The following is a 115,343-nucleotide window of genomic DNA, read 5'->3' on the forward strand; positions in this document are numbered from 1 at the left end:
AAGCTGTTAAAGCCAGAATCATCAGCAACAAAATCAAATTGCGTGGATTAAATTTTAAATGAGCCATTTTTTCTTGGTTAATAAATATAGTACAAAGTTAACTTTAATTAGTGTATATTAAAAATTACACCTGTATTAAAGTTGAAACCTAAGCTATTGTAACCAATAATCTCATTGTATTTTTTATCCAGGATGTTTTTCGCATCGAAGAACAGTTTTATGCGTTTTTTAACAAAAGCATATTCTGCATAGGCATTCAACAATTGATAAGCAGGTAAATGATCAACGGTGTAAGTGGTAAAATTACCATCAGTACGTTTGCCAAAATAGCGGAAATTAGCGCTCACATATAAATTGCTAGTTGCCTGCGCGCCTGCCGTGATGCCAAAGGTATGCTTCGGTCTGCGGAAAAGATAATCTGCAATGGCATTATCCACAAAGTTGAACTCATTACCTTCTACATAAGCATAATAACCGTTGATATTAAACACACTGAATTTAACAGCCGGTTCAATTTCAAAGCCTTTGGTTTTCTGACTTACCTGGTTTACGTAGCCGTTAGGATAAGCATAAATGATTGCATCTGTTAAATCGCGTTTATAACCTGCTAAACGCAAGCTGAATTGATCATCTGCAAAACTGAAATTTACACCAGCTTCATAATTCTGTGATTTCTCAGGTTTTAAAGCCAGGTTGGCACCAAACTGGCCAAAAAGCATGTTTAAGGTAGGCACTTTAAATGCGGTGGAAACCGTTCCAAACAGTTTTATTTCCTTAATGATTTCAATGCTTGGGGTAATTGAATAAGTATAGTTTTCGCCATATTGTTCGTGTTTATTGTAACGTCCGCCAATTTCCAGGTTGAACACACTCAAATCGTGCAAGAATAATGAACTATAAGCGGCAAAAATATTGGTCTCAGGTTTATTCGTAGCAGATGACAATTTCATCACACGGTTATCGATACCCACCAATAAATCCAGTTTACTGCCCAGTTTCTGGTTGTAGAACAAATCTAATAACGATACACGGCCTTCACTAATGCTAGGATACTGGCTGTGCGCATCATTCCTGGTGCTTTCGAAGCTGTAGTTCAACGTTACTTTTCCGGTAGCAAATTCATATCTGGCATTAGTACCTGTAGCAAAGTTTTTCAGAATAGAATAATTGTTTGCATCAGTAAAGGCGCCACCGTCGAACTGGTAGTTACCATCATAATAACGTATAAATGGATTTACCGAAAAATGATTATCCAGTTTAATTCCGAAGTTTGCATTTAAAGCGTCGGTTTTAAAGCCGTCCTTATCAAATACTGATGTATTTCCTACCGGATTAGCAGCTTCAGAAATTCCATCCGTTTTGTGATGGGTATAGTTAATGTTATAAGAAAAGCCTTCCACACCACCATTTAAACCAATGGTTCCTTTATAGGTTTCGTAGCTACCCGCACTGGCCACACCATAAATGGTATTTCCTTTCGGGCCACCTTTTTTAGTGATGATATTGATTACACCTGCAACTGCGTCAGAGCCATAAATGGTAGACTGACCTCCCCTTAAAATTTCGATATGATCGATCTGATCAATAGAAAGCAATCTCAAATCGAATGCTCCCCCATTTCCAGAAGGATCGTTCTGCACAATACCATCAATCAAAACCACGGCGTAAGCGCTTCCTGCGCCCCTGAAAAACACCGACTTGTTTAGACCTGGATTACTGCTTGCCCCGGCCACAACAATTCCGGCCTGCTCGCTAATCAGTTCAGGCAATGATTTACCATTACTGCGTTCTAATACTTCGCGGCTAATGATGGTAACTACTTTACCGGTCTGTGATTGTTTCTGATCGTTTTTAGTTGCAGAAATTACAACATCTTTGAGCTGCAAACTATCCAGCGTTTGAGCATTGGCCACCTGGCCAATCATTAACTGTGCGAGCCCCAGCCCTGCTACAGTTAGCATACTTTTTTTGTTCATGTGATTGTGAGTTTTGCCCACAGCCAACAGATTAGAAAAGGAAATGAAAATATGAACCACGTTAATATCTCAATCCTAGCTTCAATCCCCGAAAGCTATGAAATTAAACGCTAAAGGCAGGTCTTCTGACTTACTCCCGCTTTTTCTGTCTTCCCGCTCAATAGTTAACTGGGCAGTGACTTATGATTGAAAAAACGTTACAGAGCTTACAGCTGCGGGACAGTTACAGATTTACACTGTATTCCCTTTTAATTCCGGGTGTAAAGCCGGAAACCAAAAGCGCTGCAAAAGTAAGAAAATTAAACAACATCTAAAATGCATGACTAAAAATGGTGATTTTAGCAAAAAAAGCTAAATTAGAAATCAAATTTCACGTATGAACAGAGTTTTAGTAATTGCATTTTCGCTCATCAGCTTATCTGTTATGGCGCAAAAAACGGATACCGTTTTCCTAAAAAAATTAATGGAAAGTAAACCTGAACTCTTTTCCGGCGTGCTCAATCATCCCCATAACAATCAGATACAAATCCTTTATACACAAGTTAACCGTAGTGCGAAGAACAAACCCACTTTTAAGACTTACAGTTACCATGTAGATCCACATCATTATTTTTATCCTGCCAGTACAGTAAAGCTTGCTGCAGTTATTTTTGCACTCGAAAAGATAAACCGCTTAAAAAATACCGGATTAAGTGCAAAAAGCACTATGATTACCGATAGTTCATATCAAGGACAAACTAAAGTTCTGAAAGATACCAGCGCAAAAAGCGGTATGCCTTCCATTGAACATTACATTAAAAAGATTCTGCTTACCAGTGATAATGATGCTTTTAACCGCCTATTTGAATTTATAGGCCGCGCAGAAATTAACGAAAAACTGAAGAAAAATGGATTGAATAACAGCCGGATTTTAAACCGTTTGGCTATTGGTGATGCGGGAGAATCAGCTAAACATACCAATCCTGTCAAATTTTACAATGGTAATCAATTAATATACGATCAACCGGCTCAGTACGATCCAAAAGAATATGAGCTGAAACTAACTAATGTGGTAATGGGTAAAGGTTATATGGACAGTGCCGACAGATTAGTGAATAAACCTTTCAGTTTAGCGGGAAAGAATGCCTTCGCCATCAACGATCAACATAAACTGATGCGAAAATTAATCTTTCCTGAAGCTTTTCCGATTAAAGAGCGATTTAACCTGACTGCCGGTGATTACAGGTTGATTTACACCTATATGAGTAAATATCCAACAGAAAGCGATTATCCTAAATATGATCAGAAAGAATTTTGGGCAACCTATGCCAAGATGCTTTATTATGGACGTGAGCGGATAAATCCTGAACCTAACATCAGAATTTTTAATAAATATGGCGATAGTTACGGTTTCATTATCGATAACGCTTATTTTGTTGATTTTAAAAATGGAATTGAATATTTCCTTACCGCAGTGGTGCAGAGCAATGAAGACGGAATATTTAACGACAATATATACGAATATGATACCGTTTGCTTCCCTTTTATGAAAAATCTGGGCAGAACCATTTACGAGCTGGAATTAAAGAGGGTTAAAAAACACCGGCTTAACCTCACCAAATTTAAAATGGATTACCATTAAAACCTTTTTAATCCTTTTGGGTTTATAGCCTATAAATTGTATAAAAAACTATACATTAATTAAAAAATAATATATTCGCATTTCAAAGAAGAATAACATCTCTAATGGCTAAATTATTAATAATTGACGATGAGCGTGCAATAAGGAGTACCTTACGCGAAATTCTGGAGTATGAAAATTATGATGTCGAAGATATAGATAATGGTATTGACGGCCTCGAAATGATCAAAAAGGGAAATTTCGATCTGGTACTTTGCGATATCAAGATGAATAAGATGGATGGTATGGAAGTGCTGGAACAAGCACAGATCATTAAACCAGATTTACCATTCATTATGATATCCGGCCATGGCACTGTTGAAACTGCTATTGAAGCCAGCAAAAAAGGAGCTTTCGATTTTATCTCGAAACCACCTGACTTAAATCGCTTATTAATTACTGTACGTAATGGTTTAGACCGTGGAACCTTAGTTACCGAAACCAAGGTTTTAAAACGTAAAGCCAGTAAAACCCGCGAAATTTTGGGCGAATCGGAAAGTATTTCCAAAATCAAAGAAACCATTGAGCGTGTTGCACCAACAGAAGCCCGTGTATTAATTACCGGTGCAAATGGTAGTGGTAAAGAGCTGGTAGCCCGCTGGTTACATGAAAAATCCAATCGTGCAGATAGTCCTTTAATCGAAGTAAACTGTGCAGCCATTCCATCAGAACTCATTGAAAGTGAATTATTTGGACATGAGAAAGGTTCTTTTACTTCTGCTGTCAAGCAACGCATCGGGAAATTTGAACTGGCTAACGGTGGAACTTTATTTTTAGATGAGATTGGAGATATGAGTCTCTCAGCCCAGGCGAAAGTTTTACGTGCTTTACAGGAGCATAAAATTACGCGTGTGGGTGGCGAAAAAGAAATTGACGTAAATGTTCGCGTTTTAGCAGCAACCAATAAAGATTTATTGAAGGAAATTGAAGACGGTAACTTCCGAATGGACTTGTATCACCGCTTAAATGTAATCAATATCCATGTCCCACATTTAACTGAACGCACAGATGATATTCCGGTTATTGCACAGAATTTTTTAGAGAATATCTGCAGCGATTATGGAATGCCTGTCAAAAAAATAAATGAGGCCGGTATGTTGGCTTTGCAAGCTTTACCATGGACGGGTAACGTACGTGAGCTGCACAACATGATTGAACGCTTGATTATATTAAGCGATAAGGTTATTACCGAAAACGATGTACGTGCTTTTGCAAATCCGGGAGGTGGTACTAACATAGGTGCCGCGACCAGTACACAGATTGCGGGTGCCGGCGGCGCTGGTCTGGCATCTTCTTTTGATTCGTTCAATAATTTCCAGGATTATAAAGATTATGCTGAACGCGAATTCATCAAGTTCAAGCTCGAAAAAAACAATTGGAATGTATCAAAAACAGCTGACGAAATTGATATCCAAAGAAGTCACTTATATAGCAAGATAGAGAAATTTGGCTTAAAAAGAGCTGAATAACCCCTAGCCCCCAAAAGGTAGAGTAGTTATACATTTTTTAAAATTTAAAGTTGAAATGAGAAGATTTATCTTATCGTTTCAACTTTTTTATTAAAGAAAGCGATTTAAGGACAGAAAATTTAAAGTCTTCTTATGGGAATTTAGGGCTTAGCCCATATAATCATTCTGTCTCATCAGCAAAGCCCTGTATTTGTTAAAAATTGCCGTTTTAGAAACAAAGCCTAAATATTGATTCTTTGTACTTAACACCGGCAAAATCCATACATTTTCCTGCTCCATTTTTTTTAATACCGATTTCAGATCATCATTTTCGATAATGATGTTTGGTGCGGTTTGGACCAGATGAGAGGCTTGAAGATTTTCCTTTTCCGGATGATTAACCATTTCATTAAATAGTTCCTCTATATAAATTATACCTTTAAAATCTCCGGTCCCATCAGTAACAGCGATTACATTTTTGTGCGATTGCATAATTTCATTCATCTTCGAAGAAATTAAATCGTTCATCTGCAACTGGGGATAACTTTTTTCGATCAGGTATTTCAGCTTCATCTGATTCAGAACCGTGGTATCCTTATCTTCATGTGACAGTAACTCGCCTTTATCAGCAAGCGCTTTGGTGTAAATTGAATGTTTTTGTGAGCTGCGGTTTATGGCGTAAGAAATGGCAGTGGTAATCATCAATGGGACCATCAAAATATATCCTCCTGTGATTTCTGCAATCAAAAATATACCAGTTAAAGGAGCATGCATAATGGAACCCAAAGCAGCAGCCATACCAGCCACAATAAAATTGGGCACGTTCAACTGTGCTATCCCTGAAAGGTTAATCACGTACGCAAAGATAAACCCGATTAAACCACCCATAATTAAACTGGGTGCAAATGTACCACCGTTACCGCCAGCCCCTAAGGTAACCAGTGTAGCGATCGATTTCATGAAAATGGTTACCACGGTAAACAATACGACCACAGCCGATACTGAGCTGTAATCAGCAAAAATACTATTGTTGATTACGGTATGATAATCACCTTTTAACAATCCTTTTATGGTAATATACCCTTCACCATATAACGTTGGAAATAGAAATACCAAAGCGCCCAATATTAAACCACCTGCAATTACTTTGGTATAAGGATGTTTTATTTTATAAAATAGCCCCTTTACAGCATAGTTTGCTTTTGTAAAATAAATAGAAAACAAACCAATAAAGCAGGCTAATACGACATAGTAGAGTAATGCATTTACCTCCCACCCTTCCGTAACCAAAAAGAAAAGTTGCTGTGTATAAAATAATCTGGCTACCACCGCTGCTGTCGCTGCCGATAATAAAAGCGGGATAAACGCGGGAATGGTAAATTCCGGTAATAAAATTTCGATAGCGAAAACAATACCTGCCACAGGACTATTAAATGCGCCCGCAATGCCCGCCGCTGCACCACAGGCCACCAGCATCGTAATTTCGCGATAAGATAACCCTAATAAACGGCCAAGATTTGAGCCTATTGCCGATCCGCTGGTTACGATGGGTGCTTCCAAACCAGTTGAACCGCCAAAACCAACGGTAACGGCGGCGGTAATAATCTGCGAATAAATGTTATGCGCCTCTACTTTACTCGATTTTTTGGAAATAGAATACAGCAAAGGGGTTAAGCCTGTTTCGAATTTAGATTTCCGTATAAAGTATTTGATGTATAAAACCGTTAAGAAAATACCAATCATCGGAAATATAAAGTACAGATAATATTTATATTTCCAGTGCCAATCTGATTGGAGAAACTCTTCGATATGGTGGGTTAAACTTTTTAGAACAGCGGCAGCCAATCCGGCTAAAATTCCAACAATTACGGCTAGGATAACCAAGAAATTACGGTTTGATATTTTAGATTTCCGGTACTGGTTAATCTTATCCAGGTAATTTACGAATCTGATGTACATTCTATTGTTTTTAGATAGCGGGCGGATGCCCAAAAGTAAGAAAAACAAAGACAGAAGTCAATTTAAAGACCTTTTTCACGCATCAAATTTATCCAATAATTTAATTAAGGTTGCAAAATCTTTTGGGTAAGGGGCATCGATCACAATATCTTTATCGTCCAATCCTTTAAAAACCAAATGTCTGGCATGTAATGCGAAACGTTTCATAATCGGCTGCTCTTCTTCGCCTTTTGTTAATTTATAACCTCTTTTAATCGAAGAAAGAAAAACAGGTTTCCCTTTATACATCTCATCACCTACAATGGCCGCTCTTTGTGTAGCCAGGTGAATACGGATTTGGTGCATACGCCCTGTAATGGGCTTACATTCTACCAAAGTATAGTGTTTGTAGTATTTTAGTGAATCGAAAATGGTTTCAGCTCTTTTACCTTCCACCCTATCAATGGTTACATTTTTATTGCCGTCGTTCAGGATCGGAAGATCAACCATCAACTGATCAAAAATAACGTGTCCATCTACCACTGCATGATAGGTTTTATTTACCTTTCTTCTTTCAAATTGCATGGAAGCATGGCGATAGCCTTCTGGATTTTTAGCAATAATTAATGCACCAGAAGTTTCTTTATCCAATCGGTGACAAACCTGTGCATCATCGCTATATTGTTTGGCTAAACGCAACACATTGGTCTCTCCCGAACCGCCGCGTTCATCAAGCGAGGCTAAAAACGGAGGTTTATTGATCACAATAAAATCGTTGTCTTCGAAAAGAATAAGGTCTTTAAAATTTGGAAACTTCAAACTATGCAGCAATTAATGAAGTGCAAAAGTACGATTTTATTTTTTCTAAGATGGTAGTCGCCCTCAATTTATTTCAGGGTCTAATTTAACAGGACGCAAAATGCAATGTTCATTTCCAACAAAAAAGCCGCTCTGACGCAAGGTCAGAACGGGTTGTATTTTTTAGCTTAAATTATTTAGGCTAACTCAAATTTATAGCCCACTCCCTTTACGGTTGAAACATAATTTTCGCCTAACTTTTCCCTCAACTTGCGGATATGCACATCAATGGTTCTATTGGTTACGACAACAGAATCCTCCCAGATATTTTTTAGGATCGATTCTCGGGTATACACTTTTCCCGGTTTTGATGCCAGTAAATATAAAAGTTCGAACTCTTTTTTAGCCAATACCACTTTGTTGCCAGCTTGAAAAACCAGATAAGCTTCTCGATCGATTACCAGATCGCCAATTTCCAATTTGTTTTCAGATACTTCTTCAGTGCCAGCATTCCGTCTTAAAATCGCGTTAATGCGGCTAACTAAAGCACGTGGCTTAATGGGTTTTGCAATATAATCATCAGCACCCACATTAAAACCCGCTATTTCAGAATATTCCTCACTTCTTGCGGTCAAGAAAACCATGAATGTATTTTTAAATTCCGGTATGGCACGCATTAAACGGCAAGCCTCAATTCCATCCATTTTAGGCATCATAATATCCAGAATAATCAAATCCGGATGTACCTTTTTTGCAACAGTAATTCCTTCCTGGCCATTGGTAGCTGTGAAAACCTGATAACCTTCTTTCTTTAGGTTGTACTCAATAAGCTCCAGAATATCTGGTTCATCATCAACAATTAATATTTTCTGACCTGCGTTGTTCATTAGTTAAATATTTGTTACGAAAGTAGTATCTGTGATGCAATATTTAGTTAAGTCTGGGTTAAGAAATTGTTAATTACTTAAATTAGTTTAACATGGAGTTGGTTTTAACGTAACGTTTTGGCTAAAAAAGCATCCAATTCATCGCCACGAAGGTTTTTGGCTACTATTTTTCCGGCAGGATCAACCAGGTATGAGGTTGGGATGGCCTGTACCTGATATTTTTTTACTGTTTCGCCATTAAAATCTTTTAATTCCGAAACATGTGTCCAGGTTAATCCGTCTGCCTTCACCGCACCTAACCAGGCAGCTTTATCGGTATCCAGTGAGATGCCAATAATATCAAAATTCTTATTTTTATATTTATTATACACCTTAACCACATTCGGGTTTTCCTGGCGGCAAGGCTGACACCATGATGCCCAAAAGTCGATCAATACGTACTTCCCTTTATAATCTGACAAACTTACGGCCTTATTATCTGCTGTGTTGATGGTAAATGCCGGAGCAACCTGTCCCACCTGAACGGCTTTTAAAAGCGCCATCTGTTTTACAAAAGCATCTACCGTAGCATTACCTTTGATTTCTTCTTTAACCTCATCGGCAAATTGGACCAATTCAGCTTCAAATTCCTGCGGGCTTAAAGTATTCATGGCATAAAAACTGGCCAGTGTACCTTTGTTATCTTTCGCAAATTTTATAATCTGTGCATTTAATTGATTAATGTACGATTCGTATTGAGGTTTCATCGATTCTAACACCGCTGCTCTATTTTGAGGTTGTGTTGCCACTTTTGCTTCAAAATCTGCCTGCAACTTTTCCACCTGTTTAGCAAAATTATTTCTGATGGCATTTAGTTCTGATAATTTTTCCACCTCATTCGCTCCTGAAATTTTATAGGCCATGTTTTTATCGGCCAAATCAGCTTCCAATTTAATTTCATCGCCATTTTTTGCAATCAACATAAACTCATGATTACCTACTGATACCCTGAAAAAATCAACCGACGGCGTTTTGCGAATGAATTTAAATTCACCTTTCTCCGATAAATTGGTTGAATCGATTGCAACCATATTACTATTCTGCATACCGTACAAAAACACTTTCTTTTCCGCCCCCGGATTTTGGAACTTACCGTCAATTGTAAAGCTATCCTTAGATTTGCATGCGGTGAAAGCAATTGCGATCAGCATGATCAGGCTCAGTTGTTTTATTCTCATTATTTCAGTTTTTCTAATATTAACTCATTTATTTTTTTAGCGTCTGCTTTTCCCTTGGCCAGTTTCATTACATCACCAACAAATAAACCTAAAACGCCCTTTTTTCCTTTCTTGTACGCTTCTACCTGTTGAGGATATTTATTTAACACTTCATCAATAAAACTACTTATTTCGTCTCCGTTTTCAGAAATCAGCAGATTTAATGATTGCGCCAGATCAATAACGTTAGCGTCATTTGTCGATTCAACAGCGGGTAGTAATTGCTGTATCGCTATTTGTTGTGTGATTTTCTTCTCATCAACGAGGTTAATCGCTTCTGCCAATTGTGAAGGTTTTACCTTGAAATCAGTTATTGTAATTCCTTTTTCATTTAAAACAGCTCTAATTGGGCCGATTAACCAGTTTATTAAACTTTTTTTGTTTTGAACAGCTGATTGAGCCTGGTTAAAGTAATTTAACAGATCTAAATCTTCAGCAAAAAGTGCTGCATCAGCTTTACTGATTCCGAAATCAGCAACCATCTGTTTAGAAATTTCATTTGGTAAAGGCGGCATCAAAGATTTAATTTCTGCCAACCAATCATCTGAAATGTAAATAGGTTGTAAATCAGGGTCAGAAAAATAACGGTAATCATTGGCTTCTTCTTTGGTACGCATTGGAGAAGTAGTCCCTTTATCGGCATCAAAATTCAAGGTGCTCTGGATAATTCTTCCTCCATTACTGATCACTTCTGCCTGACGGCCAAATTCAAAATCCATTGCCCTGCGCACATTGCGCATCGAGTTTAGGTTTTTGACTTCGCAGCGCGTTCCAAACCCGGTATCGCCTTGTGGACGTATAGAAATATTGGCATCACAGCGTAAACTACCTTCCTCCATATTCCCGTCACTTACATTTAAATGTCTTACCAGTTTTCTGATTTCACTTAGCAAAACTGAGGCTTCTTCTGAACTGCGGATATCCGGTTCAGTTACGATTTCAATTAGTGGCACACCTGCCCGGTTCAAATCAACCAAAGAATAGTTTTCATCCTGATCGTGAATACTTTTACCTGCATCCTCTTCTAAGTGGATACGGTTAATGCCGATCTTTTTGGTAGAACCATCAGCCAATTCAATTTCTAAAAAGCCATTTACACAGATGGGTTGATTATCCTGGGTAATCTGATATCCTTTAGGCAAATCGGCATAGAAATAGTTTTTCCGGTCGAAATGATTGATCTGGTTGATGGTACAATTTAGAGCTAAACCAATACGGATAGCTTTTGCCACTACTTCTTTATTTAACTTGGGCAAGGCCCCAGGCAATGCCAACGAAACCGTAGATATATTTTGGTTAGGCAAAGCCCCAAAAGATGCACTATCAGCAGAAAATATCTTGGTATTTGTATTTAACTGAACGTGGATCTCTAATCCAGAAACGAGTTCGAAAGCAGTTTGGCGGCTTATTTCTTGTAAAGGCATTTAAAGCTTCTTAATATTATAAGTTTATTAACCAAAGTTTATACAGTATATACAGTTTTATCTATGGTTAATATTGATGTGTCAAATATAGTTATTATTTAGTCTTTCGTTAAAAAAGGCTCGATGGAGAAATTTTTAAAAATTCCTGCCAGGGCAATCCGCCGCCACCAACCAAAAGCATTTTATTGGGTTGATACATTTTTCTGAAAGCATCCATGCCCGATGTACCACCAACCGAGCCCGTACTTTTAACTTCCAGGCCGATTGTTTTACCACGTTTCTCCAAAACAAAATCTACGTCATCATTTCTATGCCGCCAGTAAAAAACCTTATAACCTTCAACAAACGAAGAATTTAATAAATGCGCCCCGATTGATGATTCTACCATTCGCCCCCATTCTGCAGGTTGTTTTTTAACTTCCTCAAAAAGCTCATTTCGCTGTGCACTCACCAATGCATTGTTATGCACCTGAAATTTAGGACTTGATGAACGTTTGCGAATTACATCGGCCGCAAATTTTTCAATACCGCCCAATAAACCTGCTGTATCTAATAATTGCAGGTAGTGTGATAAGGTAGTGGTATTGCCTGCATCTGCGAGCTGCCCCAATATTTTAGTAAAAGATAATATCTCACCTGAATAAAGGCAACCCAATTCAAACAAACGTTTCATTAGCGCAGGTTTATCAACGCGCGTAAGCATTAGAATATCTTTAGAAATACTGGTTTCTATCAAAGCATTGGAAACATAATTTTTCCAGCGCATTTCATCTTTAATTAAACCTGCTGAGCCAGGATAACCTCCAAACCATACATATTCTTCGGCAGTAAAACCAAAAGCACTCTCCATTTCGGCAAAGCTCCAATGGCCTAAATAAGTTAATTCGAAGCGGCCGGCAAGCGACTCGGTAAGTCCCTGTTGAATGAGTAGCCTTGAGGATCCCAATAATATCACTTTCAGGTTTACATCATTCCGCATGTCTTCATCCCATAAGCGCTTTACAGTTTCACTCCAGTTATCAATTTTTTGAATTTCATCAATCACAAGAAGATACTCAGTTACCCCTGGTTCTTTTAACAATTCTCGGGTATTGAACCAGATCAGCTCCAACCAGGTCCTGTCCGAAGCAGCAACTGCATCTGCAGATTCAAATACATAAGGCGTATCAATTTCGTTAACCAATTGACTGATCAAAGTTGTTTTGCCAATTTGCCTGGGCCCTACAAGCACCTGAATAAACCTTTTTGGTTCATTCATTACCTTTATAAGGTTCTGTAAATGAGATCTTTGGAACATGTTAAACAATTTACTCAATAAATTGAGTAAAATTACTCAATATCCCTAGTAAATCAAAACCGTCAATATAACATTGCTAAATATATAGGTATAATAATCTTTTTAGTGATGATATAAATTAAAAATCAACGTACAATCAACTGAAAATTGGTGATTTAAAATAAATTATACAAGTTACTCAATATCATGAGTAAAATTACTCAACGCTCCATACAATTTGTTATCCTTTTTTAATTGTGGAATTTATTGAACATTTTGGGTATTCAAACGCATAGCATGTTAACCATAATTTATTAACATAGAAACACTTTAGTGCCTTTTTCATATATCTGTTACAATAGATGTTTTGGCACAGCGTTTGAAATATTTGAACTACACACAAATAAAATAGATTATTATGAAAAAGTTATTCATCATCTCCGCAATTTTAGGTATCGTGGCTTTGACAGCTAATCAATCTAACGCTCAAGTAAATATTAACGTTAATATTGGCCCTCAACCAACCTGGGTTCCTGTTGGTTACCAAAATGTTAGTTATTATTATCTTCCGGAAGTCCATTCTTATTATTATGTCCCTCAAAGGCAGTTTGTTTATTTAAATGGGAACCGGTGGATAAGGTCAAGGCATTTACCTGCCAGATATAGAGGCTATGATCTGCATCATAGCCGGAAAATTGTGATGCATGGAAACAATCCCTACCGTCATTACCACACGCACAGGGTAACTTATGTTAGCAGAAACAATTATTACCGTTCATCTTATGGTGGTGGAGTAGAAAGGATCAGACATCACGCACCAAAGCATCATTTTAAACCGCATCACATTGATCAAAGGCATCACGACAGGAGAATAAATTCAGCTTTATTCTCAAGAGGACATCGAGAAAAACATGGTCATGGCAGACATTAATAAAAAAAGAGGCTAAACGCCTCTTTTTTTTATTAAACTAATTCAGCTTCAAATTATTTCGAAGCTTAGCTTTATTATTGATGTGGTATAAAACCTTCTGCTTTCTCCAAAACAACCTTTAAACCTGCCGGATTTTTACCTCCTGCTGTGGCGTAAAACGGCTGTCCACCACCACCACCTTGAATTTCTTTACCTAGTTCGCGAACGATATTTGAAGCATTTAATCCTTTTTTCACCAGCTGATCAGACAGCATTACTGTTATTCCGGGTTTACCATCAATTTCTGTTGTGAAAACCAGGAATAGGTTATCAACCATATCTTTTAAAGAAAAAGCCAGGTTTTTAACGGCTTCTGCATTCTGCAGGTCGATGTGTTTGGCAATCAGATTGATACCATTGATTCCTCTTACATGATGTACAATATCATGTTTTAAAGTATTCACACGTTCTATTGTCGATTTTTCAATTTCCTTTTTGAGTTTTGCATTTTCTTCCAACAAAGCCTGAACAGCTGCAGATAGATCTTTGCTCCCATTTAACAACGCTTTTAAATGCCCCAATTCTTTTCTTTGGTCCAGAAAATATTGTTCAGCTTTATCGGCAGTGATGGCTTCAATACGACGAACGCCAGCTGCAACGGCACTTTCTGAAACAATTTTAAAAGAACCGATCTGTCCGGTAGCTTTTACGTGTGTACCCCCGCAAAGTTCTTTGGAGAAATGATCGTCGAAAGTGATCATACGGACAAAATCACCATATTTCTCGCCAAACAAAGCTGTTACGCCGCTTTCAATAGCATCCTGATAAGGAACGTTACGCTGCTCCTTTAATTTAATGTTCTGTCTGATTTTCTGGTTCACGATAACCTCGATCTGTGCCAGTTCTTCTTCAGTTACCTTGGCGAAGTGAGAAAAATCAAAACGGAGATAATCTGCATTCACCAACGAACCTTTCTGGTTAACATGTTTGCCCAAAACCTGTTTTAGAGCGGCATGCAGCAAATGCGTGGCTGAATGGTTATCTTCAGTTAAGATACGTTTATCCTCATCTACAACCGCCCAGAATTTGCCTTCCAGATTATCGGGCAATATATCCGTGAAATGAACGGTTAGCCCGTTTTCTTTTTTGGTATCGGTAATGTCTACCCAAAACTGACGGCTATGGTCTTCTAAACGCCCGGTATCCCCTACCTGACCACCACTTTCTGCATAAAAAGGTGTTTGGCGCAACACCATCTGATATTGCTCTTTACCCTTAGCCTTTATTTTGCGGTATTTTAAAATTTCGGTTTCAATTTCCAGCTCGTCATAACCTACAAACTCACTTTGATCATCTGCATTTACGATAATCCAGTCACCTGTATCAATCGCTGTTGCGGCGCGGCTATCATCTTTTTGTTTCTTCAAGGCCTGCTCATAACCAGCCAGATCAACATTCCACCCTTTTTCTCTAGCCATCAATTCCGTTAAATCAATCGGAAAACCAAATGTATCCGATAATTCGAATGCAAAAGTTCCCTCTACAACATCATTAGTAGCTTGGTATTTTTCGAAACGCTGAATTCCGGTAGATAAAGTTCTTAAAAAAGAAACTTCTTCTTCCAGCACTACTTTTTGTACGAAGTCCTGTTGCGAAATCAATTCATCGAACACGCCTTTAAACTGATCGGCCAGTAACGGTACCAACTGATTTAAAAATGGTTCCTTGAAGTTTAAGAAAGTATAAGCATAACGTACAGCCCGGCGTAAAATCCTGCGGATGACATAACCGGCTTTATTATTGGAAGGAAGTTGCCCGTCGGCGATTACAAAGGAAATGGCACGGATATGATCGGCCATCACACGCATAGCGATATCAGTTTTCTCTTCGGCACCATATTTAATGCCCGATTTTTCGGCAATAAACTGAATCATCGGTTGGAAAACATCGGTATCGTAGTTGGAGGTTTTTTCCTGTAAAACACGTACCAAACGCTCAAATCCCATTCCGGTATCAACATGTTTGGCTGGCAAGCTTTGCAGTGAACCATTTTTTAAACGGTTAAACTGCATAAATACATTATTCCAGATTTCGATTACCTGAGGATGATCTGCATTCACAAGCGTAGCACCATCAACCAAAGCCCTTTCTTCATCCGTACGGCAATCTACATGGATTTCGGAACATGGTCCGCATGGTCCTGTATCGCCCATCTCCCAAAAATTATCCTTTTTGTTTCCAGGTAAAATATTGCTTTCGTCCACATATTGTTTCCACAGATCGAAGGCTTCCTGGTCTTTCTCCAGCCCTTCTTTTTCATCGCCTTCGAAATAAGTAACATATAATTTATCCTTAGGGATTTTATAAATCTCCGTTAACAATTCCCAACTCCAGGCAATCGCCTCCTTTTTGAAATACCCGCCTGCCGGACGGTCAGGATCGCCAAAGCTCCAGTTGCCCAACATTTCGAACATGGTATGGTGATAGGTATCAATACCAACTTCTTCCAGATCGTTATGTTTACCCGAAACCCGTAAACAGCGCTGCGTATCTGCAACACGAGAATATTTTATAGCGGCTTCCCCTAAAAACAGATCTTTAAATTGGTTCATACCGGCGTTGGTAAACATTAAAGTAGGGTCGTTTTTAACCACAATTGGTGCCGAAGGAACAACATGATGTTGTTTCGATTCAAAAAAACTAAGGAATGCCTGTCTAATCTCTTTTGCTGTCATTTCAATATTATTGGAGGGAACAAAATTAAAATTTTATTGCGTTAATAAGGAAAAATCAAGCTACATTTGAATACTTTAATTAATTGACATAAAACACTCATAATCAACCCTAAAATATGCCTTACAAAGAAAGAGACATTAATAAAATGTATTATACCATGGGCGAGGTGACTGAAATGTTTAATGTCAACGCGTCGCAGATCCGCTTTTACGAGAAGGAATTCGACATCCTCCAGCCCAAAAAAAATAAAAAAGGCAACCGTCTCTTTACACCGGAAGACATTGAAAATCTAAAAATTATTTTTAATCTGGTTGATGAAAAAGGTTTTACCTTAAAAGGTGCTAAAGAATATCTGAGAAACAATAAAACGGGTGTAAAAGAGAATCAAAAAATTATTGATTCATTGGAAAAACTTAAAGGATTCTTAGTAAACCTTGCACAAGAACTCTAATTAACCAGTTCCCCCAGCCTGTATTTCTTTCCACATTGATCTGCGTAATTTAAAAGTACATTTTTGTAGTTTTTAAATATTTTACTATATTAGAATCACCAACAAAAAATCACCCTAATTTTTATTAACCAGCTTAAATACCTGCTTATGAAAATTTGGTGTATATTGTTGACGGCTCCTTTTCCCTATTATTTATTCTCCAAAAACCAATTGGTTCCCGGTATATCTATGTTATCCCGTAACCGGTTACTTCAAGCAAATTTCTTAACAAACATATTATTATTCAACCGTGGCGCGGTAATCCGGCGGTTTGTTGATCTGTATCATAAATTCCTGAATGGAGGTAGGCATGCATTAAAGACTTTAACCATTGCATTTGTGATGATTGGATTTATGGCAAACGCCCAAACCAATACACAGGAAACAAATATTCGTGATATTTTGGAAAGTATGGCAGAAAACCTGCCCGATGATTATGACATGACCGAGTTGATTGATGTATTGGAAAGATATCGTAAACACCCAATCAACCTCAATCGAACTTCAGTAGAAGAACTAAATACCTTGGTATTCCTATCTCCCCTACAGATTGCTAATTTCTTTAACCATGTGAAGAAAAATGGTCCACTTGCAGATGTGCTGGAATTACAGAGCATCCCTGGATTTGACATTAAAACGATTCAAAACCTGCTCCCATTTGTTACCTTAACCAATACCCCTGAATATCAGCAGCTCAATTTTAACAATATCATACATGCTGGTGAAAATGATCTGATGATGCGTTTAGCGCAAACCTTGCAAAAACAAAAAGGCTATACCGATTTACCTGGGAACAGGTACTTAGGTTCGCCAGAAAGATTTCAGATGCGATATCGGTATCATTATAGCTCAATTCTATCGGCAGCCATCACTTTAGATAAAGATGCCGGAGAAAAATTTATTGGTAAACCTTTCGATTTTTATTCAGGAAATATTGCGCTATTTAAACTGGGTAGGTTAAAAAAATTGGTAGTTGGCGATTATACACAACAATTTGGCCAGGGACTAACTTTATGGTCGGGTTTTGCTTTTGGCAAAGGACCTGATGTGACCAGTGTAGCTAAAAAAGATTTGGGTTTAAGACCTTACAACTCTACCAACGAATATTCCTTTTTCAGAGGCGCGGCTGCAACCCTTAACTTATTTAAAAAAGTAGATATAACGCCATTTGTCTCTTTCCGCAAACTGGATGCAAGTCAGAAATTAGACGCGGATGGAAATTTAGTTCAGTCTACGATCAATCAAACTGGCTTGCACAGAACGCCTACAGAGCTTAAAAATAAAGGTGCTTTGGCACAAACTGTGTTTGGTACTACCATTCAATACACTAATAACGATGTTGCCATTGGTGCAATTGCCACTCATACCCATTTTAAGAATCGTTTTATCACACAAACCGCAGCTTACGACCGGTATAGTTTCACAGGTAAATCATTAACTAATTTGGGTTTATTTTATAACTATACCTATAAAAATATGTACCTCTATGGAGAGGGTGCAAAAGGTTTAGGTGGCGGCTTTGCCTATATTAACGGGGTATTAGTGAGTCTGTCGTCAGCAGTTTCTGCAGCTTTAACCTATCGCAATTATGCCAGAGATTACCATAGTTTCTTTAATCAGGCAGTATCCGAATCGAGCGAGGCGGTAAATGAAAGGGGGTTGTATGCAGGATTAAATATTAACCCGAATAAACATTGGGCATTCTCTTTTTATGGTGATTTATTTCGGTTTCCCTGGTTAAAATACCGTGTAGATGAGCCTTCAAAAGGTTATGAAGTTTTAACGCAAGCCATTTATATGCCCAGCAAAAACTTTAAAATTTTACTCCGCTACAAGTCAGAAAAGAAGCAACAGAACACCGACCTGAATGTAACCAAAAAGTTTTTAGAAGACGTAAAAAGAGATGGATACCGTACGGAAACAACCTGGCAACTGAATAGGAACTGGCAATTTCAAAACCGCCTGGAGATTTCACAATATAAAAAAGGAAGTGCCAAAAGGGAGTTTGGATATCTCATTTATCAGGATATAGACTATTCGCCAATGTTTGCCAGGCTAAGTGGAAATGTACGATTTGCATATTTCAATACGCCGAGCTACAACAGTAGAATTTACGCATATGAAGATGACGTTTTGTATAGTTTTGCATTTGGAATGTATAATGGAAAAGGTTTCAGAACTTACCTCAACATGAGATACAATATCATTAAAAAGCTCAGTGTGTGGTTTCGATATGCGATGTTTATTTATCAGGATGTGAAAACGGTAGGCACCTATCTGGACGAAATTAAGGGTAATAAGAAATCGGAAGTCAAAATTCAGGTACGCTATCAATTTTAATCCATGTTTAAAACCGAATATATTTTTGTCAGGATCCTATTTCCTTTTATTCTGGGCATTTGTATTTTTTATTATATTCCGGCATTAGCATACATTAAATGCTTAACCATCGCTTTAGCTATTATTTTACTGAGCATTTTATTTTTAAATTTCAGCTATAAAAGATTAAACATATATCGGTATAAAGGTGCTGTTGGCTTTATCATTTACCTGCTTTTTTTCAATCTTGGTAGTTTATTTTGCCTGCTCAACAACGAAAGTTTAAATCAAAGTTACTTTGCAAAAACCAAATGTGATTACTTTAAAGTTTGGGTAAATAGTGAACCTCAGCAAAATCAAAACATCGTGCGCTTTAAAGCGGACGTAATTGCCGGATATCAAAAAGATAAGCACATGAGTTTATCGGGCCAGATGCTGCTTAATGTAAAGTTGGATAGTCTAAAACCTATCAGGATAAAGTATGGAGATGAAATGCTGATCTTGGTTAAATACAACGAAATAGAACCTCCATATAATCCTGCAGAATTTAACTTTAAGGCTTGGCTGGCTAATCAGAATATCTATCATCAGGCATTTATCGATCAGGATCATATTATTGGCACCAAAAACAATGTTGGTAATCGAATGGTAAAGATGGCCTTAAGCATCAGAGAAAGTCAGGTATCAAGATATCGAAATTTGATTAAAAGTGACGAGGCTTTTGCTGTGGCCTCTACCCTTATTTTGGGATACCGGGCAGATTTAAGTAAGGAAACCTTATCAGCCTACTCCAGAACGGGAACCATTCATGCTTTATCGGTATCCGGGGCGCATGTTGCGATTATCTATGTGGTTTTAGATTTTATGTTTTTCTTTTTAAATAAGAAACGGGCATTAAGAATGATAAAATTAATGCTCATCTGCACATTGATCTGGGGATATGCCTTGCTGACCGGACTATCGCCCTCTGTAGTCCGTTCGGCCATTATGATCAGTATTTTAATAACAGCTAAAGTTTTATCGAAGAAAACCAACAGTTATAATGTATTGGCATTTTCGGCATTTTGTCAACTCATTTACAACCCATTTTCAATCTGGGATGTTGGCTTTCAACTTTCCTATCTTGCCGTATTTGGATTAATTTATCTTCAGCCAAAAATATACAAGCTTCTTTACACTGAACGTGTTTGGTTGGATAAATTATGGCGTTTCACCTCCATGTCTTTAGCGGCACAAATTGTCACGTTTCCGTTAAGTATTTATTATTTTCATCAATTTCCCCTTTACTTTTTATTTGCTAATCTTTTCATTACCATCCCATTAATATTAATGATGTATTTAGGGATTGGCGTATTAATTCCGCCATTAGGGTTTCTGGCGCCGGTTTTTGAATGGATCATCAATTTTACGAATGCTGTACTAAATTGGATTGCAAATTTACCATATGCCAGCTTTTCATCAATATGGATTAATCTGCCCGAATTTATATTATTGAGCCTCTCGCTGGGTATGTTTATCTATGCATTTACAAAACTTAACAAACAACTTTTGTTTTTTTCTTTATTTTTATTTGTCTGTTATCAACTTTTAATTGTAAGCGACGACCTGAAGGTTTTCAATCAGCGGAAAATCATTTTCTTTTCCCTGAAGAAAAATTATGCAATTGCATTTATCAATGGAAAAGAAGCTGTTTTGGTTTCGGATTTAAATAGTGAAGATAAAAACTATAACTTTTCGGTTGAGCCTGCGCTAACAGAACTGCAAGTAGATAAGATACATTTTATGAGTTTAAAGAAAGACACTGTCTTAGGGCAATTCGTATCAATAAACAACCAAATTGTCTTTTTTCAATATAAGATGCTCTTGATTGATGGAGATTTGAATGATAAAGAGATCAATGGAAGCGCTAACTTTTCCAGCATCTGGATAAGCGGAAACACGAAATTTAATTTAGCCAAAATACACCCAGGTATAAAATATAAAACGGCGGTGATAGATGCTACTAACAAAGATTATAAAATCCGGATCTTAAAAAGAGAAATCGAGAATAATAATCTGGATGTACATATTTTAAAGAAAAATAAAGCATATTTGGTGCAATTAAGCCAATAACATGGAAAATCTGGTTTTATATCAGGTTGCTGAAAGAATAGCAACAATAACAATCAACAGGCCTGAAAAGAGAAATGCACTGAACCCTCAACTGGTTGCGGAATTAACCGCGGCATTTATAAAGGCATCAGAAGATGACCTGGTAAAAGTGGTCATATTAAATGCAAATGGTGACGCGTTTAGTGCGGGTGCAGATTTAGCCTATCTTCAGCAATTACAGCACAATACATTTGAAGAAAATGTAGCTGATTCCAATCATCTGAAAAAACTGTTTACAACTATTTATTACCTTCCAAAGGTAGTGATTGCCCAGGTAGAGGGGCATGCTATTGCCGGTGGCTGTGGTTTGGCAACCATATGTGATATTATTTTTGCTACTCCTGAAAGTAATTTTGGCTATACCGAAGTAAAAATTGGCTTTGTACCTGCCATAGTTTCCTGTTTTTTAAAACAGAAGGTAAGCGAATCCGTTGCCAAGGAAATTTTATTGACCGGAAAAACTTTCTCTGCCGAGCAGGCATTAAAATATAATTTGATAAATTTTGTAACAAATTCATTCGAAATCCATCAAAAAACAAGAGAATTTGCATTAAGTTTGTGTACGGAGAGTTCGGGCAATTCATTAATGATTACCAAACAGCTGATTACCCAAACTGTTAATCTGAATTTAGAAAAGAGTTTGGAAACTGCCGTACAGATTAATGCAAGGGTAAGAGAAAGTGAGGATTTTAAAAAAGGAATTTCTTCATTTCTAAAAAAAGAAAAAATTAATTGGTAAATAACTTAACAACAATAAAAACATGTTCAAATCAATCAAAACTAGCATCGTAGCTTTAATCTTAGTGAGTACAGCTATAATTGCCCATGCACAAAAGAAAGTTGCCGAAGGTACTTTGGTATTTGCAGTAACGGCGAATGGCACAACCACTGACGTTAAAACTAAATTTAATGGCAGCTTAACCAAAATAGAAGTTGAAAATGGCCCTGCCCTGGTGAATATCATTTCGAATACCGCAGATAAAACCGGATTATTATTGATTGATGTTCCGGTAGCTCAAAAACAGTTTGCAGTAAAGGTAAGCAAAGCAGAAACCGAAGCGCAGGAAGCCTTAATGCCGAAATATTCTGATTATAAAGCAACTGGCGAAAAACAGACCATAGCTGGATTTAATGCAGAAAAATATACCTACAAAGATGACAAAGGCGGATCGCACGAATTGTGGGCCACAAAAGATGTTGATATTGCTGCAGTTACAAATGGTGGTTTCTTTAAAGGCCTGGGCGCACTTCCTGTAAAATATTCGGCAGTTATTAATGGCGTAAATTCAGACCTGGTTTTAAAATCTCTTTCTGAAGCCAAAGTAGGCGTTATCAATACTGAAGTTCCTGCCGGTTACGAAGTAGTAACGATGGAAGATTTGAAAGCCATGCAAGGTGGTGGTGAATAATTAGCCAATTCAAGGTAATTTATAGCTTTTTAACCGCAGGCTTTTTATTTAAATTAGCCCGAAAGTTAAAAAGCTTTTTTTATGTCCAAAAATTATATATGATTAAAAGATTATTATTCAGATTATCAATTGCTTGTATAGCATTTTGTTCTCTAATTGATGCAAAAGCTCAAAATATCAATTGGGCAAAAGACGGTAATTCGTACTATCAGATTGCAAATGGAGAAATTATTTCAGTTGCCCTCCCTAAAAACGATAGAAAAACAATTATATCCAGGGCGCTGTTAACACCTGCCGGACAAGCCAATGCCATTGCTGTAAGGAGTTTTCAACTGTCTGATGATGGTACAAAAGCACTGATTTATACCAACAGTAAAAAAGTTTGGCGTTACGATACCCGTGGTGATTATTGGCTGGCTGATTTAACCGCTAACAAGATTACCCAGATCGGAAAAGATAAACCGGCCTCATCATTAATGTTTGCCAAATTATCGCCTGATGGCAGTAAAGTTGCTTATGTGAGCAAACACAATTTATACGTAGAAAATATTGATGGCACTGAAGCCAAGGCCTTAACTACGGATGGTACAGAACGAATGATTAACGGTACTTTCGATTGGGTTTATGAGGAAGAATTTGATTGCCGGGATGGATTTAGATGGAGCCCGGATGGTAAATCTATTGCTTATTGGCAATTGGATGCAACGAAGATCAAAAATTTCCTGATGATCAATAATACCGATTCTATTTATCCATTTACCATTCCTATAGAATATCCAAAGGTGGGTCAAAACCCTTCTGCATGCAAAGTTGGCGTGGTTGACATTACAACAGCCAAAACAAACTGGCTAGATGTCCCGGGAGATAATATTCAGCATTATATCCCACGTATGCAGTGGGTACCTAACAGTAATAATATTATTTTACAGCAACTGAACCGTGAGCAGAATGAGAGCATCGTATTTATCTGTAATGCAGCTACAGGATCGGCCAAAGCTGTTTATACCGAAAAAGCCAAAGCCTGGATTGATGCACAGGATGAATGGAAATGGTTAAATGACAATAAAGAGTTTACAATTGTATCGGATAAAGATGGCTGGAACCACCTGTACAGGATTAGTTTGGATGGGAAGAAAGAAACATTGGTTACAAAAGGCAATTTTGATGTGATTGATGTAAAATTGATTGATGTAAAAAATAACCTGGTTTATTTTATGGCCTCACCAACAAATGCAACTCAGAAGTATCTTTTTAAAACCAAATTAGATGGTAAAGGTAAACTGGAGCAGGTTACGCCATCTGTTCTGCCGGGCACACACAATTACGATATTTCACCTAATGCTGCTTTTGCACGCCATTCGTACAACAGCTCGGTTGTTAGGTATATTACAGAGTGGATGAATTTTACTACCGGGAATCCATTTACCATGGATGGAAGCATCACAACGCAACTGGCTAAACAACCGGCAAAGAAAAACAAAGTTGAGTTTTTTAAAGTAACTACCGAAGATGGGATTGAAATGGATGGTTGGATGAAAAAGCCTGATAATTTTAATCCGGATAAGAAGTATCCTGTTTTATTTTATGTTTATGGCGAGCCTGCAGGTGCAACGGCATTAGATGTTGACGGCGCAGGCACAAATCATTTATATGATGGCGATATGGCCAAAGATGGCTATATCTATATTTCAATGGATAATAGAGGCGCTCCGGTTCCGAAAGGACGTACCTGGCGTAAAAGCATTTATAAAAATATTGGGGTAATCAATGTACGCGATCAAGCGATGGCCGCTAAAAAATTATTGGCCACCCATGCTTATATGGATAAAGACCGTGTGGCTGTTTGGGGCTGGAGCGGAGGCGGTTCTTCTACATTAAACCTGATGTTCCAATATCCTGAAATTTATAAAACAGGTATTGCTATTGCAGCGGTTGGTAATCAGCTCACTTATGATAATGTTTATCAGGAACGATATATGGGTACACCTTTTCCAAGCAAGGAGGCCTATATTAAAGGTTCGCCGGTTACGCACGCTAAAAATTTAAAAGGTAATCTGTTATATATCCATGGCACAGGTGACGATAATGTGCATTACCAAAATGCCGAAATGCTGATTAATGAATTAGTTAAAAACGGAAAGGTTTTTCAATTGATGAGTTATCCAAACCGTACCCACAGTATTTCCGAAGGTGAAGGAACCAGTAAACATTTATCTTTAACTTATACTAAGTTTTTAAAAGAAAATTGTCCTCCGGGAGCAAGATAACCAGATTTCAAAGCAGCTTTAGGGCTGCTTTTTTTATGTAATAAACCTTTGAATTAGCATAGCGGTTACAATGGCTATACCAAAGCTCAACAAAGTTCCAATCAGTACATATTCGGTTAATTTAAGATCGTGTTTTTCTTTTAGATCTCCGAACCGGAATATGGATTTCGCTGCAAGTAAAAAACCAATAGCCTCAAAATGATTGGTAAGAATAAACAGAAAAATCAATGTCCTTTCCAATATCCCGATGTATTTACCTGCATTCTCTAATGATTTTGGGCTGTCTGGCTGATTATCCGGGATCCATTTGGCAATAATTACTTTCATGATAATCGATGTAGGTAGGCTTAAAAACAAAGCACCTGAAATGAATATCCAAGTATGCTGATCATTAAAAAAACCAATGTTCAAACTTCCTTTGTAGAAAAGATGCCATACCGCCACAATTGAGGTAAAATGTAAAACCTGATCAACAAAAAAAAGTATCCGTGCATTTTTATGGGTTTGGAAGATGGATTTTAATGCATCAATAATCAAATGGATTACCCCTATTGTCAATGCCGTTTTCCAAACATCAAAACTCAAAAAAACAACAAATATCAAAGCTACATGTATCATTACATGTAAATAGAGCCTGCTTGATTTTAATTTTCTTCTTTCCTTGTCTTTTACCCAGGCATTTGGCTGCAAAAAGAAATCTCCGATCAAATGGGCAAGAATAAGTTTGATTAAATAGATATCCATTATTTTAAAATCATTTGTTTCAGTTTTTTACGGTAAATTCTGTCCATTTCCATAATTTCGGTGTAATGCGCACGTTTTAACGCTTCACTTACAGACGATTGTGTCCGGCCTGAGATGGCTGCCAGTTCACTCTGTAATAAGTCGTTATGCTCCAATGCCAGTTTTACCATTTCGGCGGCCACAATGCCCCAACTATCCATCGCAATCAGCGATAACTTTATTAAAACGTTTATTTCTTCATCAAAATCGGCAAAATCTGTTTTAACCGCTAAATTAACTTTGGCCTGCTTTAAACTGTCAAAAGCTGCTCCTGAATGCACGAAAGCATCTCCATTGGATTCTGAAAGTTTTTTACGTTTATTTTTTAGTGTTCCGATTCCGATTCCCATTCTTACATCTGCGGGCTTATTTACCTTAATGCAGGCTTTTAAATAGGCTGCAGTTCTGATGGCGTTTTCTGGTTCTACCTCCAGCTGAAAGCTATCTCCGCGATAAATTTCCCACTTACTACTATGATCAGAAACTACTTTTAAGGCCGCTTTTAGGTCTAATAACCAGCTATCTTTAATCTTTCTGGAGCCTATAATATCACCTGTTATAATACAAATCATCTTACAATATCGAATTTATTATTTACATTTTAAAATAATATCGGCTAATTAGCCGATATTTCTATTTATCGGGTATTTAGCCGATATTTTAAATTATCGGGTATTTAGCCGATAATCATCTAAAACTAATCATTAATTTTATTGTTTAGTAGCTATGGCATTAATAGAATTTACCAAAAGAGGAATCTACTGTAAGCAGGGCGATTTTTATGTAGACCCCTGGTGGCCTGTAGATTATGCTGTAACCACACACGGACACAGTGATCATGTGCGTTTTGGAAATAAATATTACCTCTGCCATACCTTAACCAAACCTATCATCAAACGCAGGATCAGTGAAGATTTAAATGTAGAAACACTGGAGTATGGAGAAAGCATTACCCGTAATGGGGTCAACATTTCTTTTTTTCCTGCCGGACACATTATTGGCTCTGCACAGGTACGTTTGGAATATAAAGGCGAAATTTGCGTGATCTCTGGCGATTATAAAATTGAAGATGATGACATTACTACACCTTTCGAACCTGTAAGATGTCATTCTTTTGTTTCTGAAAGCACTTTTGGCCTACCGGTTTACAAATGGCAGAAACAGGACATCGTTTTCAACGGAATTCGGAACTGGGTAAATGATAACATTAACCAACAGAAAACAAGCGTATTAATTGCTTATAGTTTGGGCAAAGCGCAACGTTTGATTAAAAACCTGGCTGGCGACACCCCTATTTACGTACATAACAGCATTGCCAACCTTAATGAGGTGATTACAGAGGCTGGCGTACACCTTCCGAAAACCATTAGAATTACACCTGAAACCACAAAAGATGAGTTACAGAAAGGAATTGTAATTGTACCACCAGCTATGCGGGATAGCCGATGGATCAAAAATTTATCACACCGTGTTACCGGCATATGCTCTGGCTGGATGCAGGTACGGGCGCACCGCCGCTGGCAAAGTGCAGATGCCGGTTTTGCACTGAGTGACCATGCAGACTGGCCAGGTTTAATGGAAGCCATTACCGCAACGGGTGCCGAAAAAGTATATGTTACCCATGGTTTTACAGCTGCTTTTAGCCGCTTTCTAAATGATGAGGGAATAGAGGCTGCAGAAGTTTTAACGAAGTTTGGCCAGGAAGATGACGAAGAAAACAAAGTTGATTTAGCCGAGCAGAACGAAAATAAATAGTCATGAAACGTTTTGCAAAACTAATCCAACAGCTCGAACTGAGCAATAAAACCAACGATAAAATCGCGGCCCTGGTTGATTATTTTAACTATGCTGATGATAAAGATAAAGTATGGGTGATTGCTTTATTTACAGGTAAAAAACCTAAAAGACCAATTAAATCAGCCTTATTAAAATATTGGGCCATAGACATTACCCAAACACCAGAATGGTTATTTGCCGAAAGTTATGCCAATGTTGGCGATCTAAGTGAAACCATTGCTTTGTTATTGCCCCCTGCCGAAAATACATCAGATTTTCAATTGCATAAATGGATTGAAGATTTACACGATTTAGAAGGTAAGGCTGACGAAACCAAAAAAGATTTCATTTTAAGTGCCTGGAATAAACTCGAAACGCAGGAACGTTTTATTTTTAATAAACTGATTTCGGGCAATTTCAGGATCGGTGTTTCCAATAAAATGCTGGTGAATGCCTTGGCCAAACAAAGCAGCCTGGATAGCGCCCAGATTATGCACAGTATTATGGGGAAATGGAACCCCTATGAAATTACCTTTCATGAATTGATCAATGGTATCCATGTAAATACCGATAATTCCTGGCCTTATCCCTTTTGCCTGGCTTATGCCTTAGAGCAGGAACCCGAAAAGCTGGGAGATATTTCCGAATGGCAGGCCGAATGGAAATGGGATGGCATCCGCGGGCAGATTGTAAAGCGCAATGGAGAACTTTTTATCTGGAGTCGAGGTGAAGAACTGGTTACCGAACAGTTTCCCGAATTACATTTCATGATTGATGTTTTGCCTGATGGTGTGGTTTTAGATGGTGAAATACTGGCAGTGCAAGACAAACAGGTTCTGTCATTCAGCACATTGCAGCAACGTTTGAACCGCAAAACGATTAGCAAAAAACAACTGGATGATGCACCGATAGGATTTTTTGTTTATGATATTTTAGAATACGAGGCCAGTGATTTCAGGGAAGAACCCTTAAGTGTAAGGCGTAACACACTGGAACAGTTGATTGGTGGTTTAGATGAAAGTCCGGTGATCATATCTCCTGTAATCAACTGCAGATCGTGGGAGGAGCTGGCAGATTTAAGACAAACTTCGCGTTCGATTAACAGTGAAGGCATTATGCTTAAAAAATTAAGCTCTCACTATCATAGCGGAAGAAAGCGTGGCGATTGGTGGAAGTGGAAAATTAATCCGTATACGGTTGATGCGGTAATGATCTACGCGCAAAAAGGAAGTGGCAGAAGGGCTAATTTCTTTACCGATTATACCTTTGCCGTTCGAGATGGCGAAAATTTAGTAACCATTGCCAAAGCCTATTCAGGCTTGACTGATAAAGAAATTAAAGAAGTAAATGCCTTTGTAAACCGCAATGCAATTGAAAAATTCGGTCCGGTACGTACCGTAAAACCCGAGCTGGTGTTTGAAATTGCTTTTGAAGGAATTGCGGAAAGCAAACGGCATAAAGCAGGTTTAGCTTTACGCTTTCCGCGTATATTGCGCTGGCGGAAAGATAAAAAAGCAGATGAGATTAATACTTTGGAAGATTTGAGGCAGCTATTACAATCTACCTTATAGTGCCATGATCTGTGTTCCCACAGACCGAAGCAAAGATTTAATTTGAACGAATTGACCAACGTTTTTAAACCCGACAGAAGCGGCACCCTTTTTTGTGAGATATCATTCACATTACAACAAAAAATCACAAAAAAAGGTAAAGCGTATGGCGGGGCTGCTGTAACCGAAGCATTACTGTAATTGCTTTTCAAAAAAACGATAAACATATTGATCTAAAATATAATAAGGAAAAACAAAAAGAATGGACCAAACCAAAACCAAAGGTTATAAAAAGATAAAAGCCTGGTTAAAGGCCAATAAACGCAGGCCTTTTCAATTTCAGGAAGACGCCTGGCAATATTATCTTAATGGCTATAGTGGTTTGGTAAATGCGCCTACCGGTTTCGGAAAAACATTTTCGCTTTTTTTGGCTGTAGTAATTGAAGCTTTAAATGCATCAGCAACCAATAATAAAAAAGCTAAAGATCGTTTACAATTGATCTGGATTACTCCCCTCCGTTCGTTGGCTAAAGATATTGCCAGGGCGATGCGGGAAACCTTGCTGGAACTGGAATTGGATTGGCATGTGGGTGTGCGCAACGGCGATACCTCGCAGGCAGAAAAAGTACAGCAGAAAAAGTCGATGCCCGAAATCCTATTGATTACGCCAGAAAGCCTGCATCTGTTGCTGGCACAAAAAGGTTCTTCAACCCTGTTCCGCAATCTTAAATGTATCGTGGCAGATGAATGGCACGAACTTTTAGGTAGCAAACGGGGTGTGTTAGTTGAGTTAGCCGTTTCCCGCATTAAAGGTTTGCAAAAACTCGAAAAAAATCAGTTTTTGAGAATCTGGGGGATTTCTGCAACCATTGGGAATATTGAAGAAGCTTTAGATGTATTGACGCCAGATTCGGAAACCAAAAAAATTATTGTTAAGGCCGATCTGGAAAAGAAAATCCAGATCAAATCCATCTTACCTGATGATATTGATACATTGCCATGGGCGGGGCATTTGGGTTTAAAGCTGGCCTATAAGCTTTTACCCATTATAGAAAAAAGCAAAACGACCTTAATTTTCATCAATACCCGCGGACAATCAGAAATGTGGTACCAGCATTTACTGAACATTGAACCCGAACTTGCCGGACGCATTGCCATACATCATGGATCAATAGATTTCGAACTCCGCAACTGGATTGAGGATGCCCTGCATACCGGACAGCTTAAAGCCGTTATTGCTACTTCATCGTTAGATCTGGGCGTAGATTTCAAACCCGTTGATACAGTAGTCCAGGTGGGATCGCCAAAAGGTGTTGCCAGGTTTTTGCAAAGAGCGGGGCGATCTGGCCACTCCCCACACGAAATTTCCAAGATATATTTTTTACCAACTCACGCTTTAGAACTGGTTGAGGCAGCAGCGATTAAAGAAGCAGCCAAAACAAACAACATCGAAAGCCGTGAGCCTTTTATTATGGTATTTGATACTTTGATCCAGTATTTGGTTACCTTGGCCATAGGCGATGGATTTGATGATAAAATCATTTACGAAGAGATTAAAAATACCCATGCCTTTAAACTTATCCTACCCGAAGAATGGACCTGGGTGATGCAGTTTATCACCTCAGGAGGAGATAGTTTGAGCGCCTATACCGAATTTAAAAAGGTAACAAAGGATGAAGATGGGCTTTGGAAGGTGAAGAGCAGGCAATTGGCCATGCGGCACAGGTTACATATCGGAACCATTGTAAGTGACGCGATGTTGAAAGTAAAATTCATTTCTGGTGGTTACATTGGCATGGTAGAAGAATACTTTGTTACCCGCCTGAAGGCTGGAGATAATTTTCGACTGGCCGGAAGGGTTTTGGAGTTTGTACAGGTGAAAGATATGACGGTTGTAGTGCGGGTGAGTAAACAGAAAAATGCCATCTCTCCAAGCTGGAATGGTGGCCGCCTCCCCCTATCATCCAATTTAGGATCGGTTTTAAGAAAAAAATATAATGAAGCCCTGGATAAAACCCACCAGGATGAAGAATTAGACTCTGTCTATCCGTTGTTCTTATTACAAGAAAAACGTTCTCATGTACCCCAAAACGATGAATTACTGATAGAACTCATCAATAATAAGGAAGGTTTTCACCTCTTTGCCTACCCTTTTGAAGGCCGTTTGGTACATGAGGTGTTAGCGGCGCTGGTGGCTTATCGTTTAAGTAAACTGCTGCCCATCAGTTTTTCAATTGCCATGAATGATTATGGTTTTGAGCTTTTAAGTGAAACGGAAATCCCTATGGATGAATCGATTGCCTATGAGGTCTTTTCGCCTAAAAATTTAACTGAAGATATTACGCAGAGTATCAATTCAACCGAAATGGCAAGAAGGAAGTTTAGGGACATTGCCTGCATCTCCGGACTCGTTTTTCAGGGCTATCCGGGTAAATATGTGGCCAATAAACATCTCCAGTCATCTGCTGGTCTGTTTTTTAATGTTTTTAGCGATTATGACAAACATAATTTACTTTTGCGACAGGCATACGATGAGGTTTTTTATCAACAACTGGAAGAGCCCAGATTGGCAGCCGCTTTGGAAAGAATTCAGGATGGAGCGATTATCATCACCAATCCAAAAAGTTTCACGCCACTGTCTTTTCCAATTAAAGTGGACAGTTTACGTGAAAATATGAGTTCGGAAGAGTTAGAACAGCGGATTGTCAGAATGAAAGCCGAAGCAGAAAGAATTAAATAGATCCATCTTCTTTGACTGTCGGAATTTAAGATTCTTCGACAAGCTAAGAATGACAATAGCATAAAATAAATGACCATTACAAGCCAGGGTGAAGAACTGATTTTAGATAAAGAAAGGGCTTTGTTTTTACCCAAACATCAACTCTTAGCGATAAGCGATTTGCATTTGGGTAAATCTGCACATTTTCGAAAGGCGGGTTTGCAGGTTCCGTCAACCATCGCCCAGACAGATTTACAGCGTTTAGATTTATTAATCCGGCAATATCGGCCCAATACATTATTAATTAACGGTGATATGTTTCACCACGGCTTAAATACAGATATTGATACGTTTTCCGAATGGAGAAAGCAATACCAGGAACTTAATTTTCTATTGGTGAAAGGGAACCACGACAGGCTCACGAATGCCAATTATGCAGCAATGAGTATTGAGATATATGAACCTAGTTTTTGCCTGGGTCCATTTTGCTTTATTCATGACGCCCCAAAATGTACCGAAGATGAATTATATCCCATCAGCGGGCACATTCATCCCGGTGTTACCATTGTTGGAAAAGCGAAGCAAAGATTAAAGTTTCCTTGTTTTTATTTTGGACAGGAATATGCTGTTTTACCTGCTTTTAGCTTGTTTACAGGGCTTTACAACATCTACCCTAAAACAAGTGAGCGTGTATTTGCAGTGACGCCCAAAAGTGTCCTGGAAGTTTAAGCATGGGCATCAATTACCTGTTTCAATTGCGAAGCCTGCAAAACGCCACTTTGCCTCCATACCTGCTTTCCTTTTTTGAACAGAACTAAGGTAGGAACGCTTTGAACATTGAACGAGGAAGCCGCTGGTTGATTTTTGTCGATATCGACCTTAATTATCGATACCGAATCACCTACCTGTGATTTTAATTGTTCCAATATCGGTTTCATCATCTTGCACGGACCACACCATTCAGCAAAAAAATCAACCAGCACTGGTTTATCCCCATTAATTAAATCTGAAAATTTAGCCATGATATTTGTCTTTATTTAAAAACAAGGAGAAGCTGGATTGGTTTTAAATGAAAGAAGTCAAGTTTAATAGCTTATGTACCAGGGAAACCCGACTTCTCTTCTGTTTAAAAGACTTAATATCTCAAAACCCGAAAATATGCAATAATATGATGTATGGTTAAGCGCTTACCGGAAGTTCTGTGGCTAAAGCATTAATCCAATCTTCAAATAAAGCTTTTTCTATTTTAATTACTTCAGCGGCATGGTTTTCCCAGTCAGGTGAAAAGCTAACCAGTTGGTTAATCATTTCCTCTAAATGCCCTTCTTCTTCCAAAATAATCGACTTTACGTTTACCTTGCTTTTTGCATCATCTAAAACTGCCTGATAAATTGGATACAATTCATCTGCACGGACTTCAATAGCATAGGTAACAAATAAATAAGCTGCGAATTTCAAATCATAACCTGAAAGATTAAATACCGCTTTCAAATAACGACAAACGGCAATATCCAAAGCATGTAAATAGTATTTGGTATGATTTGCCGATAATAACTCGGCATTGCTATAAGTTTTACAAAGCGACTCGTCAACCTTCGAAATCTGCTTTTTTAAGTAGTAGGCATGACGGTGTTCTTCAGCAGCATGTTTCAGGATAATCAGGTTTACGTTTTCCTTGTGTTCTGATGCAGAAATCTTCTTCGCACCTGCATTTTCCATATAAGACAAGGTATTTAACCATTTGGCATGCAACACGTTATCTGAAACTATCGATTTTAAATTTGACGCTAACATTATTGAGTGTTAAATTGTTTAATTATTGGCATTTAACCAACTAAAAACTGTTGAATAAGAACTGCAACTGATTAAATTTCCCTGTTCAGATCCCAACTTTCTAAATAATCAGCAACCCTCCGAACAAACATTCCTCCTAATGAACCATCTACAACCCTGTGGTCATAGGATAATGACAAGAACATCATATGCCTGATTGCAATCACGTCACCATGTTCGGTTTCCAAAACAGCAGGTTTCTTTTTAATGGCACCTACTGCCAGGATAGCTACCTGAGGTTGGTTAATAATTGGCGTACCCATTACGTTTCCGAAACTACCTACGTTCGTTAATGTAAAAGTACCCCCTTGTGTTTCGTCGGGCTTTAATTTCGAATTTCTTGCTCTTGAAGCTAAATCATTAACAGCTTTTGTTAAGCCGACTAAATTTAGCTGATCGGCATTTTTAATTACAGGAACAATTAGGTTTCCACTGGGTAAAGCCGCGGCCATGCCGATATTGATGTTTCCTTTTTTGGTGATCTGAGTTCCATTAACCGAAACGTTGATCATCGGGAAATCTTTTATCGCTTTGGCAACTGCCTCTACAAATATCGGGGTAAACGTTATTTTTTCATTTTCGCGCTTCTCGAAACTGTTTTTTACCTTATTGCGCCATAAAACCATATTCGTCACATCTGCTTCTACAAACGAAGTTACGTGTGGCGAAGTACTTTTGCTCATTACCATATGATCGGCAATCAACTTTCGCATTCTATCCATCTCAATAACTTCATCTGCACCATTAATACTTGTTGTAGAAGGTTTACTGGCAACTGGAGCCTGTGTGGATGGCTCAGTTTGATGTGCTACAACTTCTTCAACTTGCGGAGCAGGTGGCGTTAATATTACTGTAGCCTTTTTTACGGCCTTGCCATTTTTTCCGGCAATATAATCCAGTAAATCATCTTTATTTAAACGGCCATCCACGCCTGAACCTTTAATGGCATCCAACTCAGCTAATGAAATATTTTCCTGAGCTGCAATACTCTTCACTAAAGGAGAATAAAAACGATCAGATGAGCTGAAATCAGTGGTTGTTACGGAATTATTATGATCAGGTAATTGTTCAATTCCGGGAATAGATGCTGTATTTTCTTCTGCCACCGGCGTTTCTACAACCGGTGATTCGATTGTAGGCACATTGCTATCTTCAGTTTCAATAATGGCGATTACATCACCTACCTGGGCAACTTCATCTGCAGCAAATAATTGTTTTACCAATTTACCCGCAACCGGAGATGGAACCTCAGAATCTACCTTATCTGTAGCGATTTCCAAAATGGTATCATCCAAATCAATAACATCACCTGGTTGTTTTACCCATTTAATCACCGTTGCTTCTGCAACACTTTCACCCATTTTTGGTAACAATAGTTCGTATTGAGCCATATTAAATTACAGTATTTTATATTGGTAACGCTACAAAAATACGGTTTTTATTCTTTCTAAACTGTTTCTTTAAGGACATTTAATAACATCGCAAAAGCTGAAGCAGCAGAACGTTCTATGTTTTGAATCCGTTTACTACTGAAATTAAACACCTTAGCTACCGTTTTGTGTTTTGAAGAAACTGCAATCCATACAGTGCCAACCGGTTTTTCAACTGTACCGCCATCCGGGCCTGCAATACCACTAACCGCGATTGCATAATCCGTTTTGAAATGTTTAATTGCCCCCTCCGCCATTTCCGTTACGGTCTGCTCGCTTACGGCTCCAAAAGTGCTTAAGGTACTTTCTTTTACCCCCAGAATAGATTCTTTAAGTTCGTAGGCATATGCTACTGCCCCGCCCCAATAAACAGATGAAGAGCCGGGATGTTGTGTAATCAAATGTGCAATATAACCGCCGGTACAACTTTCTGCTGTAGATAAGGTCATACCTTTACTTTTCATCAGGTCCAGAATCGCCTTTTCCATTGGGATATCCTCATCCGTTACCACAAACTTGCTCACTTTTGAAATGATCTGTCTGACATAGGTCTCAACCTCTTTATTCAATTCTGATTCATTATTACCTTTGGCCGATAAGCGTAAGCGAACCTGTCCTAATTTTGGCAGATATGCCAGTTTGATATGTGCGGGTAAGTTGTTTTCGATTTCCTCAATCTCTTTGGCCAGAAATGATTCTCCGATATTTGCGGTGAGGATGGTTTTATGTACAATAGAAGGCAGCTTAAATCTGTTTGTAATTCTGGGAAGGATCTCGTCATCCATCAGGTACATCATTTCATAAGGTACCCCCGGCATTGATACAAAAATGGTATTGTTTTGCTCAAACCACATACAAGGTGCAGTACCATTTTTGTTGACAATAACTTCACAACCATCAGGAACATCGGCTTGCTGTATATTGATATCCAATAGCGGACGCTTGTATTTTTCGAAAATCTGACGAACCATATCCAATGCAGCGGCATCATTACGGAAACCCATATTAAAATACTTTGCCAAAGTTTTTTTGGTAATATCATCTTTTGTTGGTCCGAGGCCACCCGTAATTAAAACCAGATCTGCACGTTTTTCAGCGAGTTCGAGCGCTTCTAAAATATGCTGTTCATCATCAGAAACTGAGGTAATCTGCTTCACGGAAACCCCAATTAAATTTAACTGTTTAGCCATCCACGCAGAATTGGTATCAACGATCTGGCCAATGAGTATCTCATCACCAATGGTAATAATTTCGGCTAGCATAAATTTATCGGTATGTATTGTAAAAACCCTGTCTTTTGCTCAATTTTAAATCCTGCAATATCGATGCCTTTACTTTTATGGTAACGGAATAACTTTTATAAGCACCGTACGGAACCCAGTTTACGCTCATATCCCAGCAATGTAGATCGCGGTAAATGGCCAAATTCATCGGGGTTAAACCATTGTTCTTAAAATCATAGCCTGAATTAAAGGTAATCTTCCATTTAGGTGTTAAGTTAACGTCACCATTAAAGTTTAATGTATTCGAAACTGTATTGGTGTTTCCATCATTTGAATATTGAAAACTGTAAGAAAATGAGAAATTCCAGGGAATGTTAAAATCAACAAATGCATTCGGGTCACGGCTTATGGCCGCCAATTGTTCAGACTGTATATCAGTCAATCCTTTTTTGTTAGCTGCCGCACCTAATTTATCATTAGCCTCATTTTTACGTTTTAACGCCTCCGGATTCAAGCTGTAATCGAATGAGAAACCAAAACTGGTCAAACGTGGCAGGAACTGATTTCTTTGAAAAAATAAGCGGTCTTCTCTGATTTTAATCGTTTGTCCATTTACGGTCGTATCTTTTAAAGCATATGGGTCCAAGGTTCCGTTATAATTGATACCCAATTTATCGGTAAACTGCGATCGGCCACTAAAACCAATGGTAGATAATTTATAAGATGGGGCCAGGAAATTATATGAGCCACTAAAACTCAATCCCTGGATGATGGGAATCTTTTTTGAGCCTGTTCCGGTAGTATCGTTCTTATTTCTCACCTTTAATTCTACCGTATTATCCAGTCCAAACCCAATAGATGCATTGGGTCCGCCAAAAGAACCTGGCTGTGCCATGCCATCAAAAATAGAATATTTTAAAGGTTGTCCACTGTTATAAATTTGATTTCCATTCTGATCTATTGCTGGTCTGAAAGGTCCGGCACCGGCTTTGGTAAAATCCGGAGAATAAGAGAAAGAAACATTCGGAGTCATTACATGCCGCAACGCCTGGATTTTACCTGCAGGATTAAAATCTCTTCTACCATATATTTTAGTAGACATACTTGTTGACAAGCTGTAACTGCCAGCTCGTTTAAAACCACTAACAGTATCTTCCCTGAAAGTAAAGGTATTATCGGCATAACTGGTATATCTTCTACTTACACTCTGAAAATTCCAAACTTCGTTATAAGTACCTCCCAGACTAAAGTTCAAGTATTTTAGGGCCGTAAAAGACATGTTTAAAGGGATACTGTGCGCAAAACCACTTCTCAGACGTTTTAAACCATCATTCTGAAACAGTAAACTGTCAAAAGTATCAATACGGTTTGTTCCCTGTAAACTGTAGCCCACTGTAATTTTTTGATACCATTTTTGTTCGCCAACAGCATTTTTAGAACTAAAAGGATTAAATGTAGGTACGTTAAATGTCATTTCGGGCAACCTAAGCGATATTGCCCTTGTACTTAAAGTTTGGTCACTTGACGCAGCCAAAGAGAAATTCATACCGTTTGTATAGGCCTTCGCATAACTGATACTACTACTTGTTGAGTTGGTAGCAATGGTATTAATATCATAAGTAGTACCGGCTGCAGTATTTCTGTAATATCCCTTTCTTCCGGTTGATACCAATCTTACACTGGCGCTAAATGTTGTACCCGGATTGGCATTGGCATTTTGGCTGTGGCTCCAGTTAATGCTGAAGTTTTTAGTCGGATTGTTAAAAGCCTCGGTGCCTTCCAAACCATCTTTAAAACTGGCGTAAGCCAAATTGATATTACCGTTAAATTTATATCTTTTGGTGTAATTACTCAGCAAACTGGTTTCATAAGAACCATTGGTATAAATCGAACCTAAAAGTTTGGCATCCCAATAATCGTTCAATCCGAGATAATAACCACCGTTTTGCAAGAAAAATCCCCTTGTCGCATCTTCTCCTGGTGTAGGCAGAATCACACCTGATGTTCGTTTATTCGGTTTTGGAAAAAATGCAAATGGTAGCCCCAGAAAAGTAGGAACATCTTCAATTATCATGTAAACCGGCCCAGTAATAATCTGTTTTTCTGTTACCACCCCTTTAGAAATCATTAATCCAAAATGAGGATGAGGAAGATTACAGGTGCTATACATCACATTTTTAACGTGAAGCTCGTCGTCTATCTGCTTTTTACTTTGTCCGCCAGAGAAAAAGCCTCCTTCCTGTTCAGAAAAAACGCCATATACTTTGGCCCGGGTTGTTTCTGAATTGTAAAAAATAGAATCTGCTATGGCCGTACCTTCGGCACCTGACTTAAAGATCGGTTTCCCGGTATATCTTCCGGTTTTTGGATCTTTAACACCACGCGCATAAATAGAATTTTGCTTTTTGTCGTATTTGATATATGCCGCATCCAGCTCAAAATCACCATAAACCACTCTGGCATTTCCGTATAAATAAACAATGCTTTTATCGGCACTCATTTTAACCGAATCTTCTGCTTTGTATTCTACTTTCTGGTCGATACTGCTATTATTTTTCCCTGTTTTTTTAACAGAATCCTTTTTAGTGGTATCTTGTTGAACGATCTGTTGCAATGAAAAATGAGAAAATGCGTTAGCTTTACCAACAGCATGTGTTAATAAAATGACAGATATTAGTAAAATAGAACTCTTGAGGGGTTTCAAATTCGTATTTGAATGTTATTTTTGCACAAATGTTTAATCAAAAACGTTCAAAATTAGTGAAAAATATACCATTGATGTATCTTAAATCCATTTTAACCATTATTATTTATTTAGCGCTATCAAATTTGATTGATAATCAGGTATTTGCACAGGGATACAAAATCAAAACAATTGTGATTGATGCTGGTCATGGTGGTAAAGACGGTGCAACCCATGGTGTATATTCGAAGGAAAAAGATGTGGCACTTAAAACCGCATTAAACCTTGGCCGTGCACTTCAGGATAGCTTGAAAGATATCAAAGTTATCTATACCCGTGAAACGGATGTTTTTATTCCTTTGTACGAGCGGATCAATATTGCAAACAACGCAAAAGCCGATTTATTTATTTCCATCCACTTAAATGATATGCCGGTCAGGGTATCGAGAGTGGTAGATTATTATAAAAAAGTAAGGGGCAGAAAAGTACCTGTTTACCGAACTATTACTTCTAAAAGTACCTCAACCAGGGGAACAGAAACTTTTGTGTCTGGAACAGGCCGGTTGGGAGAGCAGGATGAAGTGATCAAAAGGGAAAATGCATCCATGTTTCTGGAAGAAAATTACCAGAAAAATTACGAAGGATTTATTGCCAACACTCCTGAAAGTGACATTATGTTATCCTTAATGAAACAAACCAATAGAGAGAGGAGTTTAAAGTTTGCTTCATTGCTTCAGCAAGAATATGTGAATGCCGGCCGTATTAACAGAGGAGTACAAGAGAAGAGCCTAGCAGTACTGGCCCGTGCAGCAATGCCTGCGGTATTAACAGAAATAGGTTTCGTCAGTAATCCTGAAGAAGAAGACTACATGAACTCTCCTGAAGGACAGAATGAAATTGTAAGTGGAATTGTCAGAGCAATCAAAAATTATAAACGTATAGCCGAAACGTCATTTTAACATCCTGCATGCATGAAGATTAAACTTCTGATTACCATCATCTTATTTTCGTTACTGGCTGTTGAAAAAGTGCCTGCTCAGGGATACAAAATCAAAACAATTGTTATTGATCCGGGCCATGGCGGTAGAAAACCTGGAGCATCAGGCAGTTTTTCGAAAGAAAAAGATATTGCATTAAAAGTTGCACTAAAATTAGGTGTTTTACTGAATGAGGAAATGCCGGAAATTAAAGTAATTTTTACGCGTAAAACAGATATAGATGTTGATTTATACAAACGTGCGGAAATAGCCAATGACGCTAATGCAGATCTTTTTATATCCATCCATTGTAATTCTATGCCGCCAGGTAACAAGCATATTAAAGGAGTGGAAACCTTGGTTGCAGGATCTCATCGGTTAAAGGAACAAGATGCAGCCATTAGGGAAAATGCCGATATTAAATTGGAGAAAAACTATAAAAGTAAGTATGATGGCTATGATCCGGGTAACCCAAGCAGTTTTATTCTTTTATCGCTGTTGAAAAATACCTTTCGGGACAAAAGCATTAAATTTGCCAAATTAATACAGAACAGTTATATCAAACGGGACGAACGACTGAGCCGTGGTGTTAAAGAACAGGGGGTTTTGGTATTGCAACGCTGTGGTATGCCAGCTGTTTTAACAGAGGTAGGATTTATCTCAAATACCGAAGAAGAAAAATATATTAACTCACAAAATGGACAGAATGAGATTGCCAGTTCTATTTTGGAAGCTATAAAAACGTATAAAAAAAATATTGAGGTGAAATAACTGGCATTATAAATGATAGTTATTTTAACTTTGGAAAAATATAAAACAGATACCAAACAAATAGTGCTGCCTTGGTGTATTTATAAGGTTTAGCACCATAAAAATATTTACGCTCTTACAAGTGGAGAAAAATACTTCAACACTTGTAACCATTAAATAAAACACTCATGAAGATTAAGAACGAAACCAAAGTAGGTATTTTAGCTGCATTTGCCATTGCTTTATTAATAATTGGATATAATTTTTTAAAAGGAAATTCAATTTTTTCAAGTGAAACCACATTATATGCGAAATATACAAGAGTTGATGGTTTAACAGTATCAAAACCAGTCCTTATTAATGGCTACCAGATAGGCCGTGTGGCCAAACTGGATTTGCAGGGAGATGGTAGTATTATTGCGACCTTGAGTATAAACAGTAAATATGACATCCCGGAAAATAGTATTGCCCGGTTAGAAGGCACAGATCTGTTAGGTAGCAAGGCCATTGTCATGTCGTTAGGGAATTCAAAAAAAATGGCCGAAGATGGATACACCTTAAATGCCAATGTTGAAAAGGGTTTATTGGAACAAGTGCAGCCGGTTCAAAAGAAAGCCGAATTAATTATCGGAAAAATGGATTCTATTCTAAGCAGTGTAAATTCTATCCTGAATCCCAACTTTCAGAAAAATGTTGACAAAAGCTTTAACAGTATAGCGGGTACACTAGCCTCGTTAGAAACAACCTCCAAAAAAGTGGATGGTTTAGTTGGTTCTGAAAGCGCTCGCATTGAAGCCATCTTTAAAAATGTAGAAGGTATTACGGCTAACTTAAATAACAATAATCAAAAAATCAGCGACATATTGACCAATATTAATACTGTTACCGATAAGTTTGCTGCAGCCAACTTTAAACAGACTTTGGATAATGCAAACAATGCGATTGCTGATTTACAAAGTGTAATTTCCGGAATTAAAAGTGGAAAAGGCAGTTTAGGATTATTATTAAACGATGATAAAATGTATCAGAATTTAAATAATGCTTCAAAAAATCTTGATGAACTAATGATTGATTTAAAAGCTAACCCTAAGCGTTATGTTCACTTCTCTGTATTTGGTGGTGGCAATAAAAAAGACAAGTAATTTAATTTTATCATTCAGAAAGCCTTGCAGTATAAATTGCAAGGCTTTTTTTGTGAATTGATATGCTGTTTTATACCAGAAGCAAAAACGTAAAGAAAATGAATATTTACTCTTTTACCACAGAGGCCACCAAGAATAAACAAAGAGGAAACTAAAGCTGTTAGTAGAATACTTTTTAACCGCAAAGCGGAAGGAAAGGCAGCAGAGATCGCTAAATGGCAATTAAATAGACGACACAAAATGAATATAACCACCTGCTCATCTTTGTGTATGCTGTGTATTTTCCCTATTCTCTCGGTGGTTAAACCGAAAAATTGTATCAATCTATTTGCAAATATTTTTTATTTTTTTTTAACACAGCGTGCACAAGAATAAACAAAGAAGAGATATGGAAATGGACTGTTAAGCCGTCTTCCTGAACGCAGTGAAGGATCTTAGGAAGGCTAATCTTACAACTGAAAAGTTCTGCCTTCAACTGCCAGCTCGGTATTTTCAAAAACCGATTGGGCTTCTTCGAAAAGCATTTGCAAAGTTTTATAGCGCGAAGAAAAATGTCCGATGATTAATTTCCTGGCTCCGGTAATTTTAGCTACCTCTCCGGCCTGCAAAGCCGTGGTATGATGTGTTTCTTTAGCTCGTTCCAATAAATCGTGCATAAAGGTAGCTTCGTGGTATAAGGTATCGCAGTCTTTTATGGTGGCAAAATAACTTTCATCAAAAAGTGTATCTGAACAATAGGCATAACAACGCGGTGCATCTGCTTCTGTAGTATAATCTTTGCTGCGTAAAATATCGCCATTTGGCAGTTCTACATCAATACCTTTTTTTAAGGCTGAATAATAAGCCATCGGTACCTCCTCACTCTTCTCCTTTATCAGCTTACGCTGACGTTTCTTTTGTCGAAATATAAAGCCAGTAGTTGGGATGCGGTGGTTTAAAATGATTGTTTTAACGGTCAGATCGCTATTCTCGAATATCTGGGTGGATTGATCGGCTTCAATTGGGAAAAATTCAATCGGATACCGCAACACCGTATCGGAGTATTTGAACTGAATTTCTAAAATCTCTAACAATGGTTTCGGTCCAAAAATCTGTATTGGTTTTATACGTCCATTTAAATGCAAACTCGATAACAATCCGATTAAACCAAAGTAATGATCGCCATGTAAGTGACTGATGAAAATGTAATCGATACGGGCTGCTTTAAGATTATATTTAGCCAGTTGTTGTTGTGTACCTTCGCCACAATCGATCAGGTAATATTTTTCATTACAATTTAAAAGCTGTGCAGAAGGATTCCTGTTAAATACAGGTGTTGCAGAACTGCTTCCTAAAATTGTAACTTCAAATTTCATCATGATAAGATATAAAAAGCCCCGTAGATTTTTTAGAAACTACGAGGCCAGAATGTATTTAATATTTTGTTATTTAGCGCCTCTAAACTCTTTCTCCAGCTCCTCCATAAAAATAAAATCAGTAGCTTCATCTATTGTATTAACAAACATTACAGATTGAAATATGTTTGATAATTCGATAATCGACGCCAGCTCATCATTGATTCCGGTTACAATAAATAATCCGCCTGCTGATTTGCACAACCTGTCGCCAACCAGTAAGCAGCTTAAATCCTGTGCATCATTACATTCATTAACAGAACTTAAATCAACAACTATATTTTTAAACCCCTCTGCATTAAGCAAGTAGAATTCTGCTTTCAGGCCTGGTGCATTATCATTTGTAAACTTATGTTCTTCTAACTTTAAGGTTACATATTTATCATGTTTGTCTACTGAAAATTTCATCTCTCTCTTATCTTTATTTTGCTAATGTATAAATTTCTTTCGATTTAAAGTGTTTCTAAAGCCTTTAAAACGTTAGATTCAATACGGCTGGAAATGGCATCAGCATCAGCTTTTATAAAGGTTTCGCCTACAATTTTTTCATACAGTTCGATATAACGCTCTGAAATAGAATTTACAATTTCAGGGGTCATTTCAGGCACTAACTGGCCATCTTTGCCTTGAAAACCATTTTCAATTAACCATTTACGCACAAATTCTTTTGACAGCTGCTTTTGCGGTTCATGATTATCCTGACGCTCCTGATATCCTTCAGCATAAAAATAACGGGATGAATCAGGCGTATGGATTTCATCAATCAGATAGATTACACCGTCAGCCTTGCCAAATTCATACTTCGTATCTACTAAAATCAATCCGCTTTTAGCTGCAATCTCAGTTCCACGTTGGTAAAGGGCATATGTATATTGTTGTAATAGCTCATAATCCGCCAAAGAAACAATTCCTTTTGCCAATATATCTTCTTTCGAAATATCTTCATCATGGCCAACAGCTGCTTTAGTGGTAGGCGTAATAATAGGCTGGGGCAGTTTATCATTTTCTTTTAGTCCATCAGGCAAGGAAACGCCACATACGGAACGTTTACCTGCACTGTATTCGCGCCACGCATGACCGGCCAGATACCCCCTAATTACCATTTCAACCTTAAATGGTTCACAAATCCGACCAATAGTTACCATTGGATCTGGCACCGATAAAACCCAATTTGGCACAATATCCTGTGTAGCCGCCAAAAACTTAGCTGCAATCTGATTCAAAACCTGTCCTTTAAAAGGAATAGCCTCTGGTAATACCACATCAAATGCGGAAATACGATCTGATACTACCATTACCATAAACTGATCGGCTATGGTGTACACGTCGCGAACTTTACCCTTGTAAAAGTTGCTCTGATTGGGAAAATTAAAATGGGTTTCTTTAAGTGCTTTCATGAGGCCGTAAAAATAGGAAAAAAGTCGGAAAGTCTTTAGTCTATCGTCCCCAGTCAATTTTGACTCGCGACTACACACCCCCGACTTTGGACTAACTATTGAATATCGCCGTAGGCTTTCAGAATATCTTTTACCAGTTTATGTCTTACAACATCTTCTCCACTTAAATAAATGATGTCTATTCCTTTAATATCTTCTAAAATCCTTAGGCCATTAAACAAACCCGACATCTGTTTTTTAGGTAAATCCACCTGGGTAACATCACCGGTAACAATGAATTTAGCGGTTGGCCCCATACGGGTTAAAAACATTTTCAATTGCATATCGGTTGCGTTTTGCGCCTCATCCAGTATCACAAAACAATTATCTAGCGTACGCCCGCGCATAAATGCCAAAGGCGCAATTTCTATCGTACGGTTTTCGATGTAAAATTTCAATTTCTCTGCCGGAATCATATCATCCAGCGCATCATAAAGCGGGCGTAAATAAGGATCGATTTTTTCCTTTAAATCGCCCGGTAAAAAACCAAGGTTCTCTCCTGCTTCAACCGCAGGTCTGGTTAAAATAATACGCTTAATTTCTTTATTTTTCAATGCTCTAACCGCTAAGGCTACCGCAGTATAGGTTTTTCCGGTACCGGCCGGACCAATAGCGAATAGAATATCATTTTTAGCAATACTATTAACCATTTTGCGTTGATTTGCCGTCCTGGCCTTAACCAGCAGGCCGTTCGTACCAAAAACAATTACTTCACCGCCCCCACCTGCCGATTGTTCTGCATCTTTTTTTACAACACCTGAAGCCTTAGCGCCCAGTATGTTTTCCACGTCATTATTGCTTAGCGAGCTATATTTTTCCAGGTGTGCAATCAGTTGGTTAAATTTCTCTTCAAAAGCCTTAAGTTCCTGTTCATCACCAAGAACCTTCACATCACTACCTCTCGCCACCAGTTTTAACTTCGCGAAAGCACCTTTAATCATTTCGTAGTTCTCATTGTTCGCCCCCCAAAAGTGAGCAGGATTTACGCTATCCAGGGTTAATTTTAATTCGTTCAAACTGTAGTATTTTAAAAAGTTATCGGGGTATATTAATTAAAATTTGAATATTTGCAGACGCTTAGGCCTGTACACAAGAATAAGCAATAATAATGAATTTTTAATGGGGATAATTACTTTAACAACAGATTTAGGTTCAAAAGATTTTTACCAGAGTGCCCTTAAAGGTAGTTTGTTGAGTCTTATGGCTAATGTTAATTTAGTTGATATTACCCATGAGGTACCTTCATTCAACATTTCGTACGCCGCCTTCGTTTTAAAAAATGCTTATCCTTACTTTCCGAAAAATACCGTGCACCTCATCGGTATAGATTCGGTATACAGCGAAAACACCAAATACATTGCGGTAAAACACCGTGATCACTTCTTTGTAGGTGCTGATAATGGTATCTTCTCCCTCCTCTTTGACGACGCTCCTGACGATGTGGTAGAATTGAATATCATGCAGGACCTGAAATATCTACACTTCCCCTTGGTTGATATTTTCGTTAAGGCAGCAACGCATCTGGCAAAAGGCGGCAAACTGAAAGACATTGGTTTGCCTGTAGCTGAAATTGAGCAAAAAATGCTTCTACATCCTGTTATCGAACCAGATATGATTCGCGGCAGTGTGGTGTATATTGACACTTTCTGCAATGTAATTACGAATATTACCAAAGATCTGTTTACCAAAATACAGAAAAACAGGGACTTTACCTTGTACTTCAGAAAAAGTGAAACGATTACGCAGTTAAGCTGGCATTACAATGAGGTGCAGGAAGGTGAAAAACTCTGCCTGTTCGGAATTAGTAACCATCTGGAAATTGCCATCAATAAAGGTAAGGCAAGCGGCTTGTTGGGATTACATCTCGGTGATATTGTGAGGGTGGAGTTTCATTCTTAACCAGGTTAAGGAAGAGCAGACCAAAGCCAGATCTGGCAAATGATAAAATGATTGTTATGCTGAATTTATTTTATCGGCAGTTTTCACCTTTTCAAAAGCCTAATCGCTACTTCCTGTGGACAGCATCTATCTGAAAAAGACGCTGAAATAATTGGATAGCTATCGGATCAGCGTGACGGGATAAAATAAAACAACTGCTATCCTTTTCGCGTTTATAGCACATGAAGAAATATGTTTATCTGCTTTCAGTGATCTTGTTTAGTTTTAATGCTTTTGCACAACAGGATTCTGCAGCTTATGCCGCGCAACGGGTTAAAGTAAATACTTTACTTCAGGAGCGAAGTACAAAATTTGGTCAATATGATGAAAGTTTAACACAGCGATCGGGTATTTTTGGCTGGCAAACCAAAAAAGATATTAAAAATTCAAATGAAATTCTCCGTCAGGTGGTATTGACAGATAATAACATTTTTAAAGAATTGAAGATTTTAATGAATTATAAAGATCTTCAAAATCAGCAGAAAATAGCCATTGCAGATCATTCCCAGGAACGCATTGAAGCTTATATGGCTACCATTAAAAAATTACAGGATCAGAATGCGCAGCTAAAAGAGGATTTGGAGAAAAAGAATAAAAGTAGCTTATCAACCTATATTATTGCATTTTTGATTCTGGGGATGGCCGGCGGCTTTTATTTCTTTAATAAAAAACTACAACGATATAAAAGGTATGAAAAAAGCACTGTTTAAAACGCTTGTTAAAATTAACAATGCCATTTTGCCCAGTTTATATAAGAAAGACCCCAATAAGTTAAGCACATGGCAAAAGGCAATTTTGGGTTATCGTTATTGGGTGCTCACGAATGCATTAGATTAAAAAAGACCAATCCGGGATTGGTCTTTTTATAAGCTCGTCATTTCAGCATCCTTTCTGAGAGACCCTGAACCAAGTTCAGGTTGACGACCATAAGGTTTATTTCTTAAAATGCTCAATGATCAATGTAGCCAGTTCCGTACCGATACGTTCCTGAGCTTCATTTGTAGAGGCACCAATGTGCGGTGTTAAAGAAATTTTTGGATGGGTTAATATTTCAGCCAAGGGAGTAGGCTCGTTATCAAAAACATCTAAACCAGCGAAAGAAACCTGACCAGTATTTAGTGCTTCAATTAAAGCCGGCTCATCAATTGTTCCACCGCGAGAACAGTTTACAATACCAACACCCTTTTTCATTTTGGCAAATTCTTCAGCACCTAAAATAGGCTTGTCAGCAAATGGTGTATGCAAGCTCAGGAAATCGCTGCCAGAAATTACTTCTTCTAAAGAAACAGTTTTAATCGGTATACTTACCGATTTTCCGCCTTGAAATTCCAAGGTAATTTCTGATTCTGAAGGATACAAATCATAAGCCAGAACATTCATCCCTAAGCCTAAAGCTACTTTTGCTGTCGCACGGCCGATACGTCCAAAACCGATAATTCCGATAGTTTTACCACTTAGCTCGGTTCCTTTGGCATAAGCTTTTTTAAGGTTATTAAACTGGGTAGCACCTTCAACAGGCATTTTACGATTGGCATCCTGTAAAAATCTGATACCGGTAAATAAGTGAGAGAATACCAATTCAGCTACTGATAAAGAAGAAGCAGCTGGCGTATTTACTACTGCAATGCCTTTACTGCGTGCATATTCTACATCAATATTATCCATACCAACTCCACCTCTACCAATTAATTTGATGTTTGGTACAGCATCAATCAGTTCTTTTCTAACTTTTGTTGCACTACGCACGGTAATGGCATCATAGTTTTTTAAAGCTTCCGCTAATTGATCTTGCGCAATAGTTTCAGTATCTACCTGGAAACCTGCTTTTTCTAATAACTCTTTTCCGATCGGATCAATTCCGTCGTTTGCTAATATTTTAATCATTGTATATATGATGGCACAGATTAAACGATTAATCTTCTGTGGTGATAATTTTAAATTAGTTTGCTTTTGCCTGTTTTTCTTCGAATGCCTGCATCGCATCAATTAGCGCATGTACACTTGTGATTGGTAAAGCATTGTACATGGATGCACGGAAACCACCAACACTTCTGTGGCCTTTAATGCCTACAATACCTTGCTCTTCTGCATATTTCAGGAATGGTTTTTCCAATTCCGGATTTTCCATTACAAAACAGATATTCATTCTGGAACGGTCTTCAACAGCACAAGTTCCTTTAAATAAAGTATTACGATCGATCTCTCTGTAAAGTGCTTCCGCTTTTTGCTTATTTTCTTTTTCAATTTCAGCAACTCCACCTTTGGATTTTAACCAACGTAAGTTCAACAAAGCCACATAAATTGAAAAAACCGGAGGCGTATTGTACATGGAGTCATTATCAATATGTGATTGATAATTCAACATCGAAGGAATTTTACGATCGATTTTACCTAGCACCTCATTTTTAACGATAGCAATGGTTAAACCTGCCGGACCCACATTTTTTTGAGCACCTGCATAAATCAGATCGAATTTAGATACATCGATCACACGGCTCATGATATCAGAAGACATATCGCAAACAACCGGAATGTTTGTTTCAGGTACTTCGAAAAGCTCAGTTCCATAAATGGTATTATTTGAGGTATAATGGAAATAAGCGCTATCGGCAGGGATTTCAAAATCCTTCGGAATAAAAGTGTAATTTGCATCTTTAGATGATGCAACTACATTTACATTGCCGATAAATTTAGCTTCTTTCAATGCTTTGCTTGCCCAAACACCGGTATCTAAATAACTTGCTGTTTGTCCATCGCCCAATAAGTTCATTGGCACCATGGCAAACTGTAAACTTGCACCCCCTTGTAAAAATAAAACGGAATAACCCGATGGCACATTTAATAATTCTTTTACCAACTTACCAGCTTCTGCAACAACTGCCTCAAATTCGGTTGTCCTGTGCGAAATCTCTAAAATCGATAATCCATCGTTAAAATCTAAAACAGCCTGAGCGGCTTGTTTAAACACTTCTTGAGGTAAAATACAAGGGCCTGCGCCAAAATTATGCTTCATCTTATTATATAATGTTTTATGGGCGTAAATGTAAAATTTTTATAGCAGTTATGCCTATAAAATCGTCACCTAAAAAATTAAATTTTGTTAAAAAAAAGCTAAAAATCGAAGGGTTTATTGCAGTTTTTACAATTAAACCCGTCAATCCAGATATCCGATATTCAAATGGTTTTAAAAAGCAAAAAAGTAGATTATAGGTTGTGGAATTAAACGTTCAGTTTTCCCATTAGCTAATTTTTTAACCTGACAATCAACTTAAGGTTAAACTGCCTACCGGTTAAATAATTTGGAATCGCATATTGAACATTATTTACATCTTTTAACCATAGATAAGAAACCGTATTGTTGATGTTGAGCATATTAAAAATCTCAAAAAAAAGAATTACGGAATTAAAATTTCTATCCAGGAATTTTGGTTTATGTATGGCTGCATCATCTAAAAAATCTTTCGAAAAGCCGATATCTACCCGCTTGTAGGAAGGGATATAAAACTTATCCAAATACCTTGGTGTTTGTGACGGGCCGATTGGCAAACGTGAGCCATAAAGTGCATTAAGGTGAACTTTGTAAGTGGGGCTATTCAAGAGCTTATCCTGAAAAAATATTGAGAAATTTAGGCGCTGATCTGTTGGCCTTTTTAAATAACCCGGATAAATGATCGTTCCATTCTGAACATAACTATCGCCCAAAATATCTTCGTTGGCATGCATCACCGACATCCTGAAATAAGATACCAGATCTTTAACAAACTCACCACCTATACTAAAGTCGGCACCGTAAGCGTAACCATTCGATACTTCGTTAGCCAGGTATTTAATTCGAAGGTTATCTATTTTGTATGGAATTAACCGGTCTGAATATTTAAAATAAACCTCAGAAGTAAATTTTAAACGGGTTCCAAAACCGTCGAAAGCATAATCATAACCTATAGAAGTGTTGTAAGAGCGTTGTGCCTTCTGACCTATATTTAATATGCCTGAGAAATCTCTGATGGTCCGGTACGAGGGTGGCTGATTATAAATACCTGCAGTAAACCGCAGTATTTTATTATTGGAGCTTGGCCGGTAAGCAATTAACATCCTCGGACTAATCAGCAATTGTTTGCTCAACGAGCTGTAGGTAGCCCGCGCCCCCAGCTGTAACTCGGTCAAACTGGAAAGTGAATAACTATCCTGAATATAAGCGCTATAATTTTTAATATCAAGGTTGTTCTTAACATTAATTAAGTTCTGTAAAGTAATATTTTTCGAATTATTGGGCAAAATATATCCCGCAGAATCGGTATAACTGTATTCATTCAGCTGATCAATATACCTGGACTGATCGGTTTTCAGTCCCCATGAAAAAACATGACTGTTAAAGTTCTGATCGACCTTTATTTCTGAAGTAAAAACCCTGGTATTTAAACTGTTACGACCATAATTATAATAAATACCGATACCTCTGCTTTTGCTAACCTGTCCAAAATTTTCTCCGTAAAAGTTATTATCTACTTCTGCAAAAATATAGCTCCCGTTAATATCGAAACGCTCGCGTTCAATGGTACTAAAATAGCTGTTTATAAATTTAATCACCAAATTGGGCTTAGGCGAATAAGCAGCAGTAACAGCACTGCCAAAAGTTTGATAATCGTCTATTTCCTGCCCTGTATAATCAACATCCAATTTCAATTTAGTACTTAAGGTACCAAACTGGGTTTCGCGATTGGTAGGCAGTAACTTAAACTGGCCAACATTGAAATTTCCTAAAAAGCTGATGTTAAATTTGGGTGAAAAATCATATTGATAAAGTACCTGCGCATCAGCATAATCAGGATTATAGCTTCCTTTTTCATCCTGCTTAATCAAAACACTTGTATTATTCTTGTACCGCAAACCTGCAAGTAAAAAGCTATGCTTGAATATCCGCTTAGTGCTTAATGAGGTATTTAAGAAACTTGTACTCAAGATGGTTTGGTTGCTATCCGGTTTTTCATACCTGATATCTAAAACCGATGAAAGTTTGTCTCCATATTTAGCTTCAAAGCCACCTGCAGAGAATTTTGCCTTACTTACCAGGTCCGAATTGATAAAGCTCAACCCCTCCTGCTGTCCGTTACGGATCAATACCGGTCTGTTAATTTCTACATCATTAATGTAAATCAGATTTTCATCAAAATTACCTCCACGAACACTGTATTGAGCACTTAATTCGTTATTCGTAGATACACCCGGCAGGGTTTTAAGCATGGTTTCAAAATTGCCTGAAACCAATGGCATCACAGAAAAATTACCGATATTAAGAGTAGTGGTATTACTTAACTGATTCTGTTTGTTGGCAATATTAACCTGTTCCAATTCATTAATGTTGGCAATTAAGCTTATCTGCTTTGTAATCCGCGCACCAATCCGTTCACTAAACTCAACTGTTTGAGGTTGGTAGCCCAAAAGCGAATATTTGATACTAAAAGTTTTCGATTTGGAATAGATAGTATATACACCAAATTCATCAGTAACCGTAGATTGCGCTTGTCCTAAAACACTTACGGTAACCTGAGCCAAGGGCAACTTTTCGTCACTATAAACTATTCCGGAAACCCTAACTAAAGGCTGGGCTACAGCAAAGCCGGGACCAGCAATTAAAAGAACCAGGATGAGCTGAAATTTGAGCATTTTAGTATCAAGACAAATATATCAGGTAGTAAGACTGCGTGCCTTATACTGAAAACGATTTAGCAATATAACAGTTAGCAATTAAATACTTATCACGCTAGCGGTTAGGCTTTTCATTTTGGAAATAGTTTCTGTCGGATTATCTGTGGCAAAAATCGCATTTCCGGCAACAAACGCATTTGCACCAGCTGAAACTAATGCAGTAATATTCTGTAAATCCACGCCACCATCAACCTCTATCGTCAAATTTTCATTTACGCCTTGGATTAAGACTTTTAAATCCTTTATTTTCTTGTAGGTATTGTGAATGAAGGCTTGTCCGCCAAATCCCGGATTAACGGACATGATCAGCACCAGATCAAGATCTTCGATCACATCCTGAAGCAAGTTAACAGGTGTATGCGGGTTTAAAGCTACGCCTGCTTTACAACCAGAAGCTTTAATTAGCTGTATGGTTCTATGCAAATGGGTACAGGCTTCATAATGCACCGTAATTCTGCTTGCACCTGCCTTGGCAAAATCATCAATATATTTATCGGGTTCCACAATCATTAAATGTACATCCAATGGTTTAATAGCATGCTTTTTCACAGCCGCCATTACCGGGAAACCAAAAGAGATATTCGGAACGAAAACACCGTCCATCACGTCAACATGGAACCAGTCGGCGTCACTTTGATTAATCATTTCAATGTCGCGCTGCAAATTGCCAAAATCGGCTGAAAGTATGGATGGGGCTATGATGTATTTCATTTAATTATTTATTAGTCATTTAAATTTTAAATTCTGCTATTGGCTTTTAAAGCAAAATTTATCAACGGCCGTCACCCTGATCCGATAGCTATCGGATTCGTTTCAGGCTCCTGATAGCAAGAAAGACGCTGAAATAAATTCAGCATGACGCTACGATGCAAGTTACAAAAGATGTGTGAAAGTTTTTAATTAGAAAGGCGAAGTTACTTTTATATCATAAAAAAACCCCTCCAGTAAACTGAAAGGGTTTGTATAATTTGAGATGCTGAATCAAGTTCAGCATAACGATTAACCAGTTAGGCTTTTGGTGCAGCTGGTTTTTCTGGCCTTGGCAGTAAAACTTTACGGGAAAGTTTCATTTTACCTTGTTTATCGATGTCTAACAATTTAACCTCGATTTTATCACCTTCTTTCAATACACCGTCCATGGTTTCTAAACGCTCCCAGGAAATTTCAGAAATGTGTAATAGACCATCTTTGCCTGGCATTACTTCAACAAATGCACCAAATGGCATAATTGATTTCACTTTACCCTGGTAAATTTCACCAATTTCTGGTTTGGCGACAATATTACGGATACGGGTAACCGCTGCATCAATCGAAGCTTTGTTATCAGCAAATACTTCAACGATTCCTTTACCTTCAACTTCTTCAATAGAGATTGTAGCACCGGTTTCGCGTTGCATTTCCTGGATAATTTTACCTCCAGGGCCTATGATTGCACCGATAAATTCTTTATCAATTGTTAAAGAAACAATACGAGGTGCATGTGGTTTGTAATCTTCATTAGGCTGACTGATGGTTTTCTTCATTTCGTTTAAGATATGTAAACGACCATCTTTAGCCTGTAATAAAGCTTTAGTTAACACTTCGTACGATAAACCATTGATTTTTAAATCCATCTGGCAGGCAACAATACCATTTTCTGTACCGGTTACTTTAAAATCCATATCACCTAAGTGATCTTCATCACCTAAGATATCGGAAAGTATAGCGTATTTACCTGTTTTCTCATCGGTAATTAAACCCATGGCGATACCCGAAACCGGAGATTTGATTTTGATACCTGCATCCATCAATGCTAAAGTACCTGCGCAAACAGTTGCCATTGATGATGATCCGTTAGATTCTAAAATATCCGAAACCACACGGATGGTATAAGGATTTGCCTCGCCTTGTGGTAATACTTTTTTCAACGAACGCTGAGCCAGGTTACCGTGACCAATTTCGCGACGGCCAGCACCTCTGTTTGGTCTAACCTCTCCGGTAGAGAAGCCAGGGAAATTATAGTGCAATAAGAATTTCTGGTAGCCATTAAAGAAAGCACCATCAATCATTTGCTCATCATCTTTACCTCCCAAAGTAACCGAAGTTAACGATTGGGTTTCGCCGCGCGTAAATACAGCAGAACCGTGTGCAGCAGGTAAATACCCTACCTCACTCCAGATTGGACGGATTTCGGTAGTTTTACGTCCATCTAAACGGATGCCTTCATCCAATAACAAGTTTCTGATCGCATCGTACTGAACATCATGATAATAATGTTTAGCCAATGCTTTGGTCAAATCAGCAGTATCTTCAGGCATGGCCTCAAAGAATTCGTTGATGATTGCGGTAAAACCTTCTTTACGAACATCTTTATTACCGCCGGCTTTCGCCACTGCGTAAACTTTATCGTAAGTATCAGCGTAAACCTTTGCTTTTAAATCAGCATCGTGGTCTTCGTGATTGTATTCACGTTTAATGGTTTTACCTGTGGCTTCGGTTAATTCAACCTGAACAGCGCATTGAACTTTAATGGCATCATGTGCAAATTTTAAAGCCTCAACCATTTCATCTTCCTGGATTTCATCGCACTCACCTTCCACCATACAGATATCGTTGGCAGAACCGGCAACCATAAATTCAAGTGTTGCACGCTCTAAATCGCTGGCAAATGGATTAATGACCAGTTTACCATCAATTTTAGCCACACGTACTTCAGAAATTGGCCCGTTGAAAGGAATATCAGAAACTGATAATGCAGCCGAAGCGGCTAAACCCGCCAAACAATCCGGCATGATATTTTTATCAGCAGAGATCAAAGAAATCATCACCTGTGTATCAGCATGATAATCTGAAGGGAACTGTGGACGCAAAGCTCTGTCTACCAAACGGGAAATTAATACCTCGTAATCAGATAATCTGGCCTCACGACGTAAAAAGCCACCTGGAATACGGCCTGTCGCCGCATATTTTTCCTGATAATCAACCGATAACGGTAAAAAATCAGTACCTGGTTTAGCACCAACCGTAGATACAACTGTTGCCAGCAACATGGTATCTCCCATTTTTACTACAACCGAACCATCAGCCTGTTTAGCCAGTTTACCTGTTTCAATTTCTACAATTCTGCCATCGCCCAAATCGAACGATTTTTTTATTACATTCATTTAAAAATTATTATGATCTGTTTTTCCTCTTTCGAACAGATCGGGTTTATATATTCGAATTTATTTATTATTTCTTAGTAAAATAGCCCCAGCGATTGCGCAAAGCCCAAAAAATGTAGCTGCTCCATCGTTAATGTGAATACCTGTAAATGGTATAGACAGATATAATACAAGAAATAAAATCGCTGGTAAAAATAAAATTATTGCAATAATTTTTAGTAATCTGTTTATGATCATTTTCAAATAACGTAAGAACGAAAAAAAGCCATTCCCTAAAGAATGGCTTTCGTTGATAAAATTCGCTTATTTTTGTTTAATGATATCACGAAGCGATAAAGCTTTGATGATAGCACGATAGCGCTCAATATCTTTTTTGTATAGGTAAGCCAAAATACCGCGGCGCTTACCTACCAATTTTTGAAGTGACAACTGGGTAGAGAAATCTTTACGATTTTTCTTTAAGTGTTCTGTTAAGTGCGCAATACGGTATGTAAATAACGCTACCTGACCTTCTGCAGAACCAGTATTGGTTTCTACTTCGCCGTGTTGTTTAAAGATTTCGGCTTTCTTTTCTGGACTTAAATACATTTCTTGAATAATATTAAAGCAATAAAAATTAATTAATTGTGGGTGCAAAGATAAGGCTAATTTTATTTATTAGCAAGTGTTTATTAAATGATGAACAAGTTCATTTAACTCTTCAAAATAAGCGAGGTTTGGTTCCATCGTATAACTTAGCCGTCGCCACACTGAAATATTTTAAAAACACCTCATCCTGAGGCACGAAGCATTTTTTTCATGACCTGCAGATGCTTCTTGCCGTACATGACAGCATAATTCAACGATACTTCATATTTTACTGAGCCAGGTTAGAGTAATAAGGCGGTACTAAAATTACATGATATCCAGTAACAAAAGCATTTCAGGATTTTCTTTATCAAAAGACATAAAGCAAAATTATATGGCTGGTTTACGAATGACAAGCCCTTTGCTTTGAGGAGATTTTAATGGTTTACCACCATTCATCATAACAGAAATATGGTTGAGTTGCAGAACCCCAAAAAAACGCTGTTCAGGGGTATAGCTCAAATAAATAGCATCACGTTCCTCAACAATTGTTTCGCGTGGAGTATTAATATCATATAACTTCAGCTTTCCCATTTCATCTCAAATAGACAAAAAGCAAGCAATACTTGACATTGCCAATATTAAATCCCTTAATTTGTACAAAAACATTTACCCTTGGAAAAGAATCAATACAGCATTTTCGAAAGCGAATTACGTGTCCGTCCGGATGATATCGATATGTTTAACCATGTACATAACAGCAAATACCTGGATTATGTATTGGCCGCCCGTTATGAGCAGATGGAAAAATTTTATGGTATGCCCTGGGAACATTTTACCCGGCAAGGTTTAGGATGGGTGGTAAGCCATGTGGATATTAATTTTAAGCGCCCGTTATTGATGAATGATTTAATGTTGATCAGGACTGGCATTTTAGCAATGAGCGATAAGGGCTGCTCGGTGCAGTTTGAAATCATCAGCAAAAAAACCGGAAAAATAGCTTCTGATGGTATTTTTGACTATGTGCTTATCGACTTAAATACAGGCAGAGGAACAAAAGTTACCGACGAAATGATAGTAGCATATAGTATTTAGTCGTACCTGATTCAACTGTTCTTTCGGTCGAAATCGAGAAATCCTTAAAACCGTTTAATTCAACGTTCAAAGATTTCTCTGTTACACTGCGCTTCAGTCGCAATGACGAAATCCGTGAGTTCTATGTTTCCGTGGCAAAAATCTGAAAATCAATCATCAAAATTTGACAATAGAAATTTTTACTTATCTTTGCCACATCAAAAGGAAAAAACCATGATAGTATCTGCAATCCGTTTGAGGTTCTAAAATAACCGAGGATTCCCTCCAATTTTAATTTAGATATGTACGCTTAAGGGCGTATCATTGGTTTATACACAACTTTTTATTTATATTTATATGTCACAGTCTACAAAGGCACAGGGCAAACTATCGTCATTTTTCGATATCCTGTTACAGTCTTTAAAAGGTCATGAGCTTGACTTAACTTCAATCAGCATTAAACGCGCAATTATTTTATTGGCCATTCCGATGATGTTGGAAATGGCTATGGAATCGGTTTTTGCTTTAGTCGATCTCTATTTTGTTGGCCACCTGGAAAATAGCAGTCATGCTATCCAAACCGTAGGATTAACGGAATCGGTTTTAACCATTATATATTCATTAGCCATTGGTTTAAGTATGGCTGCAACTGCCGTAGTTGCACGGCGAATTGGAGAGAAAAATCCGGAAGCAGCATCAAAAGCTGGTATTCAGACCATTTTAATAGCCGTTTTCCTGAACATTATCATTACTATCGCTGGTTTAATTTACGCCAAAGATATCCTGTTGCTCATGGGTGCTTCAATAGAAACAGCTAAGCAAGGTGTTGCGTTCGTTCGCATTATGATGGGCGGAAGTATCATTATCGTCCTATTGTTCTTAATTAACGGAATTTTTCGGGGTGCAGGTAATGCTGCAATTGCGATGCGGAGCTTGTGGATCGCCAACATAGCCAACATCATCCTTTGCCCTATTCTGATCAACGGTTTGGGCCCAATACCTGCTTTGGGTTTAACAGGTGCGGCAATTGCCACTACTATTGGTCGTGGTTTGGGCGTGATCTATCAGGGGTATAATCTGTTCAGCGGTAAAAATGCCTTAAAAATCCGCATCCGCCACTTTATTCCAGATGGGGAACAGATTAAAGCCATTATAAAAATTGCTGCTCCAGCTATTTTTCAGTTTGTTATTGCCAGCTGTAGCTGGGTATTTCTGGCCGAACTGGTAGCTACCACAGGTGGCGATACCGGCTCGGCAGGTTATCAAACCGCACTGCGCCTGATGATGTTTTTCATGCTACCGGCATGGGGCTTAAGCAATGCAGCGGCTACTTTGGTTGGACAGAATTTAGGTGCGGGGCAGATAGACCGCGCAGAAAAATCGGTATTCCAGACTTTGAAATACATCATCATTTTTATGGCAATTGTAACTGTGCTGTTCTTAACCTGCGGACATTTGTTCGCGGCATTTTTCACTGCGGATGAAAATGTGATTGCAGTTGCCGGTGAAGCTTTAAGAATTTTAAGTATTGGTTTTGTGATTTATGGAGCCGCAATGGTATTCAATAGTGCATTTAATGGTGCTGGCGATACCTGGACACCGACTAAAATTAATGTATTTGCCTTCTGGCTCTTCCAGATTCCCCTGGCCTACTTTTTGGCAAAATACTTAGAAATGGGCCCTACAGGTGTTTTTATTGCGATTCCGACGGCAGAAGCAGGAATTGCAATAGCAGCTTTTATTCTGTTTAAAAGAGGTAAGTGGAAGAAAACAGTGGTATAAACGACAAGAAACTATTCGGAGATCAGATTTTGTTTTGATAGGAAAACCGCCCCAGGCTCCACTGTCTATTGTTGAATAAACATGACTGTAACGGCATCCTTTTGGCTAAATCATTTTGATGGTTTGAATACCATTATGGCCAAAAAGATATAGTAAAAGGCTGGGCTATACTAGCCGGAATGCAACCGTATTTGCTTTACAGATGGTAAAAAAAACCAAATTTTTACCACCATAAAAATTCAGGAGTTTCACATTTAGTTACAACTTACAATTTCCATTAAAAAACATATCTTTGCGCAAAGATGAAGCATATACGTAATTTTTGCATTATTGCACATATCGACCATGGTAAAAGTACCCTGGCTGATAGGTTATTAGAATATACAGCGACGATTTCGCAGCGTGAAGCGCAGGCGCAATTGCTCGATAACATGGATTTGGAGCGCGAGCGGGGCATTACCATAAAAAGTCATGCCATACAGATGAACTATAAAGTTGGGGGTGAGGAGTATATTTTTAATTTAATTGACACACCGGGCCACGTAGATTTCTCGTACGAGGTTTCGCGATCAATTGCCGCCTGCGAAGGTGCCTTGTTGATCGTTGATGCCTCGCAAGGCATACAGGCACAAACCATTTCGAATTTATACCTGGCGTTGGAGCACGATCTGGAAATTATCCCGATCCTGAATAAAATGGACTTACCTGGCGCTATGCCAGAAGAGGTAAAAGACCAGATTATTGATCTGATTGGCTGTGACCGTGATGATATCATCCCTGCTTCAGGTAAAACAGGAATGGGAATTCCTGAAATTTTACAAGCTATTGTAGATAGGGTTCCGGCTCCGGTAGGTGATACTGAAGCTCCGTTACAGGCGTTAATTTTCGACTCTGTATTTAATTCATTCCGGGGAATTATCGCTTATTATAAAGTGGTAAACGGCGAAATTAAAAAAGGCGATAAAGTAAAATTTATTAATACGGGCAAAGAATACCTGGCTGATGAAGTGGGTATTCTGAAACTGGATATGGCTCCGCGTAATGTGGTTAAAACCGGCGATGTAGGCTATATTATTTCCGGAATCAAGGAAGCACGTGAGGTAAAAGTTGGAGATACCATTACAACCGTTAGCAGGCCGGCAGACGGCGCCATTCAAGGTTTTGAAGAGGTTAAGCCAATGGTATTTGCCGGCATCTATCCTGTTGATACGGAGGATTTTGAAGAATTACGTGAAGCGATGCATAAGCTGCAGTTAAATGACGCTTCTATCGTTTTCGAACCCGAAAGTTCTGCGGCTTTAGGCTTTGGTTTCCGTTGCGGTTTCCTGGGCATGTTGCACATGGAAATTATCCAGGAACGTTTGGAACGTGAATTCGATATGACCGTAATTACAACCGTACCTAACGTTTCCTATGTAGCACATACCACGAAAGGTGTAGAAATTACAGTAAATAATCCCTCTGATTTACCGGACCCAAGCAAACTGGATTCTGTTGAAGAGCCCTTCATCAAAGCCAATATTATTACCAAAGCAGAATTTGTTGGTCCGGTAATGTCGCTTTGTATTCAGAAACGCGGAATTATTGTGAATCAATCCTATTTAACGTCTGATCGTGTTGAATTGATTTTTGAAATGCCAATGGGCGAAATTGTCTTCGATTTTTATGATAAACTGAAAACCATTTCCAAAGGTTATGCCTCATTCGATTACCATCAGGTTGGCTACCGTAAATCGGATTTGGTTCGTTTGGATATGCTCATTAATGAAGAGCCTGTTGATGCCTTATCTTCATTGATTCACCGTAGTAATGCTTACGATTTTGGCAAGAAAATCTGCGAGAAATTGAAGGAACTAATCCCGCGTCAGCAATTTGAAATTAAAATCCAGGCTTCGATCGGTGCTAAAGTTATTGCCCGCGAAACTTTGAGTGCGCTACGTAAGGATGTAACCGCGAAATGTTATGGCGGTGATATTTCCCGTAAACGCAAGTTGCTGGAGAAACAGAAAAAAGGTAAAAAACGCATGCGCCAGGTGGGTAACGTAGAGATTCCACAATCTGCATTTATGGCGGTTTTAAAATTGGATTAGATATAGAATCAAGATACAAGTATGAGGTAGCAAGACAAATTGTTCGACCTGATACTTGATACTTACTACTCGATACTTTAAAAATGAAATTATTAGACGGTAAATACGTATCAGAAAAAGTTAAAGTTCAGATTGCTGAAGAGGCGGCTGAATTTTTGAACAAAACAGGTCGCAAACCTCACCTCGTGGCCATTTTGGTTGGTAACGATGGTGGCAGCGAAACCTACGTAGCCAGTAAGATGAAAAACTGTGAAAAAGTTGGTTTTAAATCTTCGCTACACCGTTACGATCACTCGGTTACCGAAGCCGAATTATTGAATAAAATTGAAGAAATTAATCAGGATGCTGATGTAGATGGCTTAATCGTACAATTGCCTTTACCTAAACACATCGATCCTGAAAAAGTGACCGAAAAGATCGATTATCGCAAGGATGTAGATGGTTTCCACCCGGTAAATCTGGGAAGGATGATGCGTAACCTACCTTGCTTTATCCCTGCAACACCTTATGGTATTTTGTTGATGTTACAGGAATATAATATTGATACCACAGGAAAACACTGTGTGGTGGTAGGCCGCAGTAACATCGTTGGCAGCCCAATGAGTATTTTGATGGCCCGTAATGCCAACCCGGGCAACTGTACCGTAACCCTAACCCACTCGCGTACCAAAGATTTAAAAGAACAGGTTTTGCAGGCTGATATCGTTATTGCAGCCATTGGTAAAAAGAATTTTGTTACTGCTGATATGGTTAAACCCGGTGCCATTATTATTGATGTAGGCATTAACCGTGAAAACTCTACAGAAACCAAATCGGGTTTTAAACTGTATGGCGATGTAGATTTCGAAAATGTTGCGCCTAAAGCCTCTTACATTACACCAGTACCAGGTGGAGTGGGTTTAATGACGATTGTTGGTTTATTGAAAAATACACTGGCTTCAGCGAGGAAAGAAATTTATTCATAGTAAAAAGCTTAAAAATAAGGTTAAAAACCAATAACCATAGATATTAAAAAACAGCTCGGTTTGAGCTGTTTTTTTTACGTATGATATTTTTAATTCTTACGTGTAATTATTATATTTGATTAAAATTTAATCACATGGACACCAAGTTAACTTTAAGTTTTAACCAAGATGTTGTAGCACGGGCAAAAAAATTTGCCGCTGAAAATAATATCAGCTTGTCACGATTAATAGAGCACCTTTTAACTCAGCTAACTGCGAAGGAATACAAATCTTTAGAAGATTTTCCGATTTCAGACTGGGTGAGCATGGTTGCTGAAGGTGAAATAGAATATAAAAAAACGCCAAAGGCAAGCCGTAAAAATTCAAAAGATGAATTCTTTTCTTCTAAAAAGTAATTGATGAAGATATTTTTAGATGCTAATGTCTTAGTTTCGGTGTTAAATAAGGAATACCCGCTTTACACTTACTCATCAAGAATTTTAAGTTTAGCATCGCATCCAAATTTTGAAATTTATACCTCTCCCCTTTGTTTGGCTATCGCATTTTATTTTGCGGAGAAAAAACATAAAACACAGTTAGCCAAACAAAAAATCGATTTGCTTTGTCAATATCTGAAAATCGCCGGCAATTCATCAAAAGGTGTATTGGATACATTATCTGATCAGAAGATACACGATTTTGAAGATGGTCTGGAATACTACGCGGCCAAATCTGCCAATTGTAAATGTATCATCACAGAAGATGTGGAAGACTTTTATTTTTCGGAGATTGAAGTTTTAAGTTGTCAGGAGTTTTTTAAAAGATACCTGCTTAAGTAATACAACCACAAGTTTTTTTACGTCAGCTACCAGGAGCAACACCAATTGGATCCAACTATCCCCAAAGTTTACTCCACCAGCTTTCTTCGAAACCGATGTATAAACCATCTTCTCTCAACTCCGTAGGATAGATTCTGATGTAATCGCCCTGGCCTTCTGCCCCTCTTCCGGTGGTTAAGCTGTACTCATATCGATGGATGGGGCAAACCAGATTTCCATTTTTACACCAACCGCCGCTAAAATGTCCGCCGGCATGCGGGCAATGTGATTGTGTAGCAATAATTTTATCATCATTATTTATCACACAAATCTGTTTGCCATTAACAGAAATGGTTTTAATGTTGTCGACATCAGGGATTTGATTGTTGTTTAATGCTTTAAACCAATTCATATGGCTAAAATACAGCAAATAAATATCACTATTATTTCATCTTTCCATTAAATTTTGAAAGAGAAACCACATCACCATATTTTTTTAGGATATTTGCATCCTCAAAAATGAAACAAGCAATACCAGAAGACGGCACATTACTTCCTTTAATGGAAGAATTTTACACTATACAGGGCGAAGGATTTAATACAGGTAAAGCAGCCTATTTTATCCGTTTGGGCGGTTGCGATGTGGGTTGCCACTGGTGCGATGTAAAAGAAAGCTGGGACGCCGAAATGCACCCGCTTACTGCCTCGGATGTTATTGTAGAAAATGCAAGTCAATTTCCCGGCAAGGCAGTGGTAATAACCGGCGGTGAACCATTGATATATAACCTCGATTACCTGACCAATAAACTCAAAGAAAGGGGAATCCTTACTTTTATCGAGACATCAGGTGCCTACCCCCTTTCGGGTAACTGGGATTGGATTTGCTTATCGCCTAAAAAATTTAAAGCACCAAGGCCAGACATCACGCCGTTTGCCAATGAGCTAAAGGTAATTGTTTTCAATAAAAGTGATTTCAAATGGGCCGAAGAATATGCGGCAATGGTATCTCCAAACTGTAAACTATATCTTCAACCAGAGTGGTCTAAATCAAAAGAAATTACCCCATTAATTATTGAGTATGTAATGGCCAATCCGAAATGGGAGATTTCTTTGCAAACACACAAATTTTTAAATATTCCTTAAATTAGTTTACATTAGCTTTGATACCAAATGTTAATGTAATGAAATTTTGCTTAATCCTCTCCCTCAGCGTACTGAGCTTTTATTCTTTTGGACAAAGTTCTCCAAATAAAAAGGCACAGACTTATTTTGAAAAAGCAGGTCCATTTATTGATCAATTTGATTACTCTGCTGCTGAACAAGTATTAAAGAATGCAGTAGAAGCAGATCCGTTATTTCAGAAAGCCTATATCTTGCTTGCCGGGGTTTATAAAGCTCAAAAAAAATATCAGGAAGCCAAAATGGCTTACGAAAAGGCGATATTAATTAATAAAACAGTTGCTCCGGAAATAATTTACAGTTTTGCAGAAGCGGCATTTGCTACGCAGGATTATCCAAACGCAAAGCAGCATTTTACTGATTTTTTAGCACTGGATTCCTCATCTGAAAAGGCGAAAAGGGCAAAAAAATACCTTTTAGATTGCGATTTTGCTAACATTGCAATAAAAAAGCCTGTAAAATATAGTCCATTAAATTTAGGCGACGGTGTAAATACAGCTGATGCCGAATACTTTCCTGCTATCACCGCTGATGGTGAAACACTGGTTTTTACCCGACAGGTAAATGGCAATGAAGATTTTTGGACCGCTCAGTCTAAAAACAACACATGGGGCCTTGCCACACCATTATCCAGCAAAATCAATACAGCCAGATATAATGAAGGTGCGCAAACCATTTCTCCTGATGGAAAGTATCTGTTTTTTACCGGCTGCAACCGGCCTGATGGTTTGGGCAGATGTGATATTTATGTTTCTCACCGTGAAGGAAAGGATTGGGGTGAACCCTATAATGTTGGTCAGCCCGTTAATTCAGAATTCTGGGAATCGCAGCCGGCCATAAGTCCTGATGGGCGTACATTATATTTTATCAGTAACAGACCTGGTGGATTTGGGGGGTATGACATCTGGAAAAGTACCATTACCGATGATGCAAAATGGGGACCGGCCATTAATCTGGGACCAGAGATTAATACTGCTTTTGATGAAAATACCCCTTTCCTGCATGCAGATGGTAAGACATTGTATTTTTCTTCAAATGGCTGGCCAGGTTTTGGCAATAAAGATATTTACTTTAGCAGACAGGGCAACGATGGCCTGTGGCAAAAACCGATTAATATTGGCTATCCGATCAATTCTTTTGAAGATGAAAGTGGTTTAGTTGTAAGTGCTGATGGCAATTCAGGACTGTTTTCATCAAATTTAAAAGGTGGTTATGGACTGCAGGACATTTATAGTTTTGGCATTCCGGAAACAGCTAAGCCGCTAAAGATTTCTTATGTGAAAGGGATTGTAAGAGACCGTGATACCAAAAAAACAATAGAAAGCAATGTGCAGGTAATAGATCTGAAAACCAATAAAACTGTTTTTGACGATTATACCGATCCCGAAACTGGTCAATTTTTAGCAGTAATGCCCATCGGGAGTAATTATTTGTTTAATGTAAATGCCGAAGGTTACCTGTTTTACTCCGAAAATTTCGAGCTTAAAAGTGGTGACATTAACAAACCTTACCAGATTGAAGTTTATATCGAAAAAATAAAGCAAGGTGGAAATGTAACTTTAAAGAACATTTTCTTCGACACCAATAAGTTTAATCTTTTACCTGCTTCTATCCGCGAGTTAGATCTGCTGATCGATTTTTTACACCAAAATCAAAAGGTAGAAATTGAAATCCAAGGACATACGGATAATGTTGGCGATGATCAATTAAATGAAAAGTTATCTTATAACCGTGCAAATGCCGTTTATGAATACCTGGTTAAAAATGGTATTGATACAAAAAGGCTCACTTTTAAAGGCTTTGGAGCCAGTAAACCCATTGCAGATAACAAAACAGAATCAGGGAGAAAGAATAACAGAAGAACATCGTTCGTGATTATGAAAATATAATGTATTTGTGAATAGTACAGGTTATTACAAAATAATTTTCAAAATGCTCAGCCAATGTATATTTTTATCACATGGATAACGTAAAACCCCTTCCCGATTTATCAGCAGAAGAACAACGTGTTTTAGGCGCTTTAATAGAAAAAAGCCGCACCACACCTGATTATTACCCAATGACTTTAAATGGCTTAACCGCAGCCTGCAACCAAAAAAGTTCAAGAAACCCAGTGGTAAATTATGATGAGGAAACCATAACCTTAACGCTTAACCAACTTAAAATTAAAGGTTTAATTTCTACAGCCACGGGCGGATCAAGTCGCGCAACCAAATACAAACATAATTTAGCCATCGTTTATCCTTTATTACCTTCGGAATTGGCTATCATCTGTCTTTTGCTTTTACGCGGGCCTTTAACGCCAGGAGAAATCAACAGCAATTCAGGAAGACTATATGAATTTGAAAGTATAGATGAGATTATTGAGCAACTTCAAAAACTTTCAGATGAAGAACCTGCATTTGTAAAACAACTGCCTAAGAAAGCCGGTCAGAAAGAAGCACGTTTTGTTCATCTTTTGGGCGAACAGGCTGAAATCACAAACGAAATGGAGGCTAATATCATACCTCATATTGATACTACCACATTGGAAAACCGTATTGAAAAATTGGAATTGGAAGTAGAAGAGCTGAAGGAGCTGGTTAATCTACTGATGGACAAGTAGATTTATTGGTTCCTGTGTTTCCTTTGGCAAAAAAATATTGTGTCAAAAATTAGGTCTCAGCGTAACATTTAGCTTAGTACTAGGTGAGAGATAAATTCAAGCAGATAACTCCTCCAAAAAATCGTCATTCCGCGGATGCGGGAATGACCGCCGCGTGAATGGGACCCTATCCTGTCGATGGTACTGCAATGAAGAAACTTTCCCTAATAGTGTAAGTAGCAAAGCACTATTACTTTAAACTTTCTTGTTGTTAAAAGATTCTTCACTGTGTCCTGAATGGCAGTGGTGGAATGGCGGAAACCCGGTTATACTACATTTATATAAAAGTGCCTGGCAATTAACCAGGCAATCAAATATTTAAATCAATTTGGAGTTATAAACCACTTAAGCTTCATACTTTTTAAAAATGGTACTTGCGGTATGCCCACCGAAACCAAAAGTGTTATTCAGCACATAATTGATTTCCTTTTTAATGGACTCGCCCAATACAATATTTAATCCCTCTGGAATATTTTCGTCGAGATTTTTAGTATTAATGGTAGGCGGAATGATATTATCCCTGATTGATAAAATACTGATCAGACTCTCCACTGCACCGGCAGCGCCCAACAAATGACCTGTCATGGATTTAGTTGCCCCAATGATTACAGGTAAACCGTTAAAAACAGTATTAATACCCTGTAATTCACTTAAATCACCTAGTCCGGTTGAGGTAGCATGTGCATTAATATAATCAATTTTATCCGCAGTTATTCCGGCATCTTTCAATGCTTTTGTCATACCTAAAGCAGCACCAATTCCATCTGGAGGCGTTCCGGTAAGGTGATAGGCATCTGCAGCCATTCCTCCGCCAACGATCTCGGCATAAATATTTGCGCCACGCGCCAAAGCATGATCCAGTTCTTCCAAAACCAAAGCACCCGCGCCTTCACTCATTACAAAACCATCCCTGTCTTTATCAAAAGGTTTAGATGCACCCTGCGGATCGTCGTTGTTTTTTGACAAAGCCTGAGCGGCGTTGAATCCGCCAACAGATGATCTGGTCAGCGCTGCTTCCGAACCGCCTGCAATCATGATGTTTGCTTTACCAAGACGGATGGTATCAAAAGCATTCACAATGGCAGTATTGGAGGATGCACAGGCCGAAACCGTACAATAATTCGGTCCACGTAATTTATGGCGGATAGAAATGACCCCTGCAGCAATATCAACGATCATTTTTGGGATAAAATAAGGGTTAAATCTTGGTGTTCCGTCACCGGCATGAAACTCTTCCAACTGCGCTTCGAAAGTACCGATACCACCGTTCCCGGTTGCCCAGATCACGCCAACTTCTGCCAATTCACCATCATTCATGGTACTGAAATCCAATCCGGCATCTTTGATGGCCTGATCACTCGAAGCAATGGCATACTGCGTAAAAAGGTCGTATTTTTTAACCTCCTTTTTCTCCAGGTATTCTTCCGGGTTAAAATCCTTTACTTCACCTGCAAATTGTGTTTTGAATTTACCAGGATCAAATTTTGTAATGGGACCAATGCCACTTTTTCCAGCTAATATCTGTTGCCAAAATTGCTCAACGCTATTACCAAGCGGAGTTATCGCACCTAAACCAGTTACTACTACTCTTTTCATTTTATTTTTTTTAGTCAATTCTTCTGGACAAAATCAAAAGTTAATATCTACAAAGCACATTTATATAGCCTGGATCGCTAATACAGCCCAATCGTTACTAAAGTTGACATCAAACCAGAATTACGCTTAATGCCGCGAAAGTAACAATTCCTGTGTTGAAAACAATCATAATAATGGAAACAAGAATTTCTTCGCATCTGAGGTACCATTTTATCGCTCAACAGAACCGATCCAGGCTTTTCTATTGGCATTTATGATATTTAAAGCATCAACGGACAATTGCCTCAATAATTTGTAAATCTTTGTAAGGTGGTTATCTAAAGCGGTCAACTGTTTTGCAATTTCTAAACCGGTACCAGCTGTTCCGCCAATCAGTAAAGCGGTATTTTTTGAAGTTTTCATTTCTATATTTTTTAATTTTAAGACTAATAATGTCCACCACATCAATACAGACAATAAATACCAATCGGTATATTTTATTTCAAATTTTTTTAGCTTAGGCTATTGACATAATTTTTTAACGAATCCATAATTAAGTTCCAATGTGCAGGTTTCGCTGTCAACCTCGAAATCATAATGCCCCCTTCTATTAGCGCGATAATGGTAAGTGCAATCTGCTCGGGGTTATAATCTGCATCGATTTCTTTGGCATCAATACCAGCTTCAACCAGTTTCATAATCCTATTCTTCCAATTAAGAACAGCTTTCAGGGCCCTTGCTTTCAATGCAGGGTGAGTATCATCCGCATCAATGGCCGTATTTAAAATCGGACAACCACCGGCTGCGACCATACCGCCAAAAAGATTTTGATAAATATTAATGTAGACCAATAATTTACCTTTTACATCTTTTTGTCTGCTCATTTCCGCTTCTACCCCAGATACTATGTTTTTTAAATTATAATCGAAAGCAGCCAATGCAACTTCATCCTTATTGGCGAAGTTTCCATAAATACTACCTTTGGTTAAACCTGTAGCGGCAGTAATATCATTTAACGAAGTACCTGCATAACCTTTCATATTGAAAATAGGCGCTGTTTTCTCTACAATAAAATTTCTTGTTTTTTCTGCCTTGGTCATGTTCATAAATTGACGATGCAAATATATACCAATCGGTATATTAAATAAATCATTTTTATCATTGCAACATCTTTTTAATTTCAGTTGTAGCTTTCATGAATTGCAGCAATTTGTTTTAGGTTTGAATTTTGTAACTTTGACTCATGAACAAACCAGAAACCATTGAAGATTTTTACCAAAAAAAATTCAAGTTCCTACCAGATAACCTCCAAAACGGTGTTGGTCATTTTAACGTTTTTAAGCTGGAAGATTGTTTAAGAGACGATCATAAACCGATGAGTTATAACCGCAGGGATTACTACAAAATCTGCCTTACGCGCGGCCATAACGTTTACCACTATGCAGACAGAAGTATTGAAATTAATGGCACAGCTTTAATCTTTTTTAATCCGCTTGTACCTTATACCTGGGAGCTGGGCAGCGGTAAACAAAGTGAGGTAACAGGTTATTTTTGCATCTTTACGGAAGCCTTTTTTACCGAAAAGGTCCGTGGAAACATTGGCGATTTACCCATGTTTGCCCTGGGCGGAAAACCAGCATATATATTGAATGAGCAGCAGGACAAACAAGTGGAAGCTATTTTTGCTAAAATGTTTGAGGAAATCAGTACCGATTACATCTATAAGTATGATCTGCTCCGAAATTACATTACAGAAATTACGCATTTTGCTTTAAAAACAGAGCCGTCAGAAAATTTATTCAAACATACGGATGCCAATGCCCGGATTACTGCAGTTTTTACGGAGTTGCTGGAGCGTCAGTTTCCAATCGAAACCACAACTCAAAGGTTTACCATGCGCTCGGCAAAAGATTATGCGCTGCAACTTTCCGTACATGTAAACCACTTAAACCGCGCCATAAAGGAAACAACCGGCAAAACGACTACCCATTATATCACAGCTCGTTTATTGAGAGAAGCTAAAGCTTTACTGAAGCATACAGACTGGAATATTTCAGAAATAGGTTATTGCCTGGGATTTGAGGAGCCTACCCATTTTAACAACTTTTTCAAAAAACTGACCAATCTTACCCCTACTTCCTACCGGATTATTTGAATTTCGTAATAAACAGTTTGATTAACGTAATAAAGTAAATTCAATTGCACTGTAGTTTTGTCCTAACAAAAAGAATAAAACTATGGGCATGAAAAAAGTTTGGTTTATTACCGGCGCTTCAAAGGGCTTAGGATTAAGTTTAGTTCATCAATTACTAAAAGCTGGCCAATCCGTTGCGGCCACTTCAAGAAATATACATGAACTTAAAAAAGCAGTAAATCATGATACTGAAAAATTTCTTCCACTCGAAGTTAATCTGGCCGATGAAAACAGTGTAGAGGCAGCGATCTTAGCAACTATTGCAAAATTTGAAAGAATAGATATTGTAATTAATAATGCAGGTTATGGCATTGGAGGTAGCATAGAAGAACTGAGTGATGCTGAAACACGCAGTAGTTTTGATGTAAACGTTTTCGGAACAATAAATGTCATCAGGAAAGCATCACCTTACTTACGGGCGCAGCGCTCCGGACATATCATCAACATTGCATCAATTGCAGGCATCGCGGGTGCAACTGGCTGGGCGGTGTATTCAGCAGCTAAATCGGCGGTTGTTGCCTTATCGGAAGTATCGGCCGAAGACCTTAAAGAATTTGGAGTAAAGGTAACAGTAGTGGCGCCCGGCGCATTCAGAACCAGTTTCTTAACTGCAGATTCATTAATTTTAGCAGCCAACCCGATTGCTGAATACGAAGAAGTGCGGGCAATACATCGAAAATACCTTAAAATGGACGGTCAGCAGATCGGTGATCCTGAAAAAGCGGCAGCTGCCATGATCTCATTGGCCAGTATGCCTAATCCACCGGTACATTTACTATTAGGAAATGATGCTTTTCAAAGGGCAAACCATAAGCTCGAGGCTTTATCAAGAGAATTTAAAGACTGGAAAGCCATCACGATTTCAACAAATTTCGACAATTAAGTTATAAGCTAATGGCGAATTAGCATTCAAAACGGCTGCAGTCCCAACATATCTTGGGACTGCTTTTAATCAATTCATTTCATTCTAAAAAACAATATCATGGAAAATCAAAAAGTTTGGTTTGTAACAGGCGCGTCCAAAGGCCTGGGATTAACCTTAGTAAAAACACTATTAAAAAACGGTGTTAACGTTGCCGCAACTTCAAGAAATTTAAACGATTTAATCAAAGCGGTCGGTGAACAAGAAAATTTTTTACCTTTAAGTGTTGACTTGATCAATGAAGAAAATGTAGAAACTGCAGTAAGCCAAACCATTAGCAAATTTGGACGGGTTGATGTAGTGGTAAACAACGCCGGTTATGGCATGATTGGCGCATTGGAAGAACTAAGCGACAAAGAATCGCGTGAAAATTTTGACGTTAACGTTTTCGGATCATTAAATGTGATCAGAAAAGTGCTTCCCCAATTGAGGAAACAACAATCAGGTCATATTTTCAATATTTCATCAATAGGTGGATTTTCAGGGAATTTTCCGGGCTTCGGGATCTACTGTGCCACAAAATTTGCAGTAGTTGGCTTTACGGAGTCGTTAGCTGCCGAAGTAAAATCACTGGGAATCAAAGCAACAGTGGTAGAACCTGGTTATTTCAGAACTGCATTTCTAACAGAAGGATCATTAGCGGTACCAGGTTCGCCAATTGATGATTACAAAGAGGTGCGCGAATCGCAGGCTGCCCACCAAAACGACATCAACAACCAACAACCTGGTGATCCGGCAAAAGCGGTTGAAGTGATTATTGAGGCGGCAAAAAGCGAAAATCCGCCGCTTCATTTATTCCTGGGCCCTGATGCCTATCAGATTGCAAATGCTAAAATTGCGGATGTACAAAGGGATATGGCCAACTGGAAATATCTGGCGACTGCTACTAACTTTGACGAGGTTGGTGTTTAGTATCTAGCTTAATCGTCATTGCTTCGTCGGCCGAAAAAGCTTTTTCCGCAATGACGATTAAGCTGTTTGACTCTGCCCTTCAAAATATCTCCTTCTAAACCATTGTGCTAAACGAACCAGCGCAATTAATGCAGGTACCTCTACCAGCGGACCAATAACACCGGCGAAAGCCTGTCCGGAATGAATACCAAATACACCAATGGCCACAGCAATGGCCAGCTCAAAGTTGTTACCGGTAGCGGTAAATGCAATTGCAGTACTTTTACTATAATCTGCACCAAAATATTTGCCTGCAAAGAAACTGATGACAAACATTACCACGAAATAAATAACCAATGGCAAAGCAATCCGCATCACATCCATGGGGATCTGCACAATCAGTTCTCCTTTTAAACTGAACATTACCACAATAGTGAATAACAACGCGATTAAAGTTATGGGAGAAATCATTGGGATGAAAATTGAGCGGAACCATTTTTCACCTTTCCAATTTATCAATAGTTTCTGACTTAAAATACCCAATAAAAATGGAATACCCAGGTAAATACCGACGCTTTTTGCAATCTCTACAATGGAAATGGATACAACCAGGCCTTGTAAACCGAAAAACGGCGGCAAAATGGTAATCAGAAAATAGGCAAATACACTATAAAATAATACTTGAAAAATACTGTTGAGGGCAATCAAACCAGCAGCATATTCACGGTTACCTTCGGCAAGTTCATTCCAAACTACCACCATCGCAATACACCTGGCCAAACCGATCATAATTAAACCGACCATGTATTCTGGATAACCTTGTAAAAATATAATCGCCAGGAAAAACATTAAAAATGGTCCAATGATCCAATTTAAAACCAACGAGACCCCCAAAATTTTAATATTTTTAAACACCTCAAACATGTTTTTATAATTGACTTTTGCTAAGGGAGGGTACATCATCAAAATTAATCCGAGGGCTAAAGGAATGTTAGTACTTCCACTGGAAAACGAATTGATTAATAACGCCGATGAAGGAAATAAATAGCCCAGCGATACCCCTAAAAACATCGATAAGAAGATCCAAATGGTTAAATAGCGGTCTAAAAAACTAAGCTTTTTTCGTTTAACTACAGGCGTACAATTATTTGCCGACATGTTATCCTTTTAAATTTTCTTTTACAAAATCCTCCATATAAGTTTTAATCAAATCTCTCGTACTTCTGAATTGCGCCATGATTTCGCCTTCAGTACCTACCGCTTTTGCCGGATCGGGAAAATTATGGTGCAATTTTATGGCCTGCGTTGGGAAATACGGACAACTTTCTTTCGCATGATCACATACCGTAATCACATAATCGAAAGGAACATCAAAGTATTCTTCGATATTATTCGATGTCTGCTCAGAAATATCGATTCCATCTTCCGCCATTATTTTAACTGCCCTGGGGTTTACACCATGCACTTCGATACCTGCGCTGTAGATTTTAGCTTTATTCTGAGCAAAATATTTCAAATAGCCTTCTGCCAGTTGACTCCTGCAACTGTTTCCGGTGCAAAGCACCAATACATTTTTCATTTTTATACCTTTTAAAATTCCTAACAACAACCGCTTCCCGGTGTACAACTATTTTGGCCGGCAGCGAGGTTAACCAACCCGATTTTTCTTTTTTCAGGCTGAGCAGGCGCACAACATTCATCACCCGTTGCAGTGGTACCACAACTCCCACCGCGGCTAATTGCCTTACATTGTGTAGCATCAGGTGTAAGGTTTATAATCAGATTGTTGCCATCCATTTTAAATTCAGCAGGATACATTTGCCTTGTATCAAATTCTGAATTACCAAATTCAATCTTTACCATCGCGATTGGGTTTAGTGGCATTTTACTTTCTACCAATTCAATAATCGACAATGCCTTTCTTACCTGCATGGCCCTGCCTTCCTCCTCTTCAGTAGGTTCCCATAATTGTATAACAATTTCCGTCCAGGCATTCATTACCCCTCCGCAATCCACTGAGGTTATCGGTGCCTGTTTGATTTCGGTAATGTGGTAATTGGCATTTACCCATTTGTTAGCTGTATATTGGAACTGCAAAAGCAATTCAGGATGTTGTTGAAGTTTGGCTTTAAAAGCATTCCACCCGATAAATTCATTGATCATAATATTGCAATTTAACGATTGATTTATATAATTTTTTTTAACAGCAATTTTGTCCGCCTTTATAAGAAGAAAAGAAATTGCCTAGCTGTGTTTGTAATAATTTCCATGTTTCAGGCGCAATGCAATAACAGATGCTTACTCCTTCTATAGTACCCTGTATAATGCCAGCATTTTTAAGTTCTTTTAAATGCTGAGAAATGGTTGCCTGTGCCAGCCCCAGCTCTTCAACCAAATCACCACAGATACAGGTATTCGATTTAAGAATCCGCTGCAGGATTGCTATTCTGGCCGGATGTGCCATCGCTTTTAATAACGCAGCCATCTGGTTCTGTTCTTTAGTAAAAATTTCGGTTTTGGTAAGTCCCATATTTTATATCGCAATATTACGATATATAAATTACTTATCAAACTTATCCTACTAATTATTTTTTTAACCACGGAAGCTTGGAACCAATTCCCAGAATTAAATTCGGATAGCCTGATCGCCATCTCCTTAGAAGGCCGTGAGATGCCAGCCCGGTGTAGACAGCCCTGCACGTACAGACGTGGAGATATCCATCTAAAGACTGCTTTAGCTTCGATGAGGTCAATATTGTTTTCGATTACGTTTTACTCCGCTCGAAATGAAGACTTTTGAAAGATAAAAAAACCGCTGACTGGAACTAGTCAACGGTTAAATGCGAAATAGATGTATTGCTATTTTTTAGGTTTAGCACTCATATAAAATGTAAGCTTCCCACCATTGGTAATATCGGCATGTTTGATTTTATAGTCGGTAATTTCCTTGCCGTTTAACAACACTTTCGTAACGTATACATTTTTATCGCTTTGCTTGATGGCTTCAACGGTGAAGGTTTTACCATTTTCCAGATTGATAACTGCGTTGTTAACCAAAGGGCTACCTAAAGAGTATACATCAGCGCCCGGTGCTACCGGGTAAAAGCCTAATGAAGAAAACATATACCAGGCGCTCATCTGTCCGCAATCATCATTTCCACCCAAACCGTCAGCGGTGGGTTTGTATTGCATATTCAGGATATGGCGAACCTGTGCCTGCGTTTTCCACGGCTGATCGGCCCAATTATAGAGGTAAACAATATGGTGGGCTGGTTCGTTTCCATGCACATAACCGCCAATAATACCTTCGCGGGTGATATCTTCGGTGTGCGCAAAAAACTCATCGGGCAAATGCATGGTAAACAAAGTATCCAAACGGGTAGCAAATTTCTTTTTACCGCCCATCATGTCGATCAATGTAGCAGGATCCTGTGGCACAAAAAAACTATAGTTCCAGCTATTGCCTTCAATAAAACCTTGTCCTTCGGTATCTTTTGGATCAAATTGCTTTTTAAAGGTTCCATCGGCTAATTTCGGCCGCATAAAACCAGTCGCACTATCATAGTTATTTTTCCAGTTGTTGGAACGTTTGATAAATTCATCATAAATGTCCATTCTATTTAATTTCTTAGCCAATTGTGCAATTGACCAGTCATCATAAGAATATTCCAGATTATTGGAAACTGAAATACCCGATTTTTCTGCCGGTATATAACCTTTATCCATATAGTAGCCAATTCCTTCATAATCGCGGTGTTTAGCTGTTGCCACGCAGGCATCCAAAGCTTTGTTGGCATCGCCACTGTAAGTGCCTTTAATAATGGCATCAGCAATAACCGAAACACTGTGATAACCGCTCATACACCAGTTATCGTTTGCATAGTGCGACCAGATCGGCAACATGTGTAAACTGCTCTGATCGTAATGCGCCAACATCGACTTCACCATATCATTACTGCGCGCAGGCTGCGTGATATTAAAAAATGGATGTAAAGCACGGTAAGTATCCCAAAGGGAAAAAGTAGTGTAATTGGTAAAGCCATCAGCTTTATGCACGCCCTGGTCTAACCCCTTATATTCTCCATTTATATCAGTATAAGTGGTTGGGTTGATATAGGCATGATATAAAGCGGTATAAAAGTTTATTTTATGATCATTTGAGGTGTTTATCTGAATTTTGTTCAACTCTTTATTCCAGGTGGCCTGTGCCTGGGCTTTTACCTTTTCGAAATCCCAGCCCGAAATTTCCGCACGCATATTCTGTAATGCATTATCCTGACTAACAGGAGATAAAGCAAATTTAATTTTGATCTTCTCTCCTTCCCGGGTGTCGAAATCAAAAAACATTTTCAACTTTTTGCCTGCAATTTCCGGGAAGTTCTGGTCTTGATTAAACTTGCCCCAAAAGCCCCTGTACGCCTGCTTAGCGTCATAACTTTTACGTCCATAACTTTTAAAAGGCTTGGAAAAGCTCATTGCAAAATATACGGTCCTGGTTCTGGCCCAACCATTGGTTTGACGGTAGCCGGTAACCAGGGTATCGTTCACCACCCGAATATAAGTCCAAACGTTTTTTTCTTCATAATTATAAATGCCTGCCATCAGATCCAAAATAATATGCGACTGGTCTGATTTAGGAAAAGTATATTGATGCATCCCTACCCTGGTGGTTGTGGTTAATTCTGCGGTAATATTATCATCATCAAGTTTTACTTTGTAGTAACCAGCCTCCGCAACTTCATTGTTATGCGAATAGGCAGAACGGTAACCGCCTTTAGGGTTTGAAGCCACTCCTGGGTTTAACTGTAACTTCCCCTGTGTAGGCATAATAAGAAAATCGCCCAGATCAGAATGTCCGGTACCGCTAAAGTGCGTGTGGCTAAAGCCGGTAATGGTTTTATCTTCGTATTTATACCCCGCACAGTATTTATATACATCGCCATTATATTTTCCGTTTACTTCGTAAGATAAAGTATCCGTTTCGGGACTTAGCTGCACTGCGCCAAAAGGTACAGTTGCACCTGGATAGGTATGCCCCATCTTTGAGGTACCGATAATGGGTTTAACATACTGCACCAAATTCTGCTGTGCCGATGCCATCATGGCCGAAAGCAAAAAACAAGGCAGGATCACTTTTTTAATCATATCTTTTAAATTAGCTTGTTTTGTTGAAAATCCTAAGGTATAAATTTATCTTCAAATATGCATATAACACATAACTAAAACGTTTAAGTAATTAAAAAAACATCTTCTTTTACTGAAAATATGATTTTCTGAGTGTCAAACCCTGAAGGTGTTTGAAACCTGCGAAGTTTAATCCGTTGAGCATACATGCTTTGTTAGATAAACCAGATGGAAAGGAAGGCCGGTAACGAAGAATAAGTGAGAACTTGGAGAGCTAGCAGGACTTTCGTTACCGATGCAAACAGAGCACTGCTTTCCGAAAAAAATAACCCTTAACCTCAGCTAACAGATAATGCTCAAAATTTAGTCGTTGCTTTTTACAAGTAACTGACTTCCTCTAAATAATTTCAGCTAAATAAACCTTATTTTTGCATCCTTATATTTTTAAGATGAGTAAACACGGTAGAATTCTGGTTGCCATGAGTGGCGGTGTCGATAGTTCAGTAGCAGCAGTTATGTTGCATGAGCAGGGTTATGAGGTTATTGGATTAACTATGAAGACATGGGATTATGCTACTTCTGGAGGGAGTAGTAAAGAAACGGGTTGTTGCTCATTAGATAGTATTAATGATGCCCGTACGCTTGCCGTAAATTATGGGTTCCCACATTACATTCTGGATATCAGGGATGAATTTGGTGATTATGTAATTGATAATTTTGTGGACGAATATCTTGCCGGAAGAACGCCTAATCCTTGTGTTTTATGTAATACGCATATAAAATGGGAAGCGCTTTTAAAGCGTGCCAATAAACTGGATTGTGAATTTATTGCAACCGGGCATTACGCCAATATCCGCCAGCAAGATAGCGGACGTTATGTAATTTCGAAAGGGAAAGACGAAAATAAAGACCAATCTTATGTATTATGGGGCGTTTCGCAAGAAAACCTTTCCCGTACTAAATTCCCATTGGGCAGTTTTGCAAAATCCGAAATCAGGCAGATGGCCTTGGATATGGGACAGGAAGAATTGGCAAAAAAATCGGAGAGTTATGAAATTTGTTTTGTTCCGGATAACGATTATAGGGCTTTCTTAAAACATAAAGTAGCCGACTTGGAAGAGAGAGTGGCCGGCGGAAATTTCATTTTAAGTAATGGAATGGTTGTTGGACAGCATAAAGGTTATCCTTTTTACACCATTGGTCAGCGTAAAGGTTTAGGTGTTGCCTTTGGCGAGCCTATGTTTGTCACGCAGATCCTTCCAGAAAGCAATACGGTGGTTTTAGGCAAAGCTGATGAACTTGAACGCCGCGAAGCCATGGTACGCAATATCAACCTGATCAAATACGCAAGCATTGAAGAACCGATGAATGATGTGATTACTAAAATCCGTTATAAGGATGCGGGTATGTTAAGCACCATTGTTCAGGAAAAAGATAAAATGCGTGTGGTTTTCGATCATCACGTATCAGCAATTGCTCCCGGCCAATCGGCAGTATTTTACGAAGGCAATGATTTACTCGGTGGGGGTTTTTTAGTTTAAAGGATTATTTGCAGAGTCCCTGGAATAAATTACTTTCGGTGAGCTCGCGAAGGCTCGGCTCAAGGGTGACGATATACTGATACCATCCGTCATGCTGAATTTAGTTCAGCACCTTCCTGTGACCTATTTGTTTTTAACTTCAATAATGCTATTCATCATATCGTAAGTTTGTCAAACTAAGATTCCCGCATACGCAGGAATGATGAATGCGGTATTACTCATTTCCCTTAAAAATATTAATCGAAGCTGTTTTCCAGTGGATATAGCCTAAGTTGCCACAGGTTTGGGCCACAAAGTTTTCTACATCTTCCGGCACGTCATTAACTACACGCCATCTTATTTTATATTTTGGGTTATAACTGATGTAAACCACTAAATCATCGCTACGTTGCCCAACTGCATGCAGAGGTTGTAAATGGATATCCTGCAGATCTGCAGCGGCAATCCTCAGCCTTTCATTCATAATTCTACCTAATGAAAGATCTGGTTTAAAATCTGTTTCGAGTATGGCTAAAACGGTAACGGTCATAGAAAAATAAATATATCAGCAAACAAACCAAGAAGAAAGGCTTTTGTTTAAAATCATCTATTATACATTGAATGATCTCGATGTGGTCCCTTATTCCGGTTCTCCAAAAGCAAATCTATACTAAAAAAATTAGTATCAAAATTTATTTTTATATTTTTTTTAGTTAACGCAAAAATTATAGAAATGTATGACATGCACAAAGAAAAAGGTTAATAACGCTGCTATCGGGCATAAATTCCTTAAACATCTGATCACTAGATCAGTTATTCAGATAGCAACAGTTAAACTTATAAAATATGCATCTATATACTGGAAAACAATCCGAATACCAGATAAATTATAAAATTTATACTAACTGAAGAACCTTATGAAGTAAATGCCTGCCCAAACATCAGCAATTTATGACTCAAAATGTATGAACATCCGGCCGGATATGGTTATTCCTTACGTGATATTGCCAAAAGGAAATGGAATGAAAAGCTGCAATGCGCTAAATCGAAATATTAAAACACCTCATCTTCCGGTAATGGTGATGTTGGCCAACAATCATTTGAATGCAGTAAAGGTAAGTGAGCGGCCGGAGATTTTATTAATAAACTGTCTGAACTGCATGATGTTGCCTGCAGGGTTGAGCAGTAGCTGGCAGCTTAGTTTAGTACAAATTTATCGGTAAACACGCCCTGGTGTGCAGTTCATTAGTCACCAGTTCAATTTTTCAGTAGCAAAAAAATTTATCATTTAACTATTGTCTAATGAACTGATGACGAATAAACTATTGACTAGTGAAATAATGAAGAAAAACGGCTTAAACGGTTACACTTTCGATTGCTTTGTTTAAAGCCAGGTCCTTTAAATCCGGAATGCTTACGCCTTCAGCACGATATGCAGTGATATCGGTCATACCCATAAAACCAAGTACAGCTCTCAGATAAGATTCTGTAAAATCATAAGGTTTCATCGGTCCTTCTGAATATACACCACCAGAAGAGATAGCCAAATACAATTTTTTGTTTTTCACCAAACCTTCAGGTCCCTGTTCTGTGTATCTGAAAGTTTGACCCGCACGTGCAATATGATCAATCCATGCTTTTAAAGTAGAAGGGATCCCGAAATTATACATTGGTGCACCGATAACGATTACATCAGCATCTTTAAGTTCGGCAATGGCCTCGTCTGAATGTTTTATTGCCGATGTTAATTCTGCAGTATGATTTTCTTTTGGTGTGAAAAAAGAATTGATGTGTACTTCCTCCAAATGGGGAAATGGGGTATTGGTAAGATCATGTACCTTTAGGGTGCTATCCGGATATGCTGCCTGTAATTTTTCTACAATGGCATTTCCCAATTTAATACTAAAGGATGCTTCGCCCCTGGGGCTGGATATTAAGTGTAATATTTTCATTTTTGCCTTTTTATTTTAGGTCTGGCAAAATTATGATTACAAAGTATCAAAAGGTTATTACTATACTAAAGGATAGCACTATCCTTTAGTATAGTAGCCCGGCTTTTTTTAAAGCCAAAGCCTAGTTAGCAGATTTACCGGCTAAAGCGTTTACTTTCATTAAGTGCTTTTTTAGAGTAGGTAAATGTTTACCTGCAAATGCTTTAACCTCGTTGTCAGAAGATTGGGAAGCTTTCTCAAACAATGCAACAGCTTTTTGATGATCCAGGACCATCATTTCTACATAAGCCTGATCAAATGAACGTCCTTTTTGTTTTTTCAACTGATCAACCGCTTCTGTTACTTCAGTTGCTGTTGTACCGTTAATTGTTTTTTGTGCCAGACCAGTATTACCGGCTTCACCACCAGCATTTCTGGTACGCGAAGTATCTTTTAGATTTTCAGGAGAAGAATCAACCCTGCCATCTGGCCTCAGTCCACCTTCGGGAGCACTCATGGGCAGCGTCACTTTTTTAAGCTTTGCCAATGCCCGCAACTCTTCATTGGCTTTGTTATGATCATCAACCATCATCTGGCCAAATGCTTTAATTTTTTTATCAGTTGCCCTGTCTGCAGCAAGTTTCCCTGTTAAAACCTCTTTCATTCCTGCAATTGCTGCCTGTTGCAAAAACTGAGCAGTGGTTATGGTATCTTGCTGATGAATGTCATCAGTACAAGTTGCATAGTGCCAATCCGAATTAGCAACAGCATTAAATGAAGTAGCTGAAATAATCATTCCCACTACTGCTATTTCCCTGGTTTTAAAACGTTTTTTCATAATTATCAATAAGGTATAACGCATTAATAGAACCATACTGATATTTAAAAAGTTTGAACAAACCTTACTATTTAAAAACGTACAACAAATGGGTTTAACATTTTAAATTTCTACTAAACTTAATACAATTTTAACTTGTTGTGTTATAAAAAACATAGACTATGGAAAATCAAGAAAACAACCAACCAGAAGAAGAAATTCAAAATATCGAACAGTTCCAGATCAACCGTTCGCAGGGAAATGTAGCTGAAGGTCATGCTACTCCTGAACCTGATGACGACAATGACTACACCGAAGATGAGGTACCATTTGCCGATGGCGAAGGAACACAGTTAAATGAGGAAATTGAAGATCCGGAAGACGAAGAAGAGGAGGATGAACGGGATGAAACCGACGACTACAATGAGTCTGATATAGAAGAATTGGACAAAGACCCTAATGCCTATGATGAAGAGGATAGTGAGATGCTATAAAACATTCATTGGATGAATAAAAGATGCCAGACTTTGCAATAGCCTGGCATTTTTTATTTAAACAATATCGTATAAGGCAACCATAATATAGTGTGATACCCTTCTGTCTTCGGAAAAGTTATCCGTTTACTACTTCTCCGCCATTAACATGCATCACCTGTCCGGTAATAAATGAAGCATCGTCAGAGGCAAGGAAAACATAAGATGGGCCGAGTTCTGAGGGCTGGCCTGCCCTTTCCATTGCCGTTTCAGCACCAAATGACCTGATTTTTTCTTCATCGAAGGTAGAAACAATGAGTGGTGTCCAAACCGGGCCTGGCGCCACAGCATTTACCCGGATACCTTTTTTGGCTAAATTTGTAGCGAGCGAACGGGTAAAAGATGTGATTGCTCCTTTTGTTGATGAATAATCGATCAGATTTGGAGAAGAACGGTAAGCCGTTACTGATGTCGTATTGATAATGCTATCGCCAGCCTGAAAATGTGCCAATACTTCGTGTGCAAAATAAAAATAGCCGAATATGTTGGTTCGGAAAGTATCTTCCAATTGTTTATCATCAATCTCTTTTGGATCTTTCTGTGGAACCTGCATTCCGGCATTATTTACCAAAATATTAATCTTTCCGAACTTTTTTACCGTATTTTCAACTGCTTTTTTACAAAATGCAGGTTTTTTAACATCGCCTTTAATCAGTAAACAGTTTTTACCTTCGGCTTCAACCATTTTCCGGGTTTCTTTGGCGTCTACATCTTCATCCAGATAAACAATGGCCACATCTGCGCCCTCTCTGGCAAAATGAACAGCTACGGAACGGCCGATTCCACTATCCCCGCCGGTAATTAATGCAACTTTATCTTTTAATTTGCCTGCCCCCCTGTAATTCGTTTTGATTACTTCTGGCCTAGGATCCATTTCTGCCTCTATGCCGGGCTGTTTATTTTGTTTAGCAGGTGTTTTTTGTGTTTTCATCGCTTCTTATCTAATTAGTTTTTCACTACAACAGTTAAAAATTAAACAAGAGCATTCTCTGCAAAGTTTTAAGGGCCTCAACCCTAGCCCCTGAAATTTAAGCCAGTTTAACTGAATATTTTTGTTTCTGTTACACCATTTTCAACGACTATTAGCCATGCTTTTGCTTAATTAAGTTTACCAGCCTTAGTTAAAATGAACAAAACTTATCCCTGAATTACATTGTCTTTCACCTAAAAAACATAATGAGAGTAAAAGGCACATTTATCCATACCCTTAAAACAGGTGAAATTGCTTTGATTTTATTGGCAGAAAATAAATCTGAACAGAAAAAACTTTATCATTATTTAGCCATAGACGCTTACCGCTTTAAAAAAGAAATTGCAGAAGAGGCGCCTCACATTGAACTGATCTCTGTCGGTTACAAAAATGAACAAGGTAAAATTATCTGGGACGAAGAGTACATACCCGTACCCAAGTGGTACGATCATAATTAAAGGCTAACTAAACATATTGACAGTACGAAATGTTAAGTTTATATGAAGCTTCTTGCGTTGCCACTATGTTTTTTCTTGTGCTATCTAAAGTCATACGCCCAGTACACTGATAGTACCAACTACCATTTACTGCTCACTTCTACAGGCTCTATTAACCGTACCAATGAAGATCGTGCCTATTTATTGAACAATGCACTTAATTTTGGCCTTAAAAGGAAAAGTTTTGTTTTAAATTCCACTTCAGCATGGCTTTACGGAAAGCAAAACAACAATTTAACCAACAATGATTTTTCGACTACGTTAAATTTTAACCTCTATAAAACCTTTCCACATTTTTATTATTGGGGTCTGGTGAATTACAATACCAGTTATTCTTTAAAACTAAAAAACCAATTGCTTGCCGGCGGTGGCATTGCCTATAGCATATTAGACAAACCAAATGCATACATTAACCTAAGTGATGGCGTGTTATTTGATCAAAGTAGTTTGATTGTGGGTGACAGCTACCACACCTATCGGAATTCGCTAAGGTTACAGTATCATTTTGGTATAAAGGAACTGATTACAATTGATGGAAATCATTTCCTGCAAAACTCGTTTGATCGAAAGGGCGATCATATTATCCGCTCTACCACGACACTTGGTTTAAAACTCCGTAAATGGATCAGCCTCACTACCGCTTTGAATTATAATAAGCTGAACATTACCCGTAGCGAAAACCTGAACCTAACGTATGGATTAACACTTGACAAGTATTTTTAGGTTAGCAGCTAGTCCGAAGTCCTCAGTCTATACTCAAAAGTCCTGTGTGGATTCTCCGGATTAGTTACACTGAACGGAGAAAAAGAACTGTTAAGTTTAAGGATGGGAGTCAATTAATCGATTTGAATACTTAACTTATCAGCTGACCATTAGGAAGCTGAGAGAGCTAAGATTGTAGGACTAGCTTGAGACCAATCTATCAACCGTGAACAGTAAGCTCGAAGTTCAGTAAACCAGCATTTTAAACCTAAGACGGAAAACTTCGTCGATTCTTAACCATTGTTGAAAATTTCAGAAAAATAAAACCTGCTGAAATAGAACACTTAACAATTTTTATTGATATAACTTGCAAAAACGGGTTAGGAGATTTGCCTTCAAATGGTAATTTTGTGTTATGGCAAATATGAACGTTAGAAAATCAATTCAGAATAAGATCGAATCATTAGCGAAGGAAATTGAAACCTTACAGGCAGAATTAAAGAGATGGGAAAAAATTGCTGCAGATTACGAAATCAATTCGGAAAGCATTGATTTGATTTTATCGATTCAATTACCTGAAAAACCTGAACCAAAGGCTAAAAAGGCAAAATCGTAAGGCATTAAAAATTATTCCCGGGCAATGTCCGGGAATTCATTATATCGTGCATCGGTTCATTTTAGTGCCAATTAAGAAAGGTGCTAAAACAGATTCGGGCACAAAGATTTTCGAGCAAAAAAGTATATATTCCCTAACCTCTTCTACCTTTTTTACCATCATCTTGCCAAAGGTATAAATTACTGTTCTCATTGTCACTTTACTTAACAAAGGCATCTTCTTCACTGTTTCCTCCTATTTTCCGGTTTTACGAGACCAGGTTTGCTGAACATCCGACTATCTCACGGTTTACTTATTCCCAAAAGCTTAAAACCCTTTTACATCAAAACCTGTTATGTATATACAACAAAAACAATGTATATGAAAAAGTTTATTTATGTAATGGCTGTTTCTGCCCTGGCCTTTCAGGCTTGCAATGGAGGAAATAAAGACGCCAAAGAAAGTGCCGATAGTTTAAACATGGCTAAAGATACCACTACCAATACCGCAGCTACCGGCGGAATTGCAGTAGATGAATCTGACGCCAAATTCACCACCGAGGCAGCTGTTGGCGGCATGGCAGAAGTAGAATTGGGAAAAATGGCCCTCGAAAAAAGCAGTAATCCACAGGTTAAAGAATTTGCAACCATGATGGTGAAAGATCACGGCATGGCCAATACAGAGTTAATGACGATTGCCAAACAAAAAAACATTACGCTTCCAACTACTGTAGATGATGAACACAAGAAAAAAATAGAAGACCTGAGCAAAAAGACAGGTACAGATTTTGATAAGGCTTATGTAAGCGCCATGGTTGACGGACATAAGTCTACCCTGAAATTAATGGAAGATGGGGCAAAAGACGGTAAGGATGCAGATCTTAAAGCTTTTGCAACGAAGACAGCTCCAATCGTTCAAAGCCACTTACAGATGATCAATAAAATTAACGATAGCATGAAATAACATGCGCTAAATGTTATCATCGGGAGAAGGAATATACTTCCCTACCCCTTTCGGGAACCTTCTCTCTATGATGATTTCTTTAAAAAGTTTTTTGAACAGGCTGAAAGTTTAATGAAATAATCGTCATCTCTACCGAAGCAACGTCAATTCCGGTTCAAAAGATTTCTTTACTTTACTGCGTCTCGCTTAAAATGACGTGAACTCAATAGAATCTACTAAAAAGATTAGTCGTCTACGAGTTAAGCAAGCTTTAATCTACACATTCAAGATGCCCTTTACATCCGTGAAAAAAATAATTTCACTAATACACCAACAGATTTCTAAATCTCCGGTGGGGTGTGCCAATCAATAAATGTTTTTCTGCTTATCATTTTTAGATAGGGATAATTTCCATTTAATTGTTTACGCTGTTTTAGTTCGTACAAAAAATGACCTCCAAGATCAACAATAATTTTAGCAGCAGCTGAATACCATACACTGTGAGGCTGTTTCCAGCAAAAAGAATACAGGTTGGAAGTGAGTTTAATTCCTTTAAGTTCAGGGTGGTAAAAATTAAGTATCTTCGGATTGGATATTCCCTGTATCACCTCCGCTTTCCTAACCATCGAAAGATGATCGGAATGACAAAACTCATACCCAGCTAATTTCGGATCATCCACATCGGGCAAATGTTTCAATATTTTAAAGCCCTTAAACTTTTTACCATTCAATACCCATGTCAAATTTGGATAAAAAGCCTCCCGGCTGTTCAGTTCGGCAAGTGTTATCGGCGAATTTTGAAACTCAATGGTATAGCCGGATGGTGTAAATATGTCTGCCCGGTGGAGATCGGAATTGGCAGCATCATAAAGGGCAACCTCTCTAAAAGATGGTGGAAAAGCCAACTTCCAATCGCGATGCCAGGCCGTTTCTTTTCTGTAATATTCTTTGTTAATTAATGGAGTACCCGGAATCACTTCATCAACAGCAATATCTCTTCTGATTGCATTATCCATTCTCTGCATTTGCAATAAAACTCAATTAGGGAAACACAAAACTAAACTAAAATTTTTAGTACAACAAGAGCATCATCTACGACTTAAAAAAAACAGCATACAAAGCGCAGGGCATCGAACACATCGATTTGGCTACATATCTTTAAAAGCACTGTATTCTGACCTCTGACACCCGACTTATGAAGTAACTGCAAACTATTCACTAACTTTGCAGCATGACCATCCAAGAAATACAACAGTTAGAAGATTTTTTTGCTCAGGCCGGTAAGCAGCAGGTTCCTATTTATCTTAATCAGGCCACGGTAATTACCGATTATGACCATTTCCTGGAAAGCCATTTTATGCCGTTAAAACTCAATCCTGACGCAAAAGTAAATCAACCGCTTATCCACAGACTGAAAATGTTAAAGTTGTTGATTGAATCAAATAGCTAGGATATCAAAAGTAAAGTAAATCACCAAATAAATTGTCATCTACAATCCTGAGCCTGCTCTGCTATAGTCTGCGCGATAGGCTAAAACATATCACGCAGCAGTAACTTCACTTACTTTAGTTTTTAAAATAAATATTTCCAGCTATATTGGCCATAATTCATTATTGATATGCATTTGATCCTCCATTATGACTAAAAATATATTTATTGCTTCAGCCGAACCTTATACCGGGAAATCAGTAATTGCTTTCGGGATGATTAATATGTTGTTGGCAAAAACCCAAAAAGTGGGTTATTTTAAACCTATTATTGCACAAGATGATCTGAATAAAAAAGATGAGCATGTACAAGCCATGTTAGATTATTTTTCGCTCCCTGTCAACTATGAGGATGCTTTTGCTTTTACCCGTCAGGAAATGCTCCACCAATCAGAAGACAGTGGAGGAATTATCAATACCATTATCAGTAAATATAAAAAACTGGAAGATAATTACGATTTCACTGTAATTGAAGGAAGCGATTTTTTAGGCGAAGGTATGGCTTTTGAGTTCGAGTCGAATGCTTTAATGGCCAAAAACCTGGGCGCTCCTGTTTTAATAGTAGTATCAGGAAAAAACAAAACGGCAAGTCAGCTTTTTAAATCGGCTATCAATATCTACCGTAACTTTTTGTTGCGCGATGTACAGGTATTAGGGGTAGTAGCAAACATGGTAAATCCGGAAGAGGCGGAGCGTATTAAGCAGGCGTTAAGCAATCAATTACCAGCCGAATTACTGATCGCCGTTATCCCAACCGAAACAGGCCTGCAGAGTCCGACCATGAACGAAATTACGGCGGCCCTGGGCGGCGAGGTACTTTTCGGTACAGAACTGCTGGACAATCAGGTTGATAATTTTGTGACAGGTGCCATGATGTTACCTAATTTTCTAAGGCACATTAAAGATAATTTACTTATTGTTACCCCAGGCGATCGTGGCGATATTATCATTGGCGCACTTCAGGCCAATTTATCAGCCAATTACCCCAAAATTGCAGGCATTGTTTTAACTGCGGGAAGCTTGCCAGATGAACCGATTATTAAACTGATTGAAGGTTTACAGACCATTATCCCCATTATAGCCGTAAAAAAAGGAACTTTCGAAACCACGGCCACTATTGGCGGCATCCATTCAAAAATTACGATTGAAAACAAGAAAAAGATTGCACTGGCCATAGAACTTTTCGAAAAGTATGTTGATATAAAAGCACTGGATGATAAAATCATCACTTTTAGCTATCAGGGCATCACCCCGCACATGTTTCAATATCAACTGGTTAAATGGGCCAAGCGCGATAAAAAACATATCGTTTTACCGGAAGGTAATGATGAACGCATTTTAAAGGCAGTAGAAAAACTGATTGCACAGGATATTGTAGACATTACACTTTTAGGCGATCCTACCGAAATTACGAATACCATTAAAAGGCTCGGATTAAATCTCGATATCAATAGCGTTAAAATACATAACCCTGCGCATTCAATTCATTATGGTGATTACGTTAATACCTTACATGAGTTGCGTAAGAACAAAAATGTGAACCTCGAAATGGCCACAGACATGATGACCGATGTTTCTTATTTCGGCACCATGATGGTTTATAAAGGTGATGCTGATGGAATGGTTTCCGGCGCCGTTCATACCACTCAGCATACCATCAGGCCTGCTTTACAATTTGTTAAAACAAAACCAGGTGTATCAGTCGTTTCTTCCATTTTCTTTATGTGCCTGCCAGAGCGGGTGGCCATATTTGGCGATTGTGCCGTTAACCCCAATCCTACTGCCCAGCAATTGGCGGAAATAGCCATCTCTTCCGCAGAAAGCAGTGCCAAGTTTGGCATCGAGCCACGTGTAGCCATGTTATCTTATTCTTCCGGCACATCAGGCGAAGGTGAAGATGTAGAACGTGTAAGAGAGGCAACTGCCATCGTTAAAAAGAGGCATCCGGAATTAAAAATTGAAGGGCCTATACAATACGATGCTGCTGTAGATCCCCTTGTTGGTAAACAAAAACTCCCGGGATCGGAAGTGGCAGGCCGAGCAAGTGTATTGATCTTCCCTGATTTAAATACCGGCAATAATACCTATAAAGCAGTACAACGTGAAACCGGTGCATTGGCTATCGGCCCAATGTTACAAGGCTTAAACAAACCCATAAACGATCTTAGTCGCGGTTGTACCGTGGATGATATTTTTAATACGGTTGTGATTACAGCAATCCAATGTCAAGACATTTAAATATGAACATTTTAGTCATCAACTCCGGAAGTAGCTCCTTAAAATACCAGCTTTTTAGCATGCCAGAAAAAACACCTGTTTGTAGCGGGCTGGCAGAACGGATTGGCATTGAGGGTTCTTTTATAAAACATACGGTTTATAACAATGGCGAAAAATATATTATGGAGGAGGCTGGTTTCATAGCCGACCATGGTGAAGCGCTAAAGCAGGTATTGGCCTTATTAACCCAGGGCGATTATGCAGTAGTTGCAAGTCGGGATGATATTGCTGCTGTTGGCCATCGTGTGGTGCATGGCGGTGAACATTTTTCCGGCCCGACTACCCTCACAGATGAGGTAAAACATCAGATCAAAAAGCTGTTCTCACTTGCCCCCTTGCATAATCCGGTTAATTATAAATGCATTGAAGTTGCCGAACAGACTTTTGTTAATGCCAAACAAATTGCGGTATTCGACACGGCTTTTCATCAAACTCTGCCAGAACAGGCTTATCGTTATGCCATTCCGGAATCGTATTACAAAGAATACGGCATTAGGGTGTATGGATTCCATGGTACCAGCCATAAATATGTAAGCGAACAATCGGTTAACTGGTTAGCGCAAAAAAACAGTAAAATCATCAGCATTCATTTAGGTAACGGCTGCAGCATAACGGCCATTAAAAATGGTCAGTCAATAGATACCAGCATGGGCTTTGGCCCTTTAAGCGGATTAATGATGGGTACCCGCTCCGGAGATATCGATCCATCGGTTATTTTTCATTTAATGGAACATTCCGGATACACTTTAGCACAACTCAGTACCCTGGTTAACAAGCAATCCGGGCTTTTGGGGGTGGGTGGCTCAAGCGATATGCGCGACATCAGAAAAATGATAAACGAAGGCCATGCGGAAGCGGCTTTAGCCATTAAACTATATGCTTACCGGATTAAGAAATTTATTGGAGCATATGCAGCTGTTTTAAATGGCATAGATGCTATTGTATTTACTGCAGGTGTTGGTGAAAACGACAGTCAAATGCGAGAAGCAGTATGTGACGAACTGGAATATCTGGGTATCGAGTTAGATCCGGTACGTAATGTGGCGTATAAAGGTGAATTAAAAGAGATTAACACCTCAACTGCTAAGGTTAAAATACTGGTTATTCCAACTAATGAAGAATATGAAATTGCACATCAATGTTTTGGGCTCTTAGACTAATCCAGATAAGACTTCCAAAGTTAGCCAGGACGATGCCGTAGCACTAACTTTGGGAGTCTGGCTAAGTTCAGGCAGTTTGCAAAACAGACAAGATATTACCTGCCGGATCTCTGAACCAGGCAATAGCTGGTCCGCCGTTTCCACGCGAAATACCTTTTTGATCGGTTTTGATTGATTCCTGATTATAAATTTCGAACTTCACACCTTTAGCTATCAGTTCATCAACAGTCTGTTCTATATTTTCGACCGGAAAGTTAAGCACTGTAAAAGTTGCAGGGACATGGTTAGGTTTAGGATAAAGCAGTATATTCGATGATCCGGAGACCGCCACCTCAATCACTCCCATTTGCTTATCATTAACCTCAAGGCCTAATACACCCTGATAAAATTCTTTTGCTTGCTGTACATCATCTACAGAAAAGGAACTGAATGCTTTTGAGTTTTGTAACATAACTTATTATTTATTTGGAAGAAAGCAGGGTTAATTTAGCCAGTTAGCCTATCGGTAATAAATTTTGCCGGAAGCAGATATAAGCCCCAACGGGATTAATTATTGCTCGTTTTTCCATGCCCCCAACAACCGTCTGACGACAACAATTTCGGCAATATGATAAGCATTGTGATCTGCAATCTGTAAAGCTTCGGTTAAAATACGCTGCCCATCGCCATGCGGTATCTTATCGTATAGGTTTGATGATTCCAAAAGCGCTACAAATGCCTGGAGATCATCGTCTATTTGCCTTAATGTATTACTCCAGGTTGCTTCATCTTTAGGTGCAAGTTCTTTTGGCCAATATTCGTCAGGCCATTTTGGCGATTGATGGTTTCCGTCTTTACTAAATTCCAGCATATCCCATTGAGCGATTCTGATATGTTCTACCAATTGCCAGATGCTATATGGCAAATGATCAGGCTTTTCGCCCAGGAGATTAAAAGGCAGACCGGCTACGGCATCCTTAAAGCCTACATGTGCTCCACCTCCGTTTAAAAGTTTTTTTAATTCTGTAATCAATATTGCGGTTTCACTTTCCATAATGCATACCTGTTTATAGAACAACAATACTCATTCTCATAGGTTTGTATAAAAATTATTTTTGGATGTGGCAGTGTTTATTTTAACACGCAATTTCTTTAATTTGGGGGCATGAAGCCATCTTTTCCCATCCTTGAAGAATATACTTACCTCAATACTGCCAATTCAGGCATTTTATCAACTCACTTAGCTGAATGGCGGACCCAACATGATGAAGCGTTTATGGCCGCTGGAAGCGTTTTCAAAATGGAAAATATGTTCCTTATTGCTGAGCTTAGAAATAACATCGCAAAATACTTTGGATCAAAGCCTGAAAATACCTATCTCGTTCAGAATTTTTCGTTGGGCTTCAACATTTTATTAAATGGATTAGACAGGCATCAGCGTTTTTTGATTTTAGAGGAAGAATACCCTTCAGTGAGTTATCCCATAATGAGTATGGGGTTTGATTATCATCGTGTCCAGATTGATGAAAAGCTTGAAGAAAATATCATTAAAGCGGTTGAAAAATTTAAACCGACTATTTTGGCCTTTAGCATGGTACAGTACATCAGCGGCCTGAGAATGGATGAGGATTTTATCAAAAAAATAAAAACGACTTATCCTGATCTGTTATTGGTTGGCGATGGCACTCAATTTTTAGGCACCACTGCCTTTAATTTTGAAAAATCGGGCTTAGATGCGTTGATTGGCAGTGGATATAAATGGCTTTTAGCCGGATATGGAAATGGTTACGTAATGCTGTCTGATCAGATGAAAGATGCGATATATGCAAAAAATAAATTGGCAGACCTGCCGTCGGCACCATTTCTAAAAGGAAAAGATCATTTATCCATGTGTTTCGAACCCGGGCATTTAGATACCTTAAACTTTGGCACCTTAAACGAAAGTTTAAATGATCTTGGTGCAATGGGTTTCGATTATATTGAAAAAACAACCCAAACAATCAGTAACCAGGCAAGATTAGCATTAAATGAGAGAGGATTAGTCGCCGATTGGATGCTCAGGAGAAAGTATCAATCTAACATTATGAGTATGCTACTGGATCAAAAAATGGTAGATCGGTTGGCTGCTGCAAAAATCCTCTGCTCACCCAGGGGAGCAGGCACCCGGATTTCCTTTCATTTTTACAATACGGAAGATGATTTAAACCGGCTGCTTGCAATTTTAGATGGCAGGAATTAATCAACACGCCAAATGGCATCTACAAAAAACTGTTTTTGATCAAAAAAGCGTTGAAGGGGTTTAAAACCTGTTTTTGTTGCGAGCTGATCGATATCTGCTAAGGAATATTTTTGTGAGATTTCCATGAAAATATATTCGTTTTCTGCAAAATGAATCACATGGTGGCCGATATTTACCACCTGATCTTGTAAACTGATGAGGTAACTTTTACAGGCACCAGATGCCGGATCGTAACTGGCGTAATGCTCAAATTGCTCAATGTTAAAATCGCCATACAGTTCTTTATTGATGCGCTGAAGCAGATTGAGATTGAAAGAACGTGTAATTCCGTTTTTATCATTATAGGCAGCAAGGATTTGTTGCGGATTCTTTTTAAGGTCGAAGCCAATAATGAGCAAATCATTTGGAGAAAGTAATTGCTTAAGCGAAAAACAGAAGCTTTCTGCCTCTTCAACACTCATATTACCAATATTTGCCCCCATAAATAGCACAACTTTTCTGCGGTCAGACAGTTCAGTAGCCTTTTGCAGCATATCAAAATAATCGCCGTTTAATCCTGTAATATCCAATGCAGGAAGTTTTTTAGGCAGATTTTCTTCCAGATCAGAAATGACATGTTCAGAAATATCAATAGGAAAATAGCTAAATTCCATTTGAGCATCCAACAGCGCTTTTAATAAATGGATAGACTTGGTAGCATCTCCCGCGCCTAATTCAATCAAATCGAAAGCCGTTCCATCTGCAGATATGGCCTGTGAAAGTTGTGCAGACTGATTTTGAAGAATTTCCATCTCTGCATTGGTTAAATAATACTCTTCCATTTCCATAATCTGCTGAAATATGCGGTCTCCGGTAGCATCATAAAAGTACTTGGAAAGCATAAATTTCGGTTCAGATTGTAGTCCTGTTAAGGTTTCCTGAAGAAACTGCATTTTGTTGTCAGTTGGTATTTCAATGGTAGTGGTGTTCATATTGATTTTTATTTGACCAGGCGGATGCCCGTATATTGCCATCTTAAATGTGGATGAAAGAAGTTTCGATAAGTAATGCGTGAATGGTTTTGCGGTGTAGCGATGGAAGCCCCCCTAAGCACTTTTTGATTGACCATAAACTTGCCGTTGTATTCACCTATTGCGCCTGGTGCCTTACTAAAACCAGGATAAGGCAGGTAGGCACTTTCAGTCCACTCCCATCTTTCGCCCCAATTAAAGTTTTTTGCCGCTACCTCCCATTCAAATTCGGTAGGCAAACGCATGCCTCTCCAACTCGCATAGGCATAAGCTTCATAATAGCTGATATGACTTACCGGCGCATTTAAATCAATCGGTACAAGTCCGCCCAGCGTATAATTAAACCATTCTTCATCTATTAAATGCCAGTACATGGGTGATTTGACGTGATTGTTTTTTACCCAATCCCAGCCCTCGGAATGCCAGTAACTGAAATTTTCATACCCACCTGCACGGATAAATTCCAAAAATTCGGCATTGTTTACCAATGTTTTACTGATGGCGAAATCATGCAGATAAACCTGATGCCTGTTCAGCTCATTATCAAAGCAAAAGCCCGTTCCTTCATGTCCGATCTGATAAATTCCTGCCGGAATATCAATCCAACCCGGTTCATTTTTAACCGTTAAAACTTCCTTTCTGTCTTGAACATAAACCGGAAATAATGGATTATTTCCCAGAATATATTTAATATCGGTTAACAACAGTTCCTGATGCTGCTGCTCGTGATTAAAGCCTAAAACCAACAATTCCCTAACGTCATCTTTTAGCCTTGTACTTAATAAATTTACCATAGCTGCATCTACGTAAGCCCTGTATTGATAAATTTCTTTCACACCTGGACGACTTAAATTTCCCCGATCGGTACGGATTACCCGATTGCCCACAGTTTCGTAATAACTATTAAATACGAAATTATATTCATCGTTATATATCTGATAGTTATCCGAAAATGGCTTTAATATAAAAGTTTCGAAAAACCAGGTGGTGTGTCCTAAATGCCATTTGGGCGGACTCACATCTGCAACCGGTTGTACCACATAGTCTTCAGTTTGTAAGGGTTCACAAACCTGTTCGGAATATTTCCTAATCTGTAAGTATTCTTCTACTAATGTCATTAATTTTTATCAAGGTAGTTTTTAAGGTCTGTGATGGTATTAACATTCAGTTCTTTTGATTGTTTTTGCCGCATCATTAAAGCATATGAATTATTGAAACCGATAGGCTTGAGCCATTTGATTTTAAATTTTTCCTCAAATGCTGCACTTACATAATGGTATGTCTTCTCTTTATCGTGAGCCATTTCCTTTGCAATTTTTGGATTTGGCTGTAATAAAACCAAAAGGCCTGTGCCCGTGTATTCGGGATAAAAGTCGATCTGATCGTTTAGGAGTGCATCAAAACAGATTTTTGTTCCTCCCAATCCGGTTTTAGTAGCTACTTTATAATCTGTATAACCTTTAATCAACATGCTGTAGATTTCGGCTAGAATATATTGTTCACCGAAAATCTTCGAACCGATCCTCACAGTGCCCTGCTGTCCATTTCTAGGCGATTTATACAAGCCCATACTGATCAGGAAGTCCTTAGCCACCCGCTCCGGCTGTTGATGAAGATAATCCGTTCTGTAATTCAGATCGGTCATGATCGAATCTGTAATTTTACCGGAGAGTAGATTCAAAGTTTTTTCCAGTTCAGGAAATTGTTTTAAAGATTCATCGCGAACAATTGGTGCAGCATAATAAGGAGGAAAAATGTTTTTGTCGTCTTTTAAGATTTTCAGGTTAAATGCCTTTAAACGACCATCGGTAGAATAACCGCTGATTACATCCAGTTCTTTTGCGTAAGCGGCCTTGTACATCACCGCATCGCTGATTACGATGGTATGGATCTTTAAGCCATAAGTTGATCTTAATCCGAGGTCTCCATCCTGCCTGCCCATAAATTCGGGTGTAAATCCAGCTGTTAAGGTCGAACCATAAGCTGAAGGTAAAGCATAAAATCCACCTAACACCAAAATTACGACGGGGAGAACGTACATAACCTTCCTTAATTTTTTAACATCCATTTTTTGAACAAGGGATAGTAACGCATCAAGTATAATTGCCAATAAGGCTGCCGGAATGGCTCCGGCCAAAATCATATTGGTATTATTGAGCGAAATGCCGCCAAAAATAAATTCGCCCAGTCCCCCTGCGGCAATAAACGAGGCCAGGGTGGCTACGCCCACATTAATTACGGTAGCAGTGCGGATACCTGCTAAAATAACCGGCATAGCAAGGGGCAACTCCACTTTTAATAAAATCTGCCTTTTATTCATCCCCATTGCCCTGGCAGCCTCTTTAACATGCAAATCAATACCGATAATGCCGGTATAAGTATTCCGGATAATCGGCAACAAAGCATAAATCAGCAGCGCCACGATAGCTGGTTTGGCACCTATGCCCAAAACAGGAATCATAAAACCCAGTAAGGCAATACTTGGAATGGTTTGTAATACACCAGCAATACCTAAAACCACTCCGGAAAGTCTCCGCTTTCTGGCAATCAGTATACCTAAAGGTAAACCGATGATAATAGCGAGAATTAAAGAAATAAAGGTTAAACCTACATGTTGCAGGGTTTGGCTGAACAATTTATCAGACTGCCCAGACATAAATTGCCATAAGGTTTGCTGTTGCTCACTCATCCTGCTTTACGTTTTGGTACTGATTAAACCCTCTGGTCAACTGCTCGAAATTAATGGATTTGATGGTTTTATCTGCTCCTAACACGACAAGCTCAGACCTACCCTTATTTTGCAATAATTCCATGGCCTCCCATATACTTAAATCAGCAGTTACAGTTTCACCATGATAAACTATTTCTTCGGATAAATAATCCCAGATATCCTGGATATTAATCACTTTAAACTCCAGAACCAGCCGCTGTCCGGCAAGGAAATTCTTTACAACATCATTGATGGGATGGTACAATAATGCTTTAGGTGTACCGATCTGAACCACCTCCCCTTTATCCATCAAACAGATCCGGTCTGCCAGTTCAAAAGCTTCCAGCACATCATGTGTTACCATTACGATGGTTTTCCTTTTTAACTCCTCTAAAGCTTTGAATTCTTTCTGGATACTGGTCCGCGTAACGTTATCTAGGGCTCCAAATGGCTCATCCATCAATAATACTGGTGGATCGGTAATTAACGCACGCGCCAGGCCTACGCGTTGTTGCTGTCCGCCACTTAACTCATGTGGGTACATGTTCAGGGTGCTTTCCGGAAGATGTAGTTTTTTAATCAGTTCCTGTGTCCGGCTTTTAATTTTTGCCTTATCCCACCTTAATAGTTCCGGCACAAGTGCAATATTCCCGGCTATGGTGTAATGTGGAAAAAGCCCGATATTCTGCATTACGTAGCCTATTCCCTTGCGCAGCACATCAGGATCCTGAGCGGTAATATCTTCCTTGTTAATCAAAATCTGTCCTGCATCAGGTTCAATCAAACGGTTGATCATTTTTAAAGTAGTGGTTTTACCACAGCCGCTGGCACCCAACAACACCAATGTTTCTTCTCTGGCCACACTGAAAGAGACTTGCTTTACCGCATGGGTATCTCCAAATTTTTTGCTGATCTCTTTTAATTCGATCATATTATTTATCGAGTTTCATAAATAAGTTATTCAGCGATTCGGTATATGTAGGATGAGCAAAAACACAATATCTGATCCTATCATAAGTAATACCACCTTCCATCGCCATTTGTAAAACAGACATGATCTCTCCACCTTCTGAGGCCAAAACAGCTGCTCCCAAAATCTTTTTCGTATCCGGATCTACAACGGCTTTCATCAAGCCCAAAGTTTCGTTGGTTTCGATGCCGCGTGCCACCTGCGACATTGGAATCACGGCAACTTTATAATTTAATTTCTTTTCTTTGGCTTCCTTTTCCGAGATACCGATCCTGCCGAGTTGTGGATCGGTAAACATACAATAGGGCACAGGCCGATCTTGAATGGAATATTTCGTCCCTTCCATCAGGTTGCGGTAAACCATGGTATAATCGTTGTAGGCAATATGCGTAAAGGCAGGCCCACCTTTTACGTCTCCTAATGCATAAATTCCCTTAATATTGGTTTCTAATTTTTCATTCACCACCACATGGCCCTTATCATCCAATTTGACGCCACATTTTTCAAGTCCTAATGCAGCGGTTTGCGGTATGCGCCCTGCTGCAATAAGAACATGGCTTGCCGTAATGTTCTTTCTGGTTTTACCCGAATGAAGTGAAATACGGAGCTGTTTTTTATCCTGACTGATTGCATCAACCTCCACATCTGTAATGATGGCTATCTTTTCACCGGTTAAAATATCGGTTAGTGCCGAGGAAACATCCTCGTCTTCTTTAGCCAATATACCCGGCGACTTTTCCAAAATGGTAACTTTACTACCAAAACGGCTAAACATTTGCCCAAACTCCAGCCCGATATAATTACCGCCAATGATCACTAAATGCTCAGGAATATTTTCTATGTCTAAAATTGTTGTTGAGGTAAGATAATCTATTTGATCCAGTCCTGCTATATCAGGAATGGCCGTTTTCGCACCGGTATTGATAAAAATCCAGTCGCCGGTGATTTTTTCTTCACCACCACCGTTATTAAGGGCAATGGTTAATTCTTTTTCAGCGCTGAACTTTGCCGTTCCAAAGATAAGCCGGAGTCCTTTGGTCTCATTAATCCCTTTTTCTGACGACGACCTGAACTGATCTACAATATCATCTTTACGCTGTTTTATTTTATTGAAATTTATTTTTACAGGTCCTACTTCAACACCTAATGCCGAAGCTTTTTTAGCCTGATATATGGCTTTTGCGGAAGCAATCATGGCTTTTGTTGGTGTACAGCCATCGTTGATACAAGTACCGCCAACCAATCTTTTTTCAATAAGAACTGTTTTTTTACCGGCTTCGGCAAGTTTCTTAGCCAATGGTACACCCGCCTGCCCCGCTCCAATAATTATTGCGTCGTAATGTTTCATTAAGATGATTTGTTTTGTTGTAATAATAACCTGAATAAGCAGATCAATGTTTGACCACAAATGATTTATTATTTACCGGAATATCTAAGTTTAAATAAAAAAGTTACAAACTATATTTGAAAATTGGCGTTAGAGAATTGTAAGCAATTAAATTGACAACGAAATCCCTAAGTCATGCAAACTCAAACCGCAGAAAACACAAACCTTACCGTTTTAATACAAGACGACACTTCTATTGAAGATAAAAGAGAAATTTTATTGAACGGTTTATTGGAAGATCTGAACAGCCAGACGGAGTCTTTTAATTAGCTGGAAATAGCAGTCTGTGCTGATTACTTTTATTAAGCTTAGCCACAGATACTTATCAGTATTTTAGGAATTTCTTAGACCCAGTTAAGAAGATTAAATCAAAAGATCTTATCCAGATAGGTCACTCTATTCTACGGCGTTTCGCGAGAGATGATGGGAGGATCTATAGTGATAAAATGAGGTTAAAATAACCTTTCAAAAAAGAAAAGGGCAAACAAATTAATGCTTACCCTTTTCAAATCTAAATTAACGCTCTCGCGACAAAAGTATAAATTCTATCGAAATCTTTATGTAACAAAATCAGTTACAAAAGGCTTAAAAAATTAGTGCATAATCTGCTGTGCCCGCCTGAGGTTATCTGTTGTTTGCAAAATCTTGTCTTTCAATTTTGGATTATAATCAGGATGGGCTTTCAGGAAATCCTGTACAATTGAATTTGCCTCTTTGCTGTTATAAGTAGAGAAGGTGGCTGCTAACCATGATTGCGGAAAAAATATATCTCCTGTTTTCTGTATTTCCGTCAGTAAATCCAAACTTTCTTTCAGGTACCTAACAGATGTTTTTTGTCTGATCGGATGATGCAAATAAGATAATGCCGTTGTTACCCAGGCTTCCTTCTGACGATTTTTTCGGTCTTTTAAATCTCTAAAAAAAAGATCCCTCTCCTTAACATCCAAAGATAGTGCAGGCATTAGATACATCAGCCTGTTTTTACGGTCTTCGTTTTTGGCACGTGCTAACTGCTCTTTTAAGATGGTGTTTGCCGTATCTGTTTTAAGGGCCAGCGTTAAAGCAAGTGCGCTATAATCATCTTCCAACAATTTCACGCCATCTGGTGCCGTTTGCCTGAGCCAGATATCATACATTCTTTTTCCAGCTTCGGCACTCTGATAAACATTCTGATAAGCATTGAACAAAATTTTCTTGTTATTTTGCATTTGCTGCTGCTCCATTGCGCTCCACGTGATTTTCTCCATGCTTTCGTGCATAGAATGCCGTACGTCACCATTAAGAAAAGTCCAGTAAATATTGGTAAGGTAGCCGGTAATCAGCCTAAGGTTCATTTCATTTTTCTCTACCGTCAGACCCCGTAACAATATGCTTAAAAGTTCTTCTGGTTTGTTGCCTTTGCCCGAAAGCATATTTTCATAGGCGTTTATATAAGCTGATGCCCGTTCTAAGGGATCGGTAAGATGATAAAGATTGGCCATCATCTCTTTTTCAACCGGGTAAAGACCGTATCCTGCGCCATTTGCATTAAATAAAATATACCGGGGCTTAGGTAAACCTTTCGCCTCCATCAGATCTGTTTGAGCAGTTTTGGCATTTACCATCAAAATTTTATGATAGGTTGGATAAACCAGCTTTACGGTAAAAGATTGCGGCCATACCCTGAGTTGCCCCATTTCACTGTTTTGTCTTAAACTAAAATGGCTTATTTTATTTTTATCGTATGCAATACGATAGCTAAAAACTGGTCTTCCAGGTTCATTTACCCAAACTTTATTCCAACTTAAGAGATCATTTTGACTGTATTTGCTTAAAATAGCAATCAGATCATTCCAGGTAGCATTTCCATAACTGTACTTTTTCAAGTATTCCCTTATGCCTTTTTGAAAATTATCTTTACCCATCAATAACTCCAGCTGGCGCATCATAATCGGAGCTTTATGGTAAATAATATTTCCGTACATGGATCCGGCTTCCTGTAAGTTATCCAGTTGCTGGCGAATGGGATTAGCACCCAGGGTCCTGTCTACGCCATAAGCTGCCGGATAGTGATCTTGTAAAAATTTAAGATCGAAAGTGTTTTTACCCATTAACTTTTCGGTAACCTTATCGGCCATAAAATTGGCAAAAACCTCTTTCATCCAAACATCATTAAACCATTTCATAGTAACCAGATCGCCAAACCACATATGTGCCGTTTCATGCGAAATGAGATTAGAACGCGAAATGAACTGATCTTTAGTTGCCCCCTGATCTAGAAATAATGAAGATGCTTTATATTGCACCTCACCAGGATGTTCCATACCCCCAAACTGAAAATCGGGAATGCTTACAAAGCCAATTTTCTGAAAGGGATATTTGATCGCTGTCCAGTCTTCCAAAAAACCAATCGCATCGCGATGCGCTACAAAAACAGAGTCAACGCTGAATCTAATCTTCGCTGAATCGGTTTCGCGGTGCAGAAATTCCATACCGTTATTGTTCATTTTCCGATTGACCTGGGTGTATTTACCCGCAGTAAATGAGAATAGATAAGTGGGCAATTTATCCGAACGATTAAAATGATAAGTAGTTGCTGCATCCTGTACCAGCGAATCTTTTTTTGCAGCATTTGCCATTACTTTCCAATGGGTTGGAACGGTTAATGAAAGTAAAAAATTAGCCTTTAAGTCTGGTTGATCAAAACAGGGAAATACCGTCCTGGCATGATCAGGAACAAAAAGGGCATATAAAAAATCTTTATTCCTATTTAATGATTCGTTGCCGGCAATGAATTCAATTTCGATATGGTTATTGCCGATCTTTAAATATCCCTGCTTAATTAAAATATGTTCTGCTCTGAAATCGATTGGTATATTTTTTCCATCAACCGATATCCGTTTGATATGATCTGCATTTTGCTTAAAGTCAATTTGCAGGTCAATCAATTTATTCAGGTTAAAATCAATATTTTCAGTTGATTGAATCGAAGCTGTTTGTTCGTTTGGTATAATAAAGTGAAGCTTATATACTATATTACTTATTGCAGCACTCCGGGCATTCGCCAATACAAGAGAAACCCCAGGTTCTACCACTGGTGTTTGGGGATGCTGCTGTGCAAAACAAGTTGCAATGCATAATGGCAAAAAGCAGAAATATTTGATTATTGTATTCATTTTATGAAATTTATTCTCCGTTTATCATTTGTATAATCGTACCATAACTCATCCAAACCATGGTGATCACCACCGCCAAACCCGTTAAGGTTAACCATAACGGTTGTTTGTAATTGGCGATAATTTTGGTTTTATATGCTGCAATAAGCATAATGCCTAATGCAATAGGTAGAATAAAACCATTTATGGCCCCAACGGTAAGCAACGTTTTAACCGGTTTACCGATCAGGATAAAAATTATACAGGAGATTGATATGAAAGCGATAATAATCTCTCTGTTAAACTTTAATATCAGGGGATGAAAACTCTTGATAAAAGAGATGGAAGTATAAGCCGAACCCACCACAGAAGAAATTCCCGCAGCCCAAATCACCACACCGAAAATTTTATAGCCTATTTCGCCACTGGCCAATTTAAAAACTGAAGCGGCTGGATTGGCCGGATCTAAAGTAAAACCTTTACTTACCACGCCCAATGCGGCAATAAACAACAATAAGCGCATAATGGATGCAAGTCCGATGGCACTTAATGCACCTTTATTTACCGCACCTAAATTTTGTATGCCGGTTTGTCTGGCATCCAATAAACGATGAGCGCCCGAAAAAGTGATATAACCACCAACGGTTCCACCAACTATGGTTAATACCGCGGTAAAACTAAACTGTGTAGGGTTTACCGCCCTTAATGCTGCTTCTGCCAATGGTGGCGAACTGGTGTAAGCGATAATTAAAGCAAGTACAATTTTAATCAGTCCCATGGCTTTGGCAAAAACATCCATTGCTTTACCAGCTTCCCTATAAATAAAGATTCCTATGGCCATAACCGCGCTTATTACGGCACCCTGCCCTACACTAATGCCAAACAGCACATTTAGTCCTAAGCCTGCGCCGGCAATGTTGCCAATGTTAAAGGCCAAACCACCTAAAAAAACCAAAAAAGAAATAAAATAACCCAAACCGGGAAACACTTTATTGGCAATATCCTGTGCAGGTTTATCGGCCACGGCAATAATCCGCCAGATGTTTAACTGTGCAATAGCATCTAATATAATGGATAACAAGATAACGAAAGCGAAACTTGCACCCAACTGCTGGGTAAAAACAGCGGTCTGCGTTAAAAACCCAGGACCAATGGCTGACGAAGCCATTAAAAAAGCTGCACCTAAAAGTATACTCCAATTGTATTTTGGTTTCATATTGCTGGTGCTTTAATGATAATCCCTTGTTGTTTTAGTTTTTCGGCTATTAATTTAGCAAACTCAACAGCATGTTGGCCGTCGCCATGCAAACAGACTGTTTCGGCCCTTAATGCGATAGGGTTCCCATTTACACTTTTTACCTCCTGTTTTAACGCAAATCCCAGCACTTGATTAACAGCATCCTCTTCATTAGCGATCAAGGCATGATCTGCGGAGCGTGGAGTAAGCAAACCATCATCCTGGTAGCTACGGTCGGCAAAAACTTCTGATGCTGTTGCAGTACCCATTTTTTCTGCTTCTTCTATCATCTTACTTCCTGCTAAGGCATATAAAATTAAGCCTGGATCAAAATCAAAAACGGCCTGTACAATCGCTTTTGCCAAAGCATTATCCTTTGCAGCCATGTTATATAAGGCACCATGTGCCTTAACATGATGTAATTTACCGCCAGCAGCCTTTACAAAACCACTTAAAGCACCAATTTGGTATAAGGTAAGCTGATAGGCCTCTCTTGGGCTAACCTGCATTGCTCTACGGCCAAAACCTTGCAAATCAGGCAAACCGGGATGCGCACCTATGGCTATTCCCTTTTTTATTGCCAAAGTTACGGTTTGCTGCATTACAGCCGGATCGCCTGCATGGAAACCGCAGGCTATATTTGCTGATGAAACATAATCCATCAATTTTTCATCATTTGGCATGGTATAACTTCCAAAAGCTTCTCCCATATCACAATTAAGATCGATCATTTTCATATATCAGTATATTTTAGGTTTATCGCTTTGCTAATCAATAACAGATCATGTTCACGTTCAAGATAAAGTTCTTCTGCCTCATCTCTCGAGATTTCAGAAAACTGAATACGATCGCCAGGCTTAAGTTGCGCACATAGAGGTAAATCTACTGCTGCAACGTGACCAATACGCGGGTAACCACCCGTTGTCTGGCAATCGGCCATGAGTATAACCAAATCGCCACCTCCTGTTACCTGGATCGTTCCCGGGCTTACTGCCGTGCTGAGTAATTCTTGTTTAACTTTTCTTACCAAGGGCTTTCCGGTTAATTGGTAGCCCATACGGTTACTCCTCAAACCGATAGTATAGGTATTGGTTAAAAAGGAAAGAATGGATGCCGCGTCGAACCAACAGATTTCATTGGCCGGCACAACTCTTATCTTTTCCCTTTTCTCTGGCAGTAAACTATCGCGCGAAATGCTCCAATTTGGATAGGTTAACGACTGTCCGATCAGTTGATTCAAAATCTTATCTGATACCGGGTTAATATCAGCTCCGCTAACCAGGACATCAGCTTTTTGCAATGTCCTCCCATTAAAGCCTCCAAAACCAGCAGTCAGATAGGTGCTTTTGCTTTCCATTACGTCAGGCACCTGCCATCCACCGGCAATAGCCAGATAAGTACGTACCCCGATTGGATTATTGACCAGTTTGATCACCGAACCTGCCGAAAAAAACAATGGCTTTTCTGCAGGCATTAATTCATCATGATAAACCAGAAAGGCGCCATCACCAGAATAAGAAATCAGAACGGCTGTTTCAGCTTTAAACGAAGCATCAGCATAGGTAAATTCGATTGTAGCACAATGATCATCATTGCCAACGGCTTTATTGGCTAAACGGTGAGCCAATTCATCCATCGCACCAGAAACCGGCACAGCCTGAGAAAGAAACCGGTACCTCCCCATATCCTGAACGGTACTTAACAAACCGGGCTTGATGATGCTGATTTTCATATTCCTGTTTCAACGTAAGCATTAAACTCGGCCTGATCAATGGCTTTGAAGGTAACCCGATCTCCACCCTTTAAAAGGGACGGCTGTGTGCGGTTTACATCAAACATCTTTAATGGTGTTCTGCCAATAATCTGCCATCCACCGGGTGTTTCCATAGGATAAATACCAGTTTGGTTGCCTGCAATACCAACAGATCCGGCAGGAATTTTAGCTGTGGGAACCTCTTTTCTAGGCGTAGATAATCTGCCGGCCATGCCCCCCATGTAGGCAAAACCGGGTACAAACCCGATCATAAAAATGGTGTAATGCCCATCTGTATGTATATCAATAACCTCAGTTTCGGTAAGATGATTGGCTTGGGCCACGGTTAAAAGGTCCGGACCAAAATCACCTCCGTAACAAACCGGGATAACCAGTTCATTTGCAACTTGATTCGTTTTTTTTCTTTGTGTGCATGCAATTTTATTTAAATATGCCGATACCTTTTCGAAACCAACCTCCCCGGGAAGATCTGATAACATCACCATTAATGGATCATAAAAAACAGTTAAGGTAGTATAAGCCGGAACTGTGGTCATCAGGCCGGAAAAAGGATTTTCTAAAAGCAACTGATTAAATCCGGTAATCAGATCCAACATATCATTATCGATTGTCGTTCCAAATGTTATCGTAACCGATTTTTCGCTCAACCCATAAATTTTTAATGGAATGTTTGTCCCAGAACATCTTTCCTCCTTAATCATACAAAACGGAAAGACTTATTCATAAATAATCTTCATCATACGAGCCTGACAACTAAAATGCCGCTATAAAAATGGCTATATATTGTCAAAATCGCAAAGATTTTGGCAATTGGATATTTAAAATTGGTTTATTGCCAACAAAGTAGTCATTACAGTTTAATTATTAACGAATTTTCAGTCGGTTCAAGGCCTTTTATCAATTGCAGCAATTCATTTTGCTCTTCAGCTTCCAATTCAATCACGCCATTAAACACCTCGAAAATTTCATTACGCAGGTTGGCACGCATTAAAAGATCAATCAGGCGTACAATGGTTTTCTTCTGATCGGTATTTAAACTACCAAACAATTTAGGCTCTATTTCATACAATGCTTTAATTAAATCAACTAGTGCGGGTTTTCTCAGTTCTTTTTCTCTTTCGTTGGCATAAACCGGGAATATCCCATCCTGCTCATAACTTTGAATCAGGTTGTTTGCATATTCTTTTAAAAATGGTTTACGTTTACTTTTAAGATATTCTGTTAGTGCCTTAATTAAAAACCTATATTCTGCCGACGATTTAGCAGCACCAAATATGGCCACCTGCCCTCCATTTTCAAAACTCTTGAAATCGAAATCATGAAAAAACTCACTGTCAATATAAACGCTGTGGAAATAATCGTCGCTCTTTTTGTTTAAAGTGGTGTAATCTTTATAAACTTCTTCACCACCGGCCAAAAAATAGTATTTAGACAACTCTTTGTGCAAATTTTCTTTCCAGTGAACATATTTGATCTTAAAAGTAACGGCGGTATCGGGATAAAAAAGCTGAAACTCTTCCATGCTTTTAATATTGCTGCTAAAATCCAACGCTTCGCCATTTACAATAACCGAGTAATTTTTGTGTTTATTCAATTCGATAAACCAACCGAATTCGTTGATCAGAAAAGGAAGCACGATGGTTTCTATATCCTGCTGGCTGATCTTCAGATTGGTAAAAGACACAGTTGTTCCTGTTTCACCCTTATGGCTCGGAATAGTGGAAAAATCGGAGGTATAACTATTTAAAGCGCCTGTATTAATACTGATTTCCCCGTCGCGAAAGCCTTGTTCTGATTGGTAGGTAGTATGCCAAACAGCATCGTGCGCAAAGGTAAAAAAGGTTAACCTGCCTACCCCATTACGTCCATGCATTTTGGAAGTATGTTTTGGTGCCACAATCTGAATGGCTTTTTCAGACTCAAAGAATGGATCGAATTTCTGCTGCAGGCGGTCGAAATTAATTCCATAACCATTGTCAGCAATCGTTAATTGAGTTAGCAGACCTAATGGATTGGCCTCATAGTCTAACCAAATGGTATTTGCATTGGCATCAAAACCATTCCAAATGTATTCGGCAATAGCCTGCCTTTCATTATAGTTTTTAAGTACTTTTTGTATCCCCTTTGAAGTAATATTAACTTTTACCGACATATTTACTAATATAATTAGCAAATATATTATAAAATTTAATCATTAGCCTTACCATTTTGGAAAGTACGGGGAAATTGCTTTTAAAACATGTTCAAAAATTAATTAGCTACGTAACCACAGAAATTACGGAGGAGATTAAAGTTTTTCCGTGTTTTTCGTACTTCCGTGCAAACATAATGTTTAGGCATGCGTAGAAAGATAAAAAATTATCTGAAGAAAAGTTAAAGAAGATTGTCCAGTGAAAAGCACCTGTGAGAGGGCCAAATGATTCAAAGGTGCTACATGCTCCTGTCAAAATAAGCCCGGTAAGCTCAATAAGTTCTGTTTAACCAAAAAGATCGCTGCTGAGGTAGCGGTCTCCCCGATCGCAGGCGATAAAAACAATAGTGCCCTGATCTAATTCACCAGCAAGCTTCAAAGCAGCTGCGCAGGCACCCCCAGAACTCATACCCGCAAATAAACCTTCTTCTTTAGCCATTCTTCTGGCCATTAAAGTAGCTTCTTCCTGTGCAATATCCATCACCCGATCTACCCTTTTCGGATCAAATATTTTAGGCAAATATTCCTCTGGCCAACGCCTGATTCCTGGAATGGATGAACCTTCAGTAGGTTGACAGCCTACAATCTGAATATCAGCATTTTTCTCTTTAAAAAACCTCGAACAGCCCATAATTGTTCCGGTTGTTCCCATCGAACTCACAAAATGTGTAATCTGCCCTGCAGTATCTCTCCAGATCTCTGGCCCGGTTGTTTTATAATGGGCCAGGTAATTATCCTGATTTGCAAATTGATTTAACAGAAAATAACCCTTTGAAACACCTTTTTCTTCCGCATAATCCCTACACGCTTCTATACTTTCCAACAAAGTTACTTTTGCGCCAAAAGCTTCCATGGTTACCTTCCGTTCGCGTGTAGAATTGGCTGGCATAACCAATTCGATATCTAACTGATACAAACTTGCAATCATGGCTAAGGCAATTCCGGTATTGCCACTCGTGGCCTCCACCAATTTAGTACCGGGCGTAACCTCTCCACGCTCAATTGCACTTCTGATCATATTGAGTGAGGCCCGGTCTTTAACACTGCCCCCCGGGTTGTTGCCTTCTAATTTAGCAAATACGCGAACAGCGGGATTTACATTCAACTTTTGAAGTTCTGCCATTGGCGTGTTTCCGATCAGATCGATTATTCCTGCCATATTTAAATGTATTAATGGGTTTCTTTATGGTTTCTTATGGTGATGATGGGTGAATGATAAGCCGTAGAAAAGGCCGGGATACTTTCGGTGAGCCATACGTTCCCTCCGATAATACTATCATGCCCGATGATGGTTTCGCCACCCAATATGGTTGCCCCTGAATAGATCACTACCCTGTCTTCTACCGTAGGATGACGTTTACTGCCTGCCAAAGTTTTTTTAACACTCAATGCACCAAGCGTTACTCCCTGATAAAGTTTAACATAACGACCTATAGTGCTGGTTTCTCCGATAACAATCCCTGTTCCGTGATCAATATAAAAATATTCACCTATACTGGCTGCCGGATGGATGTCGATACCCGTTTTAGAATGCGCATATTCGGTCAGAATTCTTGGAACAAGAGGAATTTCAAAATTGTATAGTGTATGGGCAATTCTGTAGAAACAGATGGCATAAAACCCCGGATAGGTCCGAATCACCTCGAATCTGCTCTGCGCTGCCGGATCACCGTGGTAAATAGCCTCGATATCAGTATTTAATACACGATAAAGTTCTGGTAAACTTTCGAAAAACTGACCAGCTGCATTTTTGCATGCACTGTTTTTAAGCTGGCAACTTGCTGATATGATATCGTAAAGCTCAAGTTCCAGGGCAGTAACATATGCCTTTACTGCTGTGATGGTTGAAAACATCCTGGCAGAATTTTCCGGGAAAAGTACCTGAATAAGCTTTTCTGCCCAAAGGGATATCACTTCATTGGGCGGAATGTTTTGTTGTTCAAGAGGATTCTTGAAAATTTGTTCAAAAAAATGGTCTTCCATAACTGCTGGCCGATCTGCTCATCGACTAAATATATAGATTTAATCGCTAAATGTAAGTTTTGTTTTTTTAAACTGAAACTGTAGTCTGGAATTTATGGATAAAATGGCGGGGAAATAACAAAATAGTCTGAAGTCCTTATTCTTTATTCCGTTAAAGGGAATACAGGGAAATATTTAATACAGATGAAAGACCCTGACAATTTCAGGGACGACTCTTTTGAAATAAGAGCCCCCCTTTTCAGTTGAAATATGCCGTTCAAAAGGAAACACAGCAGAAATCCCTATTTTATAGGAACCTCTGCTATGGCCGAAAATGTAAATATGTTTGGGATTATTTTTATTGCTTCTGTTCGGATAAGAAAGAAACCAAAGAAGCCAGTTCTTCATATGACAATGAATTGGCCAACCCTTCTGGCATCATCGAAGTTTCCATCTCTTTTCTCGACAGGATATCAGCAGTTTTAATGGTAAAAACTTCCCCGGCAATGTTACGGATCACCACTTTAGCCGCGGTTTCTTCCGTAATAAAACCCATATAGGTACGATCGCCTTTTGCTGTAATCATTACTGAGGCAAATCCCTGAGAGATTGAAGCATTAGGCTTTAATATCGATTCAGCAATCTGCTCACGGTTCATAATAGAACCAATCTGTCCCATAAACGGACCTTTCATTTTTTCGCTTTTGCTTAAGCTATGGCAGGCTACGCAGCCCTGGCTATTGAAAATATTTTTTCCCTTTAACGGATCGCCCTGTAATTTATTGATTGCCAACAATACATCTTCAATAGATGATTTACCCACCTGGCCTTTTTTGTTTTTGATTTTATCCAGGTCAATTTTGGGTTCTTCAACCGCTGCTACTTTTTCTTCAACGGTAAATTCAGGGATATCCATTCTTTGCCGCTCATTTAAATCAACATAAAACTGTTTACCCTTCGCTCCTGCTTTCGCAGCTTCTTCTTTTAGGAATTTCTCGATAATCGGAGAGCCTTCCCATGAAACAGCTTTAAAGTAAGGGCCGTGAGAATCGGGACGTGTACCCCACCACCAGGTAGCATCATAGGCAATTTCTTTTTTATACAAACGGCCCAGGGTTACCAGGATCTGCTGTTTCAACTGTTCATCTGTTGCTTGCCTGTAGTTTTCAATTAATCCGTTAACCACCTTTTCGCTGTGTAGATAGCGTAAAGCCCAAAGTGCAAGGGTAGCGTTTTCGGTTTTAACCGCGGCAAGCAAAGCATCTACCGCCTGAAGATCAACCAAGGCCCTAACAGCTAGGTGAGGCAAGATGATGGCTGAATTTGGTGTGGCATGAGGGCCTTCGGTACCTTTTACAGGTGCTGCGAATGAAGCCGGAACTTTTGTTTGTAAAAGCACGTTGGCTACTTCGGCTCTGCCCAAACGGTTTAAGCCTATAATCGAAGCCGCCTGAACGCGCAGATCGGCATCTTTTAAGCCCTCTAAGAAGGGTTCAACAGGTACTTTATCTATGTAAGTTTTACGATCAGCAAGTGCTTTCAAAGCGAATTCTTTCATTGCTTTATCTTTGGTAAATTCGATTAAAGTGGCAATACCGTTTTCTTTGGTCAACTGTGCATAGGTATACATACCTGCTATACGTACATCAAGCGCTAAACCCTGATCAGAGGCTACTTTTAAAGCTGCTGAAATGGCTTGTTTATTGTTACGTGAAATCAACTCTTGCGAAGCCGCTAACCGGCCTACCGCACTATTCGACTTAAGTAGCCCGGTCAACTTTTTAACGGAAGCTTTTTTAACATCCGGAAAAGCTTTGTAAGTCCAGTTGTTGGGCACCGCACGAACCACGTAGCCTTTATTTGGGCTACCGGAATAACCTGCGCCATCCCAGGCCGAAAGGTATAACCTTCCTGATCCGTCTACGTCAAGATCTGTAATTTGCGGTAGTTTAATAAATTCTTCATCTTTTTGAGTAAAGGTTGGTCCGTCAGCAGTAACCCTGTGGATATAAAGCATACTTCTGCCCCAATCGGCCATCATGGGTACATGGTTATATTGTTCAGGCCAGTTGGGTTCATCCATAAATAATGCGCCGGTGCCCGATCCTCCACCTAAATCGGCAAGTGCCGGAATAATTTCATCGGTAAAATTTTGGAATAAAAGCGGGTAACCATATTCACCAGATTGTATATGGTGCGAGAAACGAACATTCCAGCCTCCGCCATCATTGGTATTTTCTCTGGTAAAAACATTCATATAAGGATCAATAGCTACATCGTAAACATTCCGTGTACCGTGGGTATATACTTCCATTTCCGTTCCATCCGGACGAACGCGCAAAATCCCACCGCCCAACATGGTCAGTTTTTTACCTGACCGGTCTACCGCATCATGGAACCCAAAATCTCCTACGGAGATATAAATCCATCCATCTATGCCCATCCTGATACCATTGGTGGCATGATCGGTACCGCGCTCGCGGATGTATTTGGCATTACTGATGTGTTCAATAAGGGGTTTTTCAGGCCCATCGGCCTTTCCATCGCCATCTTTATCTTCAAAAACAACCAAATTCATGCCTGTAGCCTGTTTTGTCTCTTTAGAAAAGGTGGTGTGCAAAACGTAAACCTGACTGCCTTGTACAATAATTCCGCGTGGGTTATCTACTTCGGCAAAATCAACATGTTCATCCATTTTACCATCATTATCCTTATCAATCAATTTGAGGATATGTCCTTTACCAGGATCTTTACCTAAAGATCCAATCATATCAACACCCACGTATACTTCGCCGGTTGGTGCTACAGCTAAACAGGCCGGACTTGGTGTAACATCGGGTCCGGCGAAATTTGTAATAGTTAATTCGGGAGGCGATACGTGCTGTATCTGTGGCTCACTAAAAAAGTTTCTTAATCCAAAAAAAACTAATGTAAAAGAAATCAAGCTTAAAGAAAATTTAATCATTTGGGTATTATGTTCTTGGTTTAATTTGTGCAAGGTAAACTTACAAAAAATATAAATTTCCTATTGCCACAATTTTGTGCTGTTTTATACGCTTCATTTATTAATCTGGTTAAAATCCAAGAGTTAATGCTGGCGAAAAGATAAATTAATCCTTCTAACCAGAAAACGTCTATAAAAAATTAAAACCATGGCATAAATTCTGCAAAAAACACCATACCAGATAGATAATGTCTTATTTTAGACTAAATATGAAAACTAATCATCATGATCTGGTAAATTATTTCAATAAACACTTGAATTACAACATAATTTTATTATATTTACGTAATTCAACATTCATAAAATCAGTATGTTATGAAAAATATTGTTTATTTCTTCCTGACTACCCTGATCTCCTCCATTGCGTTATTAACAACAAAGGACTCATTTGAACCTGAACTGGTTTATAGCACAGTGGTGTTAATATGGATTCTGTACATCTGGTACCATGTTTATGCTGCTGACAAGAGGAATTTCAGTGAGTAGAATTTAACTGTTCAAAGTTTAAAATCCCAGCAAAAAGAGTTCGGGACGCAAACCTTATGGGTTTAAATTTTACAATTGATTACCAGCTTGCGGTTTTCAACGGGCAATTTCAGCTTGCGGATGAGTATGTCCTTATCATAGTATGATAAGTAAGCAACGATAATAACCCTATACTACAAATGACCAATGAACTGATAAACCGACATCCCATAACATAAACTTAACATACCATGCAGTTCTTCAAATGGCAGATCTTTATATCTTTAGCGATATGTACTGGTACGAAGAAGAAGTTAAACAATTGGAAAGGGCGCATCGCTTAGACCGGGAACATCCGGGTGTTATTTTTTACGGCAGCTCCTCTATCCGCTTGTGGAATAGCCTTGAAGATGACTTCGATTACATGAAAGTAACCAATTTAGGTTTCGGTGGCTCCACCTTAGCTGCGTGTGTGTGGTTTTTTGAACGCATAATGATCGACTACAGGCCAAAGGCACTTGTGGTGTATGCAGGCGACAACGACCTTGGCGATGGCAGAAACCCGGAGGAGATATTTATTTTTTTCCAACAATTAATGGTTAAGGTCAACCAAAGGTTTGGCCTGTTGCCCTGTTACTTTATCTCTTTAAAACCCAGTATTACCCGTTGGCAAATGGCTGATCAGTTCAGATATACCAATAACCTAATTGAAAGCGAGATTATTAAATTAAATAGCCATTGGAAATTTATTGATGTTTTTAAGAAAATGCTCAATAAAGAAGGCGAGCCAAATCCAGCACTGTATGATGCTGACGGGCTGCATCTTAGCGAAGAGGGTTATCGATTATGGACCAGTATGGTTAAAGAGAAATTAGGTTAATTATTACGCTTAGTTAATATTGCGATAACATGGATGCCTTAATTTTCCACAAAAGAATTAAGACCATGAACAGGGAATATCACAAATGGTTCAGCCAGCATCTTCAACGAGACATGGAGCTTCTTATTTTTGGCCATGCGGGAAGAGCAGTGATCTTTTTCCCTACCCGTATGGCCAGGTTTTACGATTACGAAAACTGGGGCATAATAGCTTCATTAAATACGCAGATCGAAAACGGGGAACTTCAGCTATTCTGTGTGGATAGTATAGATGGAGAGAGTTTTTATAACGACGAGGTATTTCCATCAGTACGGATAGACCGGCATCTGCAATATGAGAAATATCTCTTAGAGGAAGTATTATCGCTTATCTATCAAAAAAATAAGGGCGATTATGTTGAAACTGCCGGCTGCAGCATGGGCGCTTACCATGCCATAAACCTGGCGCTGAAATATCCCTGGTTATTTAAAAAAGCGGTGGGCATTAGTGGCCGATATGACCTTACCAATAACATTGGCGATTTTAGAGACTTGCTAAATGGCTTTCGCAGCGATGAAGTTTATTTTAATATGCCAGCTCAGTATATGGCAAACCTAAATGATGACCGGTTGTTATCGGAAGTTAGAAACATGGAAATTATTCTGGCAGTAGGCGAAACCGATCCTTTTTTAAACGGGAACCAACACCTGAGTAGCTTACTATGGGAAAAAGGTATTCCCAATCTGTTTCATACCTGGGAAAGTAATGCCCACAGGCCCCGTTATTGGCGAAAAATGGCGCCTATGTATATTTAATTCTCAGATCAGTGCCTCCTCTTATTTTTACGGCCAATTTAAATACTGTTTAATGCGAATGGTATCTACTGTTTTTTAGATTTTTCAAGAATATGGCAGAAATTTAGCATATGATGCAATTGGCACAGCGTTTTTCAAGATCGCTTCCCCAAAAACGGACAGGCTTTCGGCTGAAAAAGCCTTTTCTCCATGGCGGATTTCAGCGTTATTTATCCATGAAATTAATGTCCATTTATAAAAACGTTGGGTTTGGGTTAAAACAGACCGCACAAAAACTTCTCCTTAACACTAATTGAACAAGAAAATATTAAGTTTGCAGATGAACAGGTTAACTTTCAGCATATGAAACAAGGACTTTTAATTGATATGGATGGGGTGATTTACAGTGGAGAGGCACTCATCACCGGAGCAGACAAGTTTATTAAAAAACTGATTGACGAAGACATCCCTTTTGCGTTTATGACGAACAACAGCCAAAGAACCCCATTGGAAGTAGTACGAAAATTAAAAGGATTGGGAATAAAGGTGGAGGAAAGCCACGTATATACCAGCGCAATGGCTACCGGGAAATTTCTTTCAGATCAAAATCCGAATGGTACTGCTTATGTATTGGGAGAAGGTGGTTTGTTAAGCAGCTTGCACGATCATGGCATTACCCTGGTCAATACCGATCCCGAATTTGTAGTGCTTGGCGAAGGCAGGAACTTTACGCTCGAGATGGTTCAACGTGCGGTTGATATGATTCTTGCAGGAGCTAAGTTTATCACTACCAACAGAGATCCATCGCCAAAAAAACCAGGATGGAACAACCTGGGCATTGCGGCCACTACTGCCATGATTGAAGAAGCAACCGGCAGAAAAGCTTTTGTTACGGGTAAACCAAGTCCGGTGATGATGCGTTCGGCACGTAAATTCTTAGGATTGGAAACCAGTGAAACCACGGT

Annotated in this window: 104 protein-coding genes and 1 riboswitch (2 of these 105 running past the window's edge); of the genes, 47 read left to right on the forward strand and 57 right to left on the reverse strand. The window is 38.7% G+C overall.

Annotated features, from left to right (window positions below):
* Positions 1–67: the 5' end (the start) of a DUF6580 family putative transport protein gene (locus ACK1I8_RS09125; RefSeq protein ID WP_412469020.1), read on the reverse strand. It extends 527 nt beyond the left edge of the window; only the first 67 of its 594 coding nucleotides appear in the window; the start codon lies at positions 65–67; its stop codon lies beyond the left edge, outside the window.
* A gap of 40 nt (positions 68–107) precedes the next feature.
* Positions 108–1,976 carry a TonB-dependent receptor plug domain-containing protein gene (locus tag ACK1I8_RS09130; protein WP_412469021.1) on the reverse strand — a complete coding sequence of 623 codons (1,869 nt, stop codon included), beginning with the start codon at positions 1,974–1,976 and terminating at the stop codon, positions 108–110.
* Positions 1,977–2,073: 97 nt separating this feature from the next.
* Positions 2,074–2,269: riboswitch (cobalamin riboswitch) on the reverse strand.
* 83 nt (positions 2,270–2,352) lie between these two features.
* Here ACK1I8_RS09130 and ACK1I8_RS09135 point away from each other — a divergent pair.
* A complete protein-coding gene (locus ACK1I8_RS09135) occupies positions 2,353–3,597 on the forward strand; it encodes a serine hydrolase (protein WP_412469022.1) in 1,245 nt (414 codons plus the stop codon).
* Positions 3,598–3,701: 104 nt separating this feature from the next.
* Positions 3,702–5,105 (forward strand): sigma-54-dependent transcriptional regulator, encoded by a 1,404-nt coding sequence (locus ACK1I8_RS09140; protein ID WP_412469023.1) that lies wholly within the window; start codon positions 3,702–3,704, stop codon positions 5,103–5,105.
* Between the two features lie 147 nt (positions 5,106–5,252).
* Here the strand turns inward: ACK1I8_RS09140 and ACK1I8_RS09145 are convergent, their stop codons facing one another.
* The 6 genes from ACK1I8_RS09145 to ACK1I8_RS09170 form a co-directional block, all read right to left on the reverse strand.
* A complete protein-coding gene (locus ACK1I8_RS09145) occupies positions 5,253–7,043 on the reverse strand; it encodes a chloride channel protein (protein ID WP_412469024.1) in 1,791 nt (596 codons plus the stop codon).
* Positions 7,044–7,118: 75 nt separating this feature from the next.
* The gene (locus ACK1I8_RS09150; protein ID WP_412469025.1) at positions 7,119–7,841 is read right to left on the reverse strand and encodes an RluA family pseudouridine synthase; all 723 of its coding nucleotides are present in this window, start codon (positions 7,839–7,841) and stop codon (positions 7,119–7,121) included.
* 176 nt (positions 7,842–8,017) lie between these two features.
* On the reverse strand, positions 8,018–8,707 hold the full coding sequence (locus ACK1I8_RS09155; protein WP_412469026.1) for a response regulator transcription factor: 690 nt from the start codon (positions 8,705–8,707) through the stop codon (positions 8,018–8,020).
* Positions 8,708–8,811: 104 nt separating this feature from the next.
* Positions 8,812–9,924, reverse strand: coding sequence for a redoxin domain-containing protein (locus tag ACK1I8_RS09160; protein WP_412469027.1), 1,113 nt, complete (start codon positions 9,922–9,924; stop codon positions 8,812–8,814).
* The gene (gene gatB / locus ACK1I8_RS09165) at positions 9,924–11,387 is read right to left on the reverse strand and encodes an Asp-tRNA(Asn)/Glu-tRNA(Gln) amidotransferase subunit GatB (RefSeq protein WP_412469028.1); all 1,464 of its coding nucleotides are present in this window, start codon (positions 11,385–11,387) and stop codon (positions 9,924–9,926) included. The genes ACK1I8_RS09160 and gatB overlap by 1 nt, the downstream gene beginning before the upstream one ends.
* A gap of 109 nt (positions 11,388–11,496) precedes the next feature.
* Positions 11,497–12,645, reverse strand: a complete 1,149-nt coding sequence (locus tag ACK1I8_RS09170; protein WP_412469029.1) for an ATP-binding protein — start codon at positions 12,643–12,645, stop codon at positions 11,497–11,499.
* 436 nt (positions 12,646–13,081) lie between these two features.
* On the opposite strand from ACK1I8_RS09170, the gene ACK1I8_RS09175 reads away from it, so the two are divergent.
* Positions 13,082–13,594, forward strand: a complete 513-nt coding sequence (locus ACK1I8_RS09175; protein ID WP_412469030.1) for a hypothetical protein — start codon at positions 13,082–13,084, stop codon at positions 13,592–13,594.
* A 74-nt stretch (positions 13,595–13,668) separates the two neighbouring features.
* Here the strand turns inward: ACK1I8_RS09175 and alaS are convergent, their stop codons facing one another.
* Positions 13,669–16,308: an alanine--tRNA ligase gene (gene alaS / locus ACK1I8_RS09180; protein ID WP_412469031.1), complete on the reverse strand. Its 2,640-nt coding sequence runs from the start codon at positions 16,306–16,308 to the stop codon at positions 13,669–13,671.
* A 116-nt stretch (positions 16,309–16,424) separates the two neighbouring features.
* On the opposite strand from alaS, the gene ACK1I8_RS09185 reads away from it, so the two are divergent.
* The 6 genes from ACK1I8_RS09185 to ACK1I8_RS09210 all read left to right on the forward strand — a co-directional run bounded on the left by ACK1I8_RS09185 (position 16,425) and on the right by ACK1I8_RS09210 (position 24,945).
* On the forward strand, positions 16,425–16,760 hold the full coding sequence (locus tag ACK1I8_RS09185; RefSeq protein ID WP_412469032.1) for a MerR family transcriptional regulator: 336 nt from the start codon (positions 16,425–16,427) through the stop codon (positions 16,758–16,760).
* A 147-nt stretch (positions 16,761–16,907) separates the two neighbouring features.
* Positions 16,908–19,139, forward strand: coding sequence for a helix-hairpin-helix domain-containing protein (locus tag ACK1I8_RS09190; RefSeq protein WP_412469033.1), 2,232 nt, complete (start codon positions 16,908–16,910; stop codon positions 19,137–19,139).
* 3 nt (positions 19,140–19,142) lie between these two features.
* The gene (locus ACK1I8_RS09195; RefSeq protein WP_412469034.1) at positions 19,143–21,230 is read left to right on the forward strand and encodes a ComEC/Rec2 family competence protein; all 2,088 of its coding nucleotides are present in this window, start codon (positions 19,143–19,145) and stop codon (positions 21,228–21,230) included.
* Position 21,231: 1 nt separating this feature from the next.
* The gene (locus ACK1I8_RS09200) at positions 21,232–22,008 is read left to right on the forward strand and encodes an enoyl-CoA hydratase/isomerase family protein (RefSeq protein WP_412469035.1); all 777 of its coding nucleotides are present in this window, start codon (positions 21,232–21,234) and stop codon (positions 22,006–22,008) included.
* Between the two features lie 22 nt (positions 22,009–22,030).
* Positions 22,031–22,678, forward strand: a complete 648-nt coding sequence (locus ACK1I8_RS09205; RefSeq protein WP_412469036.1) for a DUF4412 domain-containing protein — start codon at positions 22,031–22,033, stop codon at positions 22,676–22,678.
* Between the two features lie 98 nt (positions 22,679–22,776).
* A complete protein-coding gene (locus ACK1I8_RS09210) occupies positions 22,777–24,945 on the forward strand; it encodes a S9 family peptidase (protein WP_412469037.1) in 2,169 nt (722 codons plus the stop codon).
* Positions 24,946–24,978: 33 nt separating this feature from the next.
* On the opposite strand, the gene ACK1I8_RS09215 is transcribed toward ACK1I8_RS09210, so the two are convergent.
* Complete coding sequence (locus ACK1I8_RS09215) at positions 24,979–25,689, reverse strand: DUF3307 domain-containing protein (protein WP_412469038.1); 711 nt, start codon at positions 25,687–25,689, stop codon at positions 24,979–24,981.
* Positions 25,689–26,300: a SatD family protein gene (locus ACK1I8_RS09220; protein ID WP_412469039.1), complete on the reverse strand. Its 612-nt coding sequence runs from the start codon at positions 26,298–26,300 to the stop codon at positions 25,689–25,691. Before ACK1I8_RS09220 ends, ACK1I8_RS09215 begins: the two co-directional genes overlap by 1 nt.
* A gap of 154 nt (positions 26,301–26,454) precedes the next feature.
* On the opposite strand from ACK1I8_RS09220, the gene ACK1I8_RS09225 reads away from it, so the two are divergent.
* From ACK1I8_RS09225 to pdeM, 4 genes are all read left to right on the forward strand, one after another.
* Positions 26,455–27,483 carry a ligase-associated DNA damage response exonuclease gene (locus tag ACK1I8_RS09225; RefSeq protein ID WP_412469040.1) on the forward strand — a complete coding sequence of 343 codons (1,029 nt, stop codon included), beginning with the start codon at positions 26,455–26,457 and terminating at the stop codon, positions 27,481–27,483.
* 2 nt (positions 27,484–27,485) lie between these two features.
* Positions 27,486–29,075, forward strand: coding sequence for an ATP-dependent DNA ligase (locus ACK1I8_RS09230; RefSeq protein ID WP_412469041.1), 1,590 nt, complete (start codon positions 27,486–27,488; stop codon positions 29,073–29,075).
* Between the two features lie 241 nt (positions 29,076–29,316).
* A complete protein-coding gene (locus tag ACK1I8_RS09235) occupies positions 29,317–31,794 on the forward strand; it encodes a ligase-associated DNA damage response DEXH box helicase (RefSeq protein WP_412469042.1) in 2,478 nt (825 codons plus the stop codon).
* Positions 31,795–31,863: 69 nt separating this feature from the next.
* Positions 31,864–32,502 (forward strand): ligase-associated DNA damage response endonuclease PdeM, encoded by a 639-nt coding sequence (pdeM, locus tag ACK1I8_RS09240; protein WP_412469043.1) that lies wholly within the window; start codon positions 31,864–31,866, stop codon positions 32,500–32,502.
* Here the strand turns inward: pdeM and trxA are convergent.
* The 5 genes from trxA to ACK1I8_RS09265 all read right to left on the reverse strand — a co-directional run bounded on the left by trxA (position 32,499) and on the right by ACK1I8_RS09265 (position 38,963).
* Positions 32,499–32,795, reverse strand: coding sequence for a thioredoxin (trxA, locus tag ACK1I8_RS09245; protein WP_412469044.1), 297 nt, complete (start codon positions 32,793–32,795; stop codon positions 32,499–32,501). The two genes, pdeM and trxA, sit on opposite strands and share 4 nt — an antisense overlap.
* A 157-nt stretch (positions 32,796–32,952) precedes the next feature.
* Positions 32,953–33,567, reverse strand: coding sequence for a hypothetical protein (locus tag ACK1I8_RS09250; protein WP_412469045.1), 615 nt, complete (start codon positions 33,565–33,567; stop codon positions 32,953–32,955).
* A gap of 71 nt (positions 33,568–33,638) precedes the next feature.
* Complete coding sequence (locus ACK1I8_RS09255; RefSeq protein ID WP_412469046.1) at positions 33,639–34,997, reverse strand: dihydrolipoamide acetyltransferase family protein; 1,359 nt, start codon at positions 34,995–34,997, stop codon at positions 33,639–33,641.
* A gap of 56 nt (positions 34,998–35,053) precedes the next feature.
* A complete protein-coding gene (locus tag ACK1I8_RS09260) occupies positions 35,054–36,298 on the reverse strand; it encodes a competence/damage-inducible protein A (protein WP_412469047.1) in 1,245 nt (414 codons plus the stop codon).
* A 4-nt stretch (positions 36,299–36,302) separates the two neighbouring features.
* A complete protein-coding gene (locus ACK1I8_RS09265; RefSeq protein WP_412469048.1) occupies positions 36,303–38,963 on the reverse strand; it encodes a putative LPS assembly protein LptD in 2,661 nt (886 codons plus the stop codon).
* A 74-nt stretch (positions 38,964–39,037) separates the two neighbouring features.
* Here ACK1I8_RS09265 and ACK1I8_RS09270 point away from each other — a divergent pair, with 74 nt between their 5' ends.
* From ACK1I8_RS09270 to ACK1I8_RS09280, 3 genes are all read left to right on the forward strand, one after another.
* Entirely contained in the window at positions 39,038–39,901 is an 864-nt protein-coding gene (locus ACK1I8_RS09270) for an N-acetylmuramoyl-L-alanine amidase family protein (RefSeq protein WP_412469362.1), read from the forward strand.
* A 12-nt stretch (positions 39,902–39,913) separates the two neighbouring features.
* A complete protein-coding gene (locus tag ACK1I8_RS09275) occupies positions 39,914–40,690 on the forward strand; it encodes an N-acetylmuramoyl-L-alanine amidase family protein (RefSeq protein WP_412469049.1) in 777 nt (258 codons plus the stop codon).
* Between the two features lie 167 nt (positions 40,691–40,857).
* A complete protein-coding gene (locus tag ACK1I8_RS09280) occupies positions 40,858–41,811 on the forward strand; it encodes an MlaD family protein (RefSeq protein ID WP_412469050.1) in 954 nt (317 codons plus the stop codon).
* 449 nt (positions 41,812–42,260) lie between these two features.
* Here the strand turns inward: ACK1I8_RS09280 and ACK1I8_RS09285 are convergent, their stop codons facing one another.
* From ACK1I8_RS09285 to ACK1I8_RS09300, 4 genes are all read right to left on the reverse strand, one after another.
* Entirely contained in the window at positions 42,261–43,166 is a 906-nt protein-coding gene (locus ACK1I8_RS09285) for a ribonuclease Z (protein ID WP_412469363.1), read from the reverse strand.
* A gap of 69 nt (positions 43,167–43,235) precedes the next feature.
* Positions 43,236–43,613, reverse strand: a complete 378-nt coding sequence (locus ACK1I8_RS09290) for an STAS domain-containing protein (protein ID WP_412469051.1) — start codon at positions 43,611–43,613, stop codon at positions 43,236–43,238.
* Between the two features lie 44 nt (positions 43,614–43,657).
* Entirely contained in the window at positions 43,658–44,602 is a 945-nt protein-coding gene (locus ACK1I8_RS09295; RefSeq protein WP_412469052.1) for a phosphoribosylaminoimidazolesuccinocarboxamide synthase, read from the reverse strand.
* Between the two features lie 95 nt (positions 44,603–44,697).
* The gene (locus ACK1I8_RS09300) at positions 44,698–45,657 is read right to left on the reverse strand and encodes a PhoH family protein (protein WP_412469053.1); all 960 of its coding nucleotides are present in this window, start codon (positions 45,655–45,657) and stop codon (positions 44,698–44,700) included.
* Positions 45,658–45,760: 103 nt separating this feature from the next.
* Between ACK1I8_RS09300 and ACK1I8_RS09305 the strand changes: the two genes are divergently transcribed.
* The 3 genes from ACK1I8_RS09305 (at position 45,761) to ACK1I8_RS09315 (ending at position 47,416) form a co-directional block, all read left to right on the forward strand.
* Positions 45,761–46,540 (forward strand): S-adenosyl-l-methionine hydroxide adenosyltransferase family protein, encoded by a 780-nt coding sequence (locus tag ACK1I8_RS09305; protein WP_412469364.1) that lies wholly within the window; start codon positions 45,761–45,763, stop codon positions 46,538–46,540.
* A gap of 221 nt (positions 46,541–46,761) precedes the next feature.
* Positions 46,762–47,289: a hypothetical protein gene (locus tag ACK1I8_RS09310; protein WP_412469054.1), complete on the forward strand. Its 528-nt coding sequence runs from the start codon at positions 46,762–46,764 to the stop codon at positions 47,287–47,289.
* Positions 47,270–47,416 (forward strand): hypothetical protein, encoded by a 147-nt coding sequence (locus tag ACK1I8_RS09315; RefSeq protein ID WP_412469055.1) that lies wholly within the window; start codon positions 47,270–47,272, stop codon positions 47,414–47,416. The genes ACK1I8_RS09310 and ACK1I8_RS09315 overlap by 20 nt, the downstream gene beginning before the upstream one ends.
* A 96-nt stretch (positions 47,417–47,512) precedes the next feature.
* On the opposite strand, the gene ACK1I8_RS09320 is transcribed toward ACK1I8_RS09315, so the two are convergent.
* From ACK1I8_RS09320 to ACK1I8_RS09350, 7 genes are all read right to left on the reverse strand, one after another.
* Positions 47,513–48,463, reverse strand: a complete 951-nt coding sequence (locus tag ACK1I8_RS09320) for a D-2-hydroxyacid dehydrogenase (RefSeq protein WP_412469056.1) — start codon at positions 48,461–48,463, stop codon at positions 47,513–47,515.
* 55 nt (positions 48,464–48,518) lie between these two features.
* Complete coding sequence (gene serC / locus ACK1I8_RS09325; RefSeq protein WP_412469057.1) at positions 48,519–49,592, reverse strand: 3-phosphoserine/phosphohydroxythreonine transaminase; 1,074 nt, start codon at positions 49,590–49,592, stop codon at positions 48,519–48,521.
* A 230-nt stretch (positions 49,593–49,822) separates the two neighbouring features.
* The gene (locus tag ACK1I8_RS09330) at positions 49,823–52,243 is read right to left on the reverse strand and encodes a carboxypeptidase-like regulatory domain-containing protein (RefSeq protein ID WP_412469058.1); all 2,421 of its coding nucleotides are present in this window, start codon (positions 52,241–52,243) and stop codon (positions 49,823–49,825) included.
* 81 nt (positions 52,244–52,324) lie between these two features.
* On the reverse strand, positions 52,325–52,996 hold the full coding sequence (gene rpe / locus ACK1I8_RS09335) for a ribulose-phosphate 3-epimerase (RefSeq protein ID WP_412469059.1): 672 nt from the start codon (positions 52,994–52,996) through the stop codon (positions 52,325–52,327).
* A gap of 296 nt (positions 52,997–53,292) precedes the next feature.
* Positions 53,293–55,428 (reverse strand): polyribonucleotide nucleotidyltransferase, encoded by a 2,136-nt coding sequence (pnp, locus tag ACK1I8_RS09340; RefSeq protein ID WP_412469060.1) that lies wholly within the window; start codon positions 55,426–55,428, stop codon positions 53,293–53,295.
* A 303-nt stretch (positions 55,429–55,731) separates the two neighbouring features.
* Positions 55,732–56,016 (reverse strand): 30S ribosomal protein S15, encoded by a 285-nt coding sequence (gene rpsO / locus ACK1I8_RS09345; protein ID WP_025146265.1) that lies wholly within the window; start codon positions 56,014–56,016, stop codon positions 55,732–55,734.
* A gap of 369 nt (positions 56,017–56,385) precedes the next feature.
* The gene (locus ACK1I8_RS09350) at positions 56,386–56,589 is read right to left on the reverse strand and encodes a hypothetical protein (RefSeq protein WP_412469061.1); all 204 of its coding nucleotides are present in this window, start codon (positions 56,587–56,589) and stop codon (positions 56,386–56,388) included.
* Between the two features lie 81 nt (positions 56,590–56,670).
* On the opposite strand from ACK1I8_RS09350, the gene ACK1I8_RS09355 reads away from it, so the two are divergent.
* The 6 genes from ACK1I8_RS09355 to ACK1I8_RS09380 all read left to right on the forward strand — a co-directional run bounded on the left by ACK1I8_RS09355 (position 56,671) and on the right by ACK1I8_RS09380 (position 62,724).
* On the forward strand, positions 56,671–57,090 hold the full coding sequence (locus ACK1I8_RS09355) for an acyl-CoA thioesterase (protein ID WP_412469062.1): 420 nt from the start codon (positions 56,671–56,673) through the stop codon (positions 57,088–57,090).
* 336 nt (positions 57,091–57,426) lie between these two features.
* The gene (locus ACK1I8_RS09360; protein ID WP_412469063.1) at positions 57,427–58,851 is read left to right on the forward strand and encodes an MATE family efflux transporter; all 1,425 of its coding nucleotides are present in this window, start codon (positions 57,427–57,429) and stop codon (positions 58,849–58,851) included.
* Between the two features lie 302 nt (positions 58,852–59,153).
* Entirely contained in the window at positions 59,154–60,941 is a 1,788-nt protein-coding gene (lepA, locus tag ACK1I8_RS09365; protein ID WP_412469064.1) for a translation elongation factor 4, read from the forward strand.
* An 83-nt stretch (positions 60,942–61,024) separates the two neighbouring features.
* Positions 61,025–61,906: a bifunctional 5,10-methylenetetrahydrofolate dehydrogenase/5,10-methenyltetrahydrofolate cyclohydrolase gene (locus ACK1I8_RS09370; protein ID WP_412469065.1), complete on the forward strand. Its 882-nt coding sequence runs from the start codon at positions 61,025–61,027 to the stop codon at positions 61,904–61,906.
* A 134-nt stretch (positions 61,907–62,040) separates the two neighbouring features.
* Positions 62,041–62,301, forward strand: coding sequence for a DUF6364 family protein (locus tag ACK1I8_RS09375; RefSeq protein WP_412469066.1), 261 nt, complete (start codon positions 62,041–62,043; stop codon positions 62,299–62,301).
* Between the two features lie 3 nt (positions 62,302–62,304).
* Positions 62,305–62,724, forward strand: coding sequence for a PIN domain-containing protein (locus tag ACK1I8_RS09380; RefSeq protein ID WP_412469067.1), 420 nt, complete (start codon positions 62,305–62,307; stop codon positions 62,722–62,724).
* Between the two features lie 55 nt (positions 62,725–62,779).
* Here ACK1I8_RS09380 and ACK1I8_RS09385 read toward each other — a convergent pair whose 3' ends face one another.
* Positions 62,780–63,115 (reverse strand): Rieske (2Fe-2S) protein, encoded by a 336-nt coding sequence (locus tag ACK1I8_RS09385; RefSeq protein WP_412469068.1) that lies wholly within the window; start codon positions 63,113–63,115, stop codon positions 62,780–62,782.
* A 107-nt stretch (positions 63,116–63,222) separates the two neighbouring features.
* Between ACK1I8_RS09385 and ACK1I8_RS09390 the strand changes: the two genes are divergently transcribed.
* The 3 genes from ACK1I8_RS09390 to ACK1I8_RS09400 all read left to right on the forward strand — a co-directional run bounded on the left by ACK1I8_RS09390 (position 63,223) and on the right by ACK1I8_RS09400 (position 66,487).
* A complete protein-coding gene (locus ACK1I8_RS09390; protein ID WP_090979664.1) occupies positions 63,223–63,846 on the forward strand; it encodes a 7-carboxy-7-deazaguanine synthase QueE in 624 nt (207 codons plus the stop codon).
* A 38-nt stretch (positions 63,847–63,884) separates the two neighbouring features.
* Positions 63,885–65,771, forward strand: coding sequence for an OmpA family protein (locus ACK1I8_RS09395; RefSeq protein WP_412469069.1), 1,887 nt, complete (start codon positions 63,885–63,887; stop codon positions 65,769–65,771).
* A gap of 71 nt (positions 65,772–65,842) precedes the next feature.
* Positions 65,843–66,487, forward strand: coding sequence for a YceH family protein (locus ACK1I8_RS09400; RefSeq protein WP_412469070.1), 645 nt, complete (start codon positions 65,843–65,845; stop codon positions 66,485–66,487).
* A 384-nt stretch (positions 66,488–66,871) separates the two neighbouring features.
* Here ACK1I8_RS09400 and fabF read toward each other — a convergent pair whose 3' ends face one another.
* The 3 genes from fabF to ACK1I8_RS09415 all read right to left on the reverse strand — a co-directional run bounded on the left by fabF (position 66,872) and on the right by ACK1I8_RS09415 (position 69,207).
* On the reverse strand, positions 66,872–68,122 hold the full coding sequence (fabF, locus tag ACK1I8_RS09405; RefSeq protein ID WP_412469071.1) for a beta-ketoacyl-ACP synthase II: 1,251 nt from the start codon (positions 68,120–68,122) through the stop codon (positions 66,872–66,874).
* 210 nt (positions 68,123–68,332) lie between these two features.
* Positions 68,333–68,524: a hypothetical protein gene (locus ACK1I8_RS09410; protein ID WP_412469072.1), complete on the reverse strand. Its 192-nt coding sequence runs from the start codon at positions 68,522–68,524 to the stop codon at positions 68,333–68,335.
* A gap of 89 nt (positions 68,525–68,613) precedes the next feature.
* A complete protein-coding gene (locus ACK1I8_RS09415; RefSeq protein WP_412469073.1) occupies positions 68,614–69,207 on the reverse strand; it encodes a TetR/AcrR family transcriptional regulator in 594 nt (197 codons plus the stop codon).
* Between the two features lie 137 nt (positions 69,208–69,344).
* Between ACK1I8_RS09415 and ACK1I8_RS09420 the strand changes: the two genes are divergently transcribed.
* The 3 genes from ACK1I8_RS09420 to ACK1I8_RS09430 all read left to right on the forward strand — a co-directional run bounded on the left by ACK1I8_RS09420 (position 69,345) and on the right by ACK1I8_RS09430 (position 72,129).
* Entirely contained in the window at positions 69,345–70,256 is a 912-nt protein-coding gene (locus tag ACK1I8_RS09420; protein ID WP_412469074.1) for a helix-turn-helix domain-containing protein, read from the forward strand.
* An 88-nt stretch (positions 70,257–70,344) separates the two neighbouring features.
* The gene (locus tag ACK1I8_RS09425; protein ID WP_412469075.1) at positions 70,345–71,178 is read left to right on the forward strand and encodes an SDR family NAD(P)-dependent oxidoreductase; all 834 of its coding nucleotides are present in this window, start codon (positions 70,345–70,347) and stop codon (positions 71,176–71,178) included.
* A gap of 99 nt (positions 71,179–71,277) precedes the next feature.
* Positions 71,278–72,129, forward strand: a complete 852-nt coding sequence (locus ACK1I8_RS09430) for an SDR family oxidoreductase (protein WP_412469076.1) — start codon at positions 71,278–71,280, stop codon at positions 72,127–72,129.
* A gap of 57 nt (positions 72,130–72,186) precedes the next feature.
* On the opposite strand, the gene arsB is transcribed toward ACK1I8_RS09430, so the two are convergent.
* The 5 genes from arsB to ACK1I8_RS09455 all read right to left on the reverse strand — a co-directional run bounded on the left by arsB (position 72,187) and on the right by ACK1I8_RS09455 (position 77,253).
* Positions 72,187–73,266 (reverse strand): ACR3 family arsenite efflux transporter, encoded by a 1,080-nt coding sequence (gene arsB, locus ACK1I8_RS09435; RefSeq protein ID WP_412469077.1) that lies wholly within the window; start codon positions 73,264–73,266, stop codon positions 72,187–72,189.
* A 1-nt stretch (position 73,267) separates the two neighbouring features.
* Positions 73,268–73,687, reverse strand: coding sequence for an arsenate reductase ArsC (locus tag ACK1I8_RS09440; RefSeq protein WP_412469078.1), 420 nt, complete (start codon positions 73,685–73,687; stop codon positions 73,268–73,270).
* A 20-nt stretch (positions 73,688–73,707) separates the two neighbouring features.
* Complete coding sequence (locus tag ACK1I8_RS09445; RefSeq protein ID WP_412469079.1) at positions 73,708–74,271, reverse strand: DUF6428 family protein; 564 nt, start codon at positions 74,269–74,271, stop codon at positions 73,708–73,710.
* A gap of 37 nt (positions 74,272–74,308) precedes the next feature.
* Positions 74,309–74,638, reverse strand: coding sequence for an ArsR/SmtB family transcription factor (locus tag ACK1I8_RS09450; RefSeq protein WP_412469080.1), 330 nt, complete (start codon positions 74,636–74,638; stop codon positions 74,309–74,311).
* A 329-nt stretch (positions 74,639–74,967) separates the two neighbouring features.
* A complete protein-coding gene (locus ACK1I8_RS09455; RefSeq protein WP_412469081.1) occupies positions 74,968–77,253 on the reverse strand; it encodes a GH92 family glycosyl hydrolase in 2,286 nt (761 codons plus the stop codon).
* A gap of 428 nt (positions 77,254–77,681) precedes the next feature.
* Here ACK1I8_RS09455 and mnmA point away from each other — a divergent pair, with 428 nt between their 5' ends.
* Entirely contained in the window at positions 77,682–78,773 is a 1,092-nt protein-coding gene (gene mnmA, locus ACK1I8_RS09460; protein ID WP_412469082.1) for a tRNA 2-thiouridine(34) synthase MnmA, read from the forward strand.
* Between the two features lie 214 nt (positions 78,774–78,987).
* Here the strand turns inward: mnmA and ACK1I8_RS09465 are convergent, their stop codons facing one another.
* Positions 78,988–79,302 carry a hypothetical protein gene (locus ACK1I8_RS09465; protein ID WP_412469083.1) on the reverse strand — a complete coding sequence of 105 codons (315 nt, stop codon included), beginning with the start codon at positions 79,300–79,302 and terminating at the stop codon, positions 78,988–78,990.
* A gap of 415 nt (positions 79,303–79,717) precedes the next feature.
* On the opposite strand from ACK1I8_RS09465, the gene ACK1I8_RS09470 reads away from it, so the two are divergent.
* The gene (locus ACK1I8_RS09470; RefSeq protein ID WP_412469084.1) at positions 79,718–79,975 is read left to right on the forward strand and encodes a hypothetical protein; all 258 of its coding nucleotides are present in this window, start codon (positions 79,718–79,720) and stop codon (positions 79,973–79,975) included.
* A gap of 132 nt (positions 79,976–80,107) precedes the next feature.
* On the opposite strand, the gene ACK1I8_RS09475 is transcribed toward ACK1I8_RS09470, so the two are convergent.
* Both ACK1I8_RS09475 and ACK1I8_RS09480 read right to left on the reverse strand, forming a co-directional pair.
* Positions 80,108–80,704: an FMN-dependent NADH-azoreductase gene (locus tag ACK1I8_RS09475; RefSeq protein ID WP_412469085.1), complete on the reverse strand. Its 597-nt coding sequence runs from the start codon at positions 80,702–80,704 to the stop codon at positions 80,108–80,110.
* Positions 80,705–80,825: 121 nt separating this feature from the next.
* Positions 80,826–81,521, reverse strand: a complete 696-nt coding sequence (locus ACK1I8_RS09480; RefSeq protein WP_412469086.1) for a DUF4142 domain-containing protein — start codon at positions 81,519–81,521, stop codon at positions 80,826–80,828.
* Between the two features lie 161 nt (positions 81,522–81,682).
* On the opposite strand from ACK1I8_RS09480, the gene ACK1I8_RS09485 reads away from it, so the two are divergent.
* Positions 81,683–81,994, forward strand: a complete 312-nt coding sequence (locus tag ACK1I8_RS09485) for a hypothetical protein (protein ID WP_412469087.1) — start codon at positions 81,683–81,685, stop codon at positions 81,992–81,994.
* A 118-nt stretch (positions 81,995–82,112) separates the two neighbouring features.
* On the opposite strand, the gene ACK1I8_RS09490 is transcribed toward ACK1I8_RS09485, so the two are convergent.
* Positions 82,113–82,964: an SDR family oxidoreductase gene (locus ACK1I8_RS09490; protein WP_412469088.1), complete on the reverse strand. Its 852-nt coding sequence runs from the start codon at positions 82,962–82,964 to the stop codon at positions 82,113–82,115.
* Positions 82,965–83,209: 245 nt separating this feature from the next.
* Between ACK1I8_RS09490 and ACK1I8_RS09495 the strand changes: the two genes are divergently transcribed.
* The 4 genes from ACK1I8_RS09495 (at position 83,210) to ACK1I8_RS09510 (ending at position 85,760) form a co-directional block, all read left to right on the forward strand.
* Positions 83,210–83,461, forward strand: coding sequence for a hypothetical protein (locus tag ACK1I8_RS09495; protein WP_412469089.1), 252 nt, complete (start codon positions 83,210–83,212; stop codon positions 83,459–83,461).
* A 42-nt stretch (positions 83,462–83,503) separates the two neighbouring features.
* Positions 83,504–84,223, forward strand: coding sequence for a DUF481 domain-containing protein (locus ACK1I8_RS09500; RefSeq protein ID WP_412469090.1), 720 nt, complete (start codon positions 83,504–83,506; stop codon positions 84,221–84,223).
* Positions 84,224–84,617: 394 nt separating this feature from the next.
* Positions 84,618–84,818 carry a hypothetical protein gene (locus ACK1I8_RS09505; protein ID WP_335321575.1) on the forward strand — a complete coding sequence of 67 codons (201 nt, stop codon included), beginning with the start codon at positions 84,618–84,620 and terminating at the stop codon, positions 84,816–84,818.
* Positions 84,819–85,178: 360 nt separating this feature from the next.
* Positions 85,179–85,760: a DUF4142 domain-containing protein gene (locus ACK1I8_RS09510; RefSeq protein WP_412469091.1), complete on the forward strand. Its 582-nt coding sequence runs from the start codon at positions 85,179–85,181 to the stop codon at positions 85,758–85,760.
* Between the two features lie 320 nt (positions 85,761–86,080).
* On the opposite strand, the gene ACK1I8_RS09515 is transcribed toward ACK1I8_RS09510, so the two are convergent.
* The gene (locus ACK1I8_RS09515) at positions 86,081–86,764 is read right to left on the reverse strand and encodes a competence protein (RefSeq protein WP_412469092.1); all 684 of its coding nucleotides are present in this window, start codon (positions 86,762–86,764) and stop codon (positions 86,081–86,083) included.
* Positions 86,765–86,970: 206 nt separating this feature from the next.
* On the opposite strand from ACK1I8_RS09515, the gene ACK1I8_RS09520 reads away from it, so the two are divergent.
* The 3 genes from ACK1I8_RS09520 to ACK1I8_RS09530 all read left to right on the forward strand — a co-directional run bounded on the left by ACK1I8_RS09520 (position 86,971) and on the right by ACK1I8_RS09530 (position 90,663).
* Positions 86,971–87,189, forward strand: a complete 219-nt coding sequence (locus ACK1I8_RS09520) for a DUF6965 family protein (protein ID WP_412469093.1) — start codon at positions 86,971–86,973, stop codon at positions 87,187–87,189.
* A 187-nt stretch (positions 87,190–87,376) separates the two neighbouring features.
* Positions 87,377–89,464: a phosphate acetyltransferase gene (gene pta, locus ACK1I8_RS09525; RefSeq protein WP_412469094.1), complete on the forward strand. Its 2,088-nt coding sequence runs from the start codon at positions 87,377–87,379 to the stop codon at positions 89,462–89,464.
* Between the two features lie 2 nt (positions 89,465–89,466).
* On the forward strand, positions 89,467–90,663 hold the full coding sequence (locus ACK1I8_RS09530; RefSeq protein ID WP_412469095.1) for an acetate/propionate family kinase: 1,197 nt from the start codon (positions 89,467–89,469) through the stop codon (positions 90,661–90,663).
* Between the two features lie 67 nt (positions 90,664–90,730).
* On the opposite strand, the gene ACK1I8_RS09535 is transcribed toward ACK1I8_RS09530, so the two are convergent.
* Positions 90,731–91,114 (reverse strand): VOC family protein, encoded by a 384-nt coding sequence (locus ACK1I8_RS09535; protein ID WP_412469096.1) that lies wholly within the window; start codon positions 91,112–91,114, stop codon positions 90,731–90,733.
* 99 nt (positions 91,115–91,213) lie between these two features.
* A complete protein-coding gene (locus ACK1I8_RS09540; protein ID WP_412469097.1) occupies positions 91,214–91,696 on the reverse strand; it encodes a DinB family protein in 483 nt (160 codons plus the stop codon).
* Between the two features lie 111 nt (positions 91,697–91,807).
* Here ACK1I8_RS09540 and ACK1I8_RS09545 point away from each other — a divergent pair, with 111 nt between their 5' ends.
* On the forward strand, positions 91,808–92,881 hold the full coding sequence (locus ACK1I8_RS09545; protein WP_412469098.1) for an aminotransferase class V-fold PLP-dependent enzyme: 1,074 nt from the start codon (positions 91,808–91,810) through the stop codon (positions 92,879–92,881).
* Here the strand turns inward: ACK1I8_RS09545 and ACK1I8_RS09550 are convergent.
* From ACK1I8_RS09550 to ACK1I8_RS09570, 5 genes are read right to left on the reverse strand one after another with little or no spacing between them, the layout of a single operon-like run.
* On the reverse strand, positions 92,878–93,852 hold the full coding sequence (locus tag ACK1I8_RS09550) for an L-histidine N(alpha)-methyltransferase (RefSeq protein ID WP_412469099.1): 975 nt from the start codon (positions 93,850–93,852) through the stop codon (positions 92,878–92,880). The two genes, ACK1I8_RS09545 and ACK1I8_RS09550, sit on opposite strands and share 4 nt — an antisense overlap.
* An 8-nt stretch (positions 93,853–93,860) precedes the next feature.
* Positions 93,861–95,009 (reverse strand): ergothioneine biosynthesis protein EgtB, encoded by a 1,149-nt coding sequence (gene egtB / locus ACK1I8_RS09555; RefSeq protein ID WP_412469100.1) that lies wholly within the window; start codon positions 95,007–95,009, stop codon positions 93,861–93,863.
* Complete coding sequence (locus ACK1I8_RS09560) at positions 95,009–96,580, reverse strand: ABC transporter permease/substrate-binding protein (RefSeq protein WP_412469101.1); 1,572 nt, start codon at positions 96,578–96,580, stop codon at positions 95,009–95,011. Before ACK1I8_RS09560 ends, egtB begins: the two co-directional genes overlap by 1 nt.
* Positions 96,573–97,532 (reverse strand): ABC transporter ATP-binding protein, encoded by a 960-nt coding sequence (locus ACK1I8_RS09565; protein WP_412469102.1) that lies wholly within the window; start codon positions 97,530–97,532, stop codon positions 96,573–96,575. Before ACK1I8_RS09565 ends, ACK1I8_RS09560 begins: the two co-directional genes overlap by 8 nt.
* Position 97,533: 1 nt before the next feature.
* Positions 97,534–98,919: a mercuric reductase gene (locus ACK1I8_RS09570; RefSeq protein WP_412469103.1), complete on the reverse strand. Its 1,386-nt coding sequence runs from the start codon at positions 98,917–98,919 to the stop codon at positions 97,534–97,536.
* Between the two features lie 174 nt (positions 98,920–99,093).
* Between ACK1I8_RS09570 and ACK1I8_RS09575 the strand changes: the two genes are divergently transcribed.
* Positions 99,094–99,228: a hypothetical protein gene (locus ACK1I8_RS09575; protein ID WP_293741121.1), complete on the forward strand. Its 135-nt coding sequence runs from the start codon at positions 99,094–99,096 to the stop codon at positions 99,226–99,228.
* 323 nt (positions 99,229–99,551) lie between these two features.
* Here the strand turns inward: ACK1I8_RS09575 and ACK1I8_RS09580 are convergent, their stop codons facing one another.
* The 9 genes from ACK1I8_RS09580 to ACK1I8_RS09620 all read right to left on the reverse strand — a co-directional run bounded on the left by ACK1I8_RS09580 (position 99,552) and on the right by ACK1I8_RS09620 (position 112,221).
* The gene (locus ACK1I8_RS09580; protein ID WP_412469104.1) at positions 99,552–102,113 is read right to left on the reverse strand and encodes a M1 family metallopeptidase; all 2,562 of its coding nucleotides are present in this window, start codon (positions 102,111–102,113) and stop codon (positions 99,552–99,554) included.
* 10 nt (positions 102,114–102,123) lie between these two features.
* Positions 102,124–103,308: an NRAMP family divalent metal transporter gene (locus tag ACK1I8_RS09585; protein WP_412469105.1), complete on the reverse strand. Its 1,185-nt coding sequence runs from the start codon at positions 103,306–103,308 to the stop codon at positions 102,124–102,126.
* Complete coding sequence (locus ACK1I8_RS09590; RefSeq protein ID WP_412469106.1) at positions 103,305–104,066, reverse strand: 5-oxoprolinase subunit PxpA; 762 nt, start codon at positions 104,064–104,066, stop codon at positions 103,305–103,307. The genes ACK1I8_RS09585 and ACK1I8_RS09590 overlap by 4 nt, the downstream gene beginning before the upstream one ends.
* Positions 104,063–105,061: a biotin-dependent carboxyltransferase family protein gene (locus tag ACK1I8_RS09595; RefSeq protein WP_412469107.1), complete on the reverse strand. Its 999-nt coding sequence runs from the start codon at positions 105,059–105,061 to the stop codon at positions 104,063–104,065. The genes ACK1I8_RS09590 and ACK1I8_RS09595 overlap by 4 nt, the downstream gene beginning before the upstream one ends.
* Positions 105,058–105,750, reverse strand: coding sequence for a 5-oxoprolinase subunit PxpB (gene pxpB, locus ACK1I8_RS09600; protein WP_412469108.1), 693 nt, complete (start codon positions 105,748–105,750; stop codon positions 105,058–105,060). Before pxpB ends, ACK1I8_RS09595 begins: the two co-directional genes overlap by 4 nt.
* Before the next feature lie 203 nt (positions 105,751–105,953).
* Complete coding sequence (locus tag ACK1I8_RS09605) at positions 105,954–107,255, reverse strand: ATP-binding protein (protein WP_412469109.1); 1,302 nt, start codon at positions 107,253–107,255, stop codon at positions 105,954–105,956.
* A 325-nt stretch (positions 107,256–107,580) separates the two neighbouring features.
* A complete protein-coding gene (cysM, locus tag ACK1I8_RS09610) occupies positions 107,581–108,465 on the reverse strand; it encodes a cysteine synthase CysM (RefSeq protein WP_412469365.1) in 885 nt (294 codons plus the stop codon).
* Positions 108,465–109,277 carry a serine O-acetyltransferase EpsC gene (gene epsC, locus ACK1I8_RS09615; RefSeq protein ID WP_412469110.1) on the reverse strand — a complete coding sequence of 271 codons (813 nt, stop codon included), beginning with the start codon at positions 109,275–109,277 and terminating at the stop codon, positions 108,465–108,467. Before epsC ends, cysM begins: the two co-directional genes overlap by 1 nt.
* A gap of 337 nt (positions 109,278–109,614) precedes the next feature.
* Positions 109,615–112,221 (reverse strand): hypothetical protein, encoded by a 2,607-nt coding sequence (locus tag ACK1I8_RS09620; protein ID WP_412469111.1) that lies wholly within the window; start codon positions 112,219–112,221, stop codon positions 109,615–109,617.
* A gap of 354 nt (positions 112,222–112,575) precedes the next feature.
* On the opposite strand from ACK1I8_RS09620, the gene ACK1I8_RS09625 reads away from it, so the two are divergent.
* The 4 genes from ACK1I8_RS09625 to ACK1I8_RS09640 form a co-directional block, all read left to right on the forward strand.
* Positions 112,576–112,746: a hypothetical protein gene (locus ACK1I8_RS09625; protein WP_412469112.1), complete on the forward strand. Its 171-nt coding sequence runs from the start codon at positions 112,576–112,578 to the stop codon at positions 112,744–112,746.
* Positions 112,747–112,990: 244 nt separating this feature from the next.
* Positions 112,991–113,605 carry a GDSL-type esterase/lipase family protein gene (locus tag ACK1I8_RS09630; RefSeq protein ID WP_412469113.1) on the forward strand — a complete coding sequence of 205 codons (615 nt, stop codon included), beginning with the start codon at positions 112,991–112,993 and terminating at the stop codon, positions 113,603–113,605.
* Positions 113,606–113,634: 29 nt separating this feature from the next.
* Positions 113,635–114,399, forward strand: a complete 765-nt coding sequence (locus ACK1I8_RS09635; RefSeq protein WP_412469114.1) for an esterase family protein — start codon at positions 113,635–113,637, stop codon at positions 114,397–114,399.
* Between the two features lie 342 nt (positions 114,400–114,741).
* A protein-coding gene (locus ACK1I8_RS09640) for an HAD-IIA family hydrolase (protein WP_412469115.1) crosses the window boundary here: on the forward strand, positions 114,742–115,343 show its 5' portion. Its footprint extends 181 nt past the window's final position; 602 of the gene's 783 nt are visible here — the first part of the coding sequence; its start codon is at positions 114,742–114,744; its stop codon lies off the right edge, out of view.

This window comes from Pedobacter sp. KLB.chiD (assembly GCF_047040275.1).
Taxonomy (GTDB): Bacteria; Bacteroidota; Bacteroidia; order Sphingobacteriales; family Sphingobacteriaceae; genus Pedobacter.

Excerpts from the sequence above, each read along its gene's own strand:
- ACK1I8_RS09285 (WP_412469363.1), bottom strand. The coding sequence starts at position 43,166 with ATGAAATTTGAAGTTACAATTTTAGGAAGCAGTTCTGCAACACCTGTA.
- ACK1I8_RS09480 (WP_412469086.1), bottom strand. The coding sequence starts at position 81,521 with ATGAAAAAACGTTTTAAAACCAGGGAAATAGCAGTAGTGGGAATGATT.
- gatB (WP_412469028.1), bottom strand. The coding sequence starts at position 11,387 with ATGCCTTTACAAGAAATAAGCCGCCAAACTGCTTTCGAACTCGTTTCT.
- ACK1I8_RS09290 (WP_412469051.1), bottom strand. The coding sequence starts at position 43,613 with ATGAAATTTTCAGTAGACAAACATGATAAATATGTAACCTTAAAGTTA.
- ACK1I8_RS09580 (WP_412469104.1), bottom strand. The coding sequence starts at position 102,113 with ATGAATACAATAATCAAATATTTCTGCTTTTTGCCATTATGCATTGCA.
- pta (WP_412469094.1), top strand. The coding sequence starts at position 87,377 with ATGACTAAAAATATATTTATTGCTTCAGCCGAACCTTATACCGGGAAA.
- alaS (WP_412469031.1), bottom strand. The coding sequence starts at position 16,308 with ATGACAGCAAAAGAGATTAGACAGGCATTCCTTAGTTTTTTTGAATCG.
- ACK1I8_RS09560 (WP_412469101.1), bottom strand. The coding sequence starts at position 96,580 with ATGAGTGAGCAACAGCAAACCTTATGGCAATTTATGTCTGGGCAGTCT.
- ACK1I8_RS09260 (WP_412469047.1), bottom strand. The coding sequence starts at position 36,298 with ATGCTAGCCGAAATTATTACCATTGGTGATGAGATACTCATTGGCCAG.
- ACK1I8_RS09470 (WP_412469084.1), top strand. The coding sequence starts at position 79,718 with ATGAACATCCGGCCGGATATGGTTATTCCTTACGTGATATTGCCAAAA.
- ACK1I8_RS09490 (WP_412469088.1), bottom strand. The coding sequence starts at position 82,964 with ATGAAAACACAAAAAACACCTGCTAAACAAAATAAACAGCCCGGCATA.
- ACK1I8_RS09500 (WP_412469090.1), top strand. The coding sequence starts at position 83,504 with ATGAAGCTTCTTGCGTTGCCACTATGTTTTTTCTTGTGCTATCTAAAG.
- ACK1I8_RS09140 (WP_412469023.1), top strand. The coding sequence starts at position 3,702 with ATGGCTAAATTATTAATAATTGACGATGAGCGTGCAATAAGGAGTACC.
- lepA (WP_412469064.1), top strand. The coding sequence starts at position 59,154 with ATGAAGCATATACGTAATTTTTGCATTATTGCACATATCGACCATGGT.
- ACK1I8_RS09415 (WP_412469073.1), bottom strand. The coding sequence starts at position 69,207 with ATGAACATGACCAAGGCAGAAAAAACAAGAAATTTTATTGTAGAGAAA.
- ACK1I8_RS09635 (WP_412469114.1), top strand. The coding sequence starts at position 113,635 with ATGGATGCCTTAATTTTCCACAAAAGAATTAAGACCATGAACAGGGAA.
- pnp (WP_412469060.1), bottom strand. The coding sequence starts at position 55,428 with ATGAATGTAATAAAAAAATCGTTCGATTTGGGCGATGGCAGAATTGTA.
- ACK1I8_RS09370 (WP_412469065.1), top strand. The coding sequence starts at position 61,025 with ATGAAATTATTAGACGGTAAATACGTATCAGAAAAAGTTAAAGTTCAG.
- pdeM (WP_412469043.1), top strand. The coding sequence starts at position 31,864 with ATGACCATTACAAGCCAGGGTGAAGAACTGATTTTAGATAAAGAAAGG.
- ACK1I8_RS09185 (WP_412469032.1), top strand. The coding sequence starts at position 16,425 with ATGCCTTACAAAGAAAGAGACATTAATAAAATGTATTATACCATGGGC.
- ACK1I8_RS09210 (WP_412469037.1), top strand. The coding sequence starts at position 22,777 with ATGATTAAAAGATTATTATTCAGATTATCAATTGCTTGTATAGCATTT.
- ACK1I8_RS09455 (WP_412469081.1), bottom strand. The coding sequence starts at position 77,253 with ATGATTAAAAAAGTGATCCTGCCTTGTTTTTTGCTTTCGGCCATGATG.
- ACK1I8_RS09585 (WP_412469105.1), bottom strand. The coding sequence starts at position 103,308 with ATGAAACCAAAATACAATTGGAGTATACTTTTAGGTGCAGCTTTTTTA.
- ACK1I8_RS09425 (WP_412469075.1), top strand. The coding sequence starts at position 70,345 with ATGAAAAAAGTTTGGTTTATTACCGGCGCTTCAAAGGGCTTAGGATTA.
- ACK1I8_RS09170 (WP_412469029.1), bottom strand. The coding sequence starts at position 12,645 with ATGAATGAACCAAAAAGGTTTATTCAGGTGCTTGTAGGGCCCAGGCAA.
- serC (WP_412469057.1), bottom strand. The coding sequence starts at position 49,592 with ATGAAGCATAATTTTGGCGCAGGCCCTTGTATTTTACCTCAAGAAGTG.
- ACK1I8_RS09535 (WP_412469096.1), bottom strand. The coding sequence starts at position 91,114 with ATGTTACAAAACTCAAAAGCATTCAGTTCCTTTTCTGTAGATGATGTA.
- ACK1I8_RS09270 (WP_412469362.1), top strand. The coding sequence starts at position 39,038 with ATGTATCTTAAATCCATTTTAACCATTATTATTTATTTAGCGCTATCA.
- ACK1I8_RS09295 (WP_412469052.1), bottom strand. The coding sequence starts at position 44,602 with ATGAAAGCACTTAAAGAAACCCATTTTAATTTTCCCAATCAGAGCAAC.
- ACK1I8_RS09545 (WP_412469098.1), top strand. The coding sequence starts at position 91,808 with ATGAAGCCATCTTTTCCCATCCTTGAAGAATATACTTACCTCAATACT.
- ACK1I8_RS09250 (WP_412469045.1), bottom strand. The coding sequence starts at position 33,567 with ATGTTAGCGTCAAATTTAAAATCGATAGTTTCAGATAACGTGTTGCAT.
- ACK1I8_RS09540 (WP_412469097.1), bottom strand. The coding sequence starts at position 91,696 with ATGGAAAGTGAAACCGCAATATTGATTACAGAATTAAAAAAACTTTTA.
- ACK1I8_RS09310 (WP_412469054.1), top strand. The coding sequence starts at position 46,762 with ATGAAGAAATATGTTTATCTGCTTTCAGTGATCTTGTTTAGTTTTAAT.
- ACK1I8_RS09130 (WP_412469021.1), bottom strand. The coding sequence starts at position 1,976 with ATGAACAAAAAAAGTATGCTAACTGTAGCAGGGCTGGGGCTCGCACAG.
- ACK1I8_RS09430 (WP_412469076.1), top strand. The coding sequence starts at position 71,278 with ATGGAAAATCAAAAAGTTTGGTTTGTAACAGGCGCGTCCAAAGGCCTG.
- ACK1I8_RS09305 (WP_412469364.1), top strand. The coding sequence starts at position 45,761 with ATGGGGATAATTACTTTAACAACAGATTTAGGTTCAAAAGATTTTTAC.
- ACK1I8_RS09190 (WP_412469033.1), top strand. The coding sequence starts at position 16,908 with ATGAAAATTTGGTGTATATTGTTGACGGCTCCTTTTCCCTATTATTTA.
- ACK1I8_RS09205 (WP_412469036.1), top strand. The coding sequence starts at position 22,031 with ATGTTCAAATCAATCAAAACTAGCATCGTAGCTTTAATCTTAGTGAGT.
- ACK1I8_RS09570 (WP_412469103.1), bottom strand. The coding sequence starts at position 98,919 with ATGAAACATTACGACGCAATAATTATTGGAGCGGGGCAGGCGGGTGTA.
- ACK1I8_RS09360 (WP_412469063.1), top strand. The coding sequence starts at position 57,427 with ATGTCACAGTCTACAAAGGCACAGGGCAAACTATCGTCATTTTTCGAT.
- fabF (WP_412469071.1), bottom strand. The coding sequence starts at position 68,122 with ATGAAAAGAGTAGTAGTAACTGGTTTAGGTGCGATAACTCCGCTTGGT.
- epsC (WP_412469110.1), bottom strand. The coding sequence starts at position 109,277 with ATGGAAGACCATTTTTTTGAACAAATTTTCAAGAATCCTCTTGAACAA.
- ACK1I8_RS09485 (WP_412469087.1), top strand. The coding sequence starts at position 81,683 with ATGGAAAATCAAGAAAACAACCAACCAGAAGAAGAAATTCAAAATATC.
- ACK1I8_RS09280 (WP_412469050.1), top strand. The coding sequence starts at position 40,858 with ATGAAGATTAAGAACGAAACCAAAGTAGGTATTTTAGCTGCATTTGCC.
- ACK1I8_RS09565 (WP_412469102.1), bottom strand. The coding sequence starts at position 97,532 with ATGATCGAATTAAAAGAGATCAGCAAAAAATTTGGAGATACCCATGCG.
- ACK1I8_RS09215 (WP_412469038.1), bottom strand. The coding sequence starts at position 25,689 with ATGGATATCTATTTAATCAAACTTATTCTTGCCCATTTGATCGGAGAT.
- ACK1I8_RS09410 (WP_412469072.1), bottom strand. The coding sequence starts at position 68,524 with ATGAAAACTTCAAAAAATACCGCTTTACTGATTGGCGGAACAGCTGGT.
- ACK1I8_RS09160 (WP_412469027.1), bottom strand. The coding sequence starts at position 9,924 with ATGAGAATAAAACAACTGAGCCTGATCATGCTGATCGCAATTGCTTTC.
- ACK1I8_RS09575 (WP_293741121.1), top strand. The coding sequence starts at position 99,094 with ATGCAAACTCAAACCGCAGAAAACACAAACCTTACCGTTTTAATACAA.
- ACK1I8_RS09505 (WP_335321575.1), top strand. The coding sequence starts at position 84,618 with ATGGCAAATATGAACGTTAGAAAATCAATTCAGAATAAGATCGAATCA.
- ACK1I8_RS09445 (WP_412469079.1), bottom strand. The coding sequence starts at position 74,271 with ATGATCAATGAATTTATCGGGTGGAATGCTTTTAAAGCCAAACTTCAA.
- ACK1I8_RS09380 (WP_412469067.1), top strand. The coding sequence starts at position 62,305 with ATGAAGATATTTTTAGATGCTAATGTCTTAGTTTCGGTGTTAAATAAG.
- ACK1I8_RS09375 (WP_412469066.1), top strand. The coding sequence starts at position 62,041 with ATGGACACCAAGTTAACTTTAAGTTTTAACCAAGATGTTGTAGCACGG.
- ACK1I8_RS09400 (WP_412469070.1), top strand. The coding sequence starts at position 65,843 with ATGGATAACGTAAAACCCCTTCCCGATTTATCAGCAGAAGAACAACGT.
- ACK1I8_RS09175 (WP_412469030.1), top strand. The coding sequence starts at position 13,082 with ATGAAAAAGTTATTCATCATCTCCGCAATTTTAGGTATCGTGGCTTTG.
- ACK1I8_RS09235 (WP_412469042.1), top strand. The coding sequence starts at position 29,317 with ATGGACCAAACCAAAACCAAAGGTTATAAAAAGATAAAAGCCTGGTTA.
- ACK1I8_RS09605 (WP_412469109.1), bottom strand. The coding sequence starts at position 107,255 with ATGTCGGTAAAAGTTAATATTACTTCAAAGGGGATACAAAAAGTACTT.
- ACK1I8_RS09350 (WP_412469061.1), bottom strand. The coding sequence starts at position 56,589 with ATGGGAAAGCTGAAGTTATATGATATTAATACTCCACGCGAAACAATT.
- ACK1I8_RS09515 (WP_412469092.1), bottom strand. The coding sequence starts at position 86,764 with ATGCAGAGAATGGATAATGCAATCAGAAGAGATATTGCTGTTGATGAA.
- arsB (WP_412469077.1), bottom strand. The coding sequence starts at position 73,266 with ATGTCGGCAAATAATTGTACGCCTGTAGTTAAACGAAAAAAGCTTAGT.
- ACK1I8_RS09330 (WP_412469058.1), bottom strand. The coding sequence starts at position 52,243 with ATGCTCAAATTTCAGCTCATCCTGGTTCTTTTAATTGCTGGTCCCGGC.
- ACK1I8_RS09385 (WP_412469068.1), bottom strand. The coding sequence starts at position 63,115 with ATGAATTGGTTTAAAGCATTAAACAACAATCAAATCCCTGATGTCGAC.
- ACK1I8_RS09625 (WP_412469112.1), top strand. The coding sequence starts at position 112,576 with ATGAAAAATATTGTTTATTTCTTCCTGACTACCCTGATCTCCTCCATT.
- ACK1I8_RS09465 (WP_412469083.1), bottom strand. The coding sequence starts at position 79,302 with ATGACCGTTACCGTTTTAGCCATACTCGAAACAGATTTTAAACCAGAT.
- ACK1I8_RS09200 (WP_412469035.1), top strand. The coding sequence starts at position 21,232 with ATGGAAAATCTGGTTTTATATCAGGTTGCTGAAAGAATAGCAACAATA.
- ACK1I8_RS09320 (WP_412469056.1), bottom strand. The coding sequence starts at position 48,463 with ATGATTAAAATATTAGCAAACGACGGAATTGATCCGATCGGAAAAGAG.
- ACK1I8_RS09230 (WP_412469041.1), top strand. The coding sequence starts at position 27,486 with ATGAAACGTTTTGCAAAACTAATCCAACAGCTCGAACTGAGCAATAAA.
- ACK1I8_RS09520 (WP_412469093.1), top strand. The coding sequence starts at position 86,971 with ATGACCATCCAAGAAATACAACAGTTAGAAGATTTTTTTGCTCAGGCC.
- ACK1I8_RS09195 (WP_412469034.1), top strand. The coding sequence starts at position 19,143 with ATGTTTAAAACCGAATATATTTTTGTCAGGATCCTATTTCCTTTTATT.
- ACK1I8_RS09315 (WP_412469055.1), top strand. The coding sequence starts at position 47,270 with ATGAAAAAAGCACTGTTTAAAACGCTTGTTAAAATTAACAATGCCATT.
- ACK1I8_RS09590 (WP_412469106.1), bottom strand. The coding sequence starts at position 104,066 with ATGAAAATGATCGATCTTAATTGTGATATGGGAGAAGCTTTTGGAAGT.
- ACK1I8_RS09510 (WP_412469091.1), top strand. The coding sequence starts at position 85,179 with ATGAAAAAGTTTATTTATGTAATGGCTGTTTCTGCCCTGGCCTTTCAG.
- rpe (WP_412469059.1), bottom strand. The coding sequence starts at position 52,996 with ATGAAATACATCATAGCCCCATCCATACTTTCAGCCGATTTTGGCAAT.
- trxA (WP_412469044.1), bottom strand. The coding sequence starts at position 32,795 with ATGGCTAAATTTTCAGATTTAATTAATGGGGATAAACCAGTGCTGGTT.
- ACK1I8_RS09630 (WP_412469113.1), top strand. The coding sequence starts at position 112,991 with ATGGCAGATCTTTATATCTTTAGCGATATGTACTGGTACGAAGAAGAA.
- ACK1I8_RS09450 (WP_412469080.1), bottom strand. The coding sequence starts at position 74,638 with ATGGGACTTACCAAAACCGAAATTTTTACTAAAGAACAGAACCAGATG.
- ACK1I8_RS09550 (WP_412469099.1), bottom strand. The coding sequence starts at position 93,852 with ATGAACACCACTACCATTGAAATACCAACTGACAACAAAATGCAGTTT.
- ACK1I8_RS09440 (WP_412469078.1), bottom strand. The coding sequence starts at position 73,687 with ATGAAAAATGTATTGGTGCTTTGCACCGGAAACAGTTGCAGGAGTCAA.
- ACK1I8_RS09275 (WP_412469049.1), top strand. The coding sequence starts at position 39,914 with ATGAAGATTAAACTTCTGATTACCATCATCTTATTTTCGTTACTGGCT.
- ACK1I8_RS09225 (WP_412469040.1), top strand. The coding sequence starts at position 26,455 with ATGGCATTAATAGAATTTACCAAAAGAGGAATCTACTGTAAGCAGGGC.
- ACK1I8_RS09475 (WP_412469085.1), bottom strand. The coding sequence starts at position 80,704 with ATGAAAATATTACACTTAATATCCAGCCCCAGGGGCGAAGCATCCTTT.
- ACK1I8_RS09495 (WP_412469089.1), top strand. The coding sequence starts at position 83,210 with ATGAGAGTAAAAGGCACATTTATCCATACCCTTAAAACAGGTGAAATT.
- ACK1I8_RS09255 (WP_412469046.1), bottom strand. The coding sequence starts at position 34,997 with ATGGCTCAATACGAACTATTGTTACCAAAAATGGGTGAAAGTGTTGCA.
- ACK1I8_RS09135 (WP_412469022.1), top strand. The coding sequence starts at position 2,353 with ATGAACAGAGTTTTAGTAATTGCATTTTCGCTCATCAGCTTATCTGTT.
- ACK1I8_RS09620 (WP_412469111.1), bottom strand. The coding sequence starts at position 112,221 with ATGATTAAATTTTCTTTAAGCTTGATTTCTTTTACATTAGTTTTTTTT.
- ACK1I8_RS09420 (WP_412469074.1), top strand. The coding sequence starts at position 69,345 with ATGAACAAACCAGAAACCATTGAAGATTTTTACCAAAAAAAATTCAAG.
- ACK1I8_RS09395 (WP_412469069.1), top strand. The coding sequence starts at position 63,885 with ATGAAATTTTGCTTAATCCTCTCCCTCAGCGTACTGAGCTTTTATTCT.
- egtB (WP_412469100.1), bottom strand. The coding sequence starts at position 95,009 with ATGACATTAGTAGAAGAATACTTACAGATTAGGAAATATTCCGAACAG.
- ACK1I8_RS09390 (WP_090979664.1), top strand. The coding sequence starts at position 63,223 with ATGAAACAAGCAATACCAGAAGACGGCACATTACTTCCTTTAATGGAA.
- rpsO (WP_025146265.1), bottom strand. The coding sequence starts at position 56,016 with ATGTATTTAAGTCCAGAAAAGAAAGCCGAAATCTTTAAACAACACGGC.
- ACK1I8_RS09220 (WP_412469039.1), bottom strand. The coding sequence starts at position 26,300 with ATGATTTGTATTATAACAGGTGATATTATAGGCTCCAGAAAGATTAAA.
- ACK1I8_RS09155 (WP_412469026.1), bottom strand. The coding sequence starts at position 8,707 with ATGAACAACGCAGGTCAGAAAATATTAATTGTTGATGATGAACCAGAT.
- mnmA (WP_412469082.1), top strand. The coding sequence starts at position 77,682 with ATGAGTAAACACGGTAGAATTCTGGTTGCCATGAGTGGCGGTGTCGAT.
- ACK1I8_RS09145 (WP_412469024.1), bottom strand. The coding sequence starts at position 7,043 with ATGTACATCAGATTCGTAAATTACCTGGATAAGATTAACCAGTACCGG.
- ACK1I8_RS09530 (WP_412469095.1), top strand. The coding sequence starts at position 89,467 with ATGAACATTTTAGTCATCAACTCCGGAAGTAGCTCCTTAAAATACCAG.
- ACK1I8_RS09595 (WP_412469107.1), bottom strand. The coding sequence starts at position 105,061 with ATGAAAATCAGCATCATCAAGCCCGGTTTGTTAAGTACCGTTCAGGAT.